Source organism: Paenibacillus chartarius, assembly GCF_042432825.1.
Classification (GTDB): domain Bacteria; phylum Bacillota; class Bacilli; order Paenibacillales; family NBRC-103111; genus Gordoniibacillus; species Gordoniibacillus chartarius.
On record NZ_JBHLWN010000077.1, the window covers coordinates 57,542 to 172,884 of the forward strand.

Consider the following 115,343-nt stretch of genomic DNA (forward strand, 5'->3'; position numbering starts at 1 on the left):
AGTCGACGTCCACTTCCCGCACATACGCCTTCTTCTCGTCGTAATCAAGCTTCTCGACTTGAAATTGGACGCCTTCGTGAATGTAGATCGCTTCCTCGTGCAGCAGCGTAGGCGCGCTGAACCGGTCGACCTCGCCGAGCACCTTGGCCCCCGCGGTCATATCGATGATGATAAAGTTCTCCTGCGCTGCCGAGCGCAGCGAAATATTTTGCGCGGGAAACGACTGCTCCATCCAGTACCACCGGCCCTCGGCCTTGTGCAGCACCCGCTCCTCGACCAGGTACTCCAGCAAATCCTCCAGCGGCTCCCCGCCGAACGTCTCGCCCGGCTCGAACGGAAGCTCATACGCGGCGCACTTGACATGATCGAGCAATATGATCAGATTATCGGGATGAATGAGCGCCCGCTCCGGAGGCCTTTCGAAGAAGTAACGCGGATTCTGCACGATATATTGATCGAGCGGGTTAGAGCTGGCCACCATGAACGTTATCGACGTCTCCTGCCTGCGGCCGGCCCGGCCGGACTGCTGCCACGTCGAGGCGATCGTCCCCGGATAGCCGTTCAATACGCACGCCTGCAGCTGGCCGATATCGATGCCCAGCTCGAGCGCATTCGTCGACACGACGCCGCGAATGTCCCCGCTGCGCAGACCCCGCTCGATCTCGCGGCGCAGCTTCGGCAAGTAGCCGCCGCGGTAGCCGCGGATCGACTTCGTGCCGAGCTCGTGCCGGACAAGCTCCTGCAAATACGTCAGCAGAATCTCGACGCGAACCCGGCTGCGGGCAAACACGATCGTCTGAATGCCTTGCTTTAGCAGCAAACCCGCGAGCTTGCGCGTTTCCAGCACTGAGCTTTTGCGGATGCCCAGCTGCTGATTGACGACCGGAGGGTTATAGAACACGAAATGCTTCTCCCCGGCTGGAGCGCCGTTATCGTCGACGAGCGATACCGTCTCGCCGATCAACCGCTCCGTATGCTCGCGGGGGTTGTCGATCGTCGCCGACGCGCAAATGAATTGCGGCGAAGAGCCGTAAAACCGGCAAATCCGCTTCAGCCTCCGGATGACGTTGGCAACGTGCGATCCGAATACGCCGCGGTACGCATGCACCTCGTCGATGACGATGTATCGCAAGTTCTCGAACAGCTTCACCCACTTCGTGTGATGCGGCAATATCGCGGAGTGAAGCATATCCGGATTCGTCACGACGACATGCCCGGCATTGCGGATCGCCTGACGCACCGCCGGCGGGGTGTCGCCGTCGTACGTTGACGTCTTGATGTCTACGCCCATCTTATCGACCAGCTCCTGCATTTCCGCTACTTGATCCTGAGCCAGCGCTTTCGTAGGAAACAAATATAACGCCCTTGCGCTGTCGTCGTCCAGGATGCGCTGCAGCACCGGAAGATTGTAGCAAAGCGTCTTTCCGGACGCGGTCGGCGTCACCGTTACGACGTGCCGCCCCAGCGCCGCTTCCCGGAAGGCCGCCGCCTGATGCGTGTACAAGCTGCGCACTCCTCGCTCCCTAAGCGCCTCCTGCAGCCCGGCATGCAAGCCTTCCGGAAACTCGGCATAGCGCGGCTCCCGCGGCGCAATCGTATGCCAGTGAGTCACCTGCGACATGATTTCCGGCGTGTTCCGCACCAGCTCGATCATCTCGTTCATGGAGCCCACTTTACCCGTCAGTCTGTTCATAGTTGCCCGCTCTCCTCTTTCGCTCACCTTATGACGGTGACCGTGAAGTTCTGTTCTTTTCATTATACAGAATACATGTTCGCCGGGCAACAAATGTTCGGATACATACGTTCGGACGCGGTCGATACCGCGCAAATGAGCAAGGCCGTGAACGGCGCTCTATACGGAGCGGCCTTCCACGGCTGGAGACATACCTATTTCAGACCCCCGGTGACGCAACGGAGGGTGAAGGTACGATTTGACAAACCTATCCACTCATTCCGGCGGCGGTACACCAACAGTTACAATCAGCGGCACGCTATGCGCTGCAATGGCCTGCCCGCGATATCAACATAAGGTTCCTTCTATGGCCGGCGAATTAGTCCAGGTCGACCGAATCGTCGTAGTCGTACCGGAAGCCGTCCATCGGCGGCGCAGCGGCGGACGATTCCGAATGCAGCGCATCATACGAGCTGGATTTCAGCTTCTGCAGCACCTCGCGCAGCTCGCGCCGCTTCGATTCATTCGTTTCATGCTGAATGGCCGAATGCAGCGCCATCTCGATCAATACGACATCCTGGCTTGTAAAGTTCATCAGAGCGTCCCCTTCCTGTTCCTTACAAATATGGACTTCCATAACCGTTAGTGTAGCCATCGCCGCGTCGTTCGATACGGTCCGAGCGCCGCGTTCAAAACAAAAAGCACAGGGCGCCTTATACATAAGGCGGGTCCCATGCCTTCTTCGTCCAGCCGAGACGATCGCTGACCACGTTCAAGTCGGAATCCAGCTGTACATCGACTCCGAACGGAAGCTTATGATTGTGCCAAAAGCGGAGGTCGCGCCAATGAACGACATATCCGTCCTGACCTTCCGTCAGCCGCACGTGAACTCTCTGGGCGAAATGCAGAAACGCGCGCACCCCGTCCGTTCCCATCGTCGCCTGGATCGCGGGATGTGTCTGATCCTTCGTGTACACATCCTTGACCCGAATGTCCCGGAAGCGGATCGTTCCGTTGTAGAACGTATCTGCGGTTTCCAGTACAAATTGCCAGTGAAACCACCACAAGGAAGGCACGATATGGCATACGCCCTGCTCGATTTCCAGCTCCTTCTTCACAAGCCGGACCGTATGCGCATGATGCCATGCCCGCACACCGATGTAAGCAAACGTGAGCAGGTAAACCGCCAGAAACAAGCGGCCGGGCTCGGCAGCGCCGGTCATCCAGGCAATGACGCCGATGCTGTGAACCGCAAACAAGAACGGATCGAATAACGGTAAAATGTCCAAATGATGCCACTGCTTCGAAAACGGACGGAAGCATTGCACCCCATATACGTTCAGCCAATCGAGAAACACATGGAAAATGACGGCCGCCATCGTCCATAAGCTTAAAGTCAGCACATGCTCCCATACGCCGAACAGCCCGGCGGCCGCTCCGCCGATCGCCAGCGGCCACAATAACAGCGCCGGTAACGAATGCGTAACGCCGCGATGATGGCGAATGTACGAAGCGTAGCTCTTGAGCCGCACGACCGTATCGAAGTCCGGCGCATGCGAGCCGACCAGCGTCGCCGTCAGCACGGCGCCGGCCAGCAGCGGACTATTCGCGACTTCCGGCTGCAGCATCGCAAGGCCGGCCAGTGACGCTCCAAACAGAAGATGACTTCCCGTATCCATCTCGATTCCTCCCGTCAAAAAAATGACTCAGCCCGCGAATTCGGCTGCCTGCTCGCCGGCATGCTCGTCATGCGGCCCCTCCGCCTCTTCCCATCGTTCATTCGCATTGAACCAGTAAAACCACTGCGTCGGATCGGCTCTTATGATCCTTTCCAGCTCTGCGTTCAAGGCGATTGTGGCCGCCGCCCGTTCGTGCCGGCCGAACCGTTCGTGAAGCATCAGCGGCACGCCGAAGCGAAGCCGGTGCCGGAGACCTTTCATGCGGCTGGCGTGCAGAGGCACGATCGGTACCTTCTGCTCGATGCCGAGCAGCGCCGCGCCTTCCGGCGCACGTGTCGGCCGACCGAACCATTCCGTCTTCGGAAACGCCGGGCGATAAAAGTCGCCGAGCAGGAAGACGACACCGCCCCCGGCGACGTGCCTCCGCAGCGAACGGATCAGCTCGATCGGCGGCGTTATGTCGTAGTCGAAGCCGCGGCAGCCAAGCTCTTTAAACTTCATATAAATGGGATGCAGCTCCGGACTTTGCGCGGTCGCAACGGTCAAGCAGTCGTAACGCTGCGACAAGTACCAGTACGCGTAGAAGAAATTGCCGGTATGCGGCGTATATACGATCGCGCCTTTCCCGGCTTGCAGCGCTTCTTCGAGCCGGTGCTCACCCTCAACGCCGAACTTGCCGGCCAGCCTGCCTCGCTCCCGCAGACGCGGCAGCCCGTACACCCCGATCAGCAGTTCATACATGGTGACCGCAACATTGGCCATATAGGTGCGCGCGAAGCCGGGAACGTATCCGGAAGCTTCCGCTCCGAGCATATTCCGCATGTTGGTTTCGATTGCCGATCTCGTCTTCGCACCGAGCATGCGATACACAAGACGCCCCGCAGATGCCAGAACGGCCTCCAACAGCCGCGGCGGCAGCCAGCCTGCGAGCCGGAACAGCGCCCGGTGCACACGCTCGCTGCGCGTTAACAGGCCTATCCAGTCGTACACTGCAAGCTCCCCCCTAGCTGTTCAAGAAATGCTTGCGGTAACGGCGGGTAACCCGGTCCTTCTGCAGCACGATGAAGAAATCGACCGTTTGAAAAATATCGTCGTAAGCCGGATCCCCGCCTATCTCCGCACCAAGCCATTGATAACCTTTCATCAGCGGCGGCAGCTTGCGGAACACTTCCTTCTCGTCGAGCTCCTGCTCGATCAGCTGAAGTCCGTCGATACGGTGCGTCGGAAGCGGTTGAACGCCGAACCGGTCCGTAATGACTTGCTTACGGCGAAGCATCGTGTAGATCAATTTCAAGTCCTCCAGCGAGGACATATGGATACTGGCGCAGCCGATCAGATGATCGTAGCCGCGTTCCGTTATGTACGTTGCAATGCCTTCCCACAGCATCTGAATCGCTTTGCCGCCTCTGTACGCTGGCGCTATGCAGCTTCTTCCGAGCTCCAATGTATGTTCCTTGCTGGGCGTGAAGGCGGACAAGTCGAATTCCGTCTCCGAATAAAAACCGATATTACGCTGGGCAACGTCCCCGGGGAGCAGCCGATAGGTACCGACGACACGATCCAGGACGGCATCCTTCACAATCAGATGATCGCAATAGGCGTCGTACTCATCTTGCTCGAGCCCGGTTTCCGACCGCATCCTCATGTTCTTCTCTTCTTCTACAAACACTTCGTAACGGAGACGCAGAGCCTGCTCCACTTCTTCAGTGCTGTCGGCCAGCTTCATGATCAGCTGTGAAGGCTGGGGACGTAGTGCTTCCATTAAAGCACCGTTCATCGATGGTCACGCCCTTCGGTTTGTAATAACAAGAGCGTACCACCGGATTATTAAGATGACGTTTACTTGCCGTTAAGGTTTTGTGTAGTTTGAAGGCGGAAGCGCCCTCCCCGCTGTACGTATATTTGGCGGCGCGGAGCAGCATTTTATATTCGTAATACCCAAATTGATCATGCGTAAGGAGGGACATTCCAATGGCCAAACCGGATAACCGCGCCGACAATGTCGAGCACCTGCAGGAGAGCATCCAGAACACGATTGAAAATCTGGAAGAAGCGGAAGATTACCTCGACGAGCATGCCGACGAAATCAGTGCGACCGAATACGAGCAGATCGCATCGAAGAACGAGCGCCGCCGCGAGAGCATCGAAGGCTTCCGCAGAGAAATCAAGGACGAAGCGAACAGCTAATCGGGCGCAAACGAAAAAGCATCCGTCCGCGATCGAGATCGCGGTACGGATGCTTTTTTTGTCATAACGCTCCCGCCGGTTTACGGGCAATCGTGTAGCTGAAATGATCGTGTGCGAGATGTGTGTCTGCATGCAGTTCTTGCGCCTCGTGAAGGAGCACGTCCGCTTCCTCCTCCTGGTAGCGCGAGGAAATATGCGTCAGAATGAGCGTGCCTGCCCCGGCCTCCCCGGCCACGCGCGCGGCATCCACCGAAGTGGAATGGTCGTAAGCAAGCGCCAGCTCCTGGCGGTTCTGCGCGAACGTCGCTTCGTGCACAAGCACGTCGGCGCCGCGGGCCAGCTCCCTGGCGCCGTCGCAATAGCGGGTGTCGCCGAGAATGACGACCGTGCGCCCGGCGATCGGCGGTCCGATGACGTCGGCGCTGCGAACGACGGTTCCGTCCGGGAGCGTGACATCCTGTCCGCTCTTCAGCCTGCCGTACAGCGGTCCGCTCGGCAAGCCGAGCTCCCGCAGCTTGTCCGTGAGCAGCTTGCCCGGCATGTCCTTCTCCTCAATCCGGTAGCCCCAGCATTCAACCCGATGCTCCAGCCGCATCGCGGTCACCCGGAAGGCGTCGTCTTCCCAGACGAGTCCCTCCTCTTCCAGTTCGACAATCTCGAGCGGATAAGCCAGATGCGCATCGCTGACCAGCAGCGACGTTTCGACAAAAGCGCGCAGCCCCTTCGGTCCGTACATCGAAAGCGGCGTATCTCCGCCTTGGTATGACCGGCTCGTCAATGCGCCGGGAAGGCCGTATATATGATCTCCGTGAAGATGCGTAATGAAGAGCTTCTCCAGCTTGCCGATCTTCACCGGCGATTTCAGCGCCTGGTGCTGTGTCCCTTCCCCGCAATCGAACATCCAGCAGGTTCCGCGCTCCGCCAGCAGATTGAGCACGATCGACGTTACATTGCGCCGTTTGGAGGGCATCCCCGCACCGGTTCCTAGAAAATAAAGCTCCAACCTCGGCACCCCGTTTCTCCGTGATGTCCCATTCATCCTAGTGGAAAATGCCGCCAAAGTCAAACACCGCGAAGCACCCGCGCGCATGGAAAGGGTGAAATTGCGAACGCTATGATGAGCATGAATTTTCCCTTGGAGGATGATCGATGAAAGCCGTCACTTATCAGCACCCGAAAGAAATTGAAGTCAAGCAGATGCCCGACCCGAAGCTGGAGCGAGCGGACGATATCATCGTTCGGGTGACGACAACCGCGATTTGCGGCTCGGACCTTCATCTTGTGCACGGACTCGTACCCGGCTTATACAAGGACTACGTTATCGGCCATGAGCCGGTGGGCATCGTCGAAGAGGTCGGCAAGGATGTTACTAAGGTGCGCAAAGGCGACCGCGTCGTCATCCCGTTCAACGTCTCTTGCGGTGTGTGCCGGTATTGCAGCGCCGGCCAGGAATCCCAATGCGACAATTCCAACCCGCACGGTGAATCAGGAGCCTACCTCGGTTATTCCGATACGTACGGCGGCTATCCGGGCGGTCAAGCCGAGCTGCTGAGGGTTCCATACGCCAATTTCATGCCGTTCGTCATCCCGGAGCACAGCGAAGTGACGGATGAGCAGGCCGTAATGTTATCCGATGTGCTGCCTACAGCCTATTGGAGCGTCGACAACGCGGGGGTGAAGGATGGCGATACCGTCATCGTGCTCGGCTGCGGCCCCATCGGCCTCATGACCCAAAAGTTCGCCTGGCTGAAAGGCGCGAAGCGCGTCATTGCAGTCGACTACTTGCCATATCGGCTACAGCAGGCGAAAGCCATGAATCTGGTCGAAACGTTCAATATCGAAGACTTCGAGGGCATCGGCGACCATTTAAAGGAAATTACGGGCGGCGGCGCGGATGTCGTCATCGACTGCGTCGGCTTGGACGGCAAGCGCACTGTACTCGAATGGGTAGAGACCGCACTCATGCTGCAGGGCGGCTCCATGGGCGCGATTCAAATCGCTTCCCAATGCGTCCGAAAGTCCGGCACGATTCACTTGACAGGCGTGTACGGCTTGCGTTACAACGCCTTCCCCCTCGGCGATCTGTTTTCCCGCAATATTACCCTGAAGATGGGGCAAGCTCCCGTTATCCATTACATGCCTTACTTGTTCGAATTGATCGAATCCGGGCGTATCGACCCATCTGCGATCATCACGCACAGGCTGCCGCTCGATCAGGCGAAGCATGCCTACAACCTATTCGACCATAAGCAGGAAGACTGCATCAAGGTCATTCTTAACCCGTAAAACAAGTCCCCCGCTTATCGGAGAAATATTCCTTATTCAAAAAATAAAGCCTGAGCAGCGTCGCGCCGCTCAGGCCGATGTTACGCGGATTTATACTTTCTCCACGTTGAAATATCTCGCCTCCGGATGCGCGAAGACGATCGCGGACACCGACGCCTCAGGCTCCATCATCGAGCCTTCCGTCAAGTCTACGCCGATATCGGCCGGCTGCATAAGCGCGAACAGCTTCTGCTGATCGTCGAGGTCCGGACACGCCGGATAGCCGAACGAGAACCGCTGTCCGACATATTTGGCCCCGAACCGCTCCTGCATCGTCATATCGGCCCGATCCGGAATGCCCCATACATCGCGCATGATATGGTGAATGCGCTCGGCGAACCCTTCCGCCGTCTCCAGCGCGGCCGCTTGCAGCGCATGCGAGCGCAGGTAGTCGCCCTTTTCCCGCCACTCACGGGCAAGCTCGGAAATACCCGCGCCCGCCGTGACGACAAGGAAGCCGACATAATCCATTTCGCCGCTGTCGACGGAGCGCAAATAGTCGGCCAGGCACAAATACGGCTCCGTCTCCTGCCGCGGGAACGAGAACGTCTGCAGCACGGTCTTGCTGTCGGCCGGATCGTAAACGATCACATCGTTGCCCTTCGATTGCGCCGGGAAGAAGCGGTACATCGCCTGCGCCTTAATGATGCCGTTCGATTGCGCCTCCTGGAATATCCCGTCTACGGTCTCTTTTAGCTGCAGCGCCTTCGGATCCTTGTCCTCCAGCAGCTTCTCGACCTTGCCTTTAAGCCCCAAGTGATGGCCGAGCAGCATTTGCATATTGACATACGGCAAAATATGTCCGATCGGATAGTCGCGCAGCACGTGCCGCTCGAGATCCGGCGGAATGCGGACCGGCACATCGCGGGATACGGATGATGTGTAGACGCGCGTCAGCTTCGGCATTTCGCTCTCCGCCTTACCCGCCTCCTTGACGTCCGACTCCTTGCTCTCGCGCAGCTCTTGAATGAGCCGCATGCGCTGCTCCGGATTGCTTAGCTTGTTGGCGATGTCGAGCCCGTCCATCGCATCCTTCGCGTACAAGACTAGTCCTTCATATTCCGGCGCGATTCGTGTCTTCGTAAATTTGCGGGTTAGCGCCGCACCGCCGACGAGAATCGGTACGTCGATGCCCGCGCCCCGCAAGTCCTGCGCCGTCACAACCATCTGCTGCGCCGATTTGACGAGCAGGCCGGACAAGCCGATCGCATCAGGCTTCTCGCGGCGGTACGCCTCAATCAGCTGCTCCGGCGGCACCTTGATGCCGAGGTTGATGATCTGATAGCCGTTGTTCGACAGGATGATCTCGACCAAGTTTTTGCCGATGTCGTGGACGTCGCCCTTGACGGTAGCCAGCACGATTTTTCCTTTCACGGCGCTCTCGGTCTTCTCCATATGCGGCTCCAAATGCGCCACCGACGCCTTCATCACTTCGGCGCTCTGCAGCACCTCCGCAACGATCAGCTCGTTGTTGTTGAACAGGCGGCCGACCTCTTCCATCCCTTTCATCAGCGGACCGTTGATGATCTCAAGCGGCGCGTATTTCGTCAGCGCCTCGTCGAGGTCCGGGAACAGTCCTTCCTTGGTGCCTTCGACGACGTACGAGCTCAGCCGCTCCTCCAGCGTCAGGTTGGACAGCTTTTCCTTCTTCTCGACCTTCTTCTCGCGGAAATGCGCCACGAATTTGGCCAACGTTTCGTCATTCGTATTATAAATCAGGTCCTCGGCCAGCTTGCGGTCCTCTTCCGAAATCGAAGCGTAGCGCTCCAGCTTCTCGGTGTTGACGATCGCGTAATCGAGTCCCGCTTTCGTACAATGATACAAGTAAACCGAGTTCAGCACCTCGCGGCCGGCATCCGGCAAGCCGAACGAGATGTTCGACAGGCCCAGAATCGTCTTCGCCTTCGGGTACTTCTCCTTGATCATGCGGATGCCTTCGATCGTTTCGACAGCGGAGCCGATATACTGCGGATCGCCGGAGCCGACCGGAAACATGTTCGGGTCGAAGATAATATCTTCCGGATTCATCCCGTATTTGTTCGTCAGCAGGTCGTATGCGCGGTCGGCGACCTCCATCTTCGCCTGGCGCGATACCGCTTGGCCGCGCTCGTCGATCAGAATGCACACGACGGCGGCTCCGTATTTGTGAATGAGCGGAACGATGTTCTGGAACTTCGTCTCGCCATCCTCCAGGTTGATGGAGTTAATGATGGCCTTGCCCTGTGAATATTTCAGACCGAGCTCGATGATGTGATCGTAAGTCGAGTCGATCATGAGCGGCACTTTCACCTTCTTGACGACCTGCTGCAGGAAGTTTTCCATCGCATACGCTTCGTCGATGTCCGTATCCTGCAAGTTGATGTCGACGACGTGAGCGCCGTTCTTCACCTGGTTGCGGGCGATTTCCGACGCTTCCTCGAACTTTCCTTCTTTAATGAGGCGCTTGAATTTCCGCGATCCGGATATGTTTGTCCGTTCTCCTACCATGATCGGCCGGTTGTCGTCTTCGATATAGACCGTTTCGATTCCGGATACCGCAGGCGGGTGGCTGCCTTCCTGAGCACGCGGCTTGTACTTCGCCATCGTTTCCGCCAAGGCGCGAATGTGCGCAGGCGTCGTACCGCAGCAGCCGCCGGCAATGTTGATCCAGCCCTGCTCGGCGAATGCAGCCATCTTCGCCGCGAGCGACTCCGGCGATTCGTGGTAATGGCCGTTCTCATCCGGCAAGCCTGCGTTCGGATAGCAGCTGATCGCCGTTCCGGCGATGCCGGACAGCGTCCGAATATGGTCGCGCATGAATTCCGGTCCGGTTGCGCAGTTAAGGCCGATGGAGATCGGATTCAGATGCTCGAGCGAGATAAAGAACGATTCGATGTTTTGCCCGGCCAGCGTCGTGCCCATCGGCTCGATCGTACCGGAAATCATGATCGGCAGCGTGATGCCGGTCGTCTCGAATGCGCGGCGAATGCCGATCGAAGCCGCCTTCACGTTCAGCGTGTCCTGCGAAGTTTCGACAAGAAGCGCGTCGACACCCGCTTCCACAAGAGCAAGCGCCTGCTCGTAGTAGCTTTCTTCCAGCTGCTCGAAAGTGATGCCGCCCGTAACGGAAAGCGTCTTCGTCGTCGGGCCGATCGCCCCGGCTACGTAACGCGGCCATTCCGGCGTCGAATATTCGTTCGCCGCTTCAATTGCCAGCTTCGCCGCAACAAGGTTCAGCTCCCGCGCGCGGTCCTGAAGGTCGTATTCGGCCAGGACGACGCTTGTCGAGCCGAATGTGTTCGTTTCGATAATATCCGAGCCTGCTTCGAAGTAGGCTCGGTGAATTTTCGATATGACATCGGGCCTTGTCAGAACGAGCATTTCGTTGCAGCCATCGAGCTCTTCCCCGCCGAAATCGGCGGCCGTCAAGTTCTCCTGCTGGATCATCGTTCCCATGGCGCCGTCGAGAATTAATATTTTTTGCTTCAGACGTTCTTGTAATGTCGGTTTGCTCATCGCTTTCTACGTCCTTCCCCCGCAACCGTAAAATATGTCTATTAGTGTAGCAGAATCGCTCTCTGAAAGGAAGGCATTCCATTTTCTTTATTTCACATCCGAAATGTCGGAATAATATTGCCCGAATGCATCGACAAACGGAACATTTTTCTCTATAATACCTAATAATGACTGATGAATCCTACGATAATGAAAAGAGGTTGATCTCATGGCAGAGATTCGCATCCGCAATACCGGCGAGCGCATTAGCGGCTTCGAGAATGTGAAGGCGTTCCTTGATAAGCAAAACGTACTGCACGAGAGATGGGACATGAGCAAGCTTCCCGAGCACCTGCGCGAGAAGTTCGTGCTGACCGACGAAGAGAAAGCCGAAGTTCTGGCATCGTTCGACGAAGAAATCAAGGACCTTGCCGCACGACGCGGCTACCAGATTTGGGACTTGATCTCCTTGTCCGATCAAACGCCGAACATCGAAGAGCTTCTTAAGAAGTTTGAGCAAGTGCACACGCATACTGAAGACGAAATCCGCGCCATCACGGCAGGTAAAGGCATCTTCATTATTAAGAGCGACGAAATCGGCTATTTCGACGTTGAGCTCGAAGCCGGCGATGTCATCTCCGTCCCTGAGAACACGAACCACTTCTTCACGTTGATGGATAACCGTCAAATCGTAGCCGTTCGCCTGTTTATCGAGAAGGACGGCTGGATCGCTTACAATGTGGACGATCCGGAGTACGTAAAAGCGTAAGCTACTGAGACAATAGGAGACTTCTAGCCGGTGTCGGTGAATTGCCGATATCGGCTTTTTTTGTGCGAAACCGGCGCGTCTGCGCCGTGCAAAAAAGAAAGACCGGAAGCCGCAGCCTTCGGTCTTTCTTTCTTAGGAATATTTTGTAGTAGTGCTGTTAACCAAGCGAATGAATAATCGGTAAAATATCTTCCAGCCGCTGTACCCTGTGCTTCGGTACGATAACGTCCGCCGCCGGGATGATGCCGTTCGGCGAGCCGGCGTCGTGGTGATCGATCCAGATGTTGGTCATGCCGATTTGATTGGAGCCGAGAATGTCCGTCGTCAGCTTGTCGCCGATCATCACGCCTTCCTCCGGAGAGATGCCGAGCAGTCCCAAGGCGTGATGGAACAATGCCGAGGACGGCTTTCCTTCCCCGAAGCTGCCGGAAATGACGATATGATCGAAATAGCCCGCGAGCTCCGGTACACCGTCCAGCTTCTCCTGCTGCAAATCGGGTGCCCCGTTCGTCAGCAGCAGCAGCTTATAGTCGGCGCGTAATTGCTGCAGCACACGGAATGTCGAATCATAGACATACGGCCGGGCGCGGCGCTCCTTCGGGAACTGTTCGCCAAGCTCGCGGCCAAGCGCCGGGTTGTCCACTCCGAGACGTGCAAGCCCCCCGGTCCAAGCTGCCGTTCGGTATCCCGGCGCCAGCTCCTGGAGCTTCCGGAACATCGGATGATCGCCTCCGGTAAAATTCGCCCAAAGTCCTTCGAACGGATTAATGCCGATCATCTTCGTAAACGGATATGTCTCGAAGCCCTCATATAAGTGGCGCGCCTCCGCTCTGACCGCTTCTTCCAGAAGCTTCGGGTCGACGCCGGTTCGTTGCGATGCCGTTTGGCACGTCGCTTCGAAAGCCTCCTTCACGCTGCGATCATCCCACAGCAGCGTATCGTCCAAGTCAAACAAAACCGCTTGCAGCTTCATCTCAGTTCTCCCTCTTCGTCTTATCCTCTTCGTCTACGAATTTAATCGATTCCAGCTGCTGACGCAAGTTGGATTTGAATGCTTGAATATATCGGCTTCGGAGCTCGTTGCGCTCGTCAATTTCTTCATCCGTCAATCCGACTGTTTTCGCTTTGCGCGCCAGCTCGTTGATTCGCTGTACGGTTTGCTCCGCATCCATGTTGTCAGCCCTCCTGCAGATGTTATGCTTCTTACTTTGCCACCCTCCGATGGCATTGTCAAGCTTACGGCCGCTTTAAAAAACGAAAAGGAACGCCGGTCTCCCAGCGTTCCCTTCACTATATAGAGTGAATAAGATCATAGAGCCTCTCTTACGGTAACAGCAGCTGCTGGCCGACCTTAAGCGAGCTTCCGTTTAATTGATTTACGCGTTTGATTCGTTCAATATATGAGCGAACATCCATTCCCTTCGGTGCATGTTCTTGTGCGATATCCCATAGCGTATCTCCTTGCTCAACAATAACCGTTTGATCCGTCGTCGATACCAGTGCCTGCGATTGCATTAAATTCGTTGCTGCCGAAGCCGAACCCTCCGGAACATATGTTCCCTTCCCATCTGTTCCTGCGTTTGCTTGCACAATGGCGCCGATTGTTACGACGGTAAGAATGATCGCGAACATGATCGTGAATCGGAACAAAAACTTGCGGCGTATAAACTTCGATGTATGTCGACCCTCGGAAGTGTTGGAACGGGAAACTGCCGGCTGGTAAACTGCATATTGCATAAAATAACAACCTCCAAACGCTTGTTCGTATCTGATGGCATTAGAATAACACGAACACATGTTTGAGTCAATGGTTTTCTCGAACTTATGTTTGTACGAACTCGAGTTCTGTGTTATACTTCAGATAATAATTACCAAAGTGGAGGGTTTCGACTTGAGCAAGATTTCCCAACGGCAGCATGCCATACTCGAATTCATTAAGACCGAAGTAAGGGACAAGGGGTATCCGCCTTCCGTCCGGGAGATCGGCGAAGCGGTCGGACTCGCCTCCAGCTCCACCGTGCATGGACATTTGGAGCGACTGGAGAAGAAGGGCTTGATCCGCCGCGACCCGACGAAGCCGAGAGCGATCGAAATTTTAGGTCATGATGACAATCCCTCAGCCGACTTCTCCTTCGGTATCGCCCGCGTCCCTCTGATCGGTAAAGTAACGGCCGGGGTGCCGATCTTGGCAACGGAGAACATCGAAGACTATTTCCCGCTTCCTAGTCATACAGTCGGCGATTATAACGTGTTCATGCTTACCATTGTAGGCGAGAGCATGATCGAAGCGGGCATCCATGACGGCGACTACGTGATTGTTCGCCAGCAGCAGACAGCGAACAACGGCGATATCGTCGTCGCCATGACGGACGATGACGAGGCCACTGTGAAGCGGTTCTTCAAGGAACGCGATCACATCCGACTGCAGCCGGAGAATTCATCTATGGAGCCGATCCGGCTCAACCACGTCACCATTCTCGGCAAGGTCATCGGATTGTACCGGGAAATTTATTAAGACTACTAGCTTGAAGGAACGGTCGTCGCAGGAAGACGGCCGTTTTGTTTTTGACGTCTTGTCTATAACGAACAAAGCCTCTCATCTCCCCGCAAGTTGCCACACATCGCCGCATTCGTCTATAACGGCATTACGCCGATTCCGCTATTCAGCCGGACAAGTGTACAATCGCGTTTGCCTTCAGCTGCATAATTTGGAATAGCTCCTTACAAGGAGGTGTTTCCCATGAAACGAGATCACAAAAAGAAAGTCATCGTCGTCGTTCTGAAACCCGGCCAAAAGGCTCTTGTCGTCTGCAAACATGACAAAAAGAAAAACCCTCATCGTGACGGGGATACAGTAAGCTAGAACCTTAGATCGAGCACCTGATCGGGCTAAGGTGCTCGATTTTTTATCATGTAAGCACTTCCGCAATCAATCTACGTATAGCCTGTCAAGCGGAAATCACCGCTGCATCTCCGATTTCAAGTTTGAATCACAGCAAAAAAACCACACTGAACGGCGCGAAAGGCTCCAACATATATCTCGTTTCATACAGCGTCATATACCGATCGCGTTCTCACTAATGCTCTTGCGTGCGGTTTATGTACGAAACCACCGGCACAGCGCCAAGCTCATGTAACGTTCCGGGACTCCATTGGATTGACTAGTTGCGTTGAATCGAACATATGGTCAATTCGCCAATAAACATCTTACCATTTGAGCCGATCGACCGTTGGACATTCGCGGGTTTGGACATTACTTGGCAGGCTTCCAATAAACCCAATTTGTATCTATTTCTGCTTCAAACTTGGAATCATTCGGAAAGAATATCTCCTTATTCAGTTTGAAAAATGACCAATACTCTACGTAGTTGATTATTTTATTGTTCTTAAGGAAGATTATCGTATGAGCTTCGTCACTTGGATTAATAAAGGTTTCCGAGGTCCAATGGAATCCAAGCTTATTGTTTACATCTTTGCCGTCTGCGTAGGGACCGAAAATGTACATTTTATCCCATTCGAAATGAACTAACTCTTTAAAGTCAACGGCAAATACTTCATTTGGATTATTTTTCTTATTCCGTTCCAGTTTTTTCAATTCCTGCTCTATTCTGTTTTGTTCATGAACATCGATTTTTTGAGATACCTTTAGTTCACTCTTATCAAAGCAAGTGATGGCGTAAGTGACGATCATTGCAAAGGTCAACATTGCTATTAATGAAACGAATACACGTCGTAAAGAAATAGCCATTCAGCACCCCTTGGAAAATAATTCAACCAAATTATATCAAACTTTTATGAAGGTGGAAAAATAAACCAGAACCAAAATGCCTAGCAAAAAATCCGTAGAGAACAGCTTTCTCTACGGACTTCGCAGCGCGTTGCGCCAGGCTATGTTTAAATTGACGTTGATGAACGAGCTTGCCGATGGGCTGTTATCCCTAACTTTGTTGGAAAATGTAAGCACCGTTTGTAGCGCCCTTAGTTCTGATAGCGATTGCTGTAGCAAAGCCTCCGCTTAAAGAACCAATTCGAGCGATACCGTACGGCCGAACACTGATGGTCACTGTGTTGTTTAAGAGAAGTACAAAAGATTTGCTGCTGTTGTTGGAAATTGCTAGAGTCCCACTAATCCCTTTCGGCACCGTAAGAAGTGTTTTCGTTCCAGCTGTAGAGAAGTTAAACGACCCGGCATGAGCATATTTAGCCATAAATTCCCACCTCCGATAATTATGATATTCGGGAAAGTGGTTTACGCTTGGGTGATTGTCATGAATAGCGAATACATGGGAGGTGAGCTTGATTCAAATTGAAGTGGGTGGGCGCAGCCCCTGCTATCGGGTAGGCAGGAAAAACGTCGGGTTCATGTGATTGAATACGGAGCGCCGGAACGCAATTAGTCAACCGGGCAATTTGAAGAAAGACGGAAATCAAGGTAAATCCGGATGGACATGGCGCAGGAAATTTACCGAATGGGCACAAGGGGTTTATGAAGTTTCACGGACAAGTTTGAATATTGAAGAGCTTGGGGTAATCAGGTATGGAATATGAGTTTCAATCTTACGAAAATATGAAAGCTAAATCGAGGGAGTTATCGACACTCATATAGAACTGAAGCGTCACATGTGTTCGGGAACGAACGTAGGCCGCATTTGACTGACGGCACAGGAATGAATATCGAAGAATATGAGCTGATCAATTGAGCAGAATACGGCGAAACTATCGGCAAGCACGAATGGAACTCAAAAATGACTTATACGAGAGCGCGTAAAATTTTCAAAGGAGCTGCGTGCCGCAGCCCCTTTGAAAAAAGCTTGGTTCAGAACTAAAACGCCGTTTAGTACAACCAAGGGCTAAGGTAATAATAATTATTCGGATCATAACCAGAGAAACTTGATTTAAATACTACAAAATTATATCTTGCGTTTGCTTCAAGTGTAAACGACACCCACTCAGGGTTTCCGCTTCCTTGAGATAAAACAGTTACTGGTACCGGTTCTCCATAGTTTTTATTAATAACGAAGAGATATTTAGTGTTTGCTGGACTCTGGAGATGAAGGGTCATTGTTCTTCCACCATCATTCGCTCCGGCTTGAAAGTAAAACCAATCATGATCATTTTCTGAACTAATCTTCCCCATAGCCAAGTCGCCATATCCTAAAAACTGAGCTGCATCGTGGTAATCATTAGGCTCTTTGTCATAGACGGTTGCGGCGAAAGCCGATTGTGAGCCCACAAGCAATGCAAATGTTGTAGTTAATGAAATAACAAGTTTATTAATTTTCATATGGTATTCCTCCGAATGAGATTATATGGAAGAAGTTGGCCAACAACCCCATGTAATATATTACCATATAATCCATAGAGTTAAACCTTATATTTTCTTATTTGGTTATTTATGGGTACAAAACGAGTATTGGCATAGGCACTTAGTTTGAAATTTCATTCTCGTCAAAGTCGTAGGTGGTTTCTGCCGAAACACTTAGAAGAAGCCCCTGCGAACGCTGTGACAATCGTGAATATTGAGCGGACGATCTCGAAAAGCTTGGAAGCGATGAAGGCAGAGCTCGAAAGAAGCAGTCTGGCGGCATGGCCGTTCTGACCGAGGAAGAAGGTCTCGCCATCCTATTGCAATACATGGAGTCGTTCAAGCAGCGGAGTGCGTCACTTATTCGCCGGAGTCGTCTCAAACACCCATGCGGGAGCGAGAACTTATGTAGTCTTCCATTTACAATGGTCTCCACCTTTACGATCCATCCGCTGTCTTCATACATAGTTGACCGAAGCATCGAACTGTTTGAAAAATACACCAAAAATAAAATATTGGGGGCATTTCGGGGGCAGACCGGAAATTCTCCGGCAACCCCTTGAATGCCCCCAATTCTAATCCCTCGAAAACCAATGATGTCAAGCCATCATGGGATTAATACAGCGTCATGTACTGATCGCGTTCCCACTGATGAACTTGCGTGCGGTACATATCCCATTCGATTTCCTTCAGCTCATAGAAGTGCGACAGCGCATGCTCGCCTAGGCAATCGCAGAGCACATCGTCGCGCAGCAGCTCCTCGAGAGCGCCCTTGAGGTTGAGCGGCAGGCTCGGAATACCTTGCTCCTCGCGCTCCTCCTCCGTCATCACGTAAATGTTCCGGTCGGTCGGCGGCGGAAGCTGCATCTTGTTGCGGATACCGTCCAGGCCCGCCGCGAGCATAACAGCGAGAGCCAGGTACGGGTTCGCCGCCGGATCCGGGTTGCGCACTTCGATCCGGGTCGACAAGCCGCGGGACGCCGGAATGCGGATCATCGGGCTGCGGTTGCTTGCGGACCAAGCGACGTAGCAAGGCGCCTCATAACCCGGCACAAGCCGCTTATACGAGTTCACGGTCGGGTTCGTAATGGCTGCAAGCGCACGCGCATGGCGTAAAATACCGGCCATATATTGGCGGGCCGTCGCGCTGAGCCCCAGCTTGTCGGACTCGTCATAGAACGCATTCTCGTTGCCGGTAAACAGCGACTGGTGACAGTGCATGCCGGAACCGTTCATCCCGAACAGCGGCTTCGGCATGAACGTCGCATGCAAGCCGTGCTGCCGGGCGATCGTCTTGACGACGAGCTTGAACGTCTGGATTTGGTCGGCTGCGGTAATCGCGCTCTCATATTTGAAGTCGATTTCATGCTGGCCCGGGGCTACCTCGTGGTGGGAAGCTTCAATCTCAAAGCCCATCTCCTCCAGCGTCAGCACGATGTCGCGGCGGCAGTTCTCGCCGAGGTCCGTCGGGGCCAGGTCGAAATAACCGCCTTGGTCGTTAAGCTCCGAGGTCGGGTTCCCCTTCTCATCCGTCTTGAACAGGAAAAACTCCGGCTCCGGACCGACGTTGAACGAGGTGAAGCCCATTTCCTCCGCTTCAGTCAAGGCACGCTTCAGAATGCCGCGCGGGTCGCCCGGGAACGGACGGCCGTCCGGCATATAAATATCGCAGATCAAGCGGGCTACCTTATTGTTGCCGGAGGTCCAAGGGAATACGACCCAGGTCGACAAATCCGGATACAAATACATATCGGATTCTTCAATCCGGACATAGCCTTCGATCGAAGAGCCGTCGAACATCATCTTGTTATCCAGCGCCTTAGGCAGCTGGCTCACCGGAATCTCCACGTTCTTGATCGAACCGAGCAGGTCGGTGAATTGCAGACGAATAAAGCGTACGTTCTGCTCACGTGCAATACTGAGAATGTCTTCCTTGGTATAATTGCTTTTGTGCGCCACTCAACAAACTCCTCTCTTCATCGTAAAATATTATTATTTCGCGAAAAGCGGGTCAGCTCGCCCTGAATCAACGATACTTGGCCCGGGCGTTTGCCTCCGCCTAACAGCTGCTGCTTGAGCATCTTATGCAGCTGAGAGTCGGTCAATTCTCTGCGCTTCGATTCCGATTGCTCTGTCAGCACGGTTGCGTCCTCGGAATCTTTGGAAACCGGCAGAAGCACTTGCTTAATGCCGGCGATGTTGACGCCCTTCTCGATCAAATCTTTAATCTCGAGCAGCCGCTCCACGTCGTTAAAGGAGTACAAGCGCTGATTCCCGGACGTACGTGCGGGAATCACCAATCCGTGCTGCTCGTAATATCGAATTTGGCGCGCCGTCAAGTCCGTCAGCTTCATGACGATGCCGATCGGAAACAGCGCCATATTGCGGCGAATTTCATCGCTCATACTCACCACTCCTGTACACATTGTGCCTGATGTTATTTTAACCCACCAGACACAAAAGTGTCAATCTATGTTAGGTATGTTCACAATAAATTGCGATCAACCAAACATTGAATGGCCGTCATAATCCCGAACTTGCAATGAGAATAGGTCAATCCGCCCTGCACATAAGCAATGTACGGTTCGCGTATCGGAGCATCCGCGGACATCTCCAGACTGCCTCCCTGAATGAACGTTCCCGCCGCCATAATGACCGGCGACTCGTACCCCGGCATATCCCACGGCTCCGGAACAACATGCGCGTCAACGGCCGCCGCCTTCTGAATTCCCTGGACGAAAGCGATCAAGTGCTCGGCGCTGCGGAAACGGATCGCCTGGATGAGGTCGGTCCGCTCCTCCTCCCAGCGCGGATGCGACTCAAAGCCGAGCTGCTCGAACATCGCCGCGGCGAACACCGAGCCCTTGACGGCTTGTCCGACCAGATGCGGCGCCAGAAACAAGCCTTGAAACATCGCGCGCGTCGCTCCCAGCATGGCGCCGACTTCGCCGCCGATGCCCGGTGCCGTCAGCCGGTATGCGGCAAGCTCCACAAGCTCTCTTCTCCCAGCAATATATCCGCCCGACGGAGCAATGCCGCCGCCCGGATTTTTAATCAACGAGCCGGCAATCAGATCCGCACCGACTTCGGGAGGCTCCAGCCGCTCCGTAAACTCGCCATAGCAGTTATCTACAAAAGTAACGACTTCCGACTCCGTCTCAGACGCGAGCCCTTTTACAAAACGCACCATCTCGCCGATTTGCGCAACCGAGAACGACGGACGCCAGTCGTAGCCGCGCGAGCGCTGAATGCCGACCATCTTCGTATTCGGCGTCCAAGCGGCGCGAATACCTTCCCAATCGACTCCGCCGTTCTCGAGCAGCGGCACTTCGTCGTATTCGATGCCGAAGTCGCGCAGCGAGCCTGTGTTCCCTTCACCGGGCTTGCCGATAATATTATGCAGCGTGTCGTATGGCCGCCCCGTTATGTAAAGCAGCCGGTCGCCCGGCCGCAGTACGCCGAACAGCGCGGTGCCGATCGTATGCGTGCCGGATACGAAATGCGGCCTGACGAGCGCCGCTTCCGCACCGAAGACGTCGGCATAGACGAGATCGAGCGTTTCCCGTCCGCTGTCGTTGTACCCGTATCCCGTCGAGGAAGCGAAATGATAATCGCTTACCCGATGCTTCTGAAAGGCCCGAATAACCTTCCATTGGTTGTAATCAACGATCGCATCAAGCTTCCTTCGCATCGGCTCGATGCGCCGTTCGGCCTCCTCGGCCCACGAAGTAATCCTTACGTCAAACCCAAGCTCCATCCTGTTTCAGCTCTCTCCCCGGTGCTGATCCCCTTGCTTCGCTTCGTCATACGCAGCGAGCAAGTAGCCTAATTTTGCATAATCGTCTTTATTAACACGCACCTCGAACCGCATCTCGTCGCCGTCCACTTCATTCGATACGACGTCGCCGATGCGATAGACGAGGGAAATGACATCCCCTTTGTCGGCCGGTACGCGGAACGTCTTGCTGTCGCCCATCAGCTTCTCTTGAATGGCGTTGCGCAGCCGCTCCAAATCCGTATCCGAGTAAGCGTTAATTCGTATGAAATCGCCGCCCGTCGTCAGCAGATCGACCCTTTCGCTGTCGGGTATGAGATCGATTTTGTTAAACACGGTCAGCCGTTCTTTGCCGCTTGCGCCAAGCTCCTCGAGCACTTCGTCCACGACGCGCATTTGCTCGGAACGCATATCCGACGAGCTGTCGACGACATGCAAAATGAGATCCGCTTCGTTCGCTTCCTCCAGGGTCGCACGGAAGGCGGCGATCAGATCGTGCGGCAAATTTTGAATAAATCCAACCGTATCGGTCAGCACGATCTCTTTCCCGCTCGGCAACTCCATCGTCCGCGACGTCGGATCGAGCGTGGCGAACAGCTGATTTTCCACGTAGACATCGGCGTCCGTGAGACGCTTCAGCAAAGTCGATTTGCCGGCATTTGTGTAGCCGACCAGCGCGACCTGGAACACGCCGGTCTTCTTCCGACGCTCCCTGTGCAGCACCCGATGCCGTACAACTTCGCTGAGAGCGGCCTTCAGGTCCGTAATGCGCCCGCGGATATGCCGGCGGTCCGTCTCCAGCTTCGTTTCGCCGGGACCGCGCGTCCCGATGCCGCCGCCGAGCCGCGACAAGTTTTTGCCGTGTCCCGACAGCCGCGGCAGCAAATAGCTGAGCTGAGCCAGCTCAACCTGGATAATCCCTTCGCGGGTTTTGGCACGCTGCGCAAAAATGTCGAGAATGAGCTGCGTCCGATCGATAATCTTCACATCGAGCGCTTCCTCCAAATTGCGCACCTGCGCCCCGGACAGCTCCTGATCGAAAATCGCCGTGTTCGCACCCAGCTCGTCGAGCCGAGCCTTCAGCTCCTCGACCTTCCCTTTGCCGATCAGCCAGCGGGCATCGGGCGTGTCCTTATTTTGCCGCATCGTCTCGAGCACCTGAACGCCGGCGGTTTCCGCCAAGCTGACGAGCTCCGCGAGCGAATATTCCGCCATCGCCTCGCTCCGCTTCTGAACGGTCGACACAAGACTGACCAATATCGCCCTATCCTTTACGCTGCTGTTCGTATCATATGCAGTCATCGACATGTCCCCTTCGCCGAAGCTAACATCGATCGTTAACTTCCGTTGTAAGTTTATCATAGAACCGGAGCAAAAGAAAAACCGCAGCCCGTCAGGCAGCGGCATCCACTTACTTAAACTTTAAATCCTCCGGCCGAATCGACATCAGCTCCTGCTTGGGCGGGCTCGTCGTATACGTCCCTAACAGCCGTACCGCCTGATGGCGTATCGCCTTCTCCAGCACATTGCGAACATACCGCGCATTGCTGAACGCCCGCCACTGCGCCGCCTTCTCCTCGGCCAAATGCTGCTTCAGCTTTATAATGGCTTGCGGCAGCAGCATATATTCGCGTTCCTTCGCGAGCAGCTCGCAAATTTGGACCAGCTGCTCAATCGAGTAATCCTCGAACTCGACTTGGATCGGGAAGCGCGAAGGGAGGCCCGGGTTTGTCGCCAAGAATGCCTCCATCTCTTCGGAATAGCCGGCCAGGATCAGAATGAACTCGTTTTTCTTGTCCTCCATGCCTTTGACCAGGCAATCGATCGCTTCTTTGCCGAAATCCTTCTCGCCGCCGCGCGCCAAGCTGTACGCCTCGTCAATGAACAAAATCCCGCCCATCGCCTTCTTCATCAGCTCGCGCGTCTTCAGCGCCGTATGACCGATATATTCCCCGACGAGATCCGCCCTTTCCACTTCGATAAAATGTCCCTTGCTCAGCACGCCGAGCGCGTGGAACATCCGCCCCATCAGCCGTGCCACTGTCGTCTTTCCGGTGCCGGGACTCCCTTTAAAAATCATATGATAGACATGCGAGTTATGAAGCAGCCCCGCCTCCGCCCGAAACCGAGATATTTGCAGCAAGGCGTAAATTTCATGGACGAGACTCTTCACATTGTCCAAACCGATCATCCCGTTCAGCTCTTTGAAGATGTCCGACAGCGGTCCGTCCGTAGGCACGTGCTTCCCCGCTTGCGGCGGCTCGGGCTCGGCCAGCGGCCGTTGAATCGGCTCCGGCTGCCGCAGCACAATGTTGATTTGTCTCGATGGCTGGACTCGACCGCTCATTACGTTCACCTCGCATTATCGATTCAAGCAGCAGACACGCCGATGCGCGCTGCTTGCCGACCTATTTACCATCTTACGTTCGAATGCCGCACTTTATGATTCGGCCACCTTTCGCGTGCGTTCGACTGTGAACGAGCCGCGCTGTCGGTTCCTGCGCTCGCCCGGGAAATAAACAGCCGACGGAAATCAATGAATGGTATAATCATTCCATGACAAATCGGCCGGGACTTGCCCGGTTCATCTGTAAAGCGGAAGGCGGATGAGATCATGACAATGAATCTGCAGTCGATACGTCAAATGGAAGCTCGCGCAGCCCGGACATGGCCTGCGGAAGAAAGCTCTTTATGGCAAGGTTGGCTTCTGCGCGCTTCCGGCGGCGTCACCAAACGGGCGAATAGCGTGCTTACGGCCGGGGAAGGACCATTAGGCGAGGCCGGCTGGCTTGAGGAGATCGAAGCCTTCTATCGGGAGCGTTCGCTGCCGCCGACATTTCATGTGACGGATGGTTCTCCGGCAAGTCTAGATGAATTACTGGCATCTCAAGGGTATGAAAAGGAGTTCCCCTGCGAAGTGATGACGGCAATGACGACTGACGTACAGAAGGCAGCCGAATCCACCCATTTCAAACGTGGCGGCTCCGGTCGTGTCCGGGTCATCGTCCAAAGCCGGGCGGATGAAGCTTGGATTCACAATTTTGTCCGGCTTGAGCAATTTCCGGAGGAACGGCTGCCGTTTTACCGAGGGTTATGCGAACGCATGCCGGAAGGCAGCCGCTTCTTCACCTTGCTGCACAACGATGCGCCCGCGGCGATCGCTACGCTGGTCGGCGAGGACGGCTGGGGCGGCATCATCAATGTAGCCGTTGACGAAACGCTGCGGGGTCGGGGACTGGGTACCGTGCTGATGCACGCGCTCGGCTGCGAAGCCGCAGCAAATCAAATAGACCGGCTGTATTTGCAAGTGGTCGCAAATAACGAACCGGCCTATCGGATGTACCGAAAACTGGGCTTCAGCCCTGCTTACCGTTTTCACTATCGGGTAAAGCATTAATCGGCTGCCAGGAACCGTTCGACAACCCGGAACAGCTCCGGAGCGTCCGGACCTTGGCAAATGAGATGGTTGGACCGCGGGAACGTATGCAGCTCCTTTGGACCTTGAAGCTTGCTATGCACATAGCGCGCGCTGAACGGATGCACGACCTGGTCCAGCTCGCTTTGGGCGATGAGCGTCGGAACCTTGACCTTGCGCAGCTCCGGCCTCATGTGCTTGACTAGCCGGGTGAATTGCCACGTCGCCTGCAGCGGCGTGCCGCCCATCTTCTCCAGATGACCGCGGTCGCCCTGCCGGAGCCGCATGGTCAGCTCGCGGGCGAATCGAGCCGGACTGATGTAGATGACGGCGGCGTTCAGCAGCACGAGCCTGCGAACCCGGTATTTGGTCGCCATGTATGCTGCCAGCAGTCCGCCCATCGAGAAACCGACCACATCGAAGCTCGTTTGCTGCCGTTCGAGATTGCGGGCCTCTTCCTCCGCCGCCTCCACCCAATCCTTCCAATGCACGCGCCCGCCTTCGCCGAGCTTCCGTCCGTTCCACGGGAGGAGCGGCAGCACGCAGCTTCGGCCGCACCGTTCCAGCTCCCGGGCAAGCGGCTCCAGCTCATCCGTCCCCCCGGTGAATCCATGCAGCAGCAAACACGGCGGCTTTCCCATCGTTAAGCTCTCACCCTTACTTCTCCGTAATCTTAACGCTGTTAATCGTCACCTTTTCGGTCGGCGCGCTGAGCTCACCGCTTGGACCTACCTTAACCGGGGTTTCCGCGATCTTCAGCACATTCTCCATCCCTTTGACAACCTTACCGAAGATCGTATAGTCAGGTTTAGCATTTAAATTTTTACAAGAGTCGCCCGTACAAATAAAAAATTGGCTGCCGTTCGTATTTTTCCCCGCATTCGCCATTGCGACGATCCCGGGTTCGTATTGGTAGGACGTTTTCTCGTCTTCGAACTTGTAGCCTGGTCCGCCCCGGCCGGTGCCTTCCGGGTCGCCGGTTTGAATCATGAACGGTTTGATGATCCGGTGAAATATCACACCGTCATAGAATCCCTGCTTGGATAAAAACACGAAATTGTTGACCGTCTTCGGGGCGTCCTTGGCGAACAGCTGAATCGTAAAATCTCCCTTGGTCGTCTTCAGCTCCGCTTCGTACGTTTTGTTTTGGTCAATTTGCATTTCCGGCGGCGCGTCCCAGCTCTTCTTCTTGGCCGGCTCGGCAGCGGGCGCCGAACTCGAGCCAGCGTTGGCTGAACCCGTATTTGCCGATCCGGTACCGGCCGTTGTGCCATCCGCCGCCGGCTTGTTACCGCAGCCAGCCAACATAAGGCTGACGGTTAATGCCGCGGCAAGCAGCTTTACACTTTTCTTGCGGATGGAGCTGGTGCGATCATTGGATTGATGGAGTGGACGTAGCATACGATAACTCTCCTCCTGATGTAAGATATGATATCATTATGGCGTTGCCGTTGACGGACTGCCCGTTTGCGCACGATTGTCCGAGAGTCCGCCAGCCGCGCCGCCGGTAACGCTATTACCCGACGTGGCGCTTCCATTCGTCGTTCCCGTACTGCCGCCTGTAGGTTGACCGGATGTTCCTTTAGTACCTGTTCCGGACGTCGACGTCCCGGTGTCACCTGTGCCCGTGCCGGTACCACTTCCTGTACCCGACCCCGAAGCAGCACCTGTACCCGTACCTGTACCTGTACCAGTGCCCGTTCCGGAGCCGGAACCTTTACCGGTACCGGATCCGGAACCAGCGTCAGTTCCCGTGTTTGTTCCGGAGCCTGTTCCCGACCCCTTTCCTGCGCCAGTTCCCGCGCCCGTACCGGTGCCGGCTCCGGTTCCCGATCCCGTACCGCTTGTATTCCCCGTCCCTGTTCCTGTACCGTTACCCGGTTTGCCGTTCGGCTTATCCCTCGACTCTCCGTCACCCGTCTCTTTATCTTTACCGGGCTCCCCGCCGTTCGGCGGTACCGTATTCTCATCGGCAGGCACCGTCACCGATACGACGTTCGACCTCGCGCTGGTTGCATTCGTTTCCGTATTCATAGCGCTGAGCACGTATTGATAAGTCTCGCCCTTCTGGATGGCTACGTCCATCACGCTCGTCGTCGCCGAATCCAGCAGCTTCACGAAATCCTCATCCTTCAAGCCTTTGCGGTACAACTGATACATCATGTTCTCGCCCGCACTCGTCCATGTCAGCTTGACGCCGCTATGGTCTTTATCGTATACCGCCGCGAGATCGCCGACCGCCTTCGGCGGCTGCTCCGGATCCGGCACGCCGGCAGGCTTCTGAAACGACGTCGCCGGCTTGCCGGCGAGCGCCTTCGACATCACTTCCTTGAAAATAACGGCCGGTCCGCCGCTGCCCACAGTGACGTAATGCTTCTCGTCGGTTACGAGGAAGCCTTCCCATACGGCCGCCGACCATTCCGGCGTATATCCGACCATCCAGACGTCGCGGTTGTATTTCTCCAGCCCTTTGAGCGCCAGCTGCGTCGTGCCGGTTTTCCCCGCAACAGGCCTGTCGAGTCTCGCCGCGGTACCCGTCCCTCCCTGCACGACGCCTTGCAGCAGCAAGGTCATGTAGTAGGCGGTTTTCGCCGACATCGCATTGTTTTTCTGCGGCTTATGCGACGCAATTTCGGTGCCGTTCTCGTTCAATATTTTCACAATCGTATGCGGCGTATACCAATAACCGCCATTCGCGAACGCCGAATAGGCAGCGGCCATCTGCAGCGGCGTAACCCCTCTGCTCAAGCCGCCGAGAGCGATCGCCAGGTTGTTATCCTCGGCCGGCAGCTTCATGCCCAGCTTCTCCGCAAAAGCCAGTCCTTTACTCACACCGATTTCATTCAAGAGCCACACGGCCGGCTGGTTGATGGATTGGGCCACAGCCTCCGTCATGCTCACTTTGCCCCGGTACACGCCGTCGTAGTTGCTCGGCGAATAATTCCCGTAAGACCGTTTCTCGTCCGTCAGCATGGAGTAAGGCGAATATTTGCCCGTTTCCAGCGCCGGACCGAACGATACGATCGGTTTGAACGACGACCCAGGCTGCCGCGGGTTGCTTGTCGCCAGATTGAGGTCTTTGGACTTGTACCCTCTCGCTCCGACCAGCGCGACGATGCCGCCGTCCTTGTTGTTCACAATCGCCATCGAGCTTTGGATTTTCTTTCCGTCCGCCGCATCCTTTTGGAAAAATTTATCCTGAGCGTACGTCTGCTCGGCGATTTGCTGCGCCTTTGGATCCAGCGTCGTATAGATTTTGTACCCGCTCGTGAGCAATTCGTCTTCCGAAATGTTGTACTGCGCTTCCGCTTCCTCAATCATCGTATCGATAAACGCCGCATACAGCTGATTGTTCGGCGCCGGCTGCGAGACATATTCGACCGCCGCCGCTTCGGCGCGCTCCGCCTCCGTGATGTAGCCTTGATCGGTCATCAGGCGCAGAACGACGGCGCGCCGTTCGCGGGATTTTTGCGGATTCTGGATCGGATTGTACACGTTCGGCGCCTTCGGCATCGCCGCGAGGGTCGCGACCTGCCACGTCTTGAGCTGGTGAAGATCGGATATGCCGAAATAGCGCTTCGCCGCAGCCTTAATCCCCCAAGCCCCGTTGCCGAAATAAATCCGGTTCAAATAATATTCCATAATTTGATCTTTTGTAAAATTGTTTTCGATCGCAATCGCAATCGACATTTCCGTCGCCTTTCGGAATACCGTCTTCTCCGAATTCGTGAACACGTTCTTGGCGAGCTGCTGCGTAATCGTCGAACCGCCTTCGACGGCGCTGCGATGCATAATATCTTTCACGATCGCCCGGCCCAGGGAATAAAAATCGATGCCGAAGTGTTTGTCAAACCGCTGGTCCTCAGTGGCGATGAAGGCGTCCCTTACCCGCTTCGGAATGTCTTGGATATTGACGTACTCGCGGGTTTCGCTGCGCTGCAGCGTCATGACTTCATTATTGTTGACATCAAATAGAGTTGGCGCTTGATTAATATCTGTCAGCTTCGTCATGTTCGAATGCAAAATCTTATTGCCGTTAACAATGAACAACATATAAATGCCCAGAGCACAAATCATCGCGACAATCGCCGTCACGACCGCGCCGATAACGAGCCGCCCCCAGCGAACACCTTTCTTCTTCGGCCGTTTGGGAGAATTGCGATTCGAGGCTGTCCCGGCTTTCGGGATCGTTTTACTCGTTGTAGTCATAGCTAGGTCCCTCCGCTTCCGCTTCATGCTCTCTCAACAAAAGAACAACCCGAAACCGGGTTGCTCCTCCGTATGTCTATGCAATTAGACGCTGACGTTGAACTGAAAGTTGCAGAAGATGCCCCGATTAGGCGTCAGCGGACGTATCCGGCGCTTGCAGCGACACGGCACGCTGCGGCGTGAACGTGGAGATCGCATGCTTGTACACCATTTGCTGCCGTCCATCGCTGTCAATGACAATCGTGAAATTGTCAAATGCACGGATTTGGCCGCGAATTTGGAAGCCGTTCGTCAAATACACCGTAACGGGGATACTTTCTTTGCGGAGCTGGTTAAGGAAATTGTCCTGAATGTTGATCGATTTGTTCATTAGTGGTTCCCCTTTCTATTAAGACGCCATCCGGCGTTGACATCGTTATGGATGGAACAGCCGGCTGCCCTACTCCTATTCGCGCTGACCGCCAAACTTTCCTGCTATTATACCATGAATGTTTGGAACTTGTTGAATAAATTTTTCCGGGTCAGTCACATCATACCAGTCGATGTCCGGCATATGCCGGAACCACGACAGCTGGCGCTTCGCAAATCGCCTGGTGCTCATCTTGAGAAGCGACACCGCTTCGTCATAGGACATGCCGCCCTGCAAGTAAGCGGCGATTTCCTTGTAGCCGAGCCCTTGCATCGAAGTTAGCGTCGTCGAGTAGCCGGCGCGGAGCAGACGCCGCACTTCCTCCACCAAGCCTTCCTCGAGCATGGCGTCGATCCTCTGCTCGATACGCTGATACAGCAGTGCCCGATCCATCGTCAGACCGATAAAATAGCATTCGTACGGAGATTGCTTCTTCTGTCCGGCCTGGTGCTCACTCATCGGTTTCCCTGTCAGCCGTTCGATTTCAATCGCCCGGATCACGCGTCTACGGTCGTTCGGATGCAGCCGTTCGGCCGCTGCGGGGTCGACCTGGCGCAGCATGTCATGCAAGGCTTCGTCGCCGTTCTGCTCCGCATAATCGTTCAGCGCTTGACGCAGCGCCTCGTCCGAACCCGCATCAACGAACCGAAACCCGTAACACAGCGATTCGATATACAGCCCCGTGCCGCCGACGAGCATCGGCAGCTTGCCTCTGCCGGCAATGTCGGCGATCCGTTCGCTGGCGGCTCTTTGAAAGTCGGCCGCCGAGAACGGCTCGTCCGGATCGCAAATATCGATCAGATGGTGCGGCACGAGAGCACGCTCCGCTTCCGACGCTTTCGCCGTGCCGATGTCCATCCCTCTGTACACCTGCATCGAGTCGCCGGATATGATTTCACCTTTGTGGCGCATCGCCAGCTCCAAGCTTAGCTTTGTCTTTCCGACAGCGGTAGGACCGAGCAGCACGAGCAGCGGGGGCTTCCGCCCATCGCTTGTCATAGTATCATCACCCCGTATCCCAGCTTGCGTGCGGTCGGAATGACGTGATCGAAACCGAGTCTCGCAAATTCGCCGCTCAGCCGCTGTTCCTTCATGACGACGGCTTTGCGGGCCACTCTCCTTGCCTCAAGAACCGCTTCGCGAGCAAGCTCACGATGATTCGCCTGCTCGCGGAGGGGCGAAATGGACGTCGAGGCGCCGATCGGCCGCCGAAACATCGGATCGAAATAAACGACGTCTACGGACCGGTCGGGCAAGCCGCTTAAATAATCAAGATGTTCCTTGCGCTTCAGCCGGATGCGGCGCAGCGCTTCATTCATCCGTTCGTCGCCGGTGTCGTAGGTGGCGAGTCCGTCGGCGACGAGCCACGCGACGATCGGCTCGCTCTCCAGCGCGGTAACCGAGCCCTTCTCGCCGACACCGTACGAGAACACAATGGAGTCGGAGGCGAGCCCGGCCGTACAGTCCAGAACAGCGTCGCCGGGCTCGATCCGGGCGGCGGACAGCATCGCATCGTCCTCCCCGGCGCGAAGACGCTTCAACCGGATCGCCGCCATGCTCGGATGGAAAAATAACGGCGGCTCGCCCGGACGAACGAGCTGCAGACCGTCCTTCGCAACAAGCAGAAGCTCCTGCTCGCCATATTCCGCCAGCAGGCGCTCCAGAGAGCTGCGCCCCCGGGGAGCGAAGGCGGCGCCAAGCTCCTTCGCGGCAGCCTGGGCCTTGGCCAGCTGTTCCCCGGACGGTTCGTATGATGTCGTTACAATCAATTCATGGCACTTCCTTACCGGAACGTATGGAACGTAATCGCTACATGACCCGCTTAAACATTTTTTCAAGCTCGTAGGTTGAAAAGCTGACGACGATAGGTCGGCCGTGCGGACACGTATACGGGTTGCGGCATTGTCCCAATCGATCGAGCAATGCCTCCAGCTCCGCCAAGCTTTGCCGCTGATTCGCTTTAATGGACGCCTTGCAGGAGCACAAAATCGCCGCCTTTTCCCGGACTTTGGCAATATCGATCGAAGCCTTCCCCTCCAGCAGCCATTCGCACATTTCCTCGACAATCGTCTGCTCGTCCCCGGACGGGAACCAATGCGGCAGCGAGCGGACGAGAAAGGCGCTGCCTCCGAACGGCTCCATAACGACACCGACAGCAGCCAGCAGCGGCAGCTTGTCCTGCAGCTTCCCGGCTTCCGCCGACGTAAATTCGAATGTTAATGGCATTAACAGCTCTTGGCTTGCATCGGCCGGCCGGCCGAACTTATCGTAAAACCGCTCATAGTTGATACGCTCATGGGCGGCATGCTGATCGACAAGAAACAATCCGTCCTCGTTCTGCGCCACCAAATACGTCCCGTGCAGCTGTCCGATCGGCTGAAGACGCGGAAACGCCGGAAGAGCCGGAGACGCGTTGTCGGCAGCAGGCTCGGCCGGCTGCATCACTTCGGACAGCGCGCTTACAGCCTGCTTGAACGATTCTCCGCTCCCTGTGCCGCGATAAGCTTCTTGACGGGACGAATACGGCCTGTTAGCCTTTTCCATTTTACCTTCTTCGTTTGCCGCCTGCAACCCGGACGCGGACGTGCCGTATGAGAAGGCGCCCCCGGTCGCAGGAGACGGATTTGCGGGCTGCCGCCATGAAGCGTCCGTCTGCGTCTGCGCCTGTTGCTGCGTCTGCGCCTGTTGCTGCGTCTGCGCCTGTTGCTGCGTCTGCGGCTGCGTCTGCCTCTGCGGCTGATCCTTATCAGCTTCCGGCATCGGGCGGTACAAGGTCATCTGCTCTTGAACGACAGCCGGCTTCGGAGCGGCGGACTTCGCGATTTGCGGGATCAGCACCTGATTGCCGAGCGACTCCCGCACCGAGCGTTCGATCAGCTCCATCAGCTCCTGCTCCTTGCTGAAACGTACTTCAAGCTTGGAAGGATGCACATTGACGTCGACAAGCACCGGATCCATCTCGACCCGCAGCGCCGCCACCGGAAACCGGTTGATCGGCAGCAGCGTGTGATAGCCCTGCAGTAACGCTTGGTTGAGCGAATAATTGCGGATATAACGCCCATTCACGACGACGGTAATACCGCTGCGGTTTGCGCGCGTCACTTCCGGCTTGGCGATCCAGCCCCGCAGCTTGTAATCGAGACTTTCGCCGGTCAATTCGGTCATTTGCTTTGCCAGCGCCGTCCCGTAAATCGCGGCCAGCACCTGCAGCCCGTCGCCCGAGCCCAATGTCTGCAGCAGCGTATGTCCGTTATGCTTTAAGGTAAAGGCAATGTCCGGGTGTGCGATCGACATCCGGTACAAGTAATCCGATACGTGCCCGAGCTCCGTCTGGATCGATTTCATATATTTGAGCCGAGCCGGCGTATTGTAGAACAGCTCTCTGACAACGATGTCCGTTCCCCGCTCGGCTGCGGCGTCCGCCGCTTCGCGAATCGTCCCGCCTTCAATGACGATACGCCGGCCCAGCCCGTCGGTGCGGGCCGACGTCGTGCAGGTCAGCTTGGATACGGCGGCGATACTCGGCAGCGCTTCGCCCCGGAAGCCGAGCGTTCGGATCGAGAACAAATCTTTGCTTGTGGCGATTTTGCTCGTGGCATGCCGCTGGAACGCCGTCTCGCTGTCGTCCGCCTCCATCCCGGAACCGTTGTCCGTCACGCGGATCAGCTGCAGGCCGCCCTCTTCAATCGTCACGTCGATTCGCGTCGAGCCGGCATCGACCGCATTCTCGACCAGCTCCTTCACGACGGACGACGGACGCTCCACGACTTCGCCTGCGGCGATCTGGTTGGCGATGTGCTCGTCGAGCAGCTTGATTTTGCCCATGGTGTGCCTCCTGAAAGTCGTTATTGCGCCTTCGCTTTGGCCGACAACGTCAGCGTGCCGTTCGTATCCGTATAAGACAGCTCGGAGAACGTGCTGCGCAGCGATTCCAGATCGATGAAGCTTGAGCCGTCGCGCAGAACGAGCTGGTGCGAGCTTTCGCTGTACTGACCGGTTTTGCCGCCGGCCGCTATATCGACGGAGCGCGTCTCGCCGTTCCACGTGACGGTGCCGGCAAGCAGCGACGTAACCGTGCGCGTCGGCGCATACACATGCCCTTGCTCCCGGATCACCTGCATGTCGTCCCCAATGTCGACGCCGTTCACAAACATTCTATGTTTATCGTCCTTAATGGACAGCTCGCTCAATCCGGCCTTCCGGAGCGCCGCAAGGAGCTGTGCCGTCTCGCCCTCCACCACAATGTCGGGGGTAATGCCTATATGATTGACTTTCGTCATCTTCGGAGTCAAATATTCCTGAACCGTCACCTTCAGCGCACCGCCGCTCGGCAAATTATAAATCTGCTGAACGCTGCCCTTGCCGAACGTCTTCGTCCCGACTACGGCGGCAATCTGGTAATCGCGGAGTGCGCCTGTAATGACTTCGGACGCGGAGGCGCTGCGCTCGTTGACGAGAATCGTGACCGGGACGGCCAGCTTGCGGCCTTGAAGCGTTACCGGCTCGTCGACGCCGTTGCGGTCCTTCGTATGAATAAGCACGCCGGAATCGACGAACTGCTCGACGATCGTCTTGGCGCTCGACAGCAGTCCGCCCGGATTGTCGCGCACGTCGATAATGAACGACTTGGCGCCCTGCTTCAGCAGCTCATCGAGCTTTGCCGCGAATTTCGTCCCCGCATCGCTGGAAAACTCCGTCACTTGAATGTAGCCGACTTCCGGTTGGAACAATTCGGCGTTGACCGGCGGCAGCTGAATTTTTTGGCGGGTTAGCGAAAATTCCTTCGTCACGTCGCCGCGCTTGACGGTAACGGAAACCTTCGTGCCTTCCGGACCTAAGATTTGCTTCACGACTTCGCCAGTCGTATCGGCGCCTTCGACCGGGTTGCCGTCGACGGCGGTGATGTAATCGTCCCGCTGCAGCCCCGCCGATTCGGCCGGCGAGCCCGGGATCAGCCGGTCGATGTAAACGCCGACGTCATCGACGCCGACGACAGCGCCGATGCCGACATAGTTTTGCTCGAGAGAATCCGTAAACTGGCTAAGCTCTTCGCTCGTAAAATAATCCGTATACGGATCCTTCAGCAGCTCCAGCATATCCGGCACGGACAAGCCTTCCAGCGCCGAACGGGGCGTACCGCTGACATGCAGCTCGCTGAGAAGCTGCAGTACGGCACTGCGGTCAAGCTTCTGATCGGCCGACTCCTCCTCGGCAGAAACGGCAGCGGGAGCCAGCGATCCGGTTAACGCGATAGCAAGTGCGGCGGTCAGCCAAATCCGGCTGCGGCGCCGGTGCGAGGAAGCTGATCGATTGTCAGGTGCGGATAAAGGGAATAAGTGCTTCATAGTAGTCACGCTCCTCGTCATCGTTGGTCTTGAAGCTTCCGCTTCCATTCGTAAATCATATTCATCGCCTGCAGCGGCGTCATATTAATCAAATCTACGGATTTGAGCTGCTCGAGCACCTGGTCGCTCTTCCCGTCCGATTTTTTCTTCGGCTTGTCCGATTCGGCGTCGGGAAACAGGCTGAGCTGTTGCACGGCCGGCTGCGGGAGGACGGACGGCTCCTGCTGTGCGGACGTATCCGGCAGAACCGACGGCTCCTGCTGAGCGGGCAATGGCGCCAAAGCGGAAGGCTCCGCCGGTTCGGATGACTGCGCCTGAGCGGACGATTGCTGTTGCGCATGCCATTGCGGCTGGGCAAGCGGCGGTCCGGAAGCCTGGGACTCGCTCCCCGACTTCACTTCCGCAGGCCGCCCGCCGGCTTGTTTCACAGCAGAGCCTTCGAGCTGGCTTCTCGCCTCGAACGCGTGAAGCAGCTCGTACGACCGGCTGATGATTGTCTCCGGCAATCCGGCGATCTGCGCGCAGTAAATGCCGTAGCTCGTACTCGCCGCGCCGGGAATCAGCTTTCGCAGGAACGTAACGTCGCGTCCGCTCTCCTTGACCGCCATGCAGACGTTGCGAAGCTGGCGAAGACTGTCCTCGAGGTGCGCAAGCTCGTGAAAATGCGTGGATACGAGCGTTTTGCAGCCGACCCGGTCATGCAGGAATTCGATCACCGCCTGCGCGATCGCCATCCCTTCGCCCGTCGACGTGCCGCGCCCAAGCTCGTCAATAATGACAAGCGAGCGCGGCGTCGCCTTCTCGGTCATAATTTGAATATCCATCATCTCGACCATGAACGTGCTCTGTCCGCCGATCAGATCATCCGCAGCCCCGATTCGCGTAAAAATGCGGTCGACGATAGGAATCACCGCTTCCTCCGCCGGAACGAAGCAGCCGATTTGCGCCATCAGGCAGATAACCGCCACTTGACGCATATAGGTGCTCTTCCCCGCCATATTCGGACCCGTAATCAGCAGCATCGAGCCGCCCTGCTCCGAAAGCTCCGTATCGTTGGCGATAAACGTGCCGCCGTCCATAACGGCCTCGACGACCGGATGGCGGCCGAGCTTCACCTGAAGATCGTACCCGTCGGTCACCCGCGGACGATGGAAGCGGCGCTCCGCGCTGACCGCGGCAAGCGACTGCAGCGCATCGACCGCCGCAATCGTTTCGGCGAGCCGCTGCAGGCGAGGAATATGCGCGGCTACGCTGTCGCGAACGCCGGCAAACAGCTCATACTCGAGATCGACCATCTTGTCCTGCGCCTCGAGAATGAGCGCTTCCTTCTCTTTCAGCTCCGGCGTCACATACCGCTCGGCGTTCGCAAGCGTCTGCTTGCGTTCGTAGCGGCCTTCCGGCAGCGACGCCACATTCGCTTTTGTAATCTCGATAAAGTAGCCGAACACTTTGTTGTAGCCGATCTTCAGCGACTTGATGCCCGTCGCCTCCCGCTCCTGGCGCTCCAGCTCGGCGATCCACTGCCGGCCGTTCCGGCCGGCCTCGCGCAGCTGATCGAGATACGCGTCGTAGCCCTCGCGGATCATGCCCCCGTCCCGCACCGATACCGGCGGCTCGTCGCCGATCGCCGCGGCGATCGCATCATGAACGTCGGCGCAAGGGTCGAGGCGCTCGGCCAGACGCCGCAGCGTCTCCGAGCCCGAAGCGCGGCAGGCGGCGACGAGCGACGGCACTTGCGCGAGCGATACGCGCAGCGCGAGCAAATCGCGAGCGTTCGCGCTGCCGTAGGCGATGCGGCCGACGAGCCGCTCGAGATCGTACACGTCCCGCAGCGCCATCCGGACGTCTTCGCGGGCGATAAGGCCGCGGTACAGGGCGTCGACGGCCTCAAGCCGCTCCTCGATCGCCGCGACATTCATCAGCGGCTTCTCGATCCAGCGCCGCAGGGCACGCGCGCCCATCGCCGTTACAGTGCGGTCGAGCAGCCACAGCAGCGAGCCCTTGCGGCTGCGCTCGCGTACCGTCTCCGTCAGCTCCAGATTGCGGCGCGTAAACGGGTCCATAATCATGTAATGATTCGGTTCGTAGTGACGAATCGTCTTCACGTGCCCGAGCGAGCGCTTCTGCGTTTCGTGCAGGTAGCCGAGCAGCAGAGCGACGCCTTCGCGGCTGACCGCCGGTAACGCGGCAACGCTCGCCGCATCGAAATGCTCCTGCAGCAGCGCTTCATGCTCCGGCGTGACGGACCGCGCCGTCAGCACGGCTGGCTTCGCCGCCGCGAGCGCTCCGGCGCCGCCTCCTTCGACGTTGTCGCCGTCGCCGGCCTTGCCCCGGAACAGGCCGAGCAGCTCCTCCGAAGCGACGATCTCCGACGGACGGTATGTATTCAGCTCATCCGCGAGCAGCTCAAGCGACCCGCCCGCTTCGGTGACGTATAGCTCGCCTGTCGTAATGTCGCAAGCGGCAAGCCCGTACACGAGCCCGTCGTACGTAACCGTGGCGATATAGTTGTTCGCTCCGTCCCCGAGAGCCTTGCTGTCCATGACGGTGCCGGGCGTCACGATTCGTACGATTTCGCGGCGAACGACTCCTTTCGCCTCGGTCGGGTCCTCCACTTGCTCGCATACGGCAACCTTGTAGCCCTTCTCCACCAGCCGGGCGATGTAATTTTCCGCGGAATGGTGAGGCACGCCGCACATCGGTATGCGGGTGTCCGTGCCGCCGTCGCGGCCGGTTAACGTTATTTCAAGCTCGCGCGAGGCCTCGAGCGCATCGTCGAAAAACATCTCGTAGAAGTCGCCCAGCCGGAATAGCAAAATCGCATCCTTGGCCTGCTCCTTCACGGACAAATATTGCTGGATCATCGGCGTATAGGTCGTAGTCATCGGTTCCCCCAGAACATCTATGAAACTCGTAAACTGTCTATCGACTCTATTATAGCACGATTTCCGGGCCGTTCGCGCGGCTCTTGTCGAAGGGAGGAATTTTCCAGCTGCGGCGCAGATCGGCCGTTTCGTCCCAGGGCTCCATGTGCAGCACCCGCTTCTTCAGCGGCGCCAAATCGGCGGCGAACTCGGCATAGCCGGGCAGCCGCTCGAGCTCCTCCCACAGCTTCGCGACCGCCGGGAGCACGGCATTCTTGTCGCCGCGGTAGTACGCCTCCTGGACGGCCACGTCGCCCAGCGGCAGGCGGGCCGGCCCGAATCCGGCCCCCGGCAGCTGCCGGTAGCCGTCCGCGATCAAGCTCGCGAGCGACAGGACGCCGACCGCCATTTGCGGAGTCACCATCCAGCTCGGCAGCGTGCGGTACTCGAAGCCGCCGTGCGGCTGGCGGCGAAAATCGCCGAGGAAGCCGTAGCGGGGCCGCCGGCGGCGGGTCGTGTCGGCTTCGACGAGCATGAGCGGCAGCGCCAGATAATTGTCGAGCGCGCGCAGCAGATGGGAATTCAGCCAGACGCGGCTGAAATGAATATGTCCGCCGAGCGGGAAGCCCGGCAGCGGCATGCCGCCCGCCAGCCACGTCAGGCCGGCGTCCTCGATGCGCGATGCCGCGAGATGCATCGCGCCCCGCAAGTTCGCCGCGAGCCTGCGCGGCTGCACGCTCGGCCGCGGCCGCAGCTCGGCCAGCGGCGTAATGACGCGATGCCCGCGAAGCACGATGGCATCGCACCCGGCTTCGCCGTCCCGCTCCAGATAGCGCGAGGCGGCGACAACCTTGCCTGCTCCGTTCACGAGCAGGAACTCCGGGTCCGCGCCGAGCATCGCCGGCTCGGACCGCTCCCGCTCGCGCGCGAACGACGCGGCGTAGCGGACGATCGCCTCGGCGTACAGCCCGCCGAGACGGGCATCCGGCTGCGGCCAGGCGGCCAGCACGGCGAGCCGCCCGCCCGGCCGGATGCCGACGACGGCCTCGCCGTAGTCGAGGCCGAGCGCGTACAGCGCCTTGATCGCTTCGCGTACGGCGCGCTGGCTCGGATAGGTCGGCTCGGCGAGGCCGACCTCCACGAACTCGCCCGGCTTCTGGCCGGGCATCCGCCGCAGCAGCAGCGCCTCCCGCTGCAGCCGGAACAGCGTCAGTGCCTCCAAATGAAACACCGGCACCCGATAGACATACGAATAGTCGCGCAGCACATCCTCCTTCTCCGTTAGCTCCGCTTCGCTGCCAATCCCGAACGTCCGTTCATCCGCCTCGACGCCGTGCTGACGAAGCTGCCGTACGGGCTCCTTCGGCATGAGCGGCAGCGCCAGGAAGCCGTCGTATGCCCCCATCCCCACGGAAACCGCCGTCTGCCCCCCCGACGGACGTGCCGACGAGGACGCAGCGGACGCCCCAGACGCTGCAGTCGCCGCAGACGCTTCAGACGCCGCGGATGCCTCGGTTCTTACCGCCAAGTCCGCGCGACGATCGCTTCTCCTTGACTGCCCTTCCTTCAAGCTCTTCTCTTGAGCCGCATTGTCCGCCGGCCCGGAGCCTGCCGCCGCTGCGCCCCCCGCTTTCTCCTTGCCCGCTTCGGCAACAGCGGATGCACCCGCTTTCCCCGCTCTGCGGGAGCCCCCTCCCGGCCTGACAGCCTTTGCCGACGACCAAAGTCCGGTCACCTTCATCGGCGTTGCCGGCTGGAAAGCCGCAGTCTCGCTCTGCTGTTCTTGTTCCGCCAACCGCTCTGCGGCCTGCTCCGCCGCTTTCGCCTGCCGAAGAATTGCAGCAAGGACCGCTTCAGCCTTCCGCTCGCCCCAGATCAGCACCCGACCGCCGAACTCGCCGCTTGGAAGCGCGGTTCCGTGCGGCACCTTCAGCCCCTGAAGCAGCTCCAGGGTGCCAGGCTCGTTTCCGTGCAGCACATAAACGCTCACTCGTTAGGCCTCCTTCGTCTGACAACCCCGCACAAAAAAATGTCTCGCCGAAACAAAAAAGAGGGCAGTCGCCCTCTTCTCCGGCACACCGGCCGCATAAGATATACCAAAATCAGAAAGCATTAATCGACTTCGTCTTCGAGAAGCTCCGGATCGAGATCCTCGTAGTCGCCGTCCGTACCGTCGCCGAAATCGACGGTCTTGTCTTCGAGATCGCTGCAGCCGTTCGGGTTCACAATAACGCAAACCTTCGTCTCCGCAACCATTTCCACGGCGTATTCCCGCTCCACACGGATCACGACGCCGCTTCCGTTCGTTGCAATGCTGGCCTCCACACAATTCGGCTCCTGCGTTGCAACGGCGGACACTTCAGCTGTCGACGGCTTATGTTTTTTGTCCAGATAGGACAGGGGGACGACTTCCACATAGGAAACCGTTTCCTTCGCAACATCGGTTTTCGTATTGCGATCATACGAATACCAGATGTTAATATCGTAAGTACCCACAACCTCGACGTTCTCGCCAGACTTAACCGCTTCGTACTGATTGTTGATGATCCAAGCGCCTAAGATACTGGTCGGTCCGTTCGGGGGAGTGACGGTGTGACTTACGTGCGAGAATTTACGCCCCTTGCCGCAGACAGCTTTCGTAATGATCTCTCTGGTCTGCAAATCATGGTCTATCGGCATCCCTTCAACCTCCTCCATACATCATTCATTACATGTGTATGCAGGACATTCGTCTATCGTGACAACTTTATATGCAGTTTTGCTTGTTTGATATGTAAGCGATTTCAACTAATAGAAGAAAGAGTTGCCGCTGTGCACCTCAGTCAGCAGCTCCCCGCCCAAGCTTGTTGACACAGTCTTCTTCCCGGTAAAATAAAGCCCCGTCCGCATATTCGCCATCAAGCCTTCGCGCCCGCCTTCGTTCCAGCACTCGTATCCGCCAGCTGGCTCTTCGTTTTCTTCGCCACTCCCAAATACCCGTGCAGCTCAAGCATCAGCTGAAGCAGCGCCGAGCGAATCTCGAACTCCCCGCGCGTCGCCGGCAGCGGCATGCTGCGGAACACCGTCTCCAGCTCGCGCAGCCGCATTTCCGATCGGCCCGTATAATAGCTCTCCTTCACATCCCGGCTGAGCTCCTCGAATACGTCGGCCAGATGGCCGCCCTGCGGCAGCGCTTCATATACCTGTGCCACGAGAGACGCCATCCGGTGAATCGATTCGAGCTGCTCTCCGCGCATATAGAAGTACAGCGTCCATTTGCCGCCGCTCATCGAGAACGAATTTTGCTGCAGCTTGTCCGCAAGCTGACGCCCCCGGTTTACCGTTTCCTCGGCCGCAAGCAGCTCGGCGCCGTCCCACACCTGGCTCGTATCGCGCAGATGAGCCGCGAAATGGAGGAAAATATCCGAAAACAGCCCCTCCGCCTTATTTTTACAAGCGGTTATCGCCGGATGCTCGTTGGGCATATAGAGGAAGTTGATCAACGTCGCCGAGCCGAGTCCGACAAGCAGCAGCTGCACTTCATTTATAATGGTCGCATACGAATACGAGTGCAAATTATAAAGATGAAACATGACGACAGAGCCGGTGACGGCCCCGTCCCGTAAATTCGCTCGGTGCAGAATCGGAAACACAACCAGCACGAATAGGCCGATCACCCAGATTTCGAATCCGAGAAAACGAAAAAGCCCCGAAGCGACGAGCAAGCCGACCACCGACGCCCCGATTCGCTGCAGAGCGCTGTTCAGTCCTTTCTTTCTCGTCACTTCGATGCCCAAAATTGCGAGCAAACCCGCGGACAGCGGACTGCCCAGATGCAGCCACTCGGCAATATAAATCGAAACGACTACGGCAATCGCCGTCTTGATGACCCGGATCCCCATCGGCAACCTTCTTCCAAACCGCAGCGCGGTGAAAATACGATCGCCTTCGATTATTCCACGTTCATCCGGTTTTCGCAAGACCGTTCGCCCGATCGCTTCGTCCCGCCGCTACCGGCGGCCGCCGCCCATCCGTTTCTCCAAATACGCCACCGCCTGATACATGACGGTCGCTACGAGCGCAATGACGAACAAGCTGCCGAGCACAAGCGTGAAATTGAATACCTGAAACCCGTACACGATCAAATAGCCGAGTCCGAGCTTCGATACGAGAAACTCGCCGACGATGACGCCGATCCAGGCCAGGCCGACGTTCACCTTCAAGGTAGAGACGATCGTCGGCACCGACGCGGGAAGCACCGCTTTGCGGAACAAGTCGCCGCGCTTCGCCCCGAACACCTGCAGCAGCTTGATGTAATTCGGGTCCGTCTCTTTGAATGAGCCGTAAATGACCAGCGTTGTAATAATGACCGTAACGGATAAAGTCGTGGCGATAATAGATAAAGCCCCGGGACCGAAGCCGACGATAAACAGCGGACCGAACGCCACCTTCGGCATACTGTTCAGCACGACCATATAAGGATCGAGCACTCGCGAAAGGAACGGAGACCACCATAGCACTGCGGCGATAGCCGTGCCGATCAGCGTACCGAGCGTAAAGCCCAGGAACGTCTCCCAAACCGTCATGGCCAAGTGCGGGAACAGCGATCCGTCGGCGATTTTTTCGCCCAGGAGCAGCATGATTTTGCTCGGATAGCTGAAGAGCAGCACATCAATCCATTGCAGCCGGCCCGCCGTTTCCCAAATCCCGAGCATTCCGGCGAGGAGCAGCAGCTGGGTGAGCCTGACTCGAGCGGCCGCAGAACGCTCCTCCGCTTCATGCCGCCGAAGCACCGCCGTCGTCAGCTCCTCATTCCCGTTCGGCTGCAGCACTGCCGAAGCCAGCTCTTCCGGGCCGTTCACCGTTTCCGAAGATACTTTCATCGGCCTTCCCCTCCTTCGCGCCGCTTCATCGCCGCACCCGCTGCCGTCATTTGCTCGAATTCGCTCCAGACATCCCGGAACAGCTCCTGAAAATGCGCCTGCTCGCGGGCTGCGAACGGCAGCTCGGCACGTATGTCCGCAGGCACTTCCACTTCTCTTCGAATGCGTCCCGGCCGCGGCTGCAAAATAAAGATCCGGTCGCTCATCGCAATCGCTTCGGTAATATCGTGCGTGACGAGCAGCGCCGATTTGCCCTTGTCGCGGAGCGTCTCCGCAACTAAATCCTCCAGCTGCAGCTTCGTTTGATAATCGAGCGCCGAGAACGGTTCGTCCAGCAGCAAAATATCCGGATCAGTCGCCAGCGTCCGCACCAGCGCGACACGCTGCCTCATCCCCCCGGACAGCTGTGCGGGCAGCGCATCCTTGAAGCCGATGAGCCCCATCTCCTCCAGCAGATGGTGGACGTAATCCTTACGCTCCTTCGTCAGCTGCCCGCGCAGCTCCAGACCGATATAGGCATTGTCCACAATCGTCCGCCACGGAAACAAGTAATCCTGCTGCAGCATATAGCCGATCTTCGGCGACGGGCCGGTCACCGGCTCGCCAAATAGGCCGACGACACCGCGAGTCGGCGCCATGAGCCCTGCAATCATCGAGAGAAGCGTCGTTTTGCCGCAGCCGCTCGGACCGATCAAGGACACGAATTCACCCGGCAAAAGCTGGAACGATATATGCTCGACCGCCAAAACCGCCTTTTTCTTCGCCACATACACTTGAGAAACATCTTGCACATCAATCGCCGGTTTCATTGCGGAGCTCCTCCTTCCCAACCATTCCCTTCGCTTCATTTCCCTAGTAAGGAACGAAAGAAGGCTCTTCCTTACGGAAGCCGCCTTCCCGCTTTACTTCACTGCCGTCCTCGCCTTCTCGGCAAACGAATTGTCGACCAGCATCTTGTAGTCCGCGTCGCCCTTCAGCTCGCCCGCCTGCCGCAGCACGTTCTTCAGGTTGTTCCATTCCTCTTCGTCGATGATTCCGTCCGTCGCGTAGCTTCCCTGTTCCTTGTACCGCTGAACGACGGAGCGGATGATCCCGATATCCGTGTCGGGAAAGAACGATTTGACCGCGTCGGCGATCTCGTTCACCTCTTTTTGCTGCACCCACAGCTGCGCCCGTTGAATCGCGTTCGTATATTTCTGAATCGTATCCGGATATTTGTTCATGAAGCTGCGCTTCGCCATGAAATCCGTATACGGCAGCTTCCCGCTTTCCTTGCCGAACGAAGCGATCACATAGCCTTTGCCTTCCTTCTCGAAGACGGACGCCTGCGGCTCAAACAGCTGCACATAATCGCCGGTGCCGGAAGCGAAAGCCGACGCGATGTTGGCGAACTCGATATTTTGAATGAGGTTGAGATCCTTCTGCGGGTCAATGCCGTGCTTACGGAGCGTAAATTCTCCGGCCATTTGCGGCATGCCCCCTTTTCTTTGACCGAGGAACGTAACCCCCCTGAGCGAGTTCCAGTCAAAATTCGTGACCGGCTTGCGGGCGACCAGGAACGTCCCGTCCGTCTGCGTCAGCTGCGCGAAACTGACGATCGGATCGCTCGAGCCTTGCTGCGCCACGTAGATTGAAGTCTCCGCTCCGACCAATGCAACGTCGATACCGCCGGACAGTAAAGCGGTCGCGACCTTATCCCCGCCCGGGATCGTCGTCAGCTCAACCTCCAGTCCCTCCTGCTTAAACATCCCTTGCGACAGCGCTACATATTGCGGGGCGTAAAATATCGACCGCGTAACCTCGCCCACTCTTACTTTGCTTAGCTGCTCCGTCTTGCCGCCGCAAGCTGCCAGAACGCCTGCCAGCACGACGAGTACAGCCGCTGCAGCCAGCATCCGAACCCGATACATAGGCAACCCCCCAAAGAGTTATCGTACGATATCGTATGCAGGCGCCCAGAAGTCGGTTCGTACCTGTAAGTAAAATATTCCAGCCCTTCACAAAAGCAACACAGGCCAATAACACAACCTTGACAAAAGTTCGATAAAGTTATGGCTGTAGAACCCAGTTCTACAATAAAATGTATGGGAGGCACATGATGAAACGCATGTGGAAGGGCACGACGAAGGGTTTCGCTTTATTGATGGTGATGGCCGCAATGGCGGTGACGCTCTTCAGCGGCTTCACAGTGAAGTCCGAAGCGGCGACCGGTTATGACGTAACCCTCGGCTTTCCGTTCAACCGCTACCCGCTTACCGGCGACCATATTCGCGATGCGATCGCCGCCGGGCATCCGTCCGTCTGCACGATCGACCGTGACGGTGCAGCCCAGAACCGAAAGGAATCGCTGGCCGGCATTCCGACCAAAACCGGCTACGACCGCGACGAATGGCCGATGGCGATGTGCGAAGAAGGCGGCTACGGCGCAGACGTCCGTTACGTGCCGTCCTCCGACAACCGCGGTGCGGGCGCATGGGTCGGCAACCAGCTGTCGCAATATCCGGACGGCACTCGCGTGAAATTTTACATGAATTATAATTAACGTATGTATGGAAGAGTCCTGCCGCCGGTCAGGGCTCTTCCGATCTCACTATGGGGGTACCCGAACATGACGCAGCATTGGCCGCTCCAACAAATTTTCGTTTCGTATTCGCAAATCGCCGTCTTCCGCAAGCAGCTTCCCCATCCGTTCTCCGATTGGTCGGACGCCCATATTGCTCAAGGCTTCGCTTGGCGCGAAGGCTCGGTTTCGTTCGGCACTCCGTCGGAAGCCGACGATCAATCCGAGATCGATGTCAGTGTGCAGAGCGAGCTGCATTTGCAGGATAACGCCGTTCGGGCCATCGTCGTCCCCTTTGTCGTAGGGCCGGAAGGCGTAACCGTCAGCAGCATCATGTCCGCACAGCACCACTTCGATGTTCCGCCGGGCACTTACGAGCTTCTCTTCGAGGCGATCCCGCAGTTTCCCGGACACTCCGATCCTATGAAGGTCCGCTATGCGTTCCGTTTCGTCCCTCATTCCGACCCTCAGCCCCGTGTGCTGAAGCATGACGATGAGCTTGCTCCACCCCCGGTTCTGCTGATGGAAGCGAAGGCCGCCGTTTAGCAACGGCTCCGGTTAACCAGCGTAAGCGGAAGCTTTACGACATCAGCAACAACGACAAAGAGCCCTTCCGCGAGGAGGGCTCTTCCTTCTTCCTTACTGTTCTTTCAGCTTTTTCCGGTAAACGAACTTGGACAGCGACACGCTGATTTCATACAAGAGGAATAACGGAATGATGACCAGAATGTCCGACATAATGTCCGGAGGCGTTATCGTTACGGCCGTAACCGCCAGCCCAAAATAGGCGAGCTTGCGCGCTTTGGCTAACCGTGCCGGGTTCAAGACACCGATCTGCGTCAAGAACATGACGATGACAGGCATTTCAAACAAGAAGCCGAACGGGACGGTCATATTGATCATGAAAGAGAAATACTTCTCCGCGGTATACATCGTCTCGAAATCGCCGGCAAGCGTCTCCAGAAACGAGTACACCATCGGATAAATAATGAAATATCCGAACGAAACGCCGACGAGAAACAGTACCGCCAACGCAGGAATGAAGCTCATCGTCGCTTTGTATTCGTTGGGCCGCAGCGCCGGCTTGACGAACAGCCACGCTTGCCAAGCGATTACCGGCATGCTGAACGCGATCGCGGCTACTCCCGCCAGCATGAAATATACCCAGATGACATCCGAAGGGGCCAGCAGTGTCAGCTTCCCCTGCACATCCCGTACGAGCCAATTGTAAATGTCTTTCACAAAAATAAAAGCGACGCAGAAGAACACGATAAAGGCCGACCCGGAAATGATGATTCTTCTGCGCAGCTCTTCCAAATGATGTACTATCGTACCTTGCTGCTGATTCATATCCAAGCGCCCCAGCCTTTGAGATTAGTGTTTGTCAGCTGCAGCAACTTGCGGCTTGCTATCCTCGTTCTTTTTTTCTTCTTCCTTGTCCCCGTTCAGCAGCTCGCGGGTACCGTTCTTGAATTCGCTCAAGGTGCGGCCGAACGCACGGCCCAGCTCAGGAAGCTTGGATGGTCCGAAAATAATCAGTGCGATAACGAGAATCAAAATTAATCCGCCGACGCCGATATTACCGAATGGCATAGTGGGTTCCTCTTTTCCTTTGAATGTGAGTGATTGGTCAATGCTGGATATTTTCCTTAGGAGATGAAGAACCCCACTATGCAGTGGGGGCTCCTCAGTCCTATAGGAAACGATATGGAATTACAGCTTGAATCCGCTGATGGCTACTACGGCTTCGCGCGGGATCTTGTCGCCTTTGCGGTGCGGCCACATCGATGTAGGCTTGCTGATATCCTTTGTTTCTTCGCCCGGATGCTGAATCGACAGGAACAGCGTTCTTTCGTCCGGCGTGAAGAACGGACCCGTCAGCTCGCACTCCACCGGACCGGAAGCAAACTGCATCGCTACGCCTTTGTCCTTGCCGGAAGTCGGGATGACATGCAAGCTGTTGTTCATGAACGTCTTGTATACACCCGTGTTATGAACGCTCGAGGACATATCCGTTACAACCCACAGGTTGCCGTTGGAATCGAACGCCAGGTTGTCCGGCGAGCTGAAGCCGGATTGACGGCCGCCGGCTGCGAAAATTTCGAAGTCGAACTCCGTAGCGGCAAGGTCGTTGTCCTTCTCGAAAATACGAGTGATATGACCATGAATGTTGCCATGGTTGTCGTTGTTCGTATGGCTGATGAAGATCGTGTTGTCGAATGGCGAAATTTCAACGTCCTCCGGACGGTCCGTCGGCGTGCCGCCCACCATAAGTGCCGCTTCGTGGCAGTACGTCACAACGTCGCCCTGGCTTGTAAACTTCTTGAGCAGGTCGTCGCGAGTGCCGCTTACGCCAGCCGGAGCCTTGTACTTCTCGTTGGAAAGCAGCTTGGCAATGGCTTCGTAAGTAACCGGTACCCACTTGCCGGACTTCAGGTTCGCCACGTAGAGCGTGCCTTCAGACAGCAGGTCGGAGTTTCTGCGGCCGTTCTCCGGTACGAACTTGTTCTTCGAAACGAATTTGTACACGCAAGCGTCTTTCTTGTCGTCGCCCATGTACACGACAACACGGCCGTCGTTAGCGATGCCCATAGCCGTGTTCTCGTGGTTGAAGCGGCCCAGAGCGGTATGCTTTCTCAGGAAATTGCCGTCGAACGGATCGATTTCGACTACCCAGCCGTAGTGCGTTTGCGGCAGATTCGCGTATGTAGCCGTTGTAGAGAAGTTCTCTTCACAGGACATTACCGTGTTCCACAGCGTCACGCCGCCGGAGCAGTTAGCGAACGTACCTGTAACTGTAGTAGCGTTGTTCAGCGCCGGGATCCCTGCAGCAGGACCGGTCAGCTCAAACTTCGTAAAGCCGTTAATGCGGCGAGCGTATCTCGAGGAAGTGTCCATCTTCCAAGTGCCGTCTTCTTTCTTGACCTCGATAACGGACATTCCTTGGTAGTACAGTTCGTTCTTAATTTGCTCTTCCGTCATCTTGCCGTCTTTGATCTCACCATGCAGGAACTGGTTCGTGTACTCGTGATTGTTGACGAGCAATCCGTGCTCATTGGAGCCGTTAATTGGGAAGTAAGCGTTATAGTCGGAGCCTTGGCCGAACTTGTCGCCAGCCGCGTTAATGGTGTCGTCGAACGCTGCGATGACATCGTATTTGAAACCTTTAGGCAGAATGAGTTCGTCTTCCTTGGATGGCTGAATCGGCTCGAAGTAGCCGCTCACTTTGTTCGTTTCATAACCGAACAGGTGGTCGGCGGTGTTGGAACGCGCGGAAGCTTTGCCTTCCAGTGTGCCGAGACCTGCCGATGCTGCGGCAAGCGCTGCTGCACCCGTTCCGAGATAGGATAAGAATGTACGGCGATCGATGTTCTTGTTTTCCATTGATATGTACAACTCCCCACAGAAATATGATCATTTCTATGGACAAGCATAAACTTCCATCGTCATCGAAATGTTAATTCTAGTTTAAGATATTGTAAATTCATCGCAAAAAATATCGAAAATGATCAGGACCTGACTATTCTTCCAAATCATTTTACCTGTAAACCAATCCATACGGATATCGAAGGTAATTACTGATGAAGCTCCGTGGATGTACGGCAAAAGGCTGTCCGCAGCCATCAGAACGATGACGATACGGACAGCCACCCGTGCCGTTCCCGAGTACGGGGCTTCGCCTACAGCCCGTAAACAGACTTATATTTATTTTCCAGGTACCCCAGCAAATATTCCGGATTCAGATCTTCGCCCGTCACGCGGCGGATCAGCTCGCTCGGCTGATACAGCTTGCCGTGCTTGTGAATGTTGTCCGCCAGCCACTCCTTGATCGGCAGCAGCTGACCGGCTTCGACCAGCTCGAATACGTTCGGCAGCTGCTTCTCCAGCGTGTTCAGCAGCTGCGCCGCGTACATATTGCCGAGAGAGTACGATGGGAAATACCCGAACGAACCGCCTGCCCAGTGGACGTCCTGCAGCACGCCGAGCGCATTCGTCGGCGGCTCGATGCCCAAATATTCCTTATACTTCGAGTTCCAGATCTCGGGAAGATCGGCCACCTTCATCGATCCGTCGAACAGCCCCTTCTCGATTTCATAGCGAACCATAATATGAAGATTGTACGTCAGCTCGTCGGCCTCGATCCGGATGAGCGACGGCTCGATATGATTGATGGCGCGGACGAACGCCGCCGCTTCGACGCCGTCGAGCTGTCCCGGAAAGTGACGCTGCAAATCGCCGTAATAACGGTTCCAGAACGCGCCGGAACGGCCGATCATATTTTCCCAGAAGCGGGACTGGGACTCGTGAATGCCCATCGATACGCCGCCGGCCATATTCGTGCCGTACAGCTCTTCACCGATGTTCTGTTCATACAATGCATGACCGCATTCGTGGATCGTCGCCATCACCGCGCTCACGACGTCGTCCGGCAGGAAGCGGGTCGTGATGCGCACGTCATTCGGACTGAGTCCGGTAGCGAACGGATGCACCGTCTCGTCCAAACGTCCTGCCTCAAAGTCGTAGCCCATCTCCTTCAGCATGAACAAGCTGAACGCCTTCTGCTGCTCCTTCGCGAACGTCTGCGCCAGAAACGACCGGTCGGGCTGATACGGCGAAGCGGCAATCGCCTGCAGCAGCGGCACAGCCCGGGCTCGTACCGTGGCGAATACCTCATCCAGCTTGGCGACGGTCATCCCCGGCTCATACAAATCCAGCAGCGCGTTATATTTATGGCCTTCATAGCCCCACAGCTCGATAAACTGCAAATTCATCTCGACGATCTTCTCCAGATACGGCAGGAACATTGCGAAATCGTCGTTATGCTTGGCGTCCTCCCAGACGGCTTCGGCCTTGCTCGTTAGTACGACATATTCTTGATTCAGCTCCGGAGGTATTTTCTTATTGCGATCGTAGTCCTTTTTGCATTCCTCTACCATACGGCGCGTAACAGCATCCAATTGAGCGTTCGCCTCCGGCTGCGTAAGCGCATCCAGAAAACCGCCCATCTGCTCCGACACCGACATGCGGAAATGAACGTCGGACAGCTCGCCGACCACCTCGGAACGGCCCGGAATGCCTTTCTTCGGAGCGCCGGTCCGCATATCCCAATACAAGAGGCCGATCGCTTCCTCGTAGCTCTTCATCGTCTTCACGTATTTGCGAAATTGTTCTTTTGTTTGCTGCCATTCGCTCATCGGCAAGGCTCCCTTCCAATTCAGCCATTTTATTCTTCTCGATCATAACGCTCGAGCCGAACAGAAGCAAATTCCCGCAATTTATGGTACAATATCTATCAATCTAGAGGGGGGGGACGACTTATGCAGATTATCGTTACGGAAGCCGCTGCGCAGCAGCTGGCGGAGCGTCAAGGCGATCGCCCGGGAACGGTACGGCTCGTTTACGACACGGAGGGCTGCGGCTGTGCCGTCAACGGCGTACCTGCGCTCTGGATCGTCGAAGCGCCGGAAGCGGGCGACGTTGCGGTGACCGAGCGGCAGCCGGTCATATGGATGCACCCGCAGCAGGCCATATTCTTCGAGGATGAAGTCAAGCTCGATTACCGGCCCCAGATGCGCACCTTCCGGCTGTACAGCGACAGTCAGACATACCATTCGCTCATGAAGGCGACAGACCGCCGCGCGTAAGCCGGAACGAAAGAGAGTAAGGAGATTCAGTATGGAGGGAATTATATGACATTACTTACGCAAATTATGGAACACAATCAAGAATTCGTCGAAAAGAAGGAATACGAGCAGTTCTTGACCGACAAGTTCCCTGATAAAAAAATGGTCATCATTACGTGCATGGATACCCGCTTGACGGAGCTGCTTCCGAGAGCGATCAACCTGCGCAACGGCGACGCGAAAATCATTAAGAGCGCCGGGGCCGTCGTCTCCCATCCTTTCGGCGCCATTATGCGCTCCGTTATCGTAGCGGTGTATGAGCTCGGCGCGAAGGAAGTGCTTGTCATCGGCCATCACGACTGCGGGATGACGAATCTGAATGCGAAGAGCGTCCTGGATAAGGCCAAGGACGTCGGCGGTATTACGGAAGAGATGGTCACGCTGCTGCAAAATGCCGGCATCAACCTGAACTCGTGGCTGAAAGGGTTCGACAACGTTCACGACAGCGTCACCCAAAGCGTCAGCATGATCCGCAATCACCCGCTTCTGCCAAAGCAAATTCCGGTCCATGGCCTCATCATCGAGCCTAGCACCGGCAAGCTGGAGCTCGTCGTCGACGGTTACAAGTCGCTGCAGGCTTCGGAATAACGGCAACAAGCTCTCGTCAACCCGGTTTAAGTCCGGTGCTGCCGAGAGCTTTGTTCATTTGTGCCGGTTCCTGCGCCGCTGCAGGCTTTCCTGCCTCGCCTGAACGACATCGGAGCGGTCGCGCCGCATATGCCGGTGAATCAGCTCGCTGTCGTCCATCGCGCTTCGCCGCTTCCACGTCCAGCCGCGCCCGGCTGCCATCGTACGGCAGCGCGCTTCCAGCTCCGCATCGGCGAAAGGCAGGTCCAAGTCGTGAAACTCGGACGTCCCCTCCTTCTGCCCATCTGCACCTTCCAGCTGACGCAGCCTATCCGAAATCCGTGTCAATAGCAGCTCGCCGTCAAGACCAAGCTCCGCCAGCGCTGCCGGTTCAAGCTTGGAGAGCGAGCTGCGCAGCATCTTCACCGCTCCGTCCCGGTTCCCCCGCCGTTCGTGATACAAGCCGACCGCCACCTGAATCAGCCCTACGAGCGTGTCGCCGTGCACCTCTTCCGGACGTTCCTTCCAATATTCTTCAAGCACCTCGTGGCATTCGAACCAATCCCGGCTTCCATGGAATTGGACCAAATATTCGATGATTTTCTCCGGCACCTGTCTCACCGACGCCCACCTCGATTGATATTTTTTGGAACCGCAACTTCTTCTGCCTTTCTAGCGTCACATGTACTAGATTGATAGATTAGCAGAGGAGAATCCGAACTCATGTCTTTCCGTCCCGCCAAAACGTTAACCTTGTTCACCGCGGCCGCATTGTTGTATGCTGCATTAACCGCACCGGGTATGCCGGGCGCCGCTCCGGCATCTGCCGCCGCTGTGACCGCTTCGAAGCCGGTATCGATTGCCGCCGACCGAACGACCAAGTACCGCGTCTATCAGAACAATCAATTGCTGTATGAAGTGGCCGACTTGAATCAAGCCAAAGCGCTTGCAAGCGGCTTTACCAACAGCCATGTCGAAGACATCGGCTCGCGCCGCTGGCTGTGGGACAACTTCCCGCGCTACCGTGTCTATCAGTATGATGTTACCTTGCCGCAGTGGCAGTTCGCAACCTTGGAGCAAGCGATTGACGAAGCAAGCAAATGGACTTACACGAGTATTCGCGATTTGCAAGGCGGCGGCTGGGTATGGAACAACTATCCGCGCTACCGGGTCTACCAGGGCGAATCTACGTCGGAGAGCTGGACGTTTATGACGCTTGCCCAAGCTACCGCCGAAGCGAAGCGCTGGTCGGACTCGCACATTATCGATTTGAATACGAACGGCTGGGTATGGGACAACATTCCCGCCGAACGCAAGGCGCAGCTGCGCTCCGGTCCAGCTCAATACCAAGTATATCAAGGCGCATATACGCAGGATGCCTGGGCGTTCGCATCGTTGGAGGATGCGGTCCGCGAAGCGGCGCACTGGTCGGATTCGACTGTCGTGAACGTACAGACGAAGGCGACCGTTTACAGCAATCGGAAGGCCTATCAAGTGTATCAGGGCGATTCGCTGCTTCAAGCATTCGTCTCGATGGATACGGCGGTCGACGAGGCGCGCAAATGGGCTGGCAGCCGGATCGTTCTTGACGGAAAGACGATCTGGACGAACAAGCCGTACTACCAAGTGTATCAATTGGACACGCCGATCGGCGAATCGTCGACGATCCCCGGTGCGCTCAGCTATGCATCGGCCTATGCGAACGCCTCGATCCGCACCCTGGATGGCGTCGTCATCTGGGATAACATCCGCAAGCTGCAATTCTGGGGCTGGAACGGCTCTTCGAACGCGACGACGATTCGTACTCATGCAAGCGGTACGACGGGGCTCGATGTCGATTCGCCGACCTTCTTCCAGCTCGCCGATGCGGACGGCAATTTGAAGGACGACTCCGATCCGGCGGTAGTCGCCTGGCTGAACCAGCAGCGTATCACGGTATATCCGCTGGTGCACAACCAATTCGATGCCGAATTGACGTCGAAATTCCTGGCGAACCCCGGCGCGCAGGCCAAATTTATCGAGGCGCTCGTATCCCGCGTCGCCGCGATCGGCGCCTCCGGAATCAATCTCGATTTCGAATCGATCAGCGGCAAAGACCGTGCGGCTTATACAGCCTTCGTGAAGAGCCTGGCGGACGCCGCACACGCAAGAGGGCTCGCGCTGTCGATCGACCTGCCGCGCGGCAGCGTCAAGTGGAATCATCAGACCGCATACGATCATGAGAAGCTCGGCGAAATCGTCGATTACATCGTCATCATGGCATATGACCAGTATTACAGGGGCAGCACGTCGCCCGGCTCGGTCTCCGGTCTGCAGTGGACCGAGGAAGGCATCAAAGAGTTTCTGTCCTATGGCATCCGCCGCGACAAAATCATCCTCGGCATCCCTTACTACGTTCGCGAATGGGAAATCGATGCCGCCGGCGCTCTGGTGAGCAACCGCGCCGTGCTGCTCAAGGACATTCCGGCTCTGATCGCCGCGAAGAACGCGACGCAAACCTGGGATCCCCAGTTTAACCAGTACCGCGTCGAATACAGCGAGAATGGCCACAAATTCGTCTTCTGGCTGGAAAATGAAGCTACCGTCAAAGCCCGCCTCGGTCTCGCCAAGCAGTACGAGCTCGCCGGCGTCGCCGCCTGGAGGCTCGGCTACGACACGCCGGAGCTTTGGAATGCGATGCTTCCCTTGAAATAACGGCGGGCATGGAAAAGCCGCTTCCCCCTCCTTCTCGGGAGATGGGAAGCGGCTTTTGTCTTACGTATAGGAACTAGTCCCGTTCGTATCCGATCCCGCGCAGGAACGCCTTCGCGAGCACCATATGCCCCGGCATCGACGGGTGCACCCGGTCCCAGCACAGCGCCGCAGGGTACAGATGCTTCAGCACCGGCTCAAAGGCCGCCTGGGTATCGACGAGAATCGTCCCCTCCTCATCGGCGATCCGCTTCACCACAGCGCCGTACGCGTCCATGCGGGCGCGCATCGCGTCGTCGCGGTTCGGCTCGATATAGAACGGCGTCATCAGGACGAGTCCCTTCAGATCCGGCTTCATCTGCCGGACGAGCGAGCGCAGCTCGCGTTCGTACGTGTCGATGTCGACGTGCTTCTCGGTTTGAAACGGCGTATCGAACTGCCGCCACACATCGTTAATGCCGATCATGATGGACAGCCAATCCGGCTTCAGCTCGAGCACATCCGAATACCAGCGGTCCTTCAAATCGAGCACCGTATTGCCGCTGATCCCCATATTGATAACGCGAATGCCCAGCTCCGGGTATCCGGACTGCAGCATGGCATTGACAATCGCCACATACCCGCTCCCCAGCGCATTAAACCCGTCGCCAACCGGCCGGTTACGGCCGCAATCGGTAATGGAATCGCCGATCATGACCAGCTTCGAACCTTTTTCAAGCTTCATACAGTCCCACCCTTTGCCGAGTTTTGTTCCCCTAAGGGTTCGACAGATGGTCTGGAAAATCCTGCATATCTTATCGCCGGCCGTCTTTACTTTTTCGCGACGGGGATCCAAATTTCGCTCCGAAACGTCGGAGACGACAAATCCTTGTTTTCGTTCCACAATATTTCCGGTCCCTCCACTTGCTCGTAGCCGGAAGACGGAAACCATTCCGAATAAATGCGGCCCCAAATCTCTTGCAGCGTCTGTGGAAACGGTCCGACCGACTCGAACACGGCCCAGGTCGAAGCGGCAACCTCGAGCTGCGAGTAAGGCACCGGACATTCCTTTGTCGTCGCTACGCCGATATAATGATCCAGCTCACCCTTTTCCTCCATTCGCCCTTCGGAGAAATTCGTCGATGCGCTGAGGAAGCCGATCGGCTCTACATTCGACATCTGCTTCAGCTCGGCGATCGATGGTTCGTCCAAACTGGCCCACATTGCGGCGATAGCGGGATTCACTCCATGGAATACAATCGGAACTCTCTTCATCAGCCCGACGATGCGAAACGATTCTTTGTGAGTGAAACGAACCTTCATTTCACCGCCTCCTTTAACGATCAGTTGAAATGTCATGCGTTGAAAATTTTTAAGCGGCGCCCCCATGCTTCTCGCTTCCGACGGATTGACTCCATGATACTGTTGAAACGCCTTCGTAAATGCGTCCGGTGAGCTGTAACCGTAAGTCAAGGCAACATCGATAATTTTCGCGCTACTATGTTGCAGCTCGAAGGCGGCCATCGTCAGACGTCTGCGGCGGACGTACTCCGACAGCGGCATTCCGGACAGGAACGAAAACATCCGCTTGAAATGGTACTCCGAACACGCTGCCCGTCTCGCCGCCTCCTTGAAGTCGATCTCGTCCGCAAGCCGCTCTTCGATGTAGGATAAAGCGAGGTTCAAGTTTTCAAAACTGCTCATCTCACACCCCCTTCCTTTAATCATAGATTAGCAAAGTCGGCATGCGGGCGCCCGACATTTCGTGTACGACATTTGACGGATGCCGGCCCAGGAAAAATTGGGTCATGCACGCTATGCTCATGATCAACGGCGGCCCTGTCATGTTTTCCGACGTATTCCCCGGCATGCCATTCACGGCAGGAAACAACATCAGCCTGATGGTGCGCAGCAGCGACCCTGAAGAAGTGAAAACCTGGTTCCACAAGCTGAAAGAAGGCGGACAAGTCGGCATGGAGCTGCAGGAAACGTTCTGGAGCCAGCTGTACGGCAGCGTGACGGACAAGTTCGGCATCGGCTGGCAAGTGAACTTGGACAGCGAACAAGCGAAAATGTAATTGACATTATCGTCTATCGATACAGGCCCAAGGTGCTCCCAAGCATCCTTGGGTTTTTATGTTAAGCTTTTTCAAGCAGGCATGCCTTGCAATTAGTAACTTATGGCTATACTATTTACGGTACATAACCGGTTTAGAGGAGGCAGCTGCTGGTGGAGAAACGAGCATTCGGCCGGACAGGCTATGAGTTTCCGATTCTCAGCTTCGGTGCGCAGCGCATCGTAGACGAGCATAATTGTACGGAGGAGGACGCCATCCGTATCGTCAACCGCGCGATCGATGAAGGGGTTACGTATTTCGATACGGCGCCGATCTATTCGAAGGGCCAATCGGAGGAACGGTTAGGCAAAGCTTTCGGCTCGCGCAGGTCGCAGGTTTGGATCGCGACGAAGACGATCGATCGGACCCGCGACGGATCGCTTCGTTCGCTGGAGGCGAGCTTGAAGCGGCTGCAAACGGACCATGTAGAGGAGTGGCGACTTCATGACGTTCGTACGATGGAGCAGCTGGAGCAAGCCTTCGCCAAGGACGGTGCGCTGCAAGCTTTGATTGAGGCCAAGGAGCAGGGCGTAATCAAGCATATCAGCATAAGCGGGCATACGAATCCGAGCGTGCAGCTGGAAGCGATCGCCAGGTTCCCGTTCGACAGCGCTCTGGTAGCGTTGTCGGCGGCCGATCATTTCATCTACAGCTTTGCGCACGAATTTGTGCCGAAAGCGAATGAGCAGGGCGTCGCCATTATCGGCATGAAGGTCATCGGCCTCGGCCGGCTTGCCAAGTGGTACGAGCAAGCGCTGCGCTACACGTGGTCGCTTCCCATCTCGACGGCAATCATCGGAATGGAATCGATGGAGCAGCTGGAGAACAACCTGAGAGTCGCCAAGAGCTTTACGCCTATGTCCGAGCCTGAGAGGCTGGAGTTTCTCAAGGAAATTATTCATCTCGCGAATCCGGACGTGCTGCGGTGGAAAGCGAAAAGCTGGGAAGACGATAAGGAGTGGGCCGAAAGGCTGTAACCGGGATGCAGCGGCTGCCGCGGGGCGCGGGAGCTTCGCCGGGTCGATGACACCGCACACAAACAAACGCCGGTTGGACCTATGTCCGACCGGCGTTTGTCGTGCCATCATACTGAAGCACGGAATTGAACAGAACAGGACTTCTAACTTTCGAAGTACGCATAGCCGGCAAAAGCGGCCCCCAACAGCTGAAATGCCGGCGTACCCTGCGCGGAATCCCCTTTCCACAGCGTGAAGGATGCAACGGTATGCCGCTTGCTGTCGGCTGTCGATTTACCAAGCATAAATCTGACCGTGTAGACAGCCCCGCTCCGCGCATCGGTTGCCTTCCCTTGAACGAACATGGCGTTATCGGTGATGACGAACCAATCGGTCGCATTCATCCGCAAATCTATACCCTGCGGTTCGGCATGAAATCTTAACGTCTCCCGCAGCACACCTGTAGTCTTGTGATACGCCCGACTCGCGTTGACATGCAGTTTACTTGCCCTGCCGCCGAAGATGTTCTGATCTCCATTCAGGGCAAGCCACCCATCCGCTCTCGCGGTCCACGTGTTTGGGGCATACACGGCAACGGCAGCTGTCGACTGAGCAGCTTTCAGGAAGGGGTTGCTCTGCAGCGTTGTCGTCACCTTATACAAGCCCGGCTGCAGGTCAAGGCTAATCGACGCGATCCCGGATTCATTCGTGAACACATCTTCCTGAAGCACGGCATCACTGTACGGAGCCTCTGTTCCGTCCGGAGCGATGCGCTGGAGACTGAATCGAACCGGCACTCCTCCTGTTCCCCGCAGCTGGCCCCCTCCATCAAGGCCGACTTTGACTTCCAGCGCAGTCGGAGATGCCGACGCCGACGCAGAAGTACCCGTATACTGCATCAACGCCTCCGCTTTAGTTACCGTCAACACACCGGTTCCTGCTCTTCCGCGGAAGAAAGCGGAATCGTTACCCGCAAACTCCGCCGTCACTAGATGCTCCTCCGCATCCGTGCTCAGGCTAGCTCCGACGTTGACCTGGTAAGCCAACGAGGCAATCCCCTGTTCATCGGTCATAGCGTTCCCGACCGGTGTCCCGTCCAACCGGAACTTTACCGTCTGCCCTGAGATCGGTTCTCCGCTTGCACTGGCAAGCTTCGCCCGCAATGCAGCGGTACTGCCGTAGATTCCAGCCGTATGCTCGGCCGTCAGTACAGTCGTTTCATAAACCGTGAATGGTATCGCAGACATCGAGCGATTCCCCGCTTCGTCTACCGCCGTAACTACAAGAACATGTGACCCTTTTTGCGTAATCGGCATTCCTTCCGCCCATTCCTTGCCATCGACGGTTACCGTTACGTTCACGGCATCGCTGACATTGTCCTCAACGATGACAATCGGGGTCACGCTGTTCGTGTACGATTGTCCTCCCGCAACACCTTGCACAGAAATGACAGGAGGACTCGTATCCGGAATAACGTAAGCCGACAATTCCATAACTCGCATTTGGCCGCCGGACTGACTCGGTCCATCAGGCTTGGCAGCGCGGACAGCGGCATATCTGACTGCAACTGCAGGCCGAAGGTCGGTCATGTACGTAACGTCGCCTTTCGTGCCTTTGAACGTATCGATGACAGTCCAATTAACTCCATCGAGCGACGTCACAAACTCGAATTCCGTAGCGTACAACGTCGTGCCGAACGTAACCTCCATCGTTCTGAGCGGCTGCGGACTGCCTAGATCGACCCTGTAAGCCCAGTCGTATCGACCGGTCGCTTGCGCCCCTGTGTACATCAGACCGTCATTACCGTACGTAGCGGCCGCGACCGAATGCGTCGCCAATACGTTCTTTAAATCGAAGGTGAACGCTTGCGACGGCCGGTTCAAGACAATGTTCACACCGCTCCTCTCCACAACCTGAACTACGGCATCGGCTTTATGCGCTCCGTCATAGGTTGCGGCGGTGACCGTGGCCGATCCCGGCTGTATACCTTGAACATGACCAAACTCGTCGACGGCAGCTACAGCCGGATTGCTGGAGCTCCAATATACGCTCTTATTGACCGTATCCGGCGGCGAGACGACCGCTTGCAGCTGCGCCGTATCTCCAAGCGTGACGTTCAGCTTGCTTTTGTTGATGGAGATACCGTTCGCCCGCTGCGGCAGCAAATACGTATTAACTTCGAATTCCGCGACCCGCATCTGACCGCCGAGCTGGGAAGGCCCGTTAGGCTTCAGCGCTCTTACTACGGCGTAGCGGCCGGATATCGGCGTATCCATGATCTTCGTATACCGGGTTCCGCCTGTAGTTCCTTGATACGCAGCGACTACGTTCCAGTTCAATCCGTCTTTGGAGAGCAGAAATTCAAACTCATTCGCATAAAGTGTCGGGGCGAACGTCACGGACATCGAATGGACCGTCTGGATGTCGCCTAGATCGACTTGATAGCCCCAATCGTATCTTCCTGTCGCTTGTGTGCCAGTATTAATGTTTCCGTCGTTGCCGAGCTCAGGTCCCGCCCCTGCGTGTGTGGCCAGCCTGCCTGTCAAATTCGGGTTAAGCGCTTCCGCCGGCCGCTTCAGCGCACCGTTGACCGTGATGAGATCTTCGAAGCGATCATATACAGACAACGACAGCGAAGCGTTACGATCCGGCTGTGCGTTTCCGTTCACGAGCGCTTGCGCATGAATCGTCGCTTTGCCATAAGCGCGAGCCGTTACGATTCCATTCGCATCAACGGTTGCCACCTTATCGTCGCTCGACGTATAGCGGATCGTCTCGTTGCGGTTCGTTCCCGTTACGCGAAGAGGCAGTTCGCTGCCCGCTTGAAGCAGATTGCGATCGGCCTCCAGCCGAATTGGGAAATGGTCGCCAATGCCGATATCGACTTCCGAGTACGCTGTATTCGTCATCACTTCCACATTGTGCGAAGCGTGCGCGGCGCCGACATAGAACGTGCCGCCGAAATCGATCTGCAGGGTGCCTGCTTGCGCCCATCTTGCTTCATCTGATTTCCAATAATGCGCAAGCACCAAACCGCTCTTGTATGTCAAACGAATGCGCGCAGGCAATACAAGATCAGGCGTTTCGAAAAAATCGGTATGCTCCCCCGCCGATCTCCGATAGGTGAAAGGTACCCGCTTGACCGGCAAACCGTCGCTCGAATGGATCCGGTAGTTGACATTCGCAGAGCCCGGTTCGAGCGATTTCCGGAACATAAGACCGGCCAGCGTAGCCGGATGAGCGTTATCCAGCGAGTAGACGGTCGTTGCGATGGAGATGCCCTCCGGATAATCGTCCATGTTGATCCGCTTATACACAAAGGCAAATTGGTCGCTCGTCTCGAAAATATCCAAGCCGTTGCTGCGCACCTTCCACTGGCCGTCCGAGTAATGTGCCGAACCGTCGGCGCCTCCAATATTGGCAAATTGCCAATCAGCAGGGTATACATCGATCTTCGTTTCCGCAGATCTCTCTGCGCCCTCAATGGAGATCTTCGCCGAAATGGTTGTCTGACCGGCCTGAAGGGCGGTTATTTGACCGCTCCCGCCGACGACTGCAACGTCAGGATTGCTGCTAGTAAACCGCTTTAACGTGAATTGAGAAGGATCGGCCTCATACCCCGAATCGTACCAAGCTCTCACATACAGCACAGCCGATTCGCCCGGGTGCAAATAAGGCTTGTTGACACCCGCTTCAATACGTGCGAGCTGTTCGCTGTACACGGTCATCTCGGCGGACTTGCTGACCGCGTGCTCTCCTGTTCCGGCAGACGCCGTTATCGTCGCAGCGCCAGCCGTCTTGGCAAGAACGATTCCGTTCGCATCTACATCGAGGACTTCCGGATTGCTGGAGGTGAAAGTTACGGTCTCAGGACCGTAAGGAACGATCATGCTGGTGTTCGTCACCCCGTACAGAATCGCCGGACGGCTCCTGCCCGCAGCCAATCGATTGCCGCCAACAGCAAGCTGAACGTCTGCAAAAGGCTGAACGTCAATGTGGAGTTTACCTTGGACGGCGCCGTTAACCGTGATCTCAGCAACACCTGCAGACATTCCCGTCAGAATACCTTCGGCACTAACAAGGACTGCTGGAGACGAACTCGCTGCCGTTCCTCCATTGAGCGCAGCGGCCAGCTCGAAGCCGGGCATCAGCGGAACGGCCTTGCCCTTCCGGTATACTTCAATCTCGGCAATGGCCATTGAACCATTTACCGCCGTAACCCGAATATTCCGCACTTCTTTGCCGAATAACGGCACCAGGTTCCTGCCGCTTCTTCCGGCCGTTTGGTCCAGCAACGTCTCCCATATTCCGCTGCCACCGGCTATTTCAACCTTGAATGCGGCCGGCGCAGCGCCGTACGGAAACGTAATGACGGCGGCATCGGCATCTCCGCGGTAGATCAAATCGACCGTCAACGACCAGCCCTGCACAGACAGCTGCGGTTCGATAAATGTAGTCAAATCACGGTCCAATACCATGTCCGCAGCAACGCCTTCACCCAGATCCAGCGGCTTGCCCGCTGCGTCAAACGCATAAGCGGCGCCCCCCTCCGTTAAGCTCCGATCCGGCTGCAGCTCCAGCAAGTGATAGTAGGCCGGCTCCAGACCGGCTTGATTCATGAGGGATAACGGATACGTTCCGGGCGGGGAAACGATATTATTTTCCACCACGCTGTCTGTCTGCCTCATTAAATTATCTTTGTCGTTATCCCAGTAGTTGTTGCGGATGACATGGTTCGTACCGGTTGCAATCATATTCATGCGGTTGTTGAACATAATATTCTGTTCGATCGTCGCATACTTGCTGCCGGCGTCGAGATAAATCGAGCCGTAGTCATGCTGCTGATCATGGATGACGTTGTAGCGAACCTGATAATTTCTTTGTACGCCGAGCGAATAAATCGCGCCGCCGTCGTTGAGCTCTTTCATCAAATGATGGATATGATTGTATTCGACGACGTTATCTTTGCTTACGGACGGATTGTTCACCGGGTCGGCAAGCCCCCAGCCCCAGCCAAGAGATATGCCGGAATACGGCAGGTCGAATATTTCGTTGTGCGTAATATGCGTATTCTCCACATACCCTGCCCACAGAGCAACCCCACCCCGATATTCTTGGGCAATGCGGGTAAATACATTGTTGCTCACCACGTTGTTCTTCACAATACTGCGCATATCGGCCGGATGATGATCCTCCCGCTTCACATCGCCCAGCATCAGTCCGTTTCCGGCAATATCCTTGAAGCGGTTGCCTTCAATCCGATTGTCCCGGCTTCCCGTATCCAGATTCAAACCGCCCGCTCCCAAGCGGGTAAACAGATTGCCCTTGAACGTAAGCGCCGCTGCCGAGCGGAACGTTACTGCTGCAGGAATCTTTGTGTCGTCATCGGGAGTACCTGACAGCGGATTCTCGTTGCTGGTCAATAGGTTCGCCTGAATTTCTCTGAATCCAAACGGCCCTGAAGGCTGCAGCCAGGTTGAATAAGCGAATGTGATACCTTCGAAGCCGATCGAGGAAATCGGATTGTCAAGTGTCCCTTCCCCAGCCACCAGAGTGTCCAAGAGCGGCATGACCGTTTCCGCAGAAGCCATATCTTCACCAGGCCGCGGAATGTAATAAATGTAATGATTTGTCACATCAAGGTACCACTCACCGGGCTCGTCCAGCAGCTCGTAAGCGTTTTCAATCCAGGCCGGCAAACCGAGCTTGATGCCTCGACCTTCCTCTCTCCAGCAAGGCTTCTTCATGGCGATGCTGCCGCTCTCAATGGAAGCGACGGTACAGCGGCTCTCCACCCATTCCTTGCGGTACACGAATTCGATCCGATCGATATTGCGCCAGTTCTGCATCGACAAATCTGACGTCGTATGCCCGGCTTCCGTCTTCACTGCGCCGGGCAGCTCGCCCCCTTTGGCACGAATGGCACGCTGGCCGTTCACGAACAGCTGCCGGCTGTCCCAGGCGGGGTTCACCGGTGCTCGAAACAGACCTTTGGCTTGATCGAACATTTCCCAGCCTGTAATCGTTCGGCCGCCGCTGATGACCGGAGTTTCGCCCGGATACGCCTTATAGTTGACGCGATATCCGTTACGTCCGGAATCTTGCGGTGTCAGCGCGAACGTTTGCTGGAGCTCGTACGTTCCTCCTCGCAGGACGATGTCGACATCCCCGGTCATTGTCCCTGTGTACGTACGGGCGACGTCCCGCACCGTTTCCAATGAACACGGCGCATCCAGGCTGCAGCTAAGCCCTCCGCCGGACGGAGCGGCATACAAAGTGACCGCCGAAGCCGCGTGTACGGTTCCAAGCCCGGCGGTCAACAACCCGCCATCCAACAAAGCCAAACCTAATACGACGGAGAGAATACGATACAATCGACGCTTGAACACGCAGCGTTCCTCCCTATGACCTTAGAGCCAGACGTCACAGCTGCGCCAAATCGGACGCGGCCATGGCGTCTAGCTATCAGCCATTTATTTGGACTTTCTCCATTCATCGATCTGCTTCTGCTTCTCAGCGATAATTTTGTCCGCTCCCGCTTTCTTCAGCTTATCCAGGAATTCCGGATATTTGGTTTGCGGATCTGCGCTGCCGGTCATCAATGCGCCGCTGTATTCCTTCCAAACCGAGCTGACCTGAGCAAGCTCCGATTTGATCGGCTCCGGATTGAAGTTAAAGCCGAGCAGCGGCGACACTTCGCCTTCGGCATTCATTTGGATCGTCTTCTCCCAATTGCCGACGCTTTCCGGAGACGTATAGTATCCGTTAAATTGATTGCCGAACATCCAGTCCGTCGACGGATTGTAACCGCTGTCAGGAATTTTCTCGATCAGCCCTTTCGTTTTGTCGACCATCTTGTAATGCTTGCCTTCGATGCCGTTGCACAGCAAGTTGTACAAGTCTTTGTCCGTATTAATGAGCTCGAGGAACATCATCGCCCGCTCCGGATTTTGGGACGTCTTGCTGATTCCGGTCATCGTCGCAATCGCCCGATTCGTCGTAATCAATGGCTTCGAAATCGGCTTCACTACGATTTCCACACCGATCTTTTGCTTTTCCGCATTTTCCACTCCCGGAGGCGCCGGACCGTTAATCGATAGCAGCAATTCCGTCTTGCCCGCTTTCTGGTCGGCCAGCCGTTTCTCGTCCGTATAGAGAACGGCATCGGGCGGTATAAAGCCTTTCTTGCGCCAATCGTAAGTCGTTTCGATCAGCTCTTTAAATTCCGGGCTCTCGTATTGGTTCACAACCTTCAAGTCTTTGTCGTTCAGCCGCACCCAACCGACGGAAGCGTCGTCACCGACCGAATCAAACCCGAAAAACGGAGGCGCTTGCGTAAATTTATTTTCGCCGCCGTGATAAGCCGGCCACTTCTCTTCCCACTTGGCCAAATACGGCTCGACATCCTTAAGCGACTTAATGTTATTGATATCGATCTTGTACTTATCCACCCACATCTTCGGCATCGATACACCGTACGCCATCGCTACGATCTGCCAGTTAATGGCGCCGTAGATTTTTCCGTTGACTCTCGTTGCGTCCCAAATTTTGGCCGGCACTGTCGCTTTAAGCGTAGGCGCGTACTTCGCCAGCAAATCATCCAGAGGCAGCAGCGTCCCTTTCGCTACGTTCTGGAAATAGTTGTTTTTCCACGGAGCCGTAAACACAAGATCGTAGGGCTCTCCCGAAGCGGACTTGATATTCATTTTTTGATCGAACGCTGCGAAGTCGATGGCATTCAGCTTCACGGTCGCATTGATTTTGGCTTTGACGATTTTGTTCATCTCAGCCTCGACGAGCGGCAAATCCTTCAAGTTCTGTACATTGGCGGCAAAATAATACTGCAGCTCCACCGGCGGCAGCTCCGCGCTCGCCTGCTTCGTCTCCCCCGCTGCAGGCGCTGGGGCGGGCGCCGGTTCCGGCTTCGTAGCCGCCGGAGCGCCTCCGCTGCAGCCGCTCAGCCATACGGCCAGCATCATGATGAGAGCGAGCACTCCCGACCCTCTTCCTGCGTTTCGTCGCTTCTTCATGTGTACATCCTCCCTCTACCTTTGGTCGCCGACGGACTACTCCGAACCCGGCAACGCCAATATAGGGCAAATATTACGCCAAATAAAGGATAAAATCGTAACAAAACAGTAAAATTCGAATATGCCGCCGGGTAAAAACCGATGCCGCGGACGAAATTCAAACCTCATGCATAGCTCAGCCAAACGGCTCTCCTACTTGTCGCTATGAATCTTGTTCAGCACATAATTGACTCTGTATTCCTTGAGCGACACGCCCATCTTCTTCTTGAACAGCGTATAGAAATATTTGCCGTTCTCCACACCGATCTCATCGAGCAGCGTATGGAGGGGGATGTTCCGCTGAAGTCCTTCGATCGCCTTGTTCATGCGAAGATCTAGAATGTAATCTGCGATCGATTGATTGTACGCTTCCCGGAACACTTTGGAGATGTACACCTTGGAATAATTGAGCCGGTCGGCAATCGTGTCCAGGCACAAATTTTTATCGGAATAATTCGCTTCGATCATGTCCGCGATCGAGGTTGCGAGCACGGATTTGCGGCTTTCCTTGCGGGATTTGACGATATCGGCCGTTTCCTTGAACAGCTCCTTGAAAAACAGCTTCATCTCGTCGATCGTTTCGATCTGAGAGCATTGCTTCAGCAGGAACTGGAAATTCAGCCGATAGTTGGCCGCAGCGCTTCCTTCAAGCGCCTGCAGCGTTCGATACACGCCATACAGCAAATGAAACAGCTTCGTAATGACAATGTCGTACGTGTACCCTTCCAGCTTGCCGATCAACTGGGAAAATACTTGCATAGCTTCTTCCTGCTTGCCTTGGATCAGCGCTTCGTGCAGAGGCTCCTCGTCCTGCGCCGTTAGTTTATAACCGGCAGAAGTATAGGCGGCCAGCACGGCGGCGTGGGTAACGATACATTCGTGACCGTAAAAGAAACGGTATTGCGACAAGTTCATCACCTGATGGTACGCATCCGCAACGTCATCGGCACTGTACACCGCTTCCCCGATCGCTGCACTGATCGACAAATGCAAATTACTCCTGCACCACGCCTGCAGCTCGCGAAACACCGTCTCGAGCGGCAGGGCGCCGCCCTCCGACGCGTCTGCGGGCAAACGAAGCAAGCAAATCATATGGTCGCCGCCCATATCCACCGTTTCGCACGGGCAGATGCGGCCGATCATCTCGGAGGCCGAGTTGCCGATCGCATACCGGAACAGCTCCTGATCTTTCTCTACATACTTCGCTGCAAACGACTGCCACCTGTCAATTCGAATCGCCGCGAGCTGCCAGCCACCCTCCTCTTCCATCAGGCGATACGTGCCGGGAAAAGCGCCCAATCGCTTCGCCGGCATGTTCTTGTTCAGCAGCCATTCCTTCAGCAATTCATTTTTGCGTACAGCCATCGATTTGCGGGTAACGGAGTACGCCTCCGAGAACATTTGGTCCAAATACGCCACTTCGTCGCGCAGCGCACCGCCGGCTGATGACGGTTCGGTCACGTTCCGAATGTTGCGAATCAGCCGCAGGTAGCGGGCAGACAGCTTTCTGGAGACGAGTACCGAAACGATGACGCCGGCCAGCAGCACCGTTACCGATACGCCTACGGTAATATTGCGTATGCTGCGCAGCTTGGCCAAGCTCGTCTCGTAAGACTGAATATGAATCACCTTCCACGGCAGTGCATCCGCCCCGACGTAGGTAACCGTCACCTTCCGATTTCCTTCCTGATCGATGAATGCTCCGCTCCGGCCCTGTTCCCGCATCACACGGGCAATCATCGGACGGGACGACGCATCCTCCAGAAATTGTCCCTGCATCGTGCTGACCACCGTGCCGCGTTCATCGATCATGAGCGTCTCGCCGTCCGCCAGTGTTCCCCCGTCGTTCAAAGCGGTCATCATGTCCTGCAAATATTGGCTGTGTATATTGACGATAATAGCCCCTTCGATACCCTCGCTCTCGGTGTACATATCGTACAGTACATACGTATATACGCTGACATCGTTTGCCGACGCATACGGCGAACGGAGCATTCGCGGAATCGGAAATAACGGTTTGACCGACGATTTCATCAGCTCTGCGGCTTGACGGTCATAGAACTGCGCTTCGTCATTCATCGTTTCGGGACCTGTCGATAAGAAGCGGTTCATTTTTTTGTTATAAATATAGACGGAATGCACGTAGCTATTGGATTGAACGATATTTTTCAATTTGCCGACCGTCTTATGAATCGCCTCGTAATCGTTCGAGTCATCATACATGAACGCGGTGTTCGCGGGGTCGGCATACAGCGTCCACAGGAAATTGACCGCCGTGCGGTTCATGACTTGGGCGCTGACGCTCGTTTGCGATAAAAACTTCGCATTCGTCTGGGCAATCGTCTTCAGCGTCTCATTCGACGTAATCGTATAGAGCACATAGGACAGCACCATGATGACAACGCTAAGCAGGATCGAGAAGAACAAGAGCATCTTGGAAAATGTGCTGAGCGACCGCCAAATTGTGTTCATCTCCAGTACCCCCTTCGAGAATGACCGCCGGGGTGCCCGCTTCCATTAGCCTTTCACGGCGCCGATGACCATGCCCCGAACAAAATATTTTTGGAAAAACATATACACGAAAGCTACAGGTCCGATCGTCAGCACGGCCATCGCCATGCGCACCGTATCGGACGGAACGTCCCGCAGGCTGCTGTCCGAATTCGGATTCATCAGCATGTACTCGATATTTTCTTTCATCATAATTAACAAATACTGGAGTGAAATCAAATTTCTATCTTCAATATATAGCAAACTGCTAAACCAGTCATTCCAATAATTCATCGTCGTGAACAAGCCAATGGTCGCAAGAATCGGACCGGACAGCGGCAAAATGATGCGGATGTACATCTGCCACTCGGTGATCCCGTCCAATGTGGCGGATTCGATCACCGCTTCGGGGATCGTTTGGAAAAACGTGCGGGTCAGCAGCACATAGAACGGGTTGATCAACGCAGGCAAAATCAATGCCCATATCGTATCCTTCAGATGCAAATATTGCGTGACCAATATATATAACGGCACCAGTCCTCCGTTGAAGAGCATCGTGAAGAACACGTAAAACGAAAGCGGGTTCTTATAGGCAAAATCTTTGCGCGACAGCGGATAAGCGAGCAGCGACGTGATCAACAAGCTGAGCAGCGTGCCCAGAACGGTAACGGCGATGGTCACTTTGTAGGAAGCGAGAAGCTGGTCCGCATCCTTGAGCACGAGCCGGTACGATGCCAAACTCCATCTGTCGGGAATGAGCCGGAAGCCGTTCAGCGTAAAGGCGGACGACTCCGTGAACGAGGCGGACACGACAAGGACGAGCGGAAGAAGACAGGCTAAACAGACCGCCGTCATGAAACCGTACAAGCCGATAAGGCTGAACAAATGCCGGTTGGATTTCACGTGAAGCCCTCCCTTCTAAAAGAGTGCGTTGTCCGCATTCACTTTACGGACGAAATAATTGGAGCCTAACACGAGCAGAAAGCCGACAATCGATTGGTAGACGCCTGCGGCGGATGCCATCCCGATATCGCCAACCGTTCGCAGCATGCGAAACACATACGTATCGATAACGTCGGTCGTCGGGTATAGCTGTCCGATATCCTGCGTTACGTTATAGAACAATCCGAAATCCGCATAGAAGATACGGCCGATCGAGAGAAGTGTCATGATCGTAATGACCGGTACAAGGCACGGCAGCGTAATATAGCGAATTTGCTGCAGCTTGCTCGCTCCGTCGATTTTCGCCGCTTCGTAATATTCCGGACTGATGCCGATTATGCTGGCCAAAAAAATAATCGACGTATATCCTGCCTGCTTCCAAATCACGGTAATCGTTAAAATAAACGGCCAGTAGGCCGGTTCAGTGTACCACGAAACGGCCTCCCGGTCGAACGCGGCGAGCACGTGATTCACGAGACCGCTCGCAGCCAGCAGCGCGAACACCAAATAGCCGACTAGCACCCAGGATAACAAATGAGGCAGAAACAGTACCGATTGATAAATGCTGCTCATCCAGCGGCTCTTGATCTCGTTCATCACGATCGCCAAGGCGACGGCCGCCACTGTCCCGAAAGCGATGAAGGAGAAGTTCAAGGCAAGCGTGTTGTACGTAATCCGCCAAGCATCCTGGCTGTTGAACAGAAATTCGAAGTTGCGCAGCCCGATCCACGGACTGCCCCAAATCCCGTCGACTGCGTTGTAATTTTTGAAGGCGATTACAATACCGAACATCGGAACGTACGAAAATACGAAAATGCAAAGCAGCCCCGGCAGCGCCAGCAGGAGCAGCGCCTTATTTTTGTTCAGCGTCTTCGCCGCCCTGCGTAATGCCGTTTCCATCATCCCCGTCACTCCTTTCAAAGGATTCGTCAAGCAGCCTTATCATACAACCTTCACGCAGCGCCACCCACCTCAAATGCATGAAGCAAGGACAAATTACGATCTTGAAACGGACAATTTACGAAACAACGGATAAAAATCGAACACAACGCAAAAAAACGCCGGCAGGACGTCTGAATTCCAGCTGTCCACCGGCGGTTCTTATGTTTGATTAGGATTGCGTTGTTACGCCGTACTGAAGCAGCTCTTTCAATTGCTCGCCCGGAACCGGCATACCGAGTGCGTAGCCTTGTCCGCCGTCGCAGCCGAGCTTCCGAAGCAGTGCCATCTGTTCTTTCGTCTCTACGCCTTCAGCCACTACTTTCACGCCGAGCTTGTGGCAAAGGTGAATAACGGCGTCGACAATGGCGCAATCCTCCTCGCTTTCGGTCATCGAACGAATGTACATTTTATCCAGTTTGAGCACGCCGAGCTTGATAGACTTGATGCTCTGCAGCGACGAATAGCCGGTTCCGAAATTATCGATGGTTATCGTAACGCCGGCAGCCTGCAGCTTTTTCAGCACTTGAATATGCTTCTCCTGCTTCATCGTATGCTCGGTCACTTCCAATTCCAGACACGACGCATCCATTTCGGTTTCAGCAAGTATGGTCATGACCTTCCCGACGAAATCCGCCTGTAAAATTTCTTGCGGGGATACGTTGACCCCCATCCGAAGCGGCGGCAGCCCGAGCTCCCGGCATTCCCGGGCTAACCGGCAAACGGAACGAAGCACCCATTCGCCGATCGGTATGATCAAATTCAATTCCTGCGCCAGTGCGATGAATTCGGACGGCTTGATCAAGCCGAATTCGGCATGATTCCAATGCAGCAGCGCCTCCATACCGATAATTTCCATCCGGGTCAAGTCGATTTTCGGCTGATACAGCAGGACGAATTCGCCCCGCTCCAGCGCTCCAAACATGTCGGTCTCCAGCCGGAAAGCCTTGAAGCACTCCTCTTCATAATGCGGCTTGTATCGCATTACGGTATTCACGGCTTTCTTCCTGGCCCGATGCATGGCGCTTTGAGCCCGGTTCAGCAATGTACCCGCGTCCGTTCCGTCCCCGGGGTATGTGCTGATGCCGGCCGCTCCCGACAGCACCACCTCATACGGACCGATCGGAAACGTCCGATCGAGCGACCGGAAGAACAACTCCGCTGCGGCGTAGAGCTTTTGCGTATCCGCTTCCTTGCAAACGATGCTTATCGTATAATCTCCTGTCCGGCATATCAAATCTGCGTTCGGCAGCAGCTCGGCCGCGCGCTCCGCGAACAGCCGCAGCGCTTCGTCGGCAAGCGATTGCCCGAGCGTATCCGCGATCATATCCAGCGGCATGGCAACGAGGGAAACGATGGCGATGGGAGGCTGCGGCTGCTCCGCGAGATTGCAGCCGGTCCGGAAATATTCCTCCAGCATCGTCCGGTTCGGCAGCCCTGTAGCCGGGTCATGCAAAGCCATGTGACGGATCTGATCCTTCATCAGCTTCTGCTCAGTCATATCGAACGCAATGCCAGTTAACGATACGATATTTCCGTCATTGTCGAGCTCCGGAAAGACGCGGTCGTGAATCCAGCGAATTTCGCCTTGACCGCTAATAATACGGTACTCATGTACGATAGAACGACCGCTTTGCAATTGACCTTGATTGGCCATGACTGCGGCATAGTCGTCAGGGTGGATCATTTGCTGCCATAGGTCCGGCTCGGAATAAAAAGCTTGCACCGGATGACCGTATACTTTTTCCGCCCCCAGAGACAATTGCAGCAGCTTTCGGGTTCCAGGCTCTACCGACCAAATCGCCACATTCAGCGTTTCGAATATATGCTCGAGCTGAAGCTTCGATTGAATGAGCTCCTTCTTCAAAATTTGGCTCGACGTAATATCTCTCGAAATGACATGGATGCGAGGGTGCTTGTCCCCTTCGCTGTAACATAAAGACAACACGATTTGCAGCGATTTCCGCTTGTCGTTCTTCGCCATTACATCAACATCGATGGAGCGAATTTCGCCTTGCTTCGCCTGCTCGAGCGCCCGGCGAAACCGATTCCGATGCTCGGGCACGACCAAGTCGGCGAAAGGGATTTGCAGCAGTTCTTCGCATGTATACGAAACGAGCTTGGACAAGGCCGCGTTCTGCTCCTCCACCATGCCCTGCTCGTTCAAGATGAATAACGGATACGGGAAACCCGTAAGCCATTTTTCGTGCAATAACCACGTTCTCATGCTGCCGCCCTCCAAGAAGAAATAAAAAAACCGATGATCATTCGGCAGCTGGCTGGCATCGCGGACATCCGCCTTAGCCCCTGTAGCTTTGCGTCTCAAGCTTTCGCCTGGTTTGCTCTTATCGCGATTCGGTTATCATGGTTTGCTTGTACATATTCAACACAGATCGGCTTTCTCCTTCCGTGCATGAAAAATCTTCGGGGCGGCTACGCTAACGTTATTCCATAATGAACAGGCAGGTGTAACGATGAAGCAATCCGAGCAATCGTCCAACCGCAGCCAAGAAAATCAAGCACTTCCTCCCGAATTTGAATTGCCGCATAAGTTGAACGATTCGGAGGCAGGCAAAGGCTGGACGGCCTTTGCCGATCAAGAGGAATATGTAGACGAGCCGTAAGTGCAGTCTGCCGCACTTGAAGTTACGAAAAGAACCTTCGCCTCCCTTCTTAAAAGGGAACGAAGGTTCTTTTCCATGTTTCATTTATGCATATACAAGCTCCCCATCTCGGACAGCCTCTTGCGCGGGCGCTGCTGCAGCGGCAGATCCCGCCATCCGCTTCGTTTGCGAGTCCGTCACATAGTCGCATAAATATTTGACAAATGCCTCGTCCCGGGCCAGCCATGCCGCATAATGGCGCTTCACATGGCGCTCGGCCGCCGCGAATGTCGGGAACGACAGCTCGAGCCTTTCCCCGTTCTCCTCGATGTGCCATTCCCCTCCCGATTGATAAATCCACAGCCGGTCGTCCTGGCGGTTGACATAGAGACTGCCATGCACATTGTCCTTCACGTTGTACGTATTGCGGAAAGCGTCGGGCTGCATCGGCTCGATCGCGAACGGCTCGGCGACATAGATGCGGTACAGCTCTTCGCTGAGGTTACAGCCGGCCGCCTTCGAGTGACCGCCTCCGCCGTACCTTCCGGCAATTTCGGACACGTCGATGCCGTCGTGCACCGTACGCAGACTAACCTTGCGCCCGCCCATATTAAGGATGACGATATAATCGAGATGGGCGTGTTCTTTGCCCAGCTCGTTGCCGAGCTCGGAATGGTACGATTCGGCATGGACGATGCCGATGCATTCTTCTCCTACGTAGGTTTGTACCATTTCCCGTCTTTTGCGCCTGACGTACCTTTCGATCCGTTCTTCTTCGATCTCCAAAATTTTGGTCTCGAAGTCGTCGAAGAAAAACTCGTCATGCTCCTGAAGCCTTTGCACCATTTTCCCTTCGAACTCATCGATCGATACCATGTAAAATAAGTCATTCAGCCGTTTGGCCATCTGATTGCCGAGTCGTTCCCAGTCCCACGTATCATATTGACGGACAAGCTCGACGAACTGCGCCAGCGCTTGTGTAGGCTGCAGATGACCTTTCTCCACCAAGTGTTCATAAAACAACGATGTCGCGCATGCGGGACGCCCGTCCGTATACTCCACCTGTACAAAGCTCCAATGATGCCGGTTCAGGTGAAGCGCGGACTTATGATGATCAATCAGCCGGATCGTTCCGCCGGCTTTGGCGTATGCGGTCATTCGCTCTTCATTATCGCTGTTTACGGACAGATCGGTGATAAACACCTCAGCCGGCCGCTTCTTCGCCCCGTTCATCTTTGCCAGAAACCTCTCAACCTGAGGGTTCAAGCTGGATACGGAATTGTAACGGATATCCGCCTGCTCTCCGAATGCGCATCGCGCGACGATCCCGCATCCGACTCCATCCAAATCGTTGTGGGTAAACACCAAGATCACGCTGTCGTCCCTCCATATTCTGCGCAAAAATCAACACGTGCCTGCAGCTTCGTTTCCGCGGCGCACCACCTAGAATTCCCTCGCCTAGCCGCGTTATCCTTGGGATCGTTCTCGTATAAATCGATGCCGAATGACACACAATCTGATATAGCAATGCAACCGGACCACCGGAGTCATGTTAGGAATGAACATCAATTGCCGGGAAAGGTGGTCGCTATGAAGCCGAAGAAGTGGGACCTCATTTCACTTGCCTCTATCCCACTCATCATGACACTGGGAAACTCGATGCTGATCCCTGTGCTCCCGTTGATGGCAAGAGAATTGGCAATTACTTCGCTGCAAGTGAGCATGTTCATTACCGTTTTTGCCGTTGTGGCTATCCTGTTGATTCCGATTGCCGGTTATTTGTCGGACCGTTACGGACGGAAGAAAGTAATCGTACCAAGTTTAATTATTACCGGGGTCGGGGGAGCCGTCTCCGCTTTGGGGGCTTGGCTGCTGAAAGACGGCATGGCCTATTGGACGATTGTCGGCGGACGATTCCTGCAGGGCATCGGTGCGGCGGGCGCCGCCCCAGTCGTTATGCCTTTGATCGGTGATATGTTTAAACGGGAAAGCGAAGTCAGCCACGGTCTCGGCGTCATCGAAACATCGAATACGTTCGGCAAAGTGCTGAGTCCGGTGCTGGGCGCGGCGCTCGGTTCGGTGCTGTGGTATTTACCCTTCGTCTCCATCCCTGTATTCTGTGCCGTATCCGTTCTGCTTGTCCTATTTCTCGTCAGGTCGCCGAAGATGAAGGAAAGTCCGCCGAAGTTCGCCGAGTTCCGCAAATCGGTTGCCGCTATTTTCAAGCAGAAGGGCCGCTGGCTGTATGCCATATTCGCCATCGGCGGCATTTGCATGTTCGTCGTGTTCGGCGTGCTGTTTTACTTATCGTCGAATCTCGAGGATACTTTCGGAATAACCGGAATTACCAAAGGATTGATATTGGCGATTCCAACGGGGGCCCTATGTTTGGCCTCTTATGTGACCGGTAAATTTATCGGCTCAAACAAGAAGCGGATGAAATGGGTGAATTTCTTCGCCATGGTGCTCGTGACCGCTTCGATCTTTGCCATAGCCTGGTTTGATAACATCATATTCGTCATAGCATCGCTTGTGCTTGGCGGTGCGGGAATCGGCATCTCGCTGCCGTGTCTGGACGCCCTGATTACGGAAGGCATTCAGAAGGAGCAGCGCGGTACGATATCCTCGATTTACAGCTCCGTCCGGTTCGTCGGCGTGTCGCTCGGTCCTCCGGTCGTTTCTTTGCTGATGGGCATTTCACATTCCGTCCTGTTTCTCACGATTGCCGGACTGTCCGCTTTTGCAGCGCTGCTAACATTGGTAGCGATTCGCCCGCAGGAAAAGAACAACAAATCGTCCAAGCCTCAACCGCCGCGGGAGCGGAAAAACAGGGTATTCGTTATGCACAAACGCGAACCGGCGCGATAACCCTTATAGACACAGCAAAAAACGCCGATGGTTATGCGCGGCGTTTTTATTTGCCCGTTCAGCCGTTAAGGCAGCAGTCCAGGATTTTGCTTGCGAAGCTTGGCGTATGCTTCCGGGTATACCGCTTCAAGTGCGGCAGCGTAATGGCGCATCTTGTGATTGCCCAGCCAATTGGAACGGTTAAAATGAACATACAGTGCACGATTCACATGAACATAGGCGAATTCAGCCCCTAAGGCCGGGGGGAACGCCGTAATGACGTCGCGGACATTTTCGACCCGGACGCTGAGCGGTACGAGCCGATCATACTCGGAGGCGAACTGAATGTCGCCCACCTTCGGAGAACCGAATGTATACACGCAGGGCTTGCGAAATCGCGTATGCAGCGCAACATCTACGGCTGCCAGCGTTGCGAGCGCTCCCCCCATACTATGCCCTGTTAGAATCAGCTTCTTATTCGGCGAAAGACGTCGAAGGGCATGCATCAGCGGAGAACGAATTTGATGCTGATACAATTCGATGAAGCCGCGGTGAACGAAGCCGGCCTTCCGGCTGTAAGGGTAAGGGACCGGCTGCAATTTCAAATCCGTTCCCAGATCCCGCAAGCCGTCCGTACCGCGAAACGCGGCAATGATCGTTCCAGGCGCTTCGATGACGTAGCCGCGGTACCGGGAGGATCCGAGCGAAGCGACGAGACGATATCCTTTTGCCAACACGAAGCTCCCTTTGCCGCGCAGCTGCAGCACCGCTTGATAAGCCGCACCGCAAGCCAACACCGTCCATTGTCCCCGAAGCTTTGGCGTTCGCATCCTCCGTCCCCCTTCCGCTTTTCATCGATGCCTTAAAGCATTGTATGAGTTACGAAGACAAACAGAAACGTTCTGCTGCCTAAAGCAAATCTTAATAATGTTTAATACATATCCAATATTTGTCTAACAACTCGGATCTAAAATGAGACTTGTCCCAAGGAGGAGGTGTGTGATATGAAACAGTTGAAAATTAAAGCGCACGGATTGACCTTTGATACTCCGGTTGTAAACAGCAATGCCGTGTTTTGGGAAATCAAGGAACCCGAGTATGCCCGATTACGGAACGGTGAGCAAGTAGCGTTAGTCGAGAGGGGTACGGAAGTGCCGATGCAAGTCATGAAATGTCCTCGCCGCGATGTCATATTGACACCGCTCGGCTGCGACCTGAACGAGATTTATCGGGAAGACAGCGGTATCGATGAAGAAGCCTACAACAGCGAGGAGCTGATATTCGACTCCTATCGCTTAAATACATTCGGTGTTCTTAGCGGCAAGCAATTCAATCATTCCGTCCGGATCGTGTCGATCAGCAAGCTCGGCATCGGATTTACGATATCGAAGTTCATGCTGAACTTCGACGAGACGTACCGGCTGAACGTCATATGCGACGAAGAACCGATCAGCCTTCAAGCTTCCATACGGTATGCCCATCTTATCGAAAAAGGCATTTATTACTCGGCCGCCATCAAGTCCATCAAGCCTCGTGATTTGGAAGTGCTTCGTTATTATACGGCCAGCCAGCAGCTGCGGTAAGCCGGAAATGCCAAAACGCCTCCCTGCCTTCATGAGAAGGTCGGGAGGCGCTTATGCTTCAGCTTCTTAACGTTGTAGCTAAGATTGCAATAAAATTAATCGAACAGTGCGTCAAAATCGACGGCGCGAGCGTGCCGTGCTTCTTATACAACCAGCACATCATCCAGCTGACGACCGCGTACCCGAGAAATCGCTCCCAGCTCAAGTGAGCCGCACCGAATATGACCGAAGTAACGCCCGCCGCCGCCCAGAACGGCAGCTTGCCAAGGAAAGCGCCGAAAATAATGCGGCGGTAAAAAATTTCTTCGGCTATCGGCCCGAGGACGATGACGTGAAACACCATAATCGGAAACTGTTCGGTCAGCTGGTCCGTCAGCGAAACTTCAGGCCTGAATAACAGCGTACATAGAGCCATAGCATAAATCGAAATTTGCAGCGCCAGCGCGTAATCCTTATACATCCCCTTATTGCGGATCAGCCGGTTCCAGTCGGTGCCAATCCATTCATCCTTCAGCAAATAAATCATAAGCGGAATAATGATCGACGGGACCAGCCCCATCATGTACTTGCTTGGTCCGATAAGCAGAACGCCCGGACCGACTCCAAAGAAGAATATGATACAAATACTGACGTACCGCAGCCAAATCAATGGTGGTGTCCCCTAACTTATCGTGATGTACATGCGTATGCGCGAAAGAGTTCTATGGATAACTATAGCGCACGCCTATGAAAAGCACAATAAGTCCATGCCGGGCGGCAGAAGCCGAACGGACACGGACTTATTGGATGGATTCGCATGCACGCATCATGCTCCTTATTCGGTCTCTTCTGCAAGTCTGAACATGAAGTAGCTGCGGCAGCTGTTGGTAAAGAACAGCCGGTCGTCAGCGGCTGACGCCGGTACTTCCGACATAAGAGCTTCGCTCCCGAGCTCGCCATGACTTCTTTCGGAGCGGCGCGCATCGGCACCTTGCTCTCCGTGTTTTTGAATGTCGGCCATCGCAGATCACCCTTTCGAATATTCCTATATGTTACATTGTATTATAACAGTATCGATTTAACAACTTCTGTTATATATCAATTTTTCTTATGGGCAAAAAGAAAAGAGACGATCGTCACATCGTCTCTTATCATCATGGATTTACTCCGCTCTTCGCTCTTCGTACAAATCGATATACTGCTGCGCCGACCTTTTCCAGCTGAAGTCGAGCTTCTTGATGTTGCGGTGAATATGAGCCCATGCTTCATGATCGTTCCGGTAAAAATACACTGCTCTCCGAACCGTATGCAGCATATCGTGCGCATTATAATTCGCGAAGGAAAAGCCGGTGCCCTCTCCGGTAAATTCATTATACGGCTGCACGGTATCCCGCAAGCCGCCGGTCTCGCGGACAATCGGCAAGGTGCGGTAGCGCAGCGCAATCAGCTGGCCGATCCCGCACGGCTCGAATTGCGACGGCATCAGGAACAGGTCGGAGCCGGCGTATATCCGGCGCGACAGCCCGTCATCGAACCGGATTTGCGCCGACAGTTTAGCCGGATATTCCCGAGCCGCCCAACGGAACAGCTCCTCGTATTGATGCTCTCCCGTGCCGAGAATGACGAACTGTGCATCGAGCGAAAGCAGCTCGCTAATGACATGGCGCACAAGATCGAGGCCTTTCTGCTGCACGAGCCTGGTGACCATGGAGATAACGGGGGTTTCAGCGCTGACCGGCAGGCCGAGCTCCTCCTGCAGCTTCAGCTTGTTCTGCTGTTTTTTCGTGAGCGAATCGCGGTAGTTAACGACAAGATGCGGATCGGTCATCGGGTCGAATTGTTCATTGTCGATGCCGTTCACAATGCCGTACAAGTCCCCGCTCCGATAGCGCAGCAAGCTGTCCAGGTACTCGCCGTAATACGGAGTTTGAATTTCCTCCGCATACGTGCGGCTCACCGTCGTCAGCACGTCTGCAAACTGCAGCCCGCCCTTCAGGAAGCTTCCCCCGCCGTGCAGCTCGAGAGCCGTTCCGGTAAAGTAGCCGTCGTCCAGCAGAAACAGCTCCTTCATTTGGTCGATCGGGAACACGCCCTGATATTTCAGGTTGTGAATCGTCAGCATCGTCTTTATGCCGTGGAACCATTCACCGCGCTGGAACTGCGCTTTCAGCAGCACCGGGATCATGCCCGTCTGCCAGTCGTGGCAATGAATCCAGTCCGGCTTGAAATCAAGATGCGGCAGCGCCTCCAGCACCGCCTTACTGAAGAAGCCGAACCGCTCCGGCTCGTCCCCGTACCCGTACAGGCCGGGACGGCCGAAGTAATATTCGTTGTCTAGGAAATAATACGTAACTCCTTCGTATTGAAGCGTTTGAATGCCGCAATACTGTTCGCGCCAGCCCAGCCGAAGGGTAAAGTTCGTGATGCCGGTCAGTTGTTCCTTCCAAGTCTGCGGCATATCGGCGTACTTCGGCAGCACGACTCGTACGTCGATGCCTTGCTTGAGCAGTTCCTTAGGCAGCGATCCGATGACGTCGGCGAGACCTCCTGTTTTGATGAAAGGGACGGCTTCCGATGCCGCGAACAATACTTTCACCCTGAACACTCCTTATCCGGTTTAGTTCCTTCCGCGTCTAAATCACTTTGGTTTTGGCAGCGATGAAAGGAGCTTTATTGTCGCCCGCCAGCATGCGGCCGCGGGATATAAACACGTCCTTGTCGAGAATGGCGTTCTCGATAATGACATTTTCCTCGATTTCACAATTTTGCAGGATGATGCTGTTTTTGACGACGGCGCCTTTGCGAATTTTCACGCCGCGGAACAGCAGGCTGTTCTCGACGCGACCCTCTATGGTGCAGCCGTTGGCGATCAGCGAATTGCGGACTTGGGCGGATTCCATATATTTCGCCGGCGGCTCGTCTTTGACCTTCGTGAAGATCGGCATTTGCTTCTGGAAGAACAGCTCGCGCCATACTTTCGGCTGCAGCAGCTGCATCGAATTGCGGTAATAGCTTTGGATCGAGTTCACGATGCCCAGATGGCCTTTGAACGGATAACCGTATACGGTCAGCTTGTCGATGTTTTTCATAATGCCGTCGCGTACGAGATGATCGTAGCCCTGCGCCAGGCACGACTCGACCATGTCCAGGAGCAGCTCCTTGCTCATGAGATACATTTCCATCGATACCTTGTTCGTCCGCAGCCGGCCGGTATGATCCTCCATGACCGTGACTTGGCCGTCTGGTTTAACGGCAATGCGGCGGAAGCGGGCCTGCTCCTCATCCTCCACTTCCTTGTAGATGACCGTTACGTCGGCGCGATTTTCCTGATGGAACTTCAGCACGTCGTTAAAATTGATATTGCACACCATGTGGCTGCGCGAGATCAGCACGTACTCTTCACGTCCGCGGTAGAAATAGTCCCGGTGGCTGTAGAACTGAAACAAATCGCCGCGCGCCATGCCCGTCGGCTCGTCAAGTACGGCGGGCAGAACGAACAGTCCCCCGCGCTTGCGGTCCAGATCCCATTCTTTGCCCGAGCCCAGATGGTCCATCAGCGAACGATACTTATGCTGCGTAAAGACGGCAACGTTATCGATTCCTGAATTCACCATGTTGGACAATGCAAAATCAATCAGCCGATACCGGCCGCCGAACGGCACTGAAGCGACACAGCGATAGTAGGTCAATTCCTCCAGCGCGTCTGGCTCGTTCACCAAGTTGATAACACCCATTATCGGATTCATCGTACTCCGCTCCCCTCCGTGGACTTGCCTGAGATGACTTCGCCGGCTCCGATCAATACGATCTCGTCCGATTCCGGATTCCCTACGACGGCGCCGTCCTCGACGATCGTGCCATCGCCGATAATCGCTTTATGAATCGTCACATTGTCGCCGATCCGTACGTTCGGCATAATAACCGAATCGGCAATGCGGCTGCCTTCGCCGACCTGCACGCCGTAGAACAGCACCGAATGGTCGACGCTGCCGAAGACGGCGCAGCCTTCGTTCACGAGCGATGACTTGACCTGGGCTCCCGGCGCAATATATTGAGCAGGCTGATACGGATTGACGGAATAAATGCGCCATTCCTTCTCGTTCAAGTTCAGCTCCGTGGAATTGTCCAGCAAATCCATGTTCGCTTCCCACAAACTCTCGATCGTGCCGACATCTTTCCAATAGCCTTGGAACGGGTACGCGTACATTGCTGCGCCGGTATTCAGCATCATCGGGATGATGTCTTTGCCGAAGTCGTTGGAGGAATTCGGATTCGTTTCATCCTCCATCAAGTACTGCTTCAGCACCTTCCAATTGAAAATGTAAATGCCCATCGACGCCAGATTGCTCTTCGGCTCCTTCGGCTTCTCCGCAAATTCCGTAATCGTCTGATTCGGGCCCGTACTCATAATCCCGAACCGGCTCGCTTCCTCCCACTTGACTTCAATGACGGCGATCGTCGCGTCCGCGCCTTTCTCTTTATGGAATTCGAGCATCAAATCATAATTCATCTTGTAAATATGATCGCCCGATATGACGAGCACGTACTCCGGGTTGTACTGCTCGATAAATCCGATGTTCCGGTAGATCGCATTGGCAGTTCCTTTGTACCAGTCGCCGCCCTTCTGCTCCATGAACGGGGGCAGCACCGTCACACCGCCGTTCTTTCTGTCGAGATCCCAAGGAGTTCCGATGCCGATATACGAATTCAGAACGAGCGGCTGGTACTGCGTCAGTACACCGACGGTATCGATGCCGGAGTTCGTGCAGTTGCTGAGCGTGAAATCGATAATACGGTACTTCCCGCCAAAATGTACCGCCGGCTTCGCCAAATTCCGGGTCAGCACGCCCAATCGGCGCCCTTCGCCGCCGGCCAGCAGCATTGCCACGCATTCCTTTTGTCTCATGGAACTTCCTCCTACATGTAGATAATTGATAAACCGTCACTACGGAGCATGGATGTGGTCAAGCTTCGGCGGCCTCCGGCGGCTGCTTGCGGGGCCGTCCCCGTTTGCGCGGCGCCGGTTGGGCCGTATCCGCAGGCGCAAGCTGCGGAATATGCGGCGGCTCCTCTGCAGCGGCACGCTTCAAGACGACAACGCCGAGAGGCGGAACGTCGATGCGGACGAGATGCGGCCGGCCGTGCCAGCCCGGCGCTTCCGTCTTCAGCGGAGCGCCGTTCCAAATGCCCGAACCGCCGAACTCCGGCTTATCGCTGTTAAAGATTTCGATATATTCGCCGGCCTGCGGCACGCCGATCCGATAGTCATGGTAGACGATCGGAGTAAAATTGCACACGACGATGAGCTCTTCCCCGGGCGCAGCCCCGCGGCGGGTATAGATCAGGATGCTCTGTTCATTGTTGTTGACATCGATCCACTCGAAGCCATCCGGCCGATGATCGAGCTCCCACAGGGCGGGCTCTCGCAAATACAGCCGGTTCAGCTCCAGCGTGTAGGCCGACATCGCCGAGTGCAGCGGATATTCGAGCAGGAACCAGTCCGTCTGCTCCAGATCCTTCCATTCGTCATACTGGCCGAATTCGCCGCCCATAAACAGCAGCTTCTTGCCCGGCTGCGTCGCCATATAGCCGTACAGCAGCCGCAGTTGCGCGAACTTTTGCCAATAATCGCCCGGCATCTTGTTCAGCAGCGACCGCTTGCCGTGGACAACCTCGTCGTGTGACAGAGGGAGCAAATAATTTTCCGAATAAGCATACATCATCGCGAACGTCAGCAGGTTATGGTGCCATTTGCGTTGGATCGGATCCAGCTGAAAATAGCGCAGCGTATCGTTCATCCAGCCCATGTTCCATTTGTAGTTGAAGCCAAGCCCGCCTTCGTGCGCCGGCTTCGTAACGCCCGGCCAATCGGAGGAATCTTCGGCCATCATGAGCGCATGCGGGAAATATTGAAATACAGCCTTGTTCAAATTGCGGAGAAACTCGACGGCCTCGAGATTGGCGTCTCCGCCATATTGATTGAGGGTCCACATCGATTCCGGCTTGCCGAAGTTCCAGTGCAGCATGGAGGCGACTGCGTCGACCCGTAAGCCGTCCAGATGAAATTCCTCCAGCCAGTAGATCGCGTTCGAGATTAGGAACGATATGACTTCGCCGCGTCCGAAATCGAAGCTGAGCGTCCCCCACTCCGGCTTCTCGGCCCGGCGGTGATCTTCATATTCGTATAGAGGCTGACCGTCGAATTGGCGCAGTCCGTGATCGTCCTTGCAGAAGTGGCCCGGCACCCAGTCCATGATGACCCCGAGACCGCGCTGATGCGCACGGTCGACGAAATATTTCAGGTCGTTCGGATATCCGAACCGGCTCGTCGGTGCGAAGTAGCCTGTAGACTGGTAGCCCCATGAACGATCGTACGGATGCTCGGTGAGCGGCAGCAGCTCGATATGCGTATATCCCCGCTCCACCGCGTAATCGACCAATTCGTGAGCCATCTCCCGATACGAATACCATTCGCCGCCATTCTTCTTTTTCCATGTACCCAGATGAACCTCATAGATGGAGAGAGGCTTATAGTAAGGGGGCTGCTCCTGCTTGCGGCGCTGCCATTCGGCATCGCCCCACATGTAGCCGTCAAGTCTGTAAATGCGGGAGGCCGTGCCCGGCTTCAGTTCGGCAAGGAATGCATACGGATCCGCCTTCATCATGTGCCGCCCGTCACGGGTGAAGATCTCGTATTTGTAGAAATCCCCTTCCCGGGCCTCGCTGACAAATCCGCACCAGATGCCGGAGTCGCCGAGCCGCTCCAGCGGGTGGCGGCTGCCGTCCCAGCCGTTGAAATCTCCCGGAACCCGTACCATAGCGGCGTGCGGAGCCCATACGGCGAAACGGACGCAAGTTTTGCCGCCTTCCTGAACGAAGTGGGCGCCCAGCATTCGGTAGCTGTGATACAGCGCACCTTGAGAGAATAAATACAGCTGTTCCGCTTGCGGAATTGCGTCATTCACCATAGCCAGTCGCTTAACCTCCTTCAAGAGTACCGTTCATGGAAATAAATCGGTGTACCCGCTAAACCTTCGACGTAAACTCCTTTAATTTTCAAAACAGGATTTTCGACGATGCAAGAAGAATGTAATGAATGGACCTGTCCAGAAAGGATGAATGCAATGAAAGACAAGACAAAGGGTTTACTGCTCGGTCTGGCAATCGGAACGATGCTCAGCGGTTCCGTCGCTTACGCCGGCGGAACGCAAATCGAGGTCGCCTTCCGCGAGCTCAAGTTCATGTTTGACGGGATTGAGAAGAAACCGTCGGAAACACCCGCTTTTATTTATCAAGGAACGACTTACGTCCCGGTACGATTCGTCAGCGAAGCGCTTGGCCGTAACGTCGAATGGGACGATGCCGCTTCGACGATCTGGATCGGCGACAAGACGAGCGCCGCCGCCGTGGTTGCCGCTTATAACGGCGGTGTCGTGACGAACGGCGAATTCAGCGTCTACTTGGCCGTGACCAAAATGCTCAATTCCCGCTACACTGGCGGCGAGCTGTCCGATGAACAGAAGAAGGCTCTTCTTGAGCAGCTCATCGCCGAACGGTGGTTCGCCGCCCAGGCGACCGAAGAGCAGAAGAGCGCTGCCGCCGCCAAGTCGAAAGCGCAGCTGCTGGAATGGCAGGAGCGACTCGGCGGCGAAGAAGCGCTGCGGAACGCGCTGACGCCGCACAAGCTCGTGCTGGACGATCTGGAGCAATTCGTTTACCGCCAAGAGCTGCTCGGCCTCGGACTGAAGTCCAGAGTCTCGGAAGCGGAGCTGCAATCGTCGTTCGATGCGAAGCTGAAGGCGGCTCCCGACGATTTTGTATGGGCATCGGTTCGTCACATTCTGATCGGCTTGACGGACAATGCGACCGGAGAGCCCCGCACCAAAGAAGAGGCGCTGAAGCGAGCTAACGACGTGCTGTCCAAGCTGAAGGCCGGCGGCGACTTCGCCAAGCTCGCAGGCGAATATTCGGACGATCCCGGCTCCAGCGCGAACGGCGGTCTTTACGAGGACGCTCCTGTCGGCAATTGGGTCGTGCCGTTCAAGGAAGCGGCCAAGAGCTTGCCGCTGAACCAGCTCAGCGAACCGGTGGAAACCGAATACGGCTACCACCTGATGAAGGTTGAGTCCCGCAGAACGATCACGCTTCAAGACGTCAGGGACGAGCTCTTGTCCGAAGCGTCGCAGCAGCAGTTCCAACGCTTCTTGACCGAAGAACTGCCCGGCATCATTCAATCGATGGAATTGCCGAAATAATCTGCCATTCCATTCTAGATTGAGCCTATCCCCCATCTGCCATTCAAAGGCGATGGATCCGTATGTTCGATGCGCCCCGAGCCTTGCTCGGGGTATTTGTGCTGCCGTTTGCCCTACGGTTTCCGCATGGTGTACAATAAAATATCAAATGTTAGCGAACCAACGCGGAAAGAAGGACAACTATGTACGTTGCGCAAGATTGGAAAGATTACGAACTGATCGATACCGGCAGCGGCGAGAAGCTCGAGCGGTGGGGGCACGTTGTGCTGCGCCGTCCCGATCCGCAAATCATTTGGCCGCTTACCGAATCGCCGGCATGGCATAAGGCGGACGCTCACTATCACCGTTCGTCAAGCGGCGGCGGCAGTTGGACGTACCGAACCAAAATCCCCGAAAAATGGACGATCGGCTACCGCGATCTGAAGTTCCACATCAAGCCGACCGGCTTCAAGCATACGGGCCTGTTCCCTGAGCAGGCGATCAACTGGTCGTGGATGATGGACAAGATCGCATCGGCTGGCCGTCCGATTCGCGTGCTGAACTTGTTCGCCTATACCGGCGGGGCGACGGTTGCCTGTTCAGCCGCCGGCGCCGAAGTATGCCACGTCGACGCTTCCAAAGGCGTCGTGCAGTGGGCCAAAGAGAACGCCCAGCTGTCCGGGCTGGGAGAAAGACCGATCCGGTTCATTACCGACGACGTGTTCAAATTCGTTCAACGCGAACAGCGCCGCGGCTCCAAATACGACGCGATTATTATGGATCCTCCGTCGTACGGACGCGGTCCGAACGGAGAAACGTGGAAGCTGGAAACCGACTTGTACCGCTTCCTGCTCAGCTGCACGGAAATTCTGACCGACAACCCGCTGTTCCTGCTCGTCAACTCGTATACGACCGGCATTTCTTCAACGGTCATTTACAACATGTTGACCACGCTGATGAAACCGAAGTACGGCGGCAGCATATCCAGCGGCGAGATCGGCCTGCCGATCACCGCCAGCGGATTGCGACTGCCCTGCGGCATTCTCGCGCGCTGGGAGGCCTGAGACCGGTGAACGCTGACGATGCGAAGCTGATCGAACTCTCGTCCGGTGTGCCGATCCTGTACGAAGACAACCATGTGCTCGTCGTCGTCAAGCCGGTCAACATGCCCACGCAAGCCGACGACTCCCGCGATCCGGACCTGCTGAGCGTGCTCAAGGCCGGTGTGAAAGAGCGTTACGGCAAGCCCGGCAATGTGTTTCTCGGATTGGTGCATCGGCTCGACCGCCCCGTCGGCGGCGCCATGGTTTTCGCCCGCACGTCCAAAGCCGCCTCCCGTTTGTCGGACGCCGTGCGGACAAGGGCGTTCGGCAAAACGTATTTTGCCGTCGTCCACGGCGCGATGCCGCAGCCAAACGGAACGCTTCGCCATTACCTTGTCAAGGACGCCAAATCGAATACGGTTCAAGCGGTGGACCGAACGCATCCGGAGGCGAAAGAAGCTATTCTCGATTACAACGTATTAGCCTCATCTCCCTCGGCAGCGGAAGGCCACGGTTTACAGCTTGTTGAAATCAAGCTGCAAACGGGTCGCCCTCATCAAATCCGCGTACAATTCAGCACGATCGGACACCCGCTATACGGTGATCAAAAATATGGCGGCCGTTACAGCGAACCTGGGCAGCAAATCGCACTCTGGTCCGTGCTGCTCGGCTTCGAGCATCCGACGACAAAAGCACCGATGCGCTTCGTCGCGGCGCCGCCCGATCTGTATCCATGGACGATCTGGTCGGCGTCAATTGGCGATTTTCTCCAGCAAATACATAAGTAGCTTCTGGTTATGGGCGGATATGCGGCCAAGCGTTGCATTCAGATACTGCTCCCGAATTGCGACACCGCGTTCGCATTCCGCTCTTCCCTTCTCCGTTACGTGAACCCATACGATCCGCCGGTCACGCTCGTCCCTCACCCTCTCGATCAGCTCGTTCTTTTCCATCCGGTCGAGCAGCGTCGTTACGGCAGCCGGTGTCGTCTCCAGCACTTCGATGAGATCCGACGGCTTCTTCCGCTCTTCGCTGCCGAGCAGCAGCTCCAACACGTGCAATTGCCCCTCTGTTAAGCTTGGGGCCAGTTCTTCTTCCATATGGCTTTTCCACTCTTTGGACAATTTCGCCCACAGCTTCGCAAATTCGGCTGAATACATGCCTGGTTATCCCTCCCTTAGCTGTGTGTCGTCACCTGGTTTGTATGTCCATATTATAGCATCTGTCCGTTCCTTAACACCATTAATATATTATGACAAAAAGGGCGCTCCGCCTTGTGAATGCGCCAAATCCCGGTCCGATTGATGCCATCTGATGGCGGCTATTGTCAGTCGGTGTCTCGACGATATTTTGGTAAAAATTAATCTTTTGCCGATTCTTCTCCAATGACCTCGCACGCTCGCGAATCCGTCGTCATATACTGCTCCATATAGGCAAATATCACGGAAGCGTTCTCCGTAAAGGAGTTGGAAACGATGGAAGCATGGAAAATAGAGCTCGGCAACAAAGCGCTCGAGCTCGGCATAATAAAAGACCCACACTGGCTCGAGCGTCTGGACGACCCGATGACCGTGTGGGCGGTATTGGAGCTGGCGGTAACGATGATGGAGAAGCTGGATCCTCCGACCGTCAGCTATGATTGAGGCAGCTCGGGATATCGCAGCACATCCACGATCGATACCGTCTTGGATGCCGGTATGAGCTGTTTTCCTACGGAACGGCGATCTTCGAGCGGCGCCGCCTCCGTCGAGAAGATAAGCCTCTCGCCGCTGCTAAGCCAAGCGATCAGCCTGTAATCCATTTTCACCAGGAAGCTCCTGATCAATCCGTTGCCGTTCGGCTTCACTCGCTTGCCTTCTTTGAATTCGAAGGTAGCGATCCCTTTGCCGCCCCGGCCCTGGGTTGGATAGTCGACAATGAGCGAACGCTTCGCATAACCGAGATCGGTCAGCACGAGCAGCTCGCCTTCGTCGCCATAAATCCATTCGGCACCGACGACTTCATCGTCTTCCTTGAGTGCGATGCCGCGTACGCCGCCGGCGGCGCGGCCCATCGGATTGACCTCCTCCTCGCGGAAACGGATGCTCATGCCCTGCTTTGTCACCAGCACGATATCCTTCGAGTTGTCACTGACAACAACCTGAAGCACCTCGTCGCCGTCGGCGACCTTGCAGGCCACGATGCCGGTTGAGCGGTTCGATTTGTATTCCTTGAGCTCCGTCCGCTTTACTTGCCCCTTCTTCGTTACGAATACGAGCGATTTGGCCGGATCCTCAAAATCTTTGACCGGAATGACGGAGACGATGCGGTCGTCCTTCGGGATCGGAATAACGTTGACGATCGCTGTGCCGTTGTCCTTCCACTTGTATTCCGGAATTTGATGGACAGGCAGCGCGTAGTATTGTCCGCTCTTCGTGAACAACAGCAGCGTTTCGATCGTGTTCACGTTCAACAGGAACCGGACGAAATCGCCTTCCTTCAGCCCGGTATTGTCCAGCTCGCCGCCGGAACGGGTGTACGACAACAAGCTCGTCCGCTTGACGTAGCCTTCCTGTGACAGTGTGACCAGCACATCCTCCGGCGTCACCATGACTTCCAGGCTGACTTTCAGCTCCTCGACCTCGTCCTGAATTTCCGACCGTCGGTCGATGCCGTATTTGTGGCGAATTTCGCTCATCTCGTCCTTAATGACGCCGAGAAGCTTCTTCACGGAACCGAGGATGCCTCGCAAGTACGCAATGGTCTTCTCGATTTCGCGAAGCTCTTTTTGCAAGGAGTGGATTTCCAGATTCGTTAGACGGTACAGCTGGAGCGTCAAGATCGCATCCGCCTGCCGCTCCGTAAAGCCGAATTGAGCGACCAGGTTGTTTTGCGCGTCCTGACGGTTCTTCGACGCCTTGATCGTGGCGATGACATCGTCCAAAATATTCAGCGCCTTCACGAGTCCTTCGAGGACGTGAGCGCGGTCTTCGGCTTTCTCCAGCTCGAATTGGGAGCGGTGCGTCACGACCTCCTTCTGATGCTCGATGTAGGCCGTCAGCATCTCCTTTACGCCAAGCTGCCTCGGCGTCTTGTTGACGATCGCCACCATGTTAAAGCTGTATGTCACCTGCAGGTCGGTCTTCTTCAGCAAATAGGCGAGAATGCCTTGTGCGTCCGCGTCCTTCTTCAGCTCGATGACGATGCGCAGACCTTCGCGGCCGCTTTCGTCGCGAACCTCGGCTATACCCTCGACCTTCTTCTCGAGACGGATCGTTTCCATTGCGGTGACAAGCCGGGACTTGACGACCTGATAAGGAATTTCCGTAATGACAATCTGCTGCTTGCCGCCGCGCAAATCCTCAATCGCGGTTTTCGCCCGAATGTAAATGCGGCCCTTACCGGTGCGGTACGCCTCGCGAATGCCGTCCGTGCCCATAATAATGCCGCCTGTCGGGAAATCCGGACCTTTCAGGATGTCCATCAATTCCTCAAGCTCGATCTCCGGCTTGTCGATGATAGCGATACACGCGTCGATCACCTCGCGCATATTATGCGTCGGAATTTCGGTCGCGAAGCCGGACGAGATGCCGCTGACCCCGTTCACGAGCAAATTCGGATAACGCGAAGGCAGAACGGTCGGCTCCTTCGTCGTGTTGTCGAAATTGTCCTTGAATACGACTGTCCGTTTCTCGATATCGCGCAGCAGCTCCATCGCGATCTCGGACAAGCGCGCCTCCGTGTACCGCATCGCGGCCGGCGGATCGTCGTCCATCGAGCCCCAGTTTCCGTGGCCGTCGACAAGCGGATGCGCCATCTTCCAAGGCTGCGCCATGCGCACCATACCCTCATATATCGAAGAATCGCCGTGCGGATGATAGTTGCCCATCACGTCGCCGACCGTCTTCGCCGATTTCCGGTAAGGCCGGTCCGGTGTGTTGCCGGCATCGTACATCGCGTACAGAATACGCCGCTGAACCGGCTTCAGCCCGTCGCGAACGTCCGGAATGGCACGGTCTTGAATAATATATTTGGAATAGCGTCCGAACCGGTCGCCTACGACTTCCTCCAAAAACGCCGGCAGAAAATGCTCCATTGTGCTCAAGCTATGTCACCTCTGTTGTAGGGTGGAGTACGTGGGGTTAAGTATCTGGGGTCCCCGCAAAGTAATCGGATTACGCTTCAGAGCTTCTCGTCACTTTGTGGGGCTCAGTTGTTGGGGTCCCCGCAAAGTAATCGGAATACGCTCCAGAGCTTCTCGTCACTTTGTGGGGCGCAGTTTACTCCTCGAACTCCGTGAAGTCGACGTTCTCGATGATCCAGCGCTTGCGGGGGTCGACCTTGTCGCCCATCAGCGTCGATACGCGCCGCTCCGCCTTCGCAGCGTCCTCAATCTGCACCTGAAGCAGCGTGCGCGACTCCGGATTCATCGTCGTTTCCCACAGCTGATCCGGGTTCATTTCGCCCAGCCCCTTGTACCGCTGCAGCTCGACATTTTTCCCGAGCTCCTTCATAATTCCGCCGAGCTGATCGTCCGTCCACGCATAGCGGACCGCAGCCGATTTGCCGCCCTTCTTCGTCACTTTATACAGCGGCGGCTGTGCGAGGTACACCTTCCCGGCGTCGATCAGCGGCTTCATGTAACGGAAGAAGAACGTCAGCAGCAGCACCTGAATGTGCGCGCCGTCCGTATCGGCGTCGGTCATAATAATGATTTTGCCGTAGTTGCTTTCCTCGATGTCGAATTCCGAACCGACCCCGGCCCCGATCGCCGTAATGATCGCTTTGTATTCCTCGTTCTTCAGAATATCGAGCAGCTTCGCCTTCTCCGGATTCATCGGTTTGCCCTTCAGCGGGAGAATCGCCTGATGCTTCGAATCGCGTCCCTGCTTGGCCGAGCCGCCGGCGGAGTCGCCCTCGACGATAAACAGCTCGTTCTTGGCATAATCTTTAGACTGCGCCGGGGTCAGCTTGCCGCCGAGGTTCGAGCTCTCGCCCTTGCCCTTCTTGCCGGTGCGGACTTCTTCGCGCGCTTTGCGCGCCGCTTCCCGCGCCTTCGCCGCCTGCACCGCTTTCTTCAGCAGCGCCTGCCCCGTCTGCGGGTTTTCTTCCAGGAACACCGTCATTTTATCGGAGACGACCGCATCGACGGCGCTGCGCGCGGAGGCGCTTCCGAGCTGATCCTTCGTCTGGCCGACGAACTCGACCTCGCCCATCTTGATGTTGATGACCGCCATCAAGCCCTCGCGCAAATCGTTGCCTTCCAAATTTTTGTCTTTTTCTTTGAGAATGCCCGTCTTGCGGGCATAATCGTTCATCACGCGGGTAAACGCCGTCTTGAAGCCCGTTTCGTGCGTACCGCCGCCGCGGGTCGGGATCGAGTTGACGAACGAGGCGAGCGTTTCGGTGTAGCCGTCGTTGTATTGCAGCGCCACCTCGACCTCGATCTCATCCTTCTCGGCATGGAAATGAATGACGTCGTGCAGCACCGCTTTATCCTCATTGAGGAATTTGACGAACTCGCTGGCTCCGCCCTGGTACACGAACGTCTCCACCTTGTCGGCGCGCTCGTCCTTGATCGTGACCTGCAGGCCGGAGTTCAGAAACGCGATTTCCTGCAGCCGCTCCGCAAGCGTATCGTACGAAATCGTCGTGCCGCCCTGGAACACACGCTTGTCCGGCTTGAACGTCACCTTCGTGCCGGTCCGGTTCGTATTGCCGACGACCTCAAGGCCGGTAACAGGCTCGCCGACATGCTCGACGCCCTTCTCGTCCACCCAATATTCGAAACGCTGCTTGTGAATTTTCCCGTCGCGGAAAATTTCCACCTCGAGCCACTCCGACAAAGCGTTCGTAACCGAAGCGCCGACGCCGTGCAGCCCGCCGGACTTCTTGTATCCCCCGCCCCCGAACTTGCCGCCTGCATGAAGAATCGTGAACACGACCTGCGGCGTCGGGATGCCGGTTTTGTGCATGCCGGTCGGGATTCCCCGGCCGTTGTCGTGCACCGTAATCGAATTGTCCTTATGTATCGTCACATCGATCTTGCTGCAGAACTTGGCGAGGTGCTCGTCCACCGCATTGTCGACGATTTCCCATACCAAATGGTGCAAGCCCGACGAGCTGGTGCTGCCGATATACATCCCCGGCCGTTTGCGTACCGCCGTCAGCCCTTCCAGCACTTGAATGTCGTCCGCATCGTATGCAGCGTTCTGGCCCGCGGAATTCGGAATCAGATCTAGCTGTTGATCGGCCACTCTTGCGCCCCCTTGTCTTTCGTTAATTCAAGATGTCCTTGCGGGTAAAATGGTAAAATGACACACCGATCGCCACAGCCGCCCATATGGACAGCACCGTAAGCGAAAAGCCGAGCGTCATGCCTTTAATCGGCGGCAGCGAGCCGTCGAGATAATCGATAAGCCGGAGATTGACCATAAACAAATATTTGGCCGACTCCCAGGAGGAAACCATATTTTGCAGGATCGTGCCGGAAATGATGATCGCCAGCATCGTGCCCATGCTCGCCGCCGTGGACCGGATTAACACGGACAGCATCAGCGACATAAAAGCGACGATAAGTCCGGCGAACCAGACGAGTCCGAGCTCCATGAGCACATAGAGCCACTGCGGCACAGCGCGGACAAGGCTGACATCGACCGTAGAGCCGACGGTTTGAAACCCGATGAACGACGGAATCGTCCACCCGCCATACCCGAATGCGACCCCGGAAATCGCATAGCAGAGCACCGCCATCGTCAAGATGCTCAGCGATACGAACAAAATGAGAGCGATCATTTTGCTCAATAGGATTTTCCAACGCCGAACCGGTCTTGTCAACAACAATTTCATCGTACCCGCCGATTGCTCGGAGGAAACGATGTCCGCGGCGAACACCATAACGATGAGCGGAACGAACAGCGTAATCGAATTTTTGACGAATTCGCGCGTGAACGTGACGGCATTCGGCGAAGACGGATCGATGTCGCGGTCGAGGTAATATTGCAGGAGCTGCACCCGAACTTTCAGGTTCTGCTTCCACTCTTCCGCGACGCGCGGCGAGTTGAGACGCTGGGTCAAATCGTTTACCTGCTGACGCGCCTCCACACGCCAGTCGGTCGTGCCGAATTGCTTCTGATTGTTTTGGGCGACACGCATCTGGGCATAAGTGAAAATCGGTATGAGTGCTGCGAAAATGATGACGATGACGAGGAAACGGCGCTTCTTGATCATTTTGATGATTTCGTTCTGAACGAGTGGCAGCAGGCTACTCAATGCGCTCACCTTCCGTCAGGCTGAGGAACAAGTCCTCCAGCGTCGGATTTTTCATTTCAATGCCGTAGACGGCGATTCCCGCTTCCACCATGCGGCGGGTCAGCTCCGGCGTGCGGTCCTGCTCCATCTTAACCGTGACCGTCCCCGGCGCCTGTTCTCCCGCACTAGCTTCCAGCACGTCGATGCCGGCTTCGGCCAGCAGCTCCGCTGCCTTATCCGCAGGGGCTACCCGCCATACGGCCAAGCCGCCCAGCTGGCGGACGAGCTCGTCCGTATCCCCGACGGCGATTACTTCGCCGTGCGAAATGATGGCGACACGGTCGCACATTTGCTGTATTTCGCTCAGCAGATGACTGGATACAAACAAGCTGAGTCCGCCTTCGGCGAGCCTCCGGATAAACTCCCGCATCTCTTTAATGCCCTGCGGATCAAGGCCGTTCGTCGGCTCGTCGAGAATGAGCAGCTTCGGTCTGCCGAGGAGCGCCTGGGCGATGCCGAGCCGCTGCCGCATGCCGAGCGAATACGTCCTCACCTTATCATGAATGCGCTGATCCATGCCGACGATGTCGACGACTTCCCGGATGCGCGCATGATCGACGCCGCGCAGCATGCGGGCGAAATGCTCGAGATTTTCCCAGCCGGTCAAATATCCATACAGCTCCGGATTCTCGACAATACAGCCGACATACTGCAGCGCCTCGTCCGGCTGCTTCTGCACGTCGTAGCCGCAAATGCGGATCGACCCTTCCGTCGGGCGGATCAGATCGACCAGCATGCGGATCGTCGTCGTCTTGCCGGAGCCGTTCGGTCCCAGGAAGCCGAATATTTCGCCTTCTCTAACGTCAAAGGAAATCCCTTTGATAATCGGTTTGCCGCGTATCGATTTTTTGACCTGTTGTACGGATAATACAACCGAAGCTGTCGACATGTTGCTCCCTCCTTCTCCGTTATTTCAACGCCTGCGCGATCCGATCCGCTATGCGCTCATAGCCGTCGCCGTTCGGGTGGAAATGATCCGTATACAAGTATTTCGTGCCGCTGAGCGCGAACAGATCGTAGGTCGGCACGAGTACGGCGTTCTTCCGGGCATTGATGAGCATGAATGCGCCCTGATTGAACGATTCGACGACAGGCGGACCGAGTCGCTCCGGATCGAGATCGAGATAAGGATAATATAGTGCGGTATACACAATAATCGCATTCGGGTTCGCCTCGGTCAGCTTGCCGAGAATCGCATCGAGCCGCTTCAGCGCTTCCGGTACGTTCGACTTGGCGCGTTCGAAATCGATGGCCATGCCTTGACCGGACTGATCGGTGGAAGCGTTAATGTCGTTGCCGCCGATCGTAAGCAGGACAATGTCGGCCTGCTTGACCGCATCGACGACGGACTTCTGCCCCAGCTGCTCGAGCAGCTGTCCGGTGCGGTAGCCGGGAACGGCAAGGTTGTTCAATACGTAAGCCGGTTTACCGTATAGCTGGGTCAGCTTGTCCCTTACCCTTGTCACATAGCCCCTGCCCTGGACGTCGCCGGTGCCGGCCGTCAGCGAATCGCCGATGGCGACAATGTTCAGCTTCGGCTTGCTGGCCAGCGTGCCCGCTTGCGCAGCCGGTTCCGCGGCCTGCGTCTGCTGCGGAGCAGCAGCGCCTCCGCCGAAAGCGGAAGCCGGATCCAAAATGCTTCTTGCCGCATAGCCGAAACCGATCGCAAACAAAATCGTCGCAAGCAGCGAGACGGTTCCGATGCTGCGCCAAATAAAACGGGTCGAAAACATGCGCAATCCCTCCATCTGTAACTGAGTTTAGAGTAAAGCTTCTGTCGGCATATTGCAAATGATGGAGAACGGCGCAAGCTCCCGGAAGTACTCTTAGTCATGTTAAGATTGCCTGCAAATTATTCCACGGACAGACGAAAGCCGCCTTCCCGGAACGGGAAGACGGCCAGGTACCCAAGATTTCGAATCGCTTGCCGGAGCTGGCCGGAACGTTATCCGGCGGATTCCATGAGAAAACTCTTATCGGAGTACATTCGAAGATGAGCGACCGCGTTAAGCGGAAGTTTTTATCGCCGTTCAGAAAGCTCATTTCGCTAAGCGAAATTCATACTTTCTGAATCGGTGAGAAATTTGTATTGCGCTTGAATAAGCCCGTAGTAGATCCCTTGTTTTGCCATCAGCTCGTCATGATTGCCGGACTCCATAATCGAGCCGTGATCAAGCACGACGATGTTGTCCGCGTGGCGGATCGTCGACAGCCGGTGAGCGATGATGAACGATGTCCGCCCTTGGAGGAGCGTCTTGAGCGCTTCTTGTATTCTCAGCTCCGTCTCCGTATCGATCGACGCCGTCGCTTCGTCCAGGATCAGAACCCGCGGATCGGCGAGCAGAGCGCGCGCGAAGCTGAGCAGCTGGCGCTGCCCCATGGACAGTACGGAGCCCCGTTCCTGCACTTCGGTATCGTACCCGTTCGGCAGCTTCATGATGAAGTCGTGGGCATGCACCGCTTTGGCCGCGCGCTCCACGTCCTCGTCGGTGGCGTCGAGCCGGCCGAAGCGGATATTGTCCCGGATCGAACCGGAGAAAATGAACGTATCCTGCAGCACGATGCCGACCTGCGAGCGCAAACTTTGCAGCGTGACGCCGCGGATGTCGTGCCCGTCAATGAGCACGCGGCCCTCGGTAGGATCGTAGAAGCGGCACAGCAGGTTGATGATCGTGCTCTTCCCCGAGCCGGTATGGCCGACCAGGGCGATCGATTGGCCGGGCGCGACATCCAGCGAAATGCCGCGCAGAGCCGGCCGTCCTTTCTCATATTCGAACACGATGCTTTCAAAGGAAACGGCGCCTTGAATCGGCGGTAGTGTTGCCGCTCGCGGCAGTTCCTTCACCGACGGCTGTTCGTCGATAAACTCGAAGATCCGCTCCGCCGACGCCATAGCGACAAGCAGTTGCGCGTACATTTGCCCCATCCGGTTGATCGGCTCCCAGAAGTAGCCGATATACGTGGCGAAGGCCACGAGCAGGCCGACGGATATTTCCCCCGCCTGGATCAATGTCGCGCCGTACCAGAACAAGATACAGTAACCGATCGCACCGGTAACCTCGATGATCGGTCCCAGCGATTGGTTCAAGGCGGATGCCCGATCCCACTGCTTTTTATTATCTTGATTCAGGCCGTCAAAGTATGACATATTCGCTTTCTCTTGCGTGTAAGCCTGCGTCACCTTGATGCCTTGAATCGCTTCGTTCAAATGCGAGTTGATCCGCGACTGCTTCATCTGCACGGTCTGCCAGGCGCGGCGGATCCGTTTGCGGAGCTGGCCGGAAACGATGAACATGAGCGGAACGGTAATGACGACGGCAAGCCCGAGCTTGAAGTTCCAATACAGCAAAATCGCCACAATGCCGGTTAGCTGGACAATGTCGATCATAAGGTTGACGACGCCGTTGGTGAACAAGTCCTGCAGCGAGTTCACGTAGTTCGTTACCCTGACGAGCACGGAACCGGCCGGACGCTTATCGAAAAAGTGAAACGAAAGCCGCTGAATGTTGCTGAACAACTGATGCCGGATATCGTAAATGATCTTCTGCCCGATCGTGTTCGTATATTTAATCCGGAATACGTTAGCCGCCCACTGGATCAAGAAGACGCCGATGACGAGCCCGACAAGCTGGTACAGGAGTGCGACGTTGCTGCCGCCGATCGCATCGTCAATCGCATGCTTGATGATAAATGGAACGGATAGCTTGGCGGCGGCGCCGATCACCATCATCGTACCGATAATCGGAATGATTTGCTTTAAATACGGCTTCATGTACGTTGCGAGACGCCGCATTTGCGCCCAATCGAACTCCTTCTCCATCAGCGTATCGTCCTGATACACAAACCTCGAATCGGGGCCCTGACCGTCCGCCTGAGGCGCCTGCCGCTCGGTGCGGCGGCCGCTCTGGGATCCTGTGCCCGGCAGCTTCGTTTCTACTTGTGCACTCAATGCGCGACCCTTCTTTCCAGCTTCGCAATTTTGGTATTATCCGGCGCAGGCTGATCCGCATATTGAATCCGGTACGTATCCAGATACGGTCCCGGCTGCTGCAGCAGCTGCTCATGAGTGCCCCGCTGCACGATGCGGCCTCCGTCCAGGACGACAATTTCGTCGGCATGACGCAGCGACGAGATGCGGTGCGCGATGATGAACGTCGTGCGGCCCTTCATGACTTCGCGGAAGCCGGCCTGAATCTCGTGCTCGGTTTCCATATCGACGGCGGAAGTCGCATCGTCGAGGATAAGTATTTTCGGATCGGTCAAGATGGCGCGGGCAATGGCGATACGCTGCTTCTGTCCGCCGGATAGGCCGAGACCGCGCTCGCCGACGATCGTCTCGTAGCCGTCCGGCAGCTCCATAATGAAATCGTGCGCTTTCGCCAGCTTGGCGGCGCGAATGATGTCCTCCATTGAACAATCCTTGCGTCCGTAAGCGATGTTGCCGCGGATCGTCGAGGAGAACAGGAACGTCTCCTGGAACACGATCGCGATCTGCGAGCGCAGGCTGTCAATCGTATACTCTTTAATGTTGCGGCCGTCCAGCAATACGGCGCCATCCTTCACGTTATACGCCCGCATCAAGAGCGAAACGACGGTCGTCTTGCCGGAGCCGGTGCCGCCGAGCAAGCCGATGACCGAGCCGGGCTTCGCATCGAGTGTAAAATCGTAGAGTGCCGGGGAATTTTCCGGATAAGCGAACGTCACGCGATCGAACTGCACATGCCCCTTTACCGTATCGGACTGCAGCTCGATCGCGTTCGGCTGGTCTTTGACATGGATATATTGATTCAGGATGTCGGTAATTTTTTCGCCCGATGTACGCGCTTGCGTGAAGGCGTTAATATGGAAGCCGATCCCCCACATCGGACCGATGATGTACCAAATCAAGCTGAAGAAAGCGACAAGCTCGCCGAGCGTAATTTGCTTGTTGATGACCATGGAGCCGCCAACGCCGAGCAGGATGACGACGCTCAAGTTCGCGAAAATTTCCATCAGCGGAAAATACCGCGCCCATATGCCGGCCGACGAAATGTTGTTCACCTTGTAATGCTCGTTGCGGCTCGCAAACTTATCGATTTCGTGCGGCTCGCGGGCGAACGACTTGACCGTGCGGACGCCTGTAATATTTTCCTGTACGGCGGTTTGCAGCGACGAGAACGAATTGCGGATGTTGCGGAAGGACGGATGAATTTTGCTCTCGAACCGGATCGCCGTATACGCGAGGAACGGCATCGTAATCATTGTAATGAGCGTCAGCTTCCAATTGATCGTCATCATCATGACCGTGCCGAAAATGATCATGAGAATGACGTTCAAGATTTGCGCAAAGCCGAACCCGATGAACTGGCGGATACCGTCCAGGTCCGCGGTCAGACGAGACATCAAATCGCCGGTACGCGCCTGATCGTAATACGGGAACGATAAGTACTGCAGCTTGCGGTACAAGGCTTCGCGTAAGTTATACGCGACGCGGTTGCCGAGACGTCCCCCGAAGAAGCCGTGCAGGAACTGCAGTCCGCCCTTCAGCGATACGACGGCAACGACGAGCAGCGCCAGCCCGGGCACCCGGTCGAACTGCAGCGGCGTAATGACGTCGTCGATCAAATACCGAAGCAGGTTCGGATACACGAGCCCCAGCGCCGTTGCGAACATCAAGCTGATGATGGAGGCAAACAAAAATTTCCGTTCCGGCCAGTAGTAATCCTTGAGCTGTCGAAATACGTTCATCCCGGTACTTTCACACCCCTCGTAAGCGTTTTAAATCTTTATGCATCTTAGCACCATATGGAAATTCGGGCAAAGACTCTACAGCGCGATATAATCGGGTATTTCACCATTTTGTCACATTTGTCGTTCCCAGCTCCCCGATTCTCCTAAATCATCGGAATCCCCCTGTATGTAAACCCTTTCATAGATTGGCGCAGGCGCAATCGCCTGCGGTGAAAGGGGTTTCGAGAGCATCCTGGAATTTTGGGAGGATTGAAAAAAATGCTGCAGAAACGAAAACAAGCACCCTCAGGCAGGCGCCCTAGGATGCTCGTGTTATCGTTTTATTCGGCTAACGTCTTCAATCGGCCTACTAGCCGCTCCAGCTCCGCTACGTCGATCTTCATCTGCAGCGCATCGCGCAGGCCGTCGCCGTGCTCGCGCAGCTCGGTCTGACGGCGTTCCTTCAGATCCGCCAGCCACGCTTGCAGCTCCCTTTCGTAGATGGCGGTAAGACGCTCCGTCTCCCGCTCCACCCACGCATTCATCGGCTCGTTCACGAGCGGCTCCAGCTCGGCGCGCAGCGACGCTTTGCCGCTGCCTTCGAAGAACTGCTTGGCGGTCTTGAAGTGGGCGCTCAGCAGCTTCGCCGGTACGGCGGCGGAAAGCCCTTGATCGGCGGCCGCCTCCGGCGTCGGAAACCGCTTCGCTTCGTATTCGGCCGGTTCGAAGCCGTCCAGCATGGCGGACAGCTCCTTCCCCCAGCTCTCGCAGCGCTTGGCCGCCAGCCGGTTCAGCGTATTCTCGACCCGCAGCGTCGTTGCCAGCGACTCCTGGCTCAAATTAAAGCCGATCATCCGCTCCAGCTCCCGCCAAGCCTGATGCAGCGCCGCCTTGGCATCCGGCTCCTCCCGGAACAGCGAAGGATTGAAGCAGATGTTGTACAGCTCGCCGAACCGGTACGACGTGCGCTGTTTGACGTAATACAGCAGCTCGCGTATGTCTTTGGCAAGCTCCTTCCGCTCCTCGGTAAAATCCGCCCCATCGAGCATCGATTCGCCGGCCTGAAGCGCCTGCTCGAGCTCCTGCAGCCTCGAAGCCCGCTGCGCTTCGCCTTCCTTGGCGCGCTCGATCCAGCGCGACAGCGTATGCTCCGCCCGCTGCAGTTCAAGCTCCGCGCTGTGAACGGCGACCGAAGCAAGCTCCTCCATCGAGAAGCGGATGAATTGTCGTTCGAATTCGGCGATGCCGGACTGCTCGACCTTGAGCGCGTCGCCTGCCAGCTTGCCTTCGACGGCCTGCAGGCTGGACACCGGATACAGCCGCGGCCGGCGAATGCCGTGCTGCAGCAAGTTCGATTCCACGTGGGCGAGCACGCCCTGCAGCTCTTCCGGACCGGATGCCAGATCGGCGGCGTTGATGATGAAAAACATTTTGTCCAGCTCGAAGCTGTCCTTAACCCTGCCCAGCTGCAGCAGGAATTCGCGGTCGGCCTGCGAGAACGCATGGTTGTAGTACGTAACGAACAGGATCGCATCGGCATTCTTGATGTAATCGAACGCCACCCCGGTATGCCGGGCGTTGATCGAGTCGGCGCCGGGCGTGTCGACGAAGACGATGCCCTGCTCCGTCAGCTCGTTGGCGTAATGGAGCTCAATGAATTCGACGAAGCAGGAGCGGGCTTCGTCGGCAACGTACGCCGCGAATTCGTCCAGCGTGATGCGGACGTCGCGTCCGAGCTGCGGCTCGGCCTGCGCCCAGCCGACTTCAACCGCACGCAGAAAGGCGTAGTGCGGCTTGCCTTTAGCCGGGACGGCGGCCGGCGACAGCCGCCGGATCCGGGCGAGCGCATCCGTCATATCGGATGCGCTCTCGCCGAGGACGTCCAGCGAATAGCGGACGTCGGCGGCGATGGCGTCCGCCGATTTCATGCGGACGCGGGCGGTGCCGTGAGGCCATTCGGCCGACGGCGGCACGATGCGGTTGATCGCCGCTGTCGTCGGGTTCGGCGACACCGGCAGGATCCGTTCGCCGAGCAGCGCGTTGGCGAACGAGGACTTGCCCGCGCTGAACGCCCCGAACAGCGCGATCGTGAACGTGCCGCCGCGCAGACGGGCGGCCTTCTCCCGCATCGCGGCCGCGGTCCCCCGCAGCGCCGCGAGCGGGTCCAGCAGCGCCGCCGCCTGCTCCAGGCGGCCGGCGCTGGCGCTCAGGCGGCGCCGGTAGTCGGCGCCGCTCCAGCCCGCGGCCGCCGTCCGGCCGGCCGCCTCCTCCAGGCCGCCCGCCGCAGCGGCGGCCTTCATCGTGTGCGACGCCGCGAGCACGGTGTCGATCGCGACGGTGGCGCCCCAGGCGCCATCGCCGTCGCGATCGGCACCCGGCTCCCCTGCGTCGCCCTGTACCGGCGCCAGCGCGCCCGGATCGGGCAGCGCCGGCGCTGCCAGCGGCGCCTCCGGCCACAGCGCCGCCACCGCCTGCAGCGCAGCAGCTTCCTGCTGCGCCAGCTGCTGCAGCTCGCGCCATGCGCCGAGCTTCGACTCCAGCGCAGCCAGCTCCGCATCGAGCTGCGCGCTGCCCGCCTCAGCCCGCTCCTGCACAGCCGCCGCCACACGGTCGATCCGCTCGAACGTCAGCTTGCGGTACTGCGCTTTCAGCTCCGCTGCAGCCTGCTTGCTGTAATTCAGCGTGTAGTCGCTGCCGAAGCCGGCCGCGCCGCTGACCTGCGCAGCGAGCCAATCGCCGCGCACCTCCACGCCCAGCGTCTCCAGCTCCGCCGTAAGCGCCTCGCTCTTGACGCCTTCCCGCTCCGCCGCCTGCTTCAGCGCAGCTCGCAAGTGCCAGTCGAGCTGCGCTTCGACCTGCTCGGCCAGATTGCGCCGGAACGCCTCCAGCCGCCGCTCGATCTCCGCGGCCGTCTTGGCCGCCGAGCCGAACAAGCCGACTTTGAACCCCGGTTTGCGGCTTTGTAAATATTCGTGCGCCAAATCTCTCGTCGGCGCCGGAGTAATATTGGCGTTCTCGATAATGCCCGCCGCTTCCTTGCGCAGCTCCGCCGTCAGCCGCTCCGCCGCGCCGAGCAGCGCCTCGCGCTCCTTCGTCTTCGCTTCATACTCGCGCACGGCTTCGGCACCCGCCGCCAAACCGCCGGCCTCAGCGCCGTCTCCCGCAGCCGCTTCCGCTTCAAGCCGTAGCTCCAGCTGCTCCCGCTGCGGCCCGTTCCGGTCTTCCAGCCATGCCTTATGCTCTTCAAGCAAGAAGCGGACCGACCGGTCCAAGCTGTACCGCCGAAGCTCATCCCCGGAGCCGAGCAGCGAAGCGATCAGCGCGCGCAGCCGTCCGAAGTCGTTGTGCGGATGCTGCGGCACTTTGGTCGTAACGAACAGCATCCCCGCCGCTTCGATGCCCCAGCTTCGGAACGCTTCCTCCGCACTCGCCCGGTACGACTCGAAGGGCAGCTCCTGCTCGCGGTGCTTATCGATCATATTCACGATCAAATATAACGGCTTGCCCCAATCCTTCATCTTCTTCGCGAAGGCGAAATTGATCTCCGACTGCACATGATTGTAATCCATCACGTAAAAAACGACGTCGGCCAAATGCAGCGCCGACTCCGTCGCCAGCTGATGGGCATCGTCCGTCGAATCGATGCCCGGCGTATCGAGCAGCATCCCCCGATCCCCGAGCATCGGCAGCGGATACGTAATGCGGACCGCCTCAATATCTTCCCCGTTCACGCAATAAGCGTCGAGCTCGCTCAGCGGCACCTTCTCGACAACTCTTTCCTGACCGCCGCCAGCCATAGCGGCGATCCGCGTCACCTCCGCCCCCGGCTCGCCGCTGCGGATCGAAACCAGGTTGGCGGACGTCGGAATCGGACTCGACGGCAGCAGCGGATGTCCGCACAGCCGGTTAATTAATGTCGATTTGCCCGCCGAGAAATGCCCGCAAAAGGCAATCGCCGTCAAGCGGCTCTGCGCCTTATCCGCCAGCTGCCCGAATTTGGCCGAAGTTATCGCGTTACCGTCCCGCCTTAGGTCCTCTTCCAGCCGCTTCAAGGCGGCGGCTCCTTGCTGTCCAAGCTCCATCGTATCCATCATTGTTGTCATGTCGCAGTCTCTCTCCCCAATTCCTGCCCCATTATTTTCTCTATGTCAAATGAAAAAGAAAAAAACCGAATCGCTTCGGTTTTTAGTGTAGCACATTTTCTTTCGTCGGGATAAAAATTTCGAATACGTCGCGATGTTGAAGAATGGTAATGTCGGAGTCCTTCACCTTCATGACGACGACTTCCGGCTTCGTTCTCATTTTCTCCAAGTAGTTCTCCGGCACGTCACCGGATTCGCTGACCGTAATACCCTCGATCACTTTCTCCTCGTTTTCCTTCAGCGGAGTCTTCAATACTTCCTCGTAAATATCGGAAAATATTTCAAAGTTGTTCGTATACACAGCGATGCACTTCACAGCCATCCCATCCTTCGATCTAATTTCTGAACGTAGACCTAACTAGTTTTCCTGTTTTTTCCGTCTTTCATACGTCGCTTGCCTTCTTTGCATACGTCGAGCAGCGGGCAAACGTCGCATTGCGGATTTTGCGCTTTGCAGTGATAACGACCGAAAAAAATGAGACGATGATGCGTCTGCGTCCATTCCTCCTGCGGCACCAGCTTCATCAGCTGCTTCTCCACTTCCAGCACGGTATCATCCGGCTTGGCGGCTCCGAGCCGCTTGGATACTCGTTCCACATGCGTATCGACAGCGATCGCCGGCACGCCGAAAGCGTTGGAGACGACAACATTGGCCGTCTTGCGTCCGACGCCGGGGAGCTCAGTCAGCTTTCCATGCTCCTGCGGCACTTCACCGCCGTACTGATCCAGCAGCACTTGACACAGCTTCTGGATGTGCTTCGCTTTATTTCGGTACAGACCGATTCGCCTAATGTCCTGCTCCAGCTCTTCCAGGGGCACGGCAATGTAATCCTCGGGACGCTTGTACTTCTGAAACAGCGTCGCCGTAACCTTATTGACGGTTTCGTCCGTACATTGTGCGGACAGCAGCACGGCAATCGTCAGCTCGAACGGGTTCGAATGGTGAAGCTCGCAGTGCGCATCGGGAAACATGTCCGCGATTACATCGAGGATATGCCGCATTTGTTTGCGGTTCATGTTGCAAGCCCTCCTGACGGGCAAATCATACCCTCAAGTTTACAGAATCGCCCGCCCGGAATCAATGCTTATCGGACAAAAAATACGTCAGTTTTGCAAATTTCTTGTGAAAGTTTTCCTTACGGACGCGAAACCCGCCGGCCTCAAGGAAGAAATGATCGGCTTCCAGCGGCGGCGGGTCTATGCGGCAAGTAGGTTTACTTCTCCATTTCAATGACGCGGTTATCGATATAATAGACGGTTACGGCGTCCTTCGCAGCGAACGAAGAGATCGTCAGCGTTTGCGTGCCCTGATGCAGATATGCACGAGAATACATCGTCATCTCGCTCTTTCCCGCAGCCGTGCTGAACGATAATGAATTCGCCGTAGCGCTGTACGCTTCGAACGTCATCTGCGCCGTTGTAGCAACGCGAAGCACCGGCTTGTCGGCTGCATCCTTCATGAATTGCACCCGGTCTCCCGCCTTCAGGCTGGTCAGCGGCAGTGGCGCTCCGGCTTGGCCGGTAATGGAGGCGTTGGCGCCAAGTGTAATCAGCTGCGTGACTCCGGCAAAATCTTGAACCGTTACCGTTCCGGCTGCCGGATCGACCGCAAGCACTTTGCCGCGCAGCGGCACGACCACTTCCGCGCGGGTTACGGAATTTCCCTTAAAGGTCAAGCGGACATATTCATCTACCGGAATATCGGCTACGGTCGGGGACGTGTCGCCCGGTACGACCAGCTCGACTCCCCAATCGAGCGTAAGCGCCAAATTCGTTCCGTTCGCGTCCTGAAGCGTCAGCTGCCGAGCATTCGCGTTGCGGAGCAGCACTTTGTACAGATCGGTCTTTGTGGCGGTAATCTTCATAATTTGATCCTGCTGTCCCGGGTTCAAATCAATCGTCACCGTATCCCCGATCTTCAGGTCAGACAGCGTCGCATTCGACTTGCCGTACAGCTCGATCGCAGGCGGGAACGACATTTTGAAGAACACATCCTGCCCGCCGCTTCTGATCGTCATTTGATTCGTGACCGCGTTCAGCTCGCTGATCGTACCGAACAGCTGCGTCGCCATCGTCATGCTCGAAATCGTCTTGTCTTTGCCGACTTGGATGTTAACCTTCTTGCCTTTGGAGAACGTGCCGTAAAAATTTGACAGCGAATACGTGGTGCCTAAATAGACAAAGGCCGTTTTATCGTTGACGAAGAACACATCCGGCATTCCGTCGTTCTTTTCCACAGTAAGAAACTTCTTGGTATCGTCGTAATCGGTAATCGTGGCAAACACGAGATTTTGCACCGAACGGTTCGAGACCGTAATCAGCTGCACTTTATTGTTCAGCAGCTCAACGCTCAGCTCGTCTCCGGCGATCAAATCGTTCAAGCCTGCGCTCGTTTTGCCTTCGATAGCGACCCGTACGGTGTCGCTGAGCTCATAGGCCTTCAGCTCGCCGTTCGTTGTTCGAATCGTCATCACGCCAAGCTTGCTGTTGACGGAATCGATCAGCGTACCTTTGACGGCCGACCCGATATCGATTTGCTTCGTTACGGTCACCGCCGACAGCTGATTTTCCTTTACCGAATACGATACCGTGTCCCCGACGTGCAGCGAGCTGAGATCGCCTTGTCCGCCGCCGATCAACGTCACGTTAACGTATGCGCTCAGGTCATATGTCTCGATCTGCCCGGATGTCTTGTCCAGCACCTTAAACACTTTGGCGTTACGGTCAATCTCCTGCACCGTACCCTCGGACGTCTTGCTGACCGGTACCCCTTTGACGACGATTTGCGTGAACTTATCCGATTTGACCAGCTTGTTCCGCTGCACCTCGACGGTGGCGTTCTTCGTCAGCGCCGCCAGACTGGAGCCTTCACCGTTCTCGTCGATGACGGCAACATCGTCCGACAGCTGGAACTCCTTCAGGCTGCCTTCGACCATCAAGTACAGCTTCAGCCCTGCGAGATTCACGTCCAGCATGGACCCCGAATGCGTCTCCAGCTGCAGCTGGTCGCTAACGAGCTCCACATAGTAGGCAGTGCCCCCCGCTTGAAGAATGGACACTTCATAGGTTGGCTTCAGGCTGCTTGCGGCGATGGTCTCGCCTTCGTTCTTGCCGTAGAACGGCGTTTCCTCAGGCAAATTGTATGTAAGATAAGTACCGTCTTCGTTTTGCAGCACGAGCTTGCCGCCGCCGATTGCGCTGAAGTAGCCTTTCTTATAGCGCGCAGACTTGACCTTGGCGTGCTTCTCCGAGCGGCTCAGGAACGTCGCCATCTGGGCGCGCGTGATGCTGCCCTGCGGCTGGAACGTGCCGTCCTCGAAGCCCTGTACGAGACCGAGCTTGACCGCTTGGTTGACATAGCCCTTGGCCCAGGAAGAGATTTTGGCGCTGTCTTTGAAATCCGGTGTGCCGCTTTCAGTCTCTTGGCCCAGCATCCGGACCATAATCTTCGCCACCCATTCGCGGGTTGCAGGCCGCGTGCCCCAGTTTTTGGCCGCTCCGTTCGCCGACGTCTCTTCCTCGAGCGTAATCAATTTGCGGCTTAACGCTTCGCCGACATACTTTTGGGCAAAAGAGCTGACCGTAAACGGCAGGTTATACGTTGTCTCATTTTCGTTGATTTCCTCATCGGCCCCCAGCGCCCGCATGACCATAATCAGCACTTGCTCCTGGGTAACCGCATCATCCGGCTTATACTCGCCGTTCTCGTTTCCTTCGACAATGCCCTCAATTGCGAGCTTCGTTACGTGCTGCAAAGCCCAATGGTTCGCTCCGACGTCCGGAAACTTCGTGCGAATCGACGTGCTGGCCGAGGCGGATGCGCTCGTCCCCGTCGTTTCCGCCGCCGCTGCCGGCACAGCCGCCAGCACCATTGAGGCTACGGCTGCACCGATCATAAGTTGTTTTGCCATACGAAGTTGCTTCATGTGTGTAAAGTTCTCCTCTCGCCCGTACGGTTAGTCGTTATTCTGAATTGCGCTTCATCGGATACGGCAGATCCATATGACCCATCAATGACTCCACTTGCTTGCCGTCTACCGTTACGTAAATTTCCTGCACCTCGGCAAATTGAAACAGCGTCTTCCGCAGCGCCTGCAGCATCAGCGCTTCGCCGCCCGATCCCAAACGGCCGGAGTCGTCGATCTTCAGGTCCAGCTTCAGCTTGCCTTGCTCGAACGTCACTTTGTTGTACGCTATACCCTCGAACAGTGCCGTCGCTTTAGGATCGGATGATTGTTGAAGCGACTTTAAAGCAGCCGTGTATTTATCCGCATCCGTCGCGTACGTGATCTTCGTCGTTTTGGCAACGATGGCGTTGCCATCTTCATCTCCGAAGTAAGCCTGAATATCGGCGCTTTTCATCTGAGGCTCGGCAGCTTGTGCCGGGGTTGCCGATGGTGCCGGAGCCGGTGATGTCTGACTCGTAGCAGCCGGAGCTTGCTGGGATTGCTGCTGGGAGGCCGGCTTGTCCTTTACGCCGCAGCCTGCGGTTATGACCGCAAGCGCCGCTCCGGCAAGGAGTAGACGATGGAACATGCGTTGATTGTTCATAATTGGTTCACCTCTCACTTGATGTTCAAGTAGTCTAAGATGGTTTGTGCAATGGAGGCGGCTACTCGGTTCTGAAAGGCTTCGTCGAACATGTTGTTTTCGTCGGTTTTATTGGATAAATACCCGATTTCCAGCAAAACGGCAGGCATTGTCGTATATTTCACGACGCGGAAATCATTCTTCCGTACCCCGCGGTCCGGGAAGCCGGCGGAAGTCAAGATCGACTGGTGAAGCGCCTTGGCCAGATTCAAGCTCTGCTCGTTGTAGTAGTACGTTTCGGAACCCCGAATAGCCGGCTTGCCCGGCAGCTTGTTGCCGTGAATCGATACGAACACATCCGCTTGATGACTGTTGGCGAAGTCGACTCGGTCATTCAGCTCGACGAACGTATCGTCGGAACGGGTCATCAGCACTTCGACCTTTGGATTGGTCTTGAGAATGGCCTCCACCTTCTTGGCCATGGCCAAGTTAAACGTCTTCTCCGTCTTGCCCGTGAGAGATACGGCGCCGCCGTCATGATCGCCGTGTCCGGCGTCGATCACGATGATCGGCTTGATCTCCTTCATGTCGAAGGCGATTTGGTTTGCCGGCAGCGTCTTCGGATCCACTGCGGTCAATGCTGCCCTAGCCTTCAAATCTATTATAATTCTGACGGTGGAAGGTTCGCTACTATAATTGGAGAAGCGAATACGCTGCGCTACAGGATGGTCGAGCGCAATTTCGCCGACCGATCCGGTCAGCTTTGCCTTAAGGCCGGCATCCAGCTCCGAATACGGCAGGTCGACAACGAACCGGTCCGGATTCGTCAGCGTAAACGTGTTCGGCTTTGTCGTCACGCTTTTGGTTGTAATCGTAAGCCGGTCATTCGAGAAATCGATGGCGGAGATCGTCCCCGGCTTCAAGTCGGGATCCGGCTCGGCAGCGCTCGCACTCGGCGCCTTCGCAGGCTTGTCCGCCGTATTCGTACTGCCTGAAGCCGTTGCCGTGCCTTTGCCTCCTGCGCCTTGAGCGGTTCCCGCAGCTGCAGGCCGCCCTGTAGAGCTTGTGGCGCTCAGGGATCCCGATCCGCCGTCCGCTGCCGTACTCGAACCGGACGAACCGGCCGTGTTCGTCTTGCCGGAGTCCGTCCCTTTCGTCCCCGCCGTTCCTCCTGCCGCCGAGGCTGCTCCCGTCCCCGTCGTCGTATTATTGCTAGTGCCCGCCGTACTGCCGGCTCCCGCGGCTCCTCCCGCCGTTGCTGCCGAAGCAATGGCGCTCCCGCCGGCCGGCTCCGCTTTTTTATATAAATACACTGCACCGACCAGCTCGTCCCACGTCACTTTGACGCCCAGCTGCTCACTGACGTACCGGAGCGGCAGCATCGTACTGCCGTCCACGATTACGGGCGCTTCATCCAGCGTCGTCGTTTTGCCGTTCGCTACAACTTCCTTCTTATCGATGGTCAGCACAATCTTGACCGCATCGCGCGTAATGACGACCTTCCGATTCGGACCGTCCCACTCGACCTTCGATCCGATACTCTCCGCAATAATCCGGACCGGCACCAGTACCGTCCCGTTCACATTGCGGGCAGGAACCTCCGGAGTCAACGGCAATCCGTTCAAAAATAACGGTGTAGTGGGGACGGCCGCCTTGGCATTGTCCGCGCCCATTGCCCATTCCGGTACGAGCAGCGCGCCAGCGAGCAAGGCGCACCCCGCTATCCAAGCTTTCATGCGTTCACCTCGTTCACATTATGCATCTCGCCATCTAGCAATCTAGCAACCTCTCAATTTTAACAAAGAAAACCAAAAAAAGACACAAAAACCTCCTCTTCGACGTCAAAATGGTACCTTCTTAGACGCGTTCCGCAGCGGAAAGTTGCACTCTGCCGAAAATCGCCGGCGATCCTTCCGCAAATATCCGGGTGCCTCGCAAAAGAAAAGCCTGCCCCACAGCCGTATGGCAGCGGTACAGGCTCGAGATGTATTTGCATCAGAAGTTGCGCTCGACTCCATGCGCGTCTTCTGGATATCCGGCTATAATCGTACGGTTTTTCCCGTTTTTTTTAGCTGTGTACAGCGCCGCATCGGCATTGTTAAAGAGCTCTTCCTTCGTCATCCCGGGAAGCAGCTTCTGCACGCCGATACTGACGCTGATATGACGGCCTTGCAGCTCTGGATGCGCTTTTTCTTGGATCGATTGGCGAATGCGCTCCAATTGCCCGTAAAACTTGTCCGTCGGCTTCTCGACTGTCAGGACGGCAAACTCTTCCCCGCCGTACCTGGACGCGAAATCGTTCGATTCGAGAAACGCCTTCATTTGACCGGCAACAAAAGCGATGATCGCATCTCCAACGGAATGGCCGAACGTGTCATTAACCTGCTTAAAGCTGTCAATGTCAATAATCGCGAGATGAACATCCAGCCCGGCAGGATTATCCAAGGAAAAAATGCCGTTCAGATGCTCATGAAACGACTTATGGTTATAGAGCTCCGTTGCCGGGTCGATTCGGTTCATTTTTTCCATCAGCACGTTCTTGGTTTGCAGTTCCTGCATCTCTCTTGTCGCCGCAAGGAGATCTTGCACCAGATTGAAGCCGCGGACCCGTAAATTGTTGATGATCAGCGCAGTACAAAGGAGCAAGGCGATAAGCAGACTCATGTTGGAAAGCGTGAGGGAAGCGCGCAAACCGGACGAAGCCGAGATGAGCACCGGAACGCTGATCAGCGCCTGAACAAGAGCGAAAACGATAATTTTAATCCGGTAGTAATACAGCGATATGAGAATCGGGATAATCAGGATGTACAAAACCATCGGCAGCTCATACAAAGCGAGAATAATGACGCCGATCAGCACGTTGACTCCCGCTAAAAGCACATAGTCCGCATACCGGTATTGCTTTCGAACGTACCATTCGAGCAGTACGATCACACCGATCATTTTCGCGACGGGGAAAACCAAAACATGCATCGCAAACAGAAGCATATCGTGGGTAGTAAAGATCAAGTTAACGCTCGCAGTTGTCGTATACAGAATTACGACCCGCCAGCACGTTCGTATGATGTTGCGTGATAATGAGCGCGTGTTGAGCAGAAAGTCGGCAGTTCTCATAACGATATCTCGCTTTCTCGGATGAGGTGAATTCAGATGAAGTATCGCTGACCTCCGTCTAAAGCGCCATGCAGGGCAGTGTAACGATGAACGTCGAGCCTTTGCCAAGCTCCGACTCAAATCGGACCGTCCCTCCGTGCGCCTCCACGATTTCTTTCACAATGGCCAGCCCCAGCCCGGTTCCTCCGATTTTACGCCGGTCCGTATTGTCCACCCGGTAAAATTTGGTGAACATATGAGGCTTGGCGTCGTCCGGAATGCCGAGTCCATAATCCTGAACATGGATGAACGCAGCACTGCCCTGCACTTGCAGGCGAAGGTCCGTCACTTTCGAATCCGGCGCATACTTGATCGCATTGCTGATCAGGTTGTGCAGCACCTGCCGAAGCTTGTCCGCATCCGCATGCACATACACCGGCTGTTCCGGCAGCTGCATACGAATAAAGCTGTGCTGCCTGTCATCCCATTGCTCCGCGACATCCCGGATCAGCTCCCCTACTTCCACTACATGAAAATCATACGAATGATGTCCCGCCTCCATCCGCTGCAAATCCAAAAAATCGTTCAGCATTCCGGATAGCCGCGCCGCTTCTTTGTATACGGTCGTCAAATACTTGAGCTGCTTCTCCCTTTCCAGCTCGCGCGTCGACAAAATTTCGACAAATCCCAGAATGCTTGTCAACGGCGTTCGCAGCTCATGCGAAATGATGCTGACAAATTCCATTTTCCGTTCGTTTAGCCGTCCTTCCTCCGTTCGGTCCGATATGACGATCAGTCTGTCGCCGGCCGCATCCGGACCGGCATCGGTTTCGACCTGAACCGCATAAAATTCGATATATTTTGTCTCGGCTCCAACCACCAAAATGACCCGCTCATGCGCTTGCCGGGCTTTGCCGTCCCGTACAGCCATCAGCGATGACCGAAGCGGCTCATAAGGCGACAGCCGCGGCCTCAACCGTTCCAGCCAATCGTCAAACTTTTCCCCGACCTCGCACGCTTGGTGCACGATCATTTCGCACCGGGAATTGACGAACAGGATATGACCGCGCGTATCGCACATCATCATCCCTTCCCGCGTCGATTCCAGCAAGCTGTGAATATGCTTTTGGTCCAGCAGCAGCTGCTCGTTAAGCAAAGCGAGCCGAGCCAGCTTGCGTTTGCGGTCCTCATATAGTAATTGGGCTTGGTAATAGAGCGTACGCAGCTCCATCAGCATTTTACACATGACGAGCCCCGCCGAAACCATACTGATCACCCGGGCCATGTACCAGCCGACACTATATCTCGCACCGGAAAATAAGGACAAAGTAACGTCCAGCATAAATGCCAAAGCAGCTATAATCAGCCACAAGCCAATCGACGACTTTCTCGTCGGAAGCCGCCACAGCACGATGACCGCCAACACGTTTAACATCCAAACGACAATTCCGGCTCCCCTAAGACTCCAGAGGTTGTAGATGTCATTGTGGATCAGGATCGGCAGCCGGTTTATGCCGGCAATGACAAGCAGAGCGGAAGCTGCGACGAGCAGCACGACGCCTGAAATGATGAACAACGTCCAGCGCGCAGCCTGCCGTGCCGATAAGGGTCTGCCCCCAAATCGTTCCGTAAGGGCGTATAGCAGGAGCATACACGGATAACCGATGTGCCAGAGCACCCACAGCCATACAGCGGACTGGCTCCCTGCATGGAGCAGCCCGGTTTCGGAAAACACGCCCGGAAACATCAGGATGTGCAGTACGGTAATGAATGCGGAATACAAATACGCGCCCGCCAGCAATCCTTGCGGAAGTCTGCGGCTCACGCGGAATTCGCTGAACAGCAAATATGCCGTAGCGAGGTCAAGCACGAATACAATCGTACTGAATATCGGAAGAAACGGCACAACGGCCGGCAAAACGTGCTGACTGAACGGAAGTGTGGCGCCCACGACCAGCAATAATACGATCGCGGCAACTGCAGCTGCAATGCGCTCTCGGGCCGATGCAGGACGGTTGTGCAGGTGAAACGGTATATGCGATGCAGCGTCATCTTGAAGTGGTTGACTCATGCCCCGACTCCTTGGTCTTCAAACCGTGCAATTCTTTATCAAGCTATATTATAACAGGACTGAACGAAATCTGTAGCCGCATCGAAAGAAAAACGCTCCCGCCAGCCTGTAAGGCCGGACAAGAGCGTCTATGGTTTATTTCTTCGTTATTACTTGTAATTCAATTCCGGATGTGCCGCTTCGTACGCCGAAATCGCGGCTTCATGCTGCAGCGTCAGTCCGATATCGTCGAGGCCGAGCAGCAGGAACTGACGGCGGTGCTCATCGAGATCGAAGTCGTAGGACAGACCGTAGTCGTCCGTAATCTTCTTGCTCTCGAGGTCGACGTTCAGCTTGTAGCCTTCATGCTGCGCCGTACGCTGGAACAGCTCTTCAACCTGCTCCTCCGACAGCTTGATCGGCAGAATGCCGTTCTTGAAGCAGTTGTTGTAGAAGATGTCCGCATAAGACGGAGCGATGATCACCTTGAAGCCGAAATCCTGAATCGCCCATGGCGCGTGCTCGCGGGACGAGCCGCAGCCGAAGTTGGCGCGGGACAGCAGCACGGATGCGCCCTTGTAGCGGTCTTGGTTGAGCGGGAAGCTCTCGATGACGTTGCCCTGCTCATCCCATCTCCATTCAAAGAACAGGAACTGGCCGAAGCCCGTGCGCTCGATGCGCTTCAAGAACTGCTTAGGGATAATGGCGTCGGTGTCGACGTTGACGCGGTCGACCGGACCGACGAGACCTGTATGTTGTTTGAACGATTCCATGTCCGAATCTCCTCTCTCGTGTAGCTCTACTTACGCTTCTTGCGCGACTTTGAACGTCCAGTCGCGAACGTCGACGAAACGGCCGGCAATCGCTGCCGCTGCCGCCATCGCCGGGGACACCAGATGCGTCCGTCCGCCGCGGCCTTGACGGCCTTCGAAGTTGCGGTTCGACGTCGAAGCGCAGCGCTCGCCCGGGGACAGAACGTCCGGGTTCATAGCCAGACACATCGAGCAGCCGGCGTCACGCCATTCGAAGCCTGCTTCAGTGAAAATTTTATCCAAGCCTTCGGCTTCCGCCTGCAGCTTGACGCGTCCGGAGCCCGGTACGACGATCGCGTTGACGTGCGATGCCACCTTGTAGCCGCGGGCAACTTCCGCTGCAGCACGCAGGTCTTCGATCCGGCCGTTCGTGCAGGAGCCGATAAAGACGCGGTCGATCTTGAGCTCCGTGATCGGCGTTCCCGGCGTAAGTCCCATGTACTCGATCGCCTTCTCCGCCGCTTTGCGCTCGTTTTCCGTTGCGAAGTCCTTCGGGTTCGGAACGACGTCCGTTACGGAAGTACCCATGCCCGGGGATGTTCCCCAAGTGACTTGCGGGATCAGCGAATCGGCATCGAATTCAACAACGGTATCGTACTCGGCGCCTTCGTCGGTGGTCAGCTGCTTCCAGCGCTGAACAGCTTCGTCGAATGCTGCGCCTTGCGGCACATACTCGCGGCCGCGGAGATATTCGAACGTCGTCTCATCCGGCGCAATCAGACCTGCGCGTGCGCCGGCTTCGATCGACATGTTGCACACGGTCATACGCTCTTCCATCGTCAGCTTGCGGATCGCTTCGCCGGTGTACTCGATAACGTAGCCCGTTGCGAAGTCGGTGCCGTACTTGCCGATGATGCCGAGGATGAGGTCCTTCGCCGTAACGCCCGTCTTGAGGCTTCCGTTTACGCGAACTTCCATCGTCTTCGACTTCGACTGCTGCAGACACTGCGTAGCGAGCACGTGCTCGACTTCACTCGTACCGATACCGAATGCCAGCGCGCCGAAAGCGCCGTGAGTTGAAGTATGGGAATCGCCGCAAACGATCGTCTTGCCCGGGTGCGTCAAACCGATTTCCGGTCCCATAACGTGAACGACGCCTTGATCGATGTTGTGCAGGTCGAACAGCTTGACGCCGAAGTCGGCGCAGTTCTTGGACAGCGTCTCTACCTGCTGGCGGGAAATCGGATCTGTGATATTGAAACGGTCCTTCGTCGGAACGTTGTGGTCCATCGTTGCGTAAGTCAGATCCGGACGGCGCACCTTGCGGCCGGCCAAACGAAGTCCTTCGAACGCCTGCGGGCTCGTTACTTCGTGAACCAGGTGCAGGTCGATATAGATGATGCTCGGTTTGCCTGCTTCCTGATGGATGACGTGGTTGTTCCAAATTTTTTCGTAAAGGGTTTGCTTCGCCATCAGTTCTCACCTCAATTGATGAATATGATTTTTCGACAATCTCTTGATATCCATTATCCTAGCACGACTGCATTCATTGTTCCAAGATATAATAACTATAAGATTAATAGGTCAAAGCTATAAAATCAATAAGCTGGCAACTTTTCCCACCTGCCTTGCGTCTAATGAATGATGCAAGGACGAATCTACCAATTGCAGTGCGTATCGCTGCTTGCTGTATAATTGACAGAACTGTTCTAAGAATCGCCAAGGAGGATTTTGGATTATGAACAAACTGCTGACCGCCGCGCTTAGCGTCACTTTCGCCTTTTCGATGATGGCCCCGGCCGCTTCCGCCGACACCTCGTCCGTACATAAAACCGTTGCCGACTTTCAGGACCTCACATCAGTCGATAACGTTCTGAAGGCAAAGATCGAAGCGATGCTGGAGTCCGGTACGTTCGAGGGAATAACGGACAACCGGTTCGGCATCCAGGAGCGGATGACGCGTGCGCAGTTCGCCAAGGTGCTGACTTCCGTGTTCGGGCTGCACGTTGAAACCGGCGCGACGACTTCCGGCTTTACGGACGTGCCTTCCGATCACTGGGCTCTATCGTATATTGAAACCGCCAAGAAAGCCGGACTGATCGAGGGCATGACGGACACAACGTTTGCCCCCGAAGAATCGGTAACGTTAGGCCAGTTCGCCACTGTCCTGCTGAAAGGTGTCAAGAAGCAGGTGGATACGAGCG

General features: G+C 56.0%; 93 protein-coding genes, 1 pseudogene and 1 riboswitch (2 of these 95 running past the window's edge). Of the genes and pseudogenes, 21 read left to right on the forward strand and 73 right to left on the reverse strand.

The annotated features are described in order from the left end of the window. The 5 genes from ACFFK0_RS20025 to ACFFK0_RS20045 form a co-directional block, all read right to left on the reverse strand. Positions 1-1,693, reverse strand: partial view of a DEAD/DEAH box helicase gene (locus ACFFK0_RS20025; RefSeq protein ID WP_377472106.1) — the 5' portion only. Its footprint begins 587 nt before the window's first position; only the first 1,693 of its 2,280 coding nucleotides appear in the window; the start codon lies at positions 1,691-1,693; its stop codon lies off the left edge, out of view. A 358-nt stretch (positions 1,694-2,051) separates the two neighbouring features. Further along, positions 2,052-2,267: a hypothetical protein gene (locus ACFFK0_RS20030; protein WP_377472107.1), complete on the reverse strand. Its 216-nt coding sequence runs from the start codon at positions 2,265-2,267 to the stop codon at positions 2,052-2,054. Positions 2,268-2,385: 118 nt separating this feature from the next. After that, a complete protein-coding gene (locus tag ACFFK0_RS20035; RefSeq protein ID WP_377472108.1) occupies positions 2,386-3,351 on the reverse strand; it encodes a metal-dependent hydrolase in 966 nt (321 codons plus the stop codon). Between the two features lie 27 nt (positions 3,352-3,378). Further along, positions 3,379-4,341 carry a lysophospholipid acyltransferase family protein gene (locus ACFFK0_RS20040; protein WP_377472110.1) on the reverse strand — a complete coding sequence of 321 codons (963 nt, stop codon included), beginning with the start codon at positions 4,339-4,341 and terminating at the stop codon, positions 3,379-3,381. A gap of 13 nt (positions 4,342-4,354) precedes the next feature. After that, positions 4,355-5,128 (reverse strand): GNAT family N-acetyltransferase, encoded by a 774-nt coding sequence (locus ACFFK0_RS20045; RefSeq protein ID WP_377472112.1) that lies wholly within the window; start codon positions 5,126-5,128, stop codon positions 4,355-4,357. A gap of 194 nt (positions 5,129-5,322) precedes the next feature. Here ACFFK0_RS20045 and tlp point away from each other — a divergent pair, with 194 nt between their 5' ends. Next, positions 5,323-5,538: a small acid-soluble spore protein Tlp gene (tlp, locus tag ACFFK0_RS20050; protein ID WP_377472113.1), complete on the forward strand. Its 216-nt coding sequence runs from the start codon at positions 5,323-5,325 to the stop codon at positions 5,536-5,538. Positions 5,539-5,599: 61 nt separating this feature from the next. Here tlp and rnz read toward each other — a convergent pair whose 3' ends face one another. Continuing rightward, entirely contained in the window at positions 5,600-6,541 is a 942-nt protein-coding gene (gene rnz / locus ACFFK0_RS20055) for a ribonuclease Z (protein ID WP_377472431.1), read from the reverse strand. Positions 6,542-6,687: 146 nt separating this feature from the next. Here rnz and ACFFK0_RS20060 point away from each other — a divergent pair, with 146 nt between their 5' ends. Beyond that, the gene (locus ACFFK0_RS20060) at positions 6,688-7,824 is read left to right on the forward strand and encodes a zinc-dependent alcohol dehydrogenase (protein WP_377472114.1); all 1,137 of its coding nucleotides are present in this window, start codon (positions 6,688-6,690) and stop codon (positions 7,822-7,824) included. A 90-nt stretch (positions 7,825-7,914) separates the two neighbouring features. Here the strand turns inward: ACFFK0_RS20060 and metH are convergent, their stop codons facing one another. Then, positions 7,915-11,358 carry a methionine synthase gene (gene metH / locus ACFFK0_RS20065; RefSeq protein ID WP_377472115.1) on the reverse strand — a complete coding sequence of 1,148 codons (3,444 nt, stop codon included), beginning with the start codon at positions 11,356-11,358 and terminating at the stop codon, positions 7,915-7,917. A gap of 208 nt (positions 11,359-11,566) precedes the next feature. Here metH and mtnD point away from each other — a divergent pair, with 208 nt between their 5' ends. Then, complete coding sequence (gene mtnD, locus ACFFK0_RS20070; protein ID WP_377472116.1) at positions 11,567-12,106, forward strand: acireductone dioxygenase; 540 nt, start codon at positions 11,567-11,569, stop codon at positions 12,104-12,106. A gap of 157 nt (positions 12,107-12,263) precedes the next feature. On the opposite strand, the gene ACFFK0_RS20075 is transcribed toward mtnD, so the two are convergent. From ACFFK0_RS20075 to ACFFK0_RS20085, 3 genes are all read right to left on the reverse strand, one after another. Further along, complete coding sequence (locus ACFFK0_RS20075; protein ID WP_377472117.1) at positions 12,264-13,079, reverse strand: HAD family hydrolase; 816 nt, start codon at positions 13,077-13,079, stop codon at positions 12,264-12,266. A 1-nt stretch (position 13,080) separates the two neighbouring features. After that, positions 13,081-13,278: a DUF896 domain-containing protein gene (locus tag ACFFK0_RS20080; RefSeq protein ID WP_377472118.1), complete on the reverse strand. Its 198-nt coding sequence runs from the start codon at positions 13,276-13,278 to the stop codon at positions 13,081-13,083. A gap of 151 nt (positions 13,279-13,429) precedes the next feature. Beyond that, complete coding sequence (locus tag ACFFK0_RS20085; RefSeq protein ID WP_377472119.1) at positions 13,430-13,843, reverse strand: LysM peptidoglycan-binding domain-containing protein; 414 nt, start codon at positions 13,841-13,843, stop codon at positions 13,430-13,432. A 154-nt stretch (positions 13,844-13,997) separates the two neighbouring features. On the opposite strand from ACFFK0_RS20085, the gene lexA reads away from it, so the two are divergent. Continuing rightward, a complete protein-coding gene (gene lexA, locus ACFFK0_RS20090; RefSeq protein WP_377472120.1) occupies positions 13,998-14,621 on the forward strand; it encodes a transcriptional repressor LexA in 624 nt (207 codons plus the stop codon). A gap of 225 nt (positions 14,622-14,846) precedes the next feature. Further along, on the forward strand, positions 14,847-14,969 hold the full coding sequence (locus tag ACFFK0_RS20095) for a hypothetical protein (protein ID WP_377472121.1): 123 nt from the start codon (positions 14,847-14,849) through the stop codon (positions 14,967-14,969). 390 nt (positions 14,970-15,359) lie between these two features. Here the strand turns inward: ACFFK0_RS20095 and ACFFK0_RS20100 are convergent, their stop codons facing one another. From ACFFK0_RS20100 to ACFFK0_RS20135, 8 genes are all read right to left on the reverse strand, one after another. Next, a complete protein-coding gene (locus ACFFK0_RS20100) occupies positions 15,360-15,854 on the reverse strand; it encodes a hypothetical protein (RefSeq protein ID WP_377472122.1) in 495 nt (164 codons plus the stop codon). A gap of 190 nt (positions 15,855-16,044) precedes the next feature. Further along, positions 16,045-16,314 carry a hypothetical protein gene (locus tag ACFFK0_RS20105; protein WP_377472123.1) on the reverse strand — a complete coding sequence of 90 codons (270 nt, stop codon included), beginning with the start codon at positions 16,312-16,314 and terminating at the stop codon, positions 16,045-16,047. Between the two features lie 626 nt (positions 16,315-16,940). After that, a complete protein-coding gene (locus ACFFK0_RS20110) occupies positions 16,941-17,390 on the reverse strand; it encodes a hypothetical protein (RefSeq protein ID WP_377472124.1) in 450 nt (149 codons plus the stop codon). A gap of 636 nt (positions 17,391-18,026) precedes the next feature. Beyond that, positions 18,027-19,370 (reverse strand): type I glutamate--ammonia ligase, encoded by a 1,344-nt coding sequence (glnA, locus tag ACFFK0_RS20115; RefSeq protein WP_377472125.1) that lies wholly within the window; start codon positions 19,368-19,370, stop codon positions 18,027-18,029. A 17-nt stretch (positions 19,371-19,387) separates the two neighbouring features. Continuing rightward, the gene (locus tag ACFFK0_RS20120) at positions 19,388-19,816 is read right to left on the reverse strand and encodes a MerR family transcriptional regulator (protein WP_377472126.1); all 429 of its coding nucleotides are present in this window, start codon (positions 19,814-19,816) and stop codon (positions 19,388-19,390) included. Positions 19,817-19,896: 80 nt separating this feature from the next. After that, complete coding sequence (locus ACFFK0_RS20125) at positions 19,897-21,168, reverse strand: methionine gamma-lyase family protein (protein ID WP_377472127.1); 1,272 nt, start codon at positions 21,166-21,168, stop codon at positions 19,897-19,899. A gap of 6 nt (positions 21,169-21,174) precedes the next feature. After that, the gene (gene hflX, locus ACFFK0_RS20130) at positions 21,175-22,494 is read right to left on the reverse strand and encodes a GTPase HflX (protein ID WP_377472128.1); all 1,320 of its coding nucleotides are present in this window, start codon (positions 22,492-22,494) and stop codon (positions 21,175-21,177) included. A gap of 103 nt (positions 22,495-22,597) precedes the next feature. Continuing rightward, positions 22,598-23,533, reverse strand: a complete 936-nt coding sequence (locus ACFFK0_RS20135) for an AAA family ATPase (protein ID WP_377472129.1) — start codon at positions 23,531-23,533, stop codon at positions 22,598-22,600. Positions 23,534-23,800: 267 nt separating this feature from the next. Between ACFFK0_RS20135 and ACFFK0_RS20140 the strand changes: the two genes are divergently transcribed. Further along, the gene (locus ACFFK0_RS20140) at positions 23,801-24,583 is read left to right on the forward strand and encodes a GNAT family N-acetyltransferase (RefSeq protein WP_377472130.1); all 783 of its coding nucleotides are present in this window, start codon (positions 23,801-23,803) and stop codon (positions 24,581-24,583) included. Here ACFFK0_RS20140 and ACFFK0_RS20145 read toward each other — a convergent pair. The 15 genes from ACFFK0_RS20145 to ACFFK0_RS20215 form a co-directional block, all read right to left on the reverse strand. Further along, entirely contained in the window at positions 24,580-25,242 is a 663-nt protein-coding gene (locus tag ACFFK0_RS20145; RefSeq protein ID WP_377472131.1) for an alpha/beta hydrolase, read from the reverse strand. The two genes, ACFFK0_RS20140 and ACFFK0_RS20145, sit on opposite strands and share 4 nt — an antisense overlap. Before the next feature lie 16 nt (positions 25,243-25,258). Further along, a complete protein-coding gene (locus ACFFK0_RS20150) occupies positions 25,259-26,002 on the reverse strand; it encodes a peptidylprolyl isomerase (protein ID WP_377472132.1) in 744 nt (247 codons plus the stop codon). A gap of 36 nt (positions 26,003-26,038) precedes the next feature. Next, positions 26,039-28,810, reverse strand: coding sequence for a transglycosylase domain-containing protein (locus tag ACFFK0_RS20155; RefSeq protein WP_377472133.1), 2,772 nt, complete (start codon positions 28,808-28,810; stop codon positions 26,039-26,041). A 127-nt stretch (positions 28,811-28,937) separates the two neighbouring features. Next, positions 28,938-29,180, reverse strand: a complete 243-nt coding sequence (gene hfq / locus ACFFK0_RS20160) for an RNA chaperone Hfq (protein ID WP_377472134.1) — start codon at positions 29,178-29,180, stop codon at positions 28,938-28,940. A gap of 75 nt (positions 29,181-29,255) precedes the next feature. After that, positions 29,256-30,218, reverse strand: coding sequence for a tRNA (adenosine(37)-N6)-dimethylallyltransferase MiaA (miaA, locus tag ACFFK0_RS20165; RefSeq protein ID WP_377472135.1), 963 nt, complete (start codon positions 30,216-30,218; stop codon positions 29,256-29,258). Beyond that, entirely contained in the window at positions 30,215-30,988 is a 774-nt protein-coding gene (locus tag ACFFK0_RS20170; protein WP_377472136.1) for a class I SAM-dependent methyltransferase, read from the reverse strand. Before ACFFK0_RS20170 ends, miaA begins: the two co-directional genes overlap by 4 nt. A gap of 40 nt (positions 30,989-31,028) precedes the next feature. Continuing rightward, the gene (gene mutL / locus ACFFK0_RS20175) at positions 31,029-33,044 is read right to left on the reverse strand and encodes a DNA mismatch repair endonuclease MutL (RefSeq protein ID WP_377472138.1); all 2,016 of its coding nucleotides are present in this window, start codon (positions 33,042-33,044) and stop codon (positions 31,029-31,031) included. A 20-nt stretch (positions 33,045-33,064) separates the two neighbouring features. After that, entirely contained in the window at positions 33,065-34,564 is a 1,500-nt protein-coding gene (locus ACFFK0_RS20180) for a S41 family peptidase (RefSeq protein WP_377472139.1), read from the reverse strand. A gap of 17 nt (positions 34,565-34,581) precedes the next feature. Continuing rightward, positions 34,582-37,449: a DNA mismatch repair protein MutS gene (mutS, locus tag ACFFK0_RS20185; RefSeq protein ID WP_377472141.1), complete on the reverse strand. Its 2,868-nt coding sequence runs from the start codon at positions 37,447-37,449 to the stop codon at positions 34,582-34,584. A gap of 49 nt (positions 37,450-37,498) precedes the next feature. Then, the gene (locus ACFFK0_RS20190) at positions 37,499-39,418 is read right to left on the reverse strand and encodes a putative amidoligase domain-containing protein (protein ID WP_377472142.1); all 1,920 of its coding nucleotides are present in this window, start codon (positions 39,416-39,418) and stop codon (positions 37,499-37,501) included. 122 nt (positions 39,419-39,540) lie between these two features. Further along, on the reverse strand, positions 39,541-40,107 hold the full coding sequence (locus ACFFK0_RS20195; RefSeq protein ID WP_377472143.1) for an outer spore coat protein CotE: 567 nt from the start codon (positions 40,105-40,107) through the stop codon (positions 39,541-39,543). A 218-nt stretch (positions 40,108-40,325) separates the two neighbouring features. Continuing rightward, entirely contained in the window at positions 40,326-41,309 is a 984-nt protein-coding gene (locus ACFFK0_RS20200) for an aromatic acid exporter family protein (protein ID WP_377472144.1), read from the reverse strand. Between the two features lie 108 nt (positions 41,310-41,417). Then, complete coding sequence (locus ACFFK0_RS20205; protein WP_377472146.1) at positions 41,418-42,290, reverse strand: ABC transporter permease; 873 nt, start codon at positions 42,288-42,290, stop codon at positions 41,418-41,420. Continuing rightward, positions 42,287-43,099, reverse strand: coding sequence for an ABC transporter ATP-binding protein (locus ACFFK0_RS20210; RefSeq protein ID WP_377472147.1), 813 nt, complete (start codon positions 43,097-43,099; stop codon positions 42,287-42,289). The genes ACFFK0_RS20205 and ACFFK0_RS20210 overlap by 4 nt, the downstream gene beginning before the upstream one ends. 93 nt (positions 43,100-43,192) lie before the next feature. Further along, positions 43,193-44,200: an ABC transporter substrate-binding protein gene (locus ACFFK0_RS20215; RefSeq protein WP_377472148.1), complete on the reverse strand. Its 1,008-nt coding sequence runs from the start codon at positions 44,198-44,200 to the stop codon at positions 43,193-43,195. A 233-nt stretch (positions 44,201-44,433) separates the two neighbouring features. On the opposite strand from ACFFK0_RS20215, the gene ACFFK0_RS20220 reads away from it, so the two are divergent. Together ACFFK0_RS20220 and comJ are read left to right on the forward strand one after the other, a co-directional pair. After that, complete coding sequence (locus ACFFK0_RS20220) at positions 44,434-44,832, forward strand: NucA/NucB deoxyribonuclease domain-containing protein (protein WP_377472432.1); 399 nt, start codon at positions 44,434-44,436, stop codon at positions 44,830-44,832. 66 nt (positions 44,833-44,898) lie between these two features. Further along, the gene (gene comJ, locus ACFFK0_RS20225; protein ID WP_377472149.1) at positions 44,899-45,396 is read left to right on the forward strand and encodes a competence protein ComJ; all 498 of its coding nucleotides are present in this window, start codon (positions 44,899-44,901) and stop codon (positions 45,394-45,396) included. A gap of 93 nt (positions 45,397-45,489) precedes the next feature. Here comJ and tatC read toward each other — a convergent pair whose 3' ends face one another. The 5 genes from tatC to ACFFK0_RS20250 form a co-directional block, all read right to left on the reverse strand. Then, positions 45,490-46,200: a twin-arginine translocase subunit TatC gene (tatC, locus tag ACFFK0_RS20230; protein ID WP_377472150.1), complete on the reverse strand. Its 711-nt coding sequence runs from the start codon at positions 46,198-46,200 to the stop codon at positions 45,490-45,492. A 24-nt stretch (positions 46,201-46,224) separates the two neighbouring features. After that, positions 46,225-46,443 carry a twin-arginine translocase TatA/TatE family subunit gene (locus ACFFK0_RS20235; protein ID WP_377472151.1) on the reverse strand — a complete coding sequence of 73 codons (219 nt, stop codon included), beginning with the start codon at positions 46,441-46,443 and terminating at the stop codon, positions 46,225-46,227. 120 nt (positions 46,444-46,563) lie between these two features. Next, complete coding sequence (locus ACFFK0_RS20240; protein WP_377472152.1) at positions 46,564-48,234, reverse strand: PhoX family protein; 1,671 nt, start codon at positions 48,232-48,234, stop codon at positions 46,564-46,566. Positions 48,235-48,318: 84 nt separating this feature from the next. After that, on the reverse strand, positions 48,319-48,501 hold the full coding sequence (locus ACFFK0_RS20245; protein ID WP_377472153.1) for a hypothetical protein: 183 nt from the start codon (positions 48,499-48,501) through the stop codon (positions 48,319-48,321). A 29-nt stretch (positions 48,502-48,530) separates the two neighbouring features. After that, on the reverse strand, positions 48,531-50,045 hold the full coding sequence (locus ACFFK0_RS20250; protein WP_377472154.1) for a carboxypeptidase M32: 1,515 nt from the start codon (positions 50,043-50,045) through the stop codon (positions 48,531-48,533). Between the two features lie 123 nt (positions 50,046-50,168). Between ACFFK0_RS20250 and ACFFK0_RS20255 the strand changes: the two genes are divergently transcribed. Further along, positions 50,169-50,495 carry an iron-sulfur cluster biosynthesis family protein gene (locus ACFFK0_RS20255; RefSeq protein ID WP_377472155.1) on the forward strand — a complete coding sequence of 109 codons (327 nt, stop codon included), beginning with the start codon at positions 50,169-50,171 and terminating at the stop codon, positions 50,493-50,495. A gap of 45 nt (positions 50,496-50,540) precedes the next feature. Continuing rightward, the gene (locus ACFFK0_RS20260) at positions 50,541-51,122 is read left to right on the forward strand and encodes a beta-class carbonic anhydrase (protein ID WP_377472156.1); all 582 of its coding nucleotides are present in this window, start codon (positions 50,541-50,543) and stop codon (positions 51,120-51,122) included. A 54-nt stretch (positions 51,123-51,176) separates the two neighbouring features. Here ACFFK0_RS20260 and ACFFK0_RS20265 read toward each other — a convergent pair whose 3' ends face one another. Continuing rightward, positions 51,177-51,722 carry a DUF309 domain-containing protein gene (locus tag ACFFK0_RS20265; protein WP_377472157.1) on the reverse strand — a complete coding sequence of 182 codons (546 nt, stop codon included), beginning with the start codon at positions 51,720-51,722 and terminating at the stop codon, positions 51,177-51,179. A 102-nt stretch (positions 51,723-51,824) separates the two neighbouring features. Here ACFFK0_RS20265 and ACFFK0_RS20270 point away from each other — a divergent pair, with 102 nt between their 5' ends. After that, positions 51,825-53,795: a glycosyl hydrolase family 18 protein gene (locus ACFFK0_RS20270; RefSeq protein WP_377472159.1), complete on the forward strand. Its 1,971-nt coding sequence runs from the start codon at positions 51,825-51,827 to the stop codon at positions 53,793-53,795. Positions 53,796-53,868: 73 nt separating this feature from the next. On the opposite strand, the gene ACFFK0_RS20275 is transcribed toward ACFFK0_RS20270, so the two are convergent. Both ACFFK0_RS20275 and ACFFK0_RS20280 read right to left on the reverse strand, forming a co-directional pair. Further along, positions 53,869-54,516 carry an SGNH/GDSL hydrolase family protein gene (locus ACFFK0_RS20275; RefSeq protein ID WP_377472160.1) on the reverse strand — a complete coding sequence of 216 codons (648 nt, stop codon included), beginning with the start codon at positions 54,514-54,516 and terminating at the stop codon, positions 53,869-53,871. An 86-nt stretch (positions 54,517-54,602) separates the two neighbouring features. Next, the gene (locus ACFFK0_RS20280) at positions 54,603-55,475 is read right to left on the reverse strand and encodes an AraC family transcriptional regulator (protein WP_377472161.1); all 873 of its coding nucleotides are present in this window, start codon (positions 55,473-55,475) and stop codon (positions 54,603-54,605) included. Positions 55,476-55,567: 92 nt separating this feature from the next. Between ACFFK0_RS20280 and ACFFK0_RS20285 the strand changes: the two are divergent. Next, positions 55,568-55,849, forward strand: a pseudogene (locus ACFFK0_RS20285) (VOC family protein); the annotation flags it as partial. 152 nt (positions 55,850-56,001) lie between these two features. Then, a complete protein-coding gene (locus tag ACFFK0_RS20290) occupies positions 56,002-56,865 on the forward strand; it encodes an aldo/keto reductase (protein ID WP_377472162.1) in 864 nt (287 codons plus the stop codon). Between the two features lie 143 nt (positions 56,866-57,008). Here the strand turns inward: ACFFK0_RS20290 and ACFFK0_RS20295 are convergent, their stop codons facing one another. From ACFFK0_RS20295 to ACFFK0_RS20320, 6 genes are all read right to left on the reverse strand, one after another. Further along, the gene (locus tag ACFFK0_RS20295; RefSeq protein WP_377472163.1) at positions 57,009-63,233 is read right to left on the reverse strand and encodes an Ig-like domain-containing protein; all 6,225 of its coding nucleotides are present in this window, start codon (positions 63,231-63,233) and stop codon (positions 57,009-57,011) included. An 84-nt stretch (positions 63,234-63,317) separates the two neighbouring features. After that, positions 63,318-64,874 (reverse strand): ABC transporter substrate-binding protein, encoded by a 1,557-nt coding sequence (locus ACFFK0_RS20300; protein ID WP_377472164.1) that lies wholly within the window; start codon positions 64,872-64,874, stop codon positions 63,318-63,320. Between the two features lie 192 nt (positions 64,875-65,066). Next, complete coding sequence (locus ACFFK0_RS20305) at positions 65,067-67,385, reverse strand: AraC family transcriptional regulator (RefSeq protein WP_377472165.1); 2,319 nt, start codon at positions 67,383-67,385, stop codon at positions 65,067-65,069. A gap of 45 nt (positions 67,386-67,430) precedes the next feature. Further along, complete coding sequence (locus tag ACFFK0_RS20310; protein ID WP_377472166.1) at positions 67,431-68,306, reverse strand: carbohydrate ABC transporter permease; 876 nt, start codon at positions 68,304-68,306, stop codon at positions 67,431-67,433. A 15-nt stretch (positions 68,307-68,321) separates the two neighbouring features. Continuing rightward, a complete protein-coding gene (locus ACFFK0_RS20315; RefSeq protein ID WP_377472433.1) occupies positions 68,322-69,245 on the reverse strand; it encodes an ABC transporter permease in 924 nt (307 codons plus the stop codon). A gap of 211 nt (positions 69,246-69,456) precedes the next feature. Beyond that, positions 69,457-71,511 (reverse strand): EAL domain-containing protein, encoded by a 2,055-nt coding sequence (locus ACFFK0_RS20320; protein WP_377472167.1) that lies wholly within the window; start codon positions 71,509-71,511, stop codon positions 69,457-69,459. Between the two features lie 40 nt (positions 71,512-71,551). Then, a riboswitch (cyclic di-GMP riboswitch) is annotated at positions 71,552-71,638 on the reverse strand. A 120-nt stretch (positions 71,639-71,758) separates the two neighbouring features. Here ACFFK0_RS20320 and ACFFK0_RS20325 point away from each other — a divergent pair. Continuing rightward, positions 71,759-71,908, forward strand: coding sequence for a hypothetical protein (locus ACFFK0_RS20325; RefSeq protein WP_377472168.1), 150 nt, complete (start codon positions 71,759-71,761; stop codon positions 71,906-71,908). A gap of 84 nt (positions 71,909-71,992) precedes the next feature. On the opposite strand, the gene ACFFK0_RS20330 is transcribed toward ACFFK0_RS20325, so the two are convergent. Next, complete coding sequence (locus ACFFK0_RS20330) at positions 71,993-73,261, reverse strand: DHH family phosphoesterase (RefSeq protein WP_377472169.1); 1,269 nt, start codon at positions 73,259-73,261, stop codon at positions 71,993-71,995. A gap of 216 nt (positions 73,262-73,477) precedes the next feature. Between ACFFK0_RS20330 and bcbE the strand changes: the two genes are divergently transcribed. Beyond that, positions 73,478-74,755, forward strand: coding sequence for a bacillibactin exporter BcbE (gene bcbE / locus ACFFK0_RS20335; protein ID WP_377472170.1), 1,278 nt, complete (start codon positions 73,478-73,480; stop codon positions 74,753-74,755). Between the two features lie 65 nt (positions 74,756-74,820). On the opposite strand, the gene ACFFK0_RS20340 is transcribed toward bcbE, so the two are convergent. Then, positions 74,821-75,564, reverse strand: a complete 744-nt coding sequence (locus ACFFK0_RS20340) for a lipase family protein (protein WP_377472171.1) — start codon at positions 75,562-75,564, stop codon at positions 74,821-74,823. Positions 75,565-75,738: 174 nt separating this feature from the next. Between ACFFK0_RS20340 and ACFFK0_RS20345 the strand changes: the two genes are divergently transcribed. Further along, positions 75,739-76,317 (forward strand): hypothetical protein, encoded by a 579-nt coding sequence (locus ACFFK0_RS20345; protein ID WP_377472172.1) that lies wholly within the window; start codon positions 75,739-75,741, stop codon positions 76,315-76,317. Between the two features lie 58 nt (positions 76,318-76,375). Here the strand turns inward: ACFFK0_RS20345 and ACFFK0_RS20350 are convergent, their stop codons facing one another. The 6 genes from ACFFK0_RS20350 to glgB form a co-directional block, all read right to left on the reverse strand. Then, the gene (locus tag ACFFK0_RS20350; RefSeq protein ID WP_377472173.1) at positions 76,376-76,966 is read right to left on the reverse strand and encodes a CPBP family intramembrane glutamic endopeptidase; all 591 of its coding nucleotides are present in this window, start codon (positions 76,964-76,966) and stop codon (positions 76,376-76,378) included. Positions 76,967-77,131: 165 nt separating this feature from the next. Beyond that, positions 77,132-77,317, reverse strand: a complete 186-nt coding sequence (locus ACFFK0_RS20355; RefSeq protein ID WP_377472174.1) for a hypothetical protein — start codon at positions 77,315-77,317, stop codon at positions 77,132-77,134. Between the two features lie 141 nt (positions 77,318-77,458). Further along, a complete protein-coding gene (gene glgA, locus ACFFK0_RS20360) occupies positions 77,459-78,892 on the reverse strand; it encodes a glycogen synthase GlgA (protein ID WP_377472175.1) in 1,434 nt (477 codons plus the stop codon). A gap of 37 nt (positions 78,893-78,929) precedes the next feature. Further along, positions 78,930-80,042, reverse strand: a complete 1,113-nt coding sequence (gene glgD / locus ACFFK0_RS20365; RefSeq protein ID WP_377472176.1) for a glucose-1-phosphate adenylyltransferase subunit GlgD — start codon at positions 80,040-80,042, stop codon at positions 78,930-78,932. Then, the gene (locus tag ACFFK0_RS20370; protein WP_377472177.1) at positions 80,039-81,202 is read right to left on the reverse strand and encodes a glucose-1-phosphate adenylyltransferase; all 1,164 of its coding nucleotides are present in this window, start codon (positions 81,200-81,202) and stop codon (positions 80,039-80,041) included. The genes glgD and ACFFK0_RS20370 overlap by 4 nt, the downstream gene beginning before the upstream one ends. Before the next feature lie 58 nt (positions 81,203-81,260). Further along, complete coding sequence (glgB, locus tag ACFFK0_RS20375; RefSeq protein ID WP_377472178.1) at positions 81,261-83,264, reverse strand: 1,4-alpha-glucan branching protein GlgB; 2,004 nt, start codon at positions 83,262-83,264, stop codon at positions 81,261-81,263. A 156-nt stretch (positions 83,265-83,420) separates the two neighbouring features. On the opposite strand from glgB, the gene ACFFK0_RS20380 reads away from it, so the two are divergent. From ACFFK0_RS20380 to ACFFK0_RS20390, 3 genes are all read left to right on the forward strand, one after another. Further along, positions 83,421-84,551, forward strand: coding sequence for a peptidylprolyl isomerase (locus ACFFK0_RS20380; protein ID WP_377472179.1), 1,131 nt, complete (start codon positions 83,421-83,423; stop codon positions 84,549-84,551). Between the two features lie 182 nt (positions 84,552-84,733). After that, positions 84,734-85,594 (forward strand): class I SAM-dependent methyltransferase, encoded by an 861-nt coding sequence (locus ACFFK0_RS20385; protein ID WP_377472180.1) that lies wholly within the window; start codon positions 84,734-84,736, stop codon positions 85,592-85,594. A gap of 5 nt (positions 85,595-85,599) precedes the next feature. Next, a complete protein-coding gene (locus tag ACFFK0_RS20390; protein WP_377472181.1) occupies positions 85,600-86,361 on the forward strand; it encodes an RluA family pseudouridine synthase in 762 nt (253 codons plus the stop codon). On the opposite strand, the gene ACFFK0_RS20395 is transcribed toward ACFFK0_RS20390, so the two are convergent. Further along, positions 86,326-86,733 (reverse strand): MarR family winged helix-turn-helix transcriptional regulator, encoded by a 408-nt coding sequence (locus ACFFK0_RS20395; protein WP_377472182.1) that lies wholly within the window; start codon positions 86,731-86,733, stop codon positions 86,326-86,328. The genes ACFFK0_RS20390 and ACFFK0_RS20395 overlap by 36 nt on opposite strands. A 315-nt stretch (positions 86,734-87,048) precedes the next feature. Here ACFFK0_RS20395 and ACFFK0_RS20400 point away from each other — a divergent pair, with 315 nt between their 5' ends. After that, positions 87,049-87,216, forward strand: a complete 168-nt coding sequence (locus tag ACFFK0_RS20400; RefSeq protein ID WP_377472183.1) for a hypothetical protein — start codon at positions 87,049-87,051, stop codon at positions 87,214-87,216. On the opposite strand, the gene gyrA is transcribed toward ACFFK0_RS20400, so the two are convergent. From gyrA to leuC, 17 genes are all read right to left on the reverse strand, one after another. Further along, the gene (gene gyrA / locus ACFFK0_RS20405; RefSeq protein ID WP_377472184.1) at positions 87,207-89,657 is read right to left on the reverse strand and encodes a DNA gyrase subunit A; all 2,451 of its coding nucleotides are present in this window, start codon (positions 89,655-89,657) and stop codon (positions 87,207-87,209) included. The two genes, ACFFK0_RS20400 and gyrA, sit on opposite strands and share 10 nt — an antisense overlap. A 175-nt stretch (positions 89,658-89,832) precedes the next feature. Continuing rightward, complete coding sequence (gene parE, locus ACFFK0_RS20410; RefSeq protein WP_377472185.1) at positions 89,833-91,809, reverse strand: DNA topoisomerase IV subunit B; 1,977 nt, start codon at positions 91,807-91,809, stop codon at positions 89,833-89,835. A 22-nt stretch (positions 91,810-91,831) separates the two neighbouring features. Then, a complete protein-coding gene (locus ACFFK0_RS20415; RefSeq protein ID WP_377472186.1) occupies positions 91,832-92,824 on the reverse strand; it encodes an ABC transporter permease in 993 nt (330 codons plus the stop codon). After that, a complete protein-coding gene (locus ACFFK0_RS20420; protein WP_377472187.1) occupies positions 92,817-93,752 on the reverse strand; it encodes an ABC transporter ATP-binding protein in 936 nt (311 codons plus the stop codon). The genes ACFFK0_RS20415 and ACFFK0_RS20420 overlap by 8 nt, the downstream gene beginning before the upstream one ends. A 19-nt stretch (positions 93,753-93,771) precedes the next feature. Then, entirely contained in the window at positions 93,772-94,596 is an 825-nt protein-coding gene (locus ACFFK0_RS20425) for a GDSL-type esterase/lipase family protein (RefSeq protein WP_377472188.1), read from the reverse strand. 314 nt (positions 94,597-94,910) lie between these two features. Continuing rightward, the gene (locus ACFFK0_RS20430; RefSeq protein WP_377472434.1) at positions 94,911-96,704 is read right to left on the reverse strand and encodes an ABC transporter ATP-binding protein; all 1,794 of its coding nucleotides are present in this window, start codon (positions 96,702-96,704) and stop codon (positions 94,911-94,913) included. Positions 96,705-96,808: 104 nt separating this feature from the next. Beyond that, the gene (locus ACFFK0_RS20435) at positions 96,809-98,590 is read right to left on the reverse strand and encodes an ABC transporter ATP-binding protein (protein WP_377472189.1); all 1,782 of its coding nucleotides are present in this window, start codon (positions 98,588-98,590) and stop codon (positions 96,809-96,811) included. A 323-nt stretch (positions 98,591-98,913) separates the two neighbouring features. Next, positions 98,914-102,675: a dynamin family protein gene (locus ACFFK0_RS20440; protein WP_377472190.1), complete on the reverse strand. Its 3,762-nt coding sequence runs from the start codon at positions 102,673-102,675 to the stop codon at positions 98,914-98,916. 82 nt (positions 102,676-102,757) lie between these two features. Then, positions 102,758-103,030, reverse strand: a complete 273-nt coding sequence (locus ACFFK0_RS20445) for an NAD/NADP transhydrogenase alpha subunit (protein WP_377472191.1) — start codon at positions 103,028-103,030, stop codon at positions 102,758-102,760. A 38-nt stretch (positions 103,031-103,068) separates the two neighbouring features. Further along, complete coding sequence (gene nth, locus ACFFK0_RS20450) at positions 103,069-103,731, reverse strand: endonuclease III (RefSeq protein WP_377472192.1); 663 nt, start codon at positions 103,729-103,731, stop codon at positions 103,069-103,071. A 197-nt stretch (positions 103,732-103,928) separates the two neighbouring features. Next, positions 103,929-106,640, reverse strand: coding sequence for an S-layer homology domain-containing protein (locus tag ACFFK0_RS20455; protein ID WP_377472193.1), 2,712 nt, complete (start codon positions 106,638-106,640; stop codon positions 103,929-103,931). A 37-nt stretch (positions 106,641-106,677) separates the two neighbouring features. Further along, entirely contained in the window at positions 106,678-107,265 is a 588-nt protein-coding gene (locus ACFFK0_RS20460) for a GerMN domain-containing protein (RefSeq protein WP_377472195.1), read from the reverse strand. A 14-nt stretch (positions 107,266-107,279) separates the two neighbouring features. After that, positions 107,280-108,980: an N-acetylmuramoyl-L-alanine amidase family protein gene (locus ACFFK0_RS20465; protein WP_377472196.1), complete on the reverse strand. Its 1,701-nt coding sequence runs from the start codon at positions 108,978-108,980 to the stop codon at positions 107,280-107,282. A 259-nt stretch (positions 108,981-109,239) separates the two neighbouring features. Next, positions 109,240-110,253: a GGDEF domain-containing protein gene (locus tag ACFFK0_RS20470; RefSeq protein WP_377472197.1), complete on the reverse strand. Its 1,014-nt coding sequence runs from the start codon at positions 110,251-110,253 to the stop codon at positions 109,240-109,242. Positions 110,254-110,416: 163 nt separating this feature from the next. Then, positions 110,417-112,408 carry an MASE4 domain-containing protein gene (locus ACFFK0_RS20475; protein WP_377472198.1) on the reverse strand — a complete coding sequence of 664 codons (1,992 nt, stop codon included), beginning with the start codon at positions 112,406-112,408 and terminating at the stop codon, positions 110,417-110,419. A gap of 149 nt (positions 112,409-112,557) precedes the next feature. Beyond that, positions 112,558-113,160 carry a 3-isopropylmalate dehydratase small subunit gene (gene leuD / locus ACFFK0_RS20480; RefSeq protein ID WP_377472199.1) on the reverse strand — a complete coding sequence of 201 codons (603 nt, stop codon included), beginning with the start codon at positions 113,158-113,160 and terminating at the stop codon, positions 112,558-112,560. Between the two features lie 30 nt (positions 113,161-113,190). Continuing rightward, positions 113,191-114,612 carry a 3-isopropylmalate dehydratase large subunit gene (gene leuC, locus ACFFK0_RS20485; RefSeq protein WP_377472200.1) on the reverse strand — a complete coding sequence of 474 codons (1,422 nt, stop codon included), beginning with the start codon at positions 114,610-114,612 and terminating at the stop codon, positions 113,191-113,193. Positions 114,613-114,877: 265 nt separating this feature from the next. Between leuC and ACFFK0_RS20490 the strand changes: the two genes are divergently transcribed. Then, positions 114,878-115,343: the 5' portion of an S-layer homology domain-containing protein gene (locus ACFFK0_RS20490; protein ID WP_377472201.1), read on the forward strand. The gene runs 1,142 nt beyond the window's last position; only the first 466 of its 1,608 coding nucleotides appear in the window; its start codon is at positions 114,878-114,880; the stop codon falls past the right edge of the window.

What these genes read in the sequence shown, in the direction of transcription:
- ACFFK0_RS20030 (WP_377472107.1), bottom strand. Translation starts at nt 2,267, where the DNA reads ATGAACTTTACAAGCCAGGATGTCGTATTGATCGAGATGGCGCTGCAT.
- ACFFK0_RS20035 (WP_377472108.1), bottom strand. Translation starts at nt 3,351, where the DNA reads ATGGATACGGGAAGTCATCTTCTGTTTGGAGCGTCACTGGCCGGCCTT.
- ACFFK0_RS20045 (WP_377472112.1), bottom strand. Translation starts at nt 5,128, where the DNA reads ATGAACGGTGCTTTAATGGAAGCACTACGTCCCCAGCCTTCACAGCTG.
- tlp (WP_377472113.1), top strand. Translation starts at nt 5,323, where the DNA reads ATGGCCAAACCGGATAACCGCGCCGACAATGTCGAGCACCTGCAGGAG.
- ACFFK0_RS20060 (WP_377472114.1), top strand. Translation starts at nt 6,688, where the DNA reads ATGAAAGCCGTCACTTATCAGCACCCGAAAGAAATTGAAGTCAAGCAG.
- metH (WP_377472115.1), bottom strand. Translation starts at nt 11,358, where the DNA reads ATGAGCAAACCGACATTACAAGAACGTCTGAAGCAAAAAATATTAATT.
- mtnD (WP_377472116.1), top strand. Translation starts at nt 11,567, where the DNA reads ATGGCAGAGATTCGCATCCGCAATACCGGCGAGCGCATTAGCGGCTTC.
- ACFFK0_RS20075 (WP_377472117.1), bottom strand. Translation starts at nt 13,079, where the DNA reads ATGAAGCTGCAAGCGGTTTTGTTTGACTTGGACGATACGCTGCTGTGG.
- ACFFK0_RS20080 (WP_377472118.1), bottom strand. Translation starts at nt 13,278, where the DNA reads ATGGATGCGGAGCAAACCGTACAGCGAATCAACGAGCTGGCGCGCAAA.
- ACFFK0_RS20085 (WP_377472119.1), bottom strand. Translation starts at nt 13,843, where the DNA reads ATGCAATATGCAGTTTACCAGCCGGCAGTTTCCCGTTCCAACACTTCC.
- ACFFK0_RS20095 (WP_377472121.1), top strand. Translation starts at nt 14,847, where the DNA reads ATGAAACGAGATCACAAAAAGAAAGTCATCGTCGTCGTTCTGAAACCC.
- ACFFK0_RS20100 (WP_377472122.1), bottom strand. Translation starts at nt 15,854, where the DNA reads ATGGCTATTTCTTTACGACGTGTATTCGTTTCATTAATAGCAATGTTG.
- ACFFK0_RS20105 (WP_377472123.1), bottom strand. Translation starts at nt 16,314, where the DNA reads ATGGCTAAATATGCTCATGCCGGGTCGTTTAACTTCTCTACAGCTGGA.
- ACFFK0_RS20110 (WP_377472124.1), bottom strand. Translation starts at nt 17,390, where the DNA reads ATGAAAATTAATAAACTTGTTATTTCATTAACTACAACATTTGCATTG.
- ACFFK0_RS20120 (WP_377472126.1), bottom strand. Translation starts at nt 19,816, where the DNA reads ATGAGCGATGAAATTCGCCGCAATATGGCGCTGTTTCCGATCGGCATC.
- ACFFK0_RS20125 (WP_377472127.1), bottom strand. Translation starts at nt 21,168, where the DNA reads ATGGAGCTTGGGTTTGACGTAAGGATTACTTCGTGGGCCGAGGAGGCC.
- hflX (WP_377472128.1), bottom strand. Translation starts at nt 22,494, where the DNA reads ATGTCGATGACTGCATATGATACGAACAGCAGCGTAAAGGATAGGGCG.
- ACFFK0_RS20135 (WP_377472129.1), bottom strand. Translation starts at nt 23,533, where the DNA reads ATGAGCGGTCGAGTCCAGCCATCGAGACAAATCAACATTGTGCTGCGG.
- ACFFK0_RS20140 (WP_377472130.1), top strand. Translation starts at nt 23,801, where the DNA reads ATGACAATGAATCTGCAGTCGATACGTCAAATGGAAGCTCGCGCAGCC.
- ACFFK0_RS20145 (WP_377472131.1), bottom strand. Translation starts at nt 25,242, where the DNA reads ATGGGAAAGCCGCCGTGTTTGCTGCTGCATGGATTCACCGGGGGGACG.
- ACFFK0_RS20150 (WP_377472132.1), bottom strand. Translation starts at nt 26,002, where the DNA reads ATGCTACGTCCACTCCATCAATCCAATGATCGCACCAGCTCCATCCGC.
- ACFFK0_RS20155 (WP_377472133.1), bottom strand. Translation starts at nt 28,810, where the DNA reads ATGACTACAACGAGTAAAACGATCCCGAAAGCCGGGACAGCCTCGAAT.
- hfq (WP_377472134.1), bottom strand. Translation starts at nt 29,180, where the DNA reads ATGAACAAATCGATCAACATTCAGGACAATTTCCTTAACCAGCTCCGC.
- miaA (WP_377472135.1), bottom strand. Translation starts at nt 30,218, where the DNA reads ATGACAAGCGATGGGCGGAAGCCCCCGCTGCTCGTGCTGCTCGGTCCT.
- mutL (WP_377472138.1), bottom strand. Translation starts at nt 33,044, where the DNA reads ATGGGCAAAATCAAGCTGCTCGACGAGCACATCGCCAACCAGATCGCC.
- ACFFK0_RS20180 (WP_377472139.1), bottom strand. Translation starts at nt 34,564, where the DNA reads ATGAAGCACTTATTCCCTTTATCCGCACCTGACAATCGATCAGCTTCC.
- mutS (WP_377472141.1), bottom strand. Translation starts at nt 37,449, where the DNA reads ATGACTACGACCTATACGCCGATGATCCAGCAATATTTGTCCGTGAAG.
- ACFFK0_RS20195 (WP_377472143.1), bottom strand. Translation starts at nt 40,107, where the DNA reads ATGCCGATAGACCATGATTTGCAGACCAGAGAGATCATTACGAAAGCT.
- ACFFK0_RS20200 (WP_377472144.1), bottom strand. Translation starts at nt 41,309, where the DNA reads ATGGGGATCCGGGTCATCAAGACGGCGATTGCCGTAGTCGTTTCGATT.
- ACFFK0_RS20205 (WP_377472146.1), bottom strand. Translation starts at nt 42,290, where the DNA reads ATGAAAGTATCTTCGGAAACGGTGAACGGCCCGGAAGAGCTGGCTTCG.
- ACFFK0_RS20210 (WP_377472147.1), bottom strand. Translation starts at nt 43,099, where the DNA reads ATGAAACCGGCGATTGATGTGCAAGATGTTTCTCAAGTGTATGTGGCG.
- ACFFK0_RS20215 (WP_377472148.1), bottom strand. Translation starts at nt 44,200, where the DNA reads ATGTATCGGGTTCGGATGCTGGCTGCAGCGGCTGTACTCGTCGTGCTG.
- ACFFK0_RS20220 (WP_377472432.1), top strand. Translation starts at nt 44,434, where the DNA reads ATGGTGATGGCCGCAATGGCGGTGACGCTCTTCAGCGGCTTCACAGTG.
- comJ (WP_377472149.1), top strand. Translation starts at nt 44,899, where the DNA reads ATGACGCAGCATTGGCCGCTCCAACAAATTTTCGTTTCGTATTCGCAA.
- tatC (WP_377472150.1), bottom strand. Translation starts at nt 46,200, where the DNA reads ATGAATCAGCAGCAAGGTACGATAGTACATCATTTGGAAGAGCTGCGC.
- ACFFK0_RS20235 (WP_377472151.1), bottom strand. Translation starts at nt 46,443, where the DNA reads ATGCCATTCGGTAATATCGGCGTCGGCGGATTAATTTTGATTCTCGTT.
- ACFFK0_RS20240 (WP_377472152.1), bottom strand. Translation starts at nt 48,234, where the DNA reads ATGGAAAACAAGAACATCGATCGCCGTACATTCTTATCCTATCTCGGA.
- ACFFK0_RS20250 (WP_377472154.1), bottom strand. Translation starts at nt 50,045, where the DNA reads ATGAGCGAATGGCAGCAAACAAAAGAACAATTTCGCAAATACGTGAAG.
- ACFFK0_RS20255 (WP_377472155.1), top strand. Translation starts at nt 50,169, where the DNA reads ATGCAGATTATCGTTACGGAAGCCGCTGCGCAGCAGCTGGCGGAGCGT.
- ACFFK0_RS20260 (WP_377472156.1), top strand. Translation starts at nt 50,541, where the DNA reads ATGACATTACTTACGCAAATTATGGAACACAATCAAGAATTCGTCGAA.
- ACFFK0_RS20270 (WP_377472159.1), top strand. Translation starts at nt 51,825, where the DNA reads ATGTCTTTCCGTCCCGCCAAAACGTTAACCTTGTTCACCGCGGCCGCA.
- ACFFK0_RS20275 (WP_377472160.1), bottom strand. Translation starts at nt 54,516, where the DNA reads ATGAAGCTTGAAAAAGGTTCGAAGCTGGTCATGATCGGCGATTCCATT.
- ACFFK0_RS20280 (WP_377472161.1), bottom strand. Translation starts at nt 55,475, where the DNA reads ATGAGCAGTTTTGAAAACTTGAACCTCGCTTTATCCTACATCGAAGAG.
- ACFFK0_RS20300 (WP_377472164.1), bottom strand. Translation starts at nt 64,874, where the DNA reads ATGAAGAAGCGACGAAACGCAGGAAGAGGGTCGGGAGTGCTCGCTCTC.
- ACFFK0_RS20305 (WP_377472165.1), bottom strand. Translation starts at nt 67,385, where the DNA reads ATGAACACAATTTGGCGGTCGCTCAGCACATTTTCCAAGATGCTCTTG.
- ACFFK0_RS20315 (WP_377472433.1), bottom strand. Translation starts at nt 69,245, where the DNA reads ATGGAAACGGCATTACGCAGGGCGGCGAAGACGCTGAACAAAAATAAG.
- ACFFK0_RS20320 (WP_377472167.1), bottom strand. Translation starts at nt 71,511, where the DNA reads ATGAGAACGTGGTTATTGCACGAAAAATGGCTTACGGGTTTCCCGTAT.
- ACFFK0_RS20325 (WP_377472168.1), top strand. Translation starts at nt 71,759, where the DNA reads ATGAAGCAATCCGAGCAATCGTCCAACCGCAGCCAAGAAAATCAAGCA.
- bcbE (WP_377472170.1), top strand. Translation starts at nt 73,478, where the DNA reads ATGAAGCCGAAGAAGTGGGACCTCATTTCACTTGCCTCTATCCCACTC.
- ACFFK0_RS20340 (WP_377472171.1), bottom strand. Translation starts at nt 75,564, where the DNA reads ATGCGAACGCCAAAGCTTCGGGGACAATGGACGGTGTTGGCTTGCGGT.
- ACFFK0_RS20345 (WP_377472172.1), top strand. Translation starts at nt 75,739, where the DNA reads ATGAAACAGTTGAAAATTAAAGCGCACGGATTGACCTTTGATACTCCG.
- ACFFK0_RS20355 (WP_377472174.1), bottom strand. Translation starts at nt 77,317, where the DNA reads ATGGCCGACATTCAAAAACACGGAGAGCAAGGTGCCGATGCGCGCCGC.
- glgD (WP_377472176.1), bottom strand. Translation starts at nt 80,042, where the DNA reads ATGAATCCGATAATGGGTGTTATCAACTTGGTGAACGAGCCAGACGCG.
- ACFFK0_RS20370 (WP_377472177.1), bottom strand. Translation starts at nt 81,202, where the DNA reads ATGAGACAAAAGGAATGCGTGGCAATGCTGCTGGCCGGCGGCGAAGGG.
- glgB (WP_377472178.1), bottom strand. Translation starts at nt 83,264, where the DNA reads ATGGTGAATGACGCAATTCCGCAAGCGGAACAGCTGTATTTATTCTCT.
- ACFFK0_RS20380 (WP_377472179.1), top strand. Translation starts at nt 83,421, where the DNA reads ATGAAAGACAAGACAAAGGGTTTACTGCTCGGTCTGGCAATCGGAACG.
- ACFFK0_RS20385 (WP_377472180.1), top strand. Translation starts at nt 84,734, where the DNA reads ATGTACGTTGCGCAAGATTGGAAAGATTACGAACTGATCGATACCGGC.
- ACFFK0_RS20395 (WP_377472182.1), bottom strand. Translation starts at nt 86,733, where the DNA reads ATGTATTCAGCCGAATTTGCGAAGCTGTGGGCGAAATTGTCCAAAGAG.
- ACFFK0_RS20400 (WP_377472183.1), top strand. Translation starts at nt 87,049, where the DNA reads ATGGAAGCATGGAAAATAGAGCTCGGCAACAAAGCGCTCGAGCTCGGC.
- ACFFK0_RS20420 (WP_377472187.1), bottom strand. Translation starts at nt 93,752, where the DNA reads ATGTCGACAGCTTCGGTTGTATTATCCGTACAACAGGTCAAAAAATCG.
- ACFFK0_RS20425 (WP_377472188.1), bottom strand. Translation starts at nt 94,596, where the DNA reads ATGTTTTCGACCCGTTTTATTTGGCGCAGCATCGGAACCGTCTCGCTG.
- ACFFK0_RS20435 (WP_377472189.1), bottom strand. Translation starts at nt 98,590, where the DNA reads ATGAACGTATTTCGACAGCTCAAGGATTACTACTGGCCGGAACGGAAA.
- ACFFK0_RS20440 (WP_377472190.1), bottom strand. Translation starts at nt 102,675, where the DNA reads ATGACAACAATGATGGATACGATGGAGCTTGGACAGCAAGGAGCCGCC.
- nth (WP_377472192.1), bottom strand. Translation starts at nt 103,731, where the DNA reads ATGAACCGCAAACAAATGCGGCATATCCTCGATGTAATCGCGGACATG.
- ACFFK0_RS20455 (WP_377472193.1), bottom strand. Translation starts at nt 106,640, where the DNA reads ATGAAGCAACTTCGTATGGCAAAACAACTTATGATCGGTGCAGCCGTA.
- ACFFK0_RS20460 (WP_377472195.1), bottom strand. Translation starts at nt 107,265, where the DNA reads ATGAACAATCAACGCATGTTCCATCGTCTACTCCTTGCCGGAGCGGCG.
- ACFFK0_RS20465 (WP_377472196.1), bottom strand. Translation starts at nt 108,980, where the DNA reads ATGAAAGCTTGGATAGCGGGGTGCGCCTTGCTCGCTGGCGCGCTGCTC.
- ACFFK0_RS20475 (WP_377472198.1), bottom strand. Translation starts at nt 112,408, where the DNA reads ATGAGTCAACCACTTCAAGATGACGCTGCATCGCATATACCGTTTCAC.
- leuD (WP_377472199.1), bottom strand. Translation starts at nt 113,160, where the DNA reads ATGGAATCGTTCAAACAACATACAGGTCTCGTCGGTCCGGTCGACCGC.
- leuC (WP_377472200.1), bottom strand. Translation starts at nt 114,612, where the DNA reads ATGGCGAAGCAAACCCTTTACGAAAAAATTTGGAACAACCACGTCATC.